The following is a 112,925-nucleotide window of genomic DNA, read 5'->3' as shown; positions in this document are numbered from 1 at the left end:
TGCGCGCGGGGGCCGCCGGGTTCCTGCTGAAGGACACCCCGCCGGACGAGATCGTGGCCGCGATCCGCCGGGTGGCCGCCGGCCATCCGGTCCTGTCCCCGGCGGTCACCCGGCGGCTCATCGCCCGGGTCGCCGAGGACGGCCAGGACCGGCGCCGGGCCCGCGCCCGGAAGCGCCTGGCACGGCTGAACGACCGGGAACGGGAGGTCGCGGTGGCGGTCGGCCAGGGCAGGCCGAACGCCGAGATCGGTGCCCTGCTGCACCTCAGCGTTCCCACCGTCAAGACGCACGTGTCGAGCGTCCTCGCCAAACTCGGCCTCAACAACCGCGTCCAGATCGCCCTGCTCGTCCACGACGCCGGTCTGCTCGACGACCCGCTCGACCCGGACGGCTGAAAAGGGCGCTCGCCTCTTTCGCGCCATTCTGGAAGGCCCCCGCCGCGAATTAGATTCCTTATATCGCCTCATGTCGGCTTTGTTTCGCCTTGCCGTCCGGGGTTTTTGATCGCTACGGCGATCTCCTTGCGATGCCCCTGAACAAGGGCCGGGTACGCACGAATTCATCGCGTCAGAGCGATCACGGATATTTCTCGGCGCCCTTCGCCGAGCAATTCCCATAGAAATCGACCTGATGCGCATATGTCCAGATCGCATGCTGTGTGCGTAATCTCAGGAGAATTCGTGCGCGTTCATTCTCGCAAGCTGTTCGTGGCCGCCTGCACCCTCGCCACGGCGGCCCTGACCGGTGTCCCGGCTCAGGCCGCGACCGCGCCTGCCGGGCAGGGCCCGGCGACCTCCAACCCCCAGACGCTGGGCGCGAAGACGGGCCAGGTCTGCGGGCCGCCGTTCGTCAACGGCGACCCGAACCTCGGCCCGGTGGTCCTGCCGCGCACCGGCCTCGTCGCCAAGATCCTGGACGGCTACGTGCGCTATGGCGGCCTCTCCCCCGAGCGCTTCCTGGAGCGCTATTTCATCCCGTCGGCCAATTCCTACCGCTTCCCCCAGGACTCCGGGTTCGCGCACTCCGGCGGATACACCAACGGCCGCCCGCTCATCAGGACGGCGCAGCTGCCGCTCGGCTACAAGGTGGACCGCTTCGGCGGAGAGAGCGGCGCGTTCCTCGCTCCGTTCGGCACGCCGTTCCCCGAGCGGTCGCTGCGGCCGAACAACCTCAACAACGTCCCGGGCGACCCGCACCTGTGCAACTACCACGCCTACCGGGTGATCCGGTCGTTCCTCGTGGACGCGGGGCCGGCGGCCTCGGCGTTCCAGATGCCCGGCCAGGGCGAGCAGTTCCACACGCTCGCCAAGTACATCCCCGGCTCGCCGGCGAACCCGGACGGCGAGGTGTCGATCGGCTGGCTGGCCGACAACGGTTACCTCGAACGCCTCAACTGAGCCCCTCGCGGTGACCGGGCGGGCACGCCGCGCCCGCCCGGTTCGGGCCCTACGCGACCCGGTACGGCTCGGCGGCGTCAGCGCGCAGCGTCAGGCCGTGGCCCGGCGCGCCCGGCGGGCGCACGGCGCCGCCCCGGGGATCGGCCGCGCCGTCGAAAAGGTCGCCCTCGATCCGCACATGGTCGTGGAACCACTCCATGTGGCGCAGGTTCGGGGTCGCCGCGGCGACCGGCGCGTGCAGGTTGGGCGCGCAGTGGGCCGACACCTCCAGCCCGTGCCCGGCGGCGATCGCGGCCGCGCCGGACCAGCCCGTGTAGCCGCCGCAGCGGGTCGCGTCGATCTGCAGGCAGTCGACCGCGCCCGCCGCGCACATGCGGGTGAAGTAGACGAGATCGCCGCCGTACTCCCCGGCCGCGACGTCGGCGTCGGCCCGCTCGCGCACCAGGCGCAGCCCGGCCAGGTCGTCGGAGGACACCGGCTCCTCGAACCATCGCACGTCGTGGTCGCGCATCCGGCGCTCCATCCGCACGGCCTGCTTCGCGCTGTAGCCGCCGTTGGCGTCCACGTACAGTTCGGCGGCGTCCCCGATGACGCGGCGGGCGAGCGCGACGCGGTGCAGATCGCGTGCGGGCGCGGTGCCCGCGGACTCTCCAATCTTGATCTTGACGCGGGGAATGCCCTGCTCGTGCGCCCAGTTCGCGAGCTGGGCCGTCGTGACATCGTCGTCGTACGTGGTGAACCCGCCCGAGCCGTATACGGGCACGGACTGCCTGGCGAGGCCGAACAGGCGGGCGAGCGGCACGCCGAGCAGCCGGGCCTTGAGGTCCCAGAGCGCCACGTCGACCGCGGAGATCGCATACCCCGCGACGCCCGTGCGGCCCGCGTTGCGCACCCGGCGGACCATCGCGGTCCACAGGCCCGGCACGTCCAACGGGTCGCCCCCGCGCACCACGGGCGCGAGCAGGTCCGTGACGACCGCCGCGGCGGCGGCCGGGGCGTAGGTCCAGCCGAGCCCGGTCGCCTCGCCGGCGTCCGCGCTGACCACCACCATCGTGGTCGCGTCCCAGCTCAGCGTGCCGTCGGCCTCCGGGCGGTCGGTCGGCACGCGGTAGGCCGACACGTGGAGGTCTCTGATCACGGGCGTCCCCCTACCCGGGCGTGCCCCCAGGACTCTGGATCGGAGGAAAGATTTTCCATGCGGTGAGTGTTCGGCTTCCCATTCCAGGGGCAGCGCGGCACGTATGACGGAAATCGCCTCCGAAGTACTCATCAGACGGCTCGCCGACTGGGGTGTCGACACCGTCTTCGGGCTTCCCGGTGACGGCATCAACGGCATCATGGAAGGGCTGCGCCGCCAATCCGACCGTGTCCGGTTCGTGCTGGTGCATCACGAGGAGGCGGCCGCGTTCATGGCGGCCGCGCACGCGAAGGCCACCGGCCGCATCGGGGTGTGCCTGGCCACCTCGGGCCCCGGCGGGATCCACCTGCTCAACGGCCTGTACGACGCCAAGCTCGACCACCAGCCGGTGCTGGCCATCACGGGCATGCAGGAGACCAGCGTGCTGGGCACCGGCTACCAGCAGGAGGTGCACCTCGACCGGCTGTACGAGGACGTCGCGGAATACAACCTCGTGGTGGACAACCCGGCCCAGCTGCCGGGAGTGGTGGACATCGCGATCCGCACGGCGTACGCGCGGCGCGGAGTGGCCCACCTGTGCCTGCCCAACGACGTCCAGGTCGCCCCCGCCGACGCCGACCCCTACCAGCACGTCGCCCCCGCACGGCCCCCCGCGACCGCCCCCGTCTACCTGTCCCCGCCCGGCGTGCCGCGCCAGGAGGACCTGCGGGCCGCCGCCGAGGTGCTCAACGCGGCCCGGCGGCCCGCGATCCTGGCCGGGGCCGGCGCCCTGCACGCCCGCGAGGAGGTGCTGGCCGTCGCCGAGGCGCTGGGCGCCCCCGTGATCAAGACGCTGCCCGGCAAGGCGGTCATCCCCGACGACTCGCCGTACGCGGTGGGCGGGATCGGCCTGCTCGGCACGAAGCCGGGCGAGGAACTGGTCGAGGACTGCGACACCCTGCTGATGGTCGGCACCAACTTCCCCTACACCAAGCACCTGCCGGAGCCCGGCAAGGTCCGCGTCGTGCAGATCGACGCCGACCCCGCCCGGGCGGGCGTGCGCATGCCGACCGAGGTGCCGATGATCGGGGACGCCAAGGAGGGGCTGGCCGCGCTGCTGCCGCTGCTGCACCGGAACGACGACCGGGCGCACCTGGAGAAGTACCAGAAGGCCATGGCCGAATGGCGGGAGAACATGGCCGCTCTGGAGAATCCGGAGCGCGCCCCGATCGCCCCGCAGTACCTGATCGGCTGCGTGGACCGGGCCGCCTCCGACGACGCCATCCTCACCTGCGACTCCGGCACGATCGCGACCTGGGCCGCCCGGCACTGGACCATCCGCGGCGACCGGGAGTTCTACCTGTCGGGCAACCTCGCCACGATGGCCCCCGGCCTGCCGTACGCGATCGCGGCGCAGCTCGCCCACCCCGACCGGCAGGTGATCGCGTTCATCGGCGACGGCGGCTTCGCAATGCTCATGGCCGAGTTCCTCACCGCGGCCCGTCTGGGCCTGCCGATCACGGTGGTGGTGAACAACAACGGCTCACTCGGCCAGATCCTGTGGGAGCAGATGGTGCTGGGGTACCCCGAGCACGGGGTCAGGTTCGGCGAGCCGTCCTCCGACTTCTCCGCCTGGGCGCGCTCCTGCGGCGGGTACGGCCGCAAGGTCACCGACCCCGCCGAGGTGGACGAGGCCGTACGGCAGGCCCTCGCCCATCCGGGGCCGGCGCTCGTGGACGTGGACGTCGACCCGAACGAGCCGCCCATGCCGGGCAAGGTCGCCCGCGACCAGGCGGTCAAGTTCGCCGAGGCGTTCCTGAAGGGGCAGCCGCACAAGGCCGCCATCGCGACGACGCTGTTCAAGGACAAGATCTCTCAACTGGGGCGGTGACGCCATGACGGATCAGGTGCTCGTACCCGCGCCCGTGACCGCCCGGCCGCGCCGGCCGTACGTGCGGCTGCGCGACCTGGAGCGGGACCTCGCCGCCCGGGTGGACGGCGAGGTCAGGTTCGACCCGGGCAGCCGGGGGGCCTACTCCACGGACGGATCGAACTACCGGCAGGTGCCGCTCGGGGTGGTGGTGCCGCGCACGGTGGAGGCGGCGGCCGAGGCGATCGCGGTCTGCCGGGAGCACGGCGCGCCCATCACCTCACGGGGCGGCGGGACGAGCCTGGGCGGTCAGACCTGCAACGCCGCCGTCGTCATCGACTGGTCCAAGTACTGCCATCGGCTGGTGTCGGTGGACGCCGCGGCGCGCACCTGCGTCGTCGAGCCCGGCATCGTGCTCGACGTGCTGAACCGGCTGCTGGCCGACACCGGCCTGATGTTCGGGCCGCGCCCGTCCACGCACCCCCAGTGCACGCTCGGCGGCATGATCGGCAACAACTCGTGCGGCTCGACCGCCCAGGCGTACGGCAAGACCGCCGACAACGTCGCGCGGCTGGAGATCCTCACCTACGACGGCCAGCGGATGTGGGTGGGGCCGACCGGCGACGAGGAGTTCGACCGGATCGTCGCCGAGGGCGGGCCGAGGGCGCGGATCTACCGCGAGCTGCGCGCGATCGTGGACGAGCACGCCGACGAGATCCGCCGCCGCTTCCCCGACATCCCCCGCCGGGTGTCGGGCTACAACCTCGACCAGCTCCTGCCCGAGGCCGGGTTCGACCTGGCCAGGGCGCTGGTCGGGTCGGAGGGCACGCTGGTCACCGTGCTGCGGGCCGAGCTGCGCCTGGTGCCCGCGCCCAAGGCCGAGTGCCTCCTCCTGCTCGGCTACCACGACATCAACGTGGCCGCCGACGCCGTGCCGCGCATCGCCCGCTACGGCCCGCTCCAGCTGGAGGGGGTGGACGACAAGCTCGTGGACTTCGAGCGGCGCAAGCACATGCATCCCGACGCCCTCAAGCGGCTGCCGGAGGGCGGCGGCTGGCTCATGGTCTCCTTCGGCGCCGACTCCCAGAAGGAGGCGGACGCCAAGGCACGTGACCTGCTGCACGAGCTGAAGGGCGGCGAGCACGCGCCGCACATCTCCTTCGTCGACGACGCGAAGATCGAGAAGAAGCTGTGGGAGGTCCGCGAGTCCGGGCTCGGCGCCACCGCCCGCGTGCCCGGCATGCGCGAGACGTGGGAGGGCTTCGAGGACTCGGCCGTGCCGCCGGACAGGCTCGGCGGCTACCTGCGTGACCTGCGCCGCCTGTTCGACGAGTTCGGCTACGGCGACGCCTCCCTGTACGGGCACTTCGGGCAGGGCTGCGTGCACACCCGCATCCCGTTCGACCTGGTGACGGCCGACGGAGTGGCGGCCTTCCGGGCCTTCCTCGAACGGGCCTCCGATCTCGTCATCTCCTACGGCGGCTCGCTGTCGGGTGAGCACGGCGACGGGCAGGCCAGGGGCGAGCTGCTGCCCAAGATGTTCGGGCCCGCGGTCATGACCGCCTTCGAGCGGGTCAAGGCCGTCTTCGATCCCGGCGACCGGATGAACCCGGGCAAGGTCGTCGCGCCGTACGGGCTGGACGAGAACCTGCGGCTCGGCCCCGAGTGGACGCCGGCCGACCCGCCCGTGCACTTCGGCTACCCCGACGACGAGGGCAGCTTCCAGCGGGCCGTCATGCGGTGCGTGGGGGTCGGCAAGTGCCGTGAGCACGTCGGCGGTGTCATGTGCCCGTCCTACCGGGCCACGGGCGAGGAGGAGCACTCCACCCGCGGACGCTCCCGGCTGCTGTTCGAGATGCTGAACGGCCACGCCGACTCCGCGGTGCGGGACGGCTGGCGCTCCACCGCCGTGCGCGACGCCCTCGACCTGTGCCTGGCCTGCAAGGGCTGCAAGCACGACTGCCCGATGCAGGTCGACATGGCGACGTACAAGGCCGAGTTCCTCGCCCACCACTACGCCCGCAGGATCAGGCCGATGGACCACTACGCGATGGGGTGGCTGCCGGTGTGGGCCCGCGTCGCCGCGCTCGCTCCGGGCGTGGTCAACGCGCTGGCGCACGCGCCCGTGCTGTCCGGGCTCGCCAAGCGCCTGGCGGGGCTCGAACCGGCCCGGCCGGTGCCGGACTTCGCGCGGGTCCGCTTCAGCGACTGGTATCGGCGGCGCGGGACGCGCGGCGGGGGCGAGCGGGGCCCCGTGGTGCTGTGGCCGGACACCTTCACCGACAACTTCCACCCGCACATCGGCGGCGCCGCCGTCGAGGTGCTGGAGTCGGCGGGCTATCGCGTGCTCATCCCGCCGCGCACGCTGTGCTGCGGCCTGACGTGGATATCGACCGGCCAGCTCGGCGTGGCGCGGCGGGTGCTGCGCCGCACCGTGCGGACGCTCGCCCCGGCGCTGCGCCGCGGCATCCCGATCGTCGGGCTGGAGCCGAGCTGCATGGCGGTGTTCCGAGCCGACGCGCCCGAGATGTTCGCGCACGACCGGGACTTCGCCCGGCTGCGCGAGCAGATCAGGACCCTCGCCGAGCTGCTGAGCGCGACCGACGGGTGGGATCCGCCCCGGATCGACCGGGACGCCGTCGCCCAGCCGCACTGCCACCACCACTCGGTGCTCGGCTTCGAGACCGATCAGGCGCTGCTGTCCCGCGCCGGCGTGCGGGTGGAGGCGGTGGGCGGCTGCTGCGGCCTGGCTGGGAACTTCGGCTTCACCGCCGGCCACCTGGAGGTGTCGATGACCTGCGCGGAGCACGAGATCCTGCCGGCCATCCGCGCCGCCGACGCCCGCACGGTCGTCCTCGCCGACGGCTTCAGCTGCCGTACGCAGATCGAGCAGGCGGGGGTGGGACGCCAGGCGATCCACCTCGCGGAGTTGCTGGCGGCCGGGGTGCGGGGCACGCCGCTGGGCGATCACCCGGAGTGGCGCGCTTCGCGCAGGCCCGGCCCGGCGCGGGTCCTGGGGGCGCGATGAGCACCGGAGCCCTGCAGTCCCGAGCCTTGGATTTCGGAGCTTCGGAAGAGACGGACCCCGCGCTGGATGAGGACGCGTGGTCGGTTGAGGACGCCTCGCTCGCCCTGGTGGAGATGACCCTCAACGCGGTGGTCCGCGGCAGCGACCTGTCGGTCACCCAGTTGCGGGTGCTGCTCGCGGTCGACCGGCACGGCCCGCTGAACCTGAGCGGGCTCGCCGCCCTGCTGGGCATGTCGGTCTCGGCCACGGGCCGCCTGGTGACCCGCCTGCACACCGCCGGGCTGCTGACGCGCCTGCTGTCCCCGCATAGCCGGCGTGAGGTCAGCATCGACGTCACCGACGCCGGCAGGAGGTCGCTCGAACGGATCCGCGCGGCCCGCCGCGGGCACATCGCCGCCGCGCTGCGCCATCTGCCGCCGGACAGTCGCCGTACGCTCGCGCGGACGCTGCGCGAGCTCACCGCGGCGGCCGGGGCCGACGAGGTGAACGAGGTAACGGAGTGAACGGGGTGGGGGCGGCGGACGGTTAGCGGTCGCGGTCGGCGGCCAGGCGGGCCAGGGCCTCCAGACCCGCCGCCGGCCCCGGCGCCAGCTCCGCCGACCGCAGCGCCTCCAGCGCCTCGGACAGCAGGTCGTCCACCCTGGCGAGGCTCCACGCCCGGCCGCCCGCCTCGTCCACCAGCCGCGCCGCCCGTGCGAGGTCGGCCTGCGCGAGCGGGCGGCGGTACAGCATGGCGAGCGCGCCGCCGGCCGGCGTGCCCGACGTCAGCGCGGCGACGACCGGCAGGGACTTCTTCCGGTTGCGCAGGTCGGAGTGGACGGGTTTGCCGGTGACGGCCGGGTCGCCCCAGATGCCCAGCAGGTCGTCGACGATCTGGAATGCCAGCCCCACGCGCTCGCCGAACACCCGCAGGAAGGCCACCTGCTCGGTGGTGGCTCCCCCCGGGAATCCGGCAGCCTGCAGCGCGCCGAGGGCGCAGGCGCAGCCGAACAGCGCGCCCGTCTTGCCCTCCGCCATGCGTACGCACTCACCCAGGCTCACGTCCGCGCGCTCCTCGAAGCCGAGGTCGGCGCTCTGGCCGTCCAGCAGCGACTGGACGCACCGGGCCAGCGTGCGTGTGCTGTCGGCGGCCCGGCCTCCCCCGGCGAGCACGGCGAAGGCCAGCGCCAGCAGGGAGTCGCCGGCCAGGATCGCCTCGGAGCGCCCGAAGACGTTCCACACCGTGGCGCGGTGGCGGCGGACCGCGTCGCCGTCCATCACGTCGTCGTGGACGAGGGAGAAGTTGTGCACCAGCTCGACCGCGACCGCGGCCGGCAGTGCCGTGTCCACGTCTCCCCCGGCGCCCTCGGCCGCCAGGAGCGTGAACGCGGGCCGAAGGGCCTTGCCGCCGCCCGCCCGCACCGGCCGCTCCCGCGCGTCCCACCATCCGAAGTGGTATCCCGCCATCCGTCGCATCGACGGCGGCAGGGTGTCGACCGCACGACGCAGGGCGGGCTCCACCAGGTCGCGCGTCCGGGCGAGCACGTCCGCCGTCGTCCGCACTCCCTCTGCAACCGGTTCCGTCACGCTCCCACCACCTCGGGCTCGAGTGGACCCCACAGGCCGGCTGGAGTTGTCGGCATACCCCGGCCGCCTCCTCACCACACGTGCTTCCCACTCACCATCGGGGCGCTCACACCCGCCGTCTTCCCTCGTCGCTCGGAGTCGCTCGTCCCTCGCTCCCCACTCGCTCCTCAGTCCAGACCGGCGGCGCGCCCCTCCGGATCGCTCGACATCCCCTAGCCTGGTGCCCCATGCGGAAATGGGTGCAGGAGATGGGTCTCGGGCTCGCCGCGATCGGCCGCCCCGCGTACATCACGCTCGGCCGGGACGAGGACCTCGGCGGCGACCGCGACGTGGCGGCGATGCGGGCGCGCACCTGGGAGGTGCTGGACGCCGCCCGGGCGGCGGGCGTGCGCTACTACGACGTGGCCCGCTCCTACGGCCTGGCGGAGGAGTTCCTCGCGGGCTGGCTGGCCGACCGGGGCATCCGGCCCGGCGAGGTCGAGGTCGGGTCGAAGTGGGGGTACGAGTATGTCGGCGGCTGGCGCATGGACGCCGACCGCCACGAGGAGAAGGACCTGTCGGCCGCGCGGCTGCGCCGCCAGCTCGGCGAGACCCGGGAGCTGCTCGGCGAGCATCTGTCGCTCTACCAGATCCATTCCGCCACGGTCGAGAGCGGGGTGCTCGACGACGAGAAGGTGCTCGGCGCGCTGCGCGCCCTGCGCGCCGAGGGCGTCGGCGTGGGCCTGTCCACCACCGGCCCCCGCCAGGCCGCGACGATCGACAGGGCGGTCGCGACCGGGCTCTTCGACACGGTCCAGTCGACGTGGAACCTGCTGGAGCGCTCGGCGGGTGAGGCCCTGGCCCGGGCGCACGCGGCCGGCCTTGGCGTGATCGTCAAGGAGGGCGTGGCCAACGGCAGGCTGACCGCCCGCGGCGCGCCGCCGGCCCTGGCGCTCGCCGCACGCGAACGCGGCGTCACCCCCGACGCCCTGGCACTCGCCGCCGTGCTCGCCCGCCCGTGGGCGGGGGTCGTGCTGAGCGGCGCGGCCACGACCACCCAGCTCGCCGAGAACCTGGCGGCGCTCGCCGTCACCTGGGACGACGCGGCCGAGGTGGCGCTCGCCGATCTGGCGGAGGACGCCGAGACCTACTGGGCCCGCCGCGCCGCCCTCCCCTGGACCTGACTAGGTGAGGAACTCGCCGTCCTTGAGCTCAAGGACGCGGTCGGCCAGGCCGACGAGACCCGCGTCGTGCGTGGCCACCAGCGCGGTGACTCCCTCGCCCCGGACGAGCACCCGGAGCAGTTCCATGATCTGGCGGGCGGTCTGGGAGTCGAGCTGACCGGTCGGCTCGTCGGCGAGCAGCAGGCGGGGCCGGTTGGCCAGGGCCCTGGCGATGGCCACGCGCTGCTGCTGGCCGCCCGACAGCTCATAGGGCCGCTGCTCGGCCTGATCGGACAGCCCGACCAGGGACAGCAGCATCTTGACCCGCTCCTCCCTGTCCTTGGCGGGAACCCGCGCCAGCCGCAGCGGCACGCCCACGTTCTCGGCGGCCGACAGCACCGGGATCAGCCGGAACGACTGGAAGACGAACCCGACGACGTCGCGGCGCAGCCGCAGCAGGCCCTCCTCGGGCAGCTCCGGCACCGGCTGCCCGGCCACCCGCACCCGCCCCTCGTCGGGCCGGTCCAGGCCGCCGACCAGGTTGAGCAGCGTCGTCTTGCCGGCGCCTGAACGCCCGCGGATCGCGACCAGCTCGCCGGGCTGAGCCTCGAAGGAGACCCCTCTCAGGGCGCGCACGCCCTTGGGATAGGTCTTGCGCAGGCCCTCGACGACGACCAGCGGCTCACTCATTCGTCTCTTCCTCTGTGTCGTCGCCGGTGGCCGACGGCCAGACCCCGATGTGGTCGCGTTCGAGCTCCAGGCGCACCCGGTGCTCCATCGACAGGGCGCTGATGAACTCCCTCGGCAGTTGCAGCCGCCCGGCCCGGTCCAGCACGGCGTACTCCTCGGCGACCACCCTCCCGTCGGAGGAGGTGCGGCGGAACGTCTCGCTGGAGGTGCGGCCGTCCCGGATGCCGATGGTCCGGTCGACCTGCTCCGACACCATCGGGTCGTGCGTCACGACGACGGTCGTGACGCCGAGCTCGCGGTTGGCGTGGCGCAGCACGCCGAAGACCGTCTCGGCGCTCTCGCTGTCCAGCTCGCCGGTGGGCTCGTCGGCGAGCACCACCTCGGGCGCGTTGGCCAGGGCGACGGCGACGGCCACCCGCTGCTGCTCGCCGCCGGACATCTCCCCGGGCCGCCGGTCCGCGCGGTCCGCCATCCCCGTCAGCTCCAGCAGCTCGTCCGTACGGGACGACCTGGCCCGGCGGGACGCGCCGCCCGCCAGCCGCATGGGGAGCATGACGTTCTCCCGCGCGGTGAGGTACGGCAGCAGGTTGCGGGTGGTCTGCTGCCAGACGAAGCCCACGACCGACCGCCGGTAGCGGAGACGGTCGCGCGGAGTCATGGACAGCAGGTCGGTCCCGGCGACCCGGGCCAGCCCGGCCGTGGGCACGTCGAGCCCCGACAGGATGTTGAGCAGCGTCGACTTGCCCGATCCCGAGGCCCCGACGATCGCCACCAGCTCACCCCGGCCGATGAGCAGGTCGAGACCCTGCAGGGCGACCACCTCGACCGCGGCGGAGCCCTCGGTCTTGTAGATCCGCACGAGGTTGTCGCACAGGATGTGAGCGTCCGCGCCGAACGCGGGACCGCCCCGCGTGGCCCGGGCCTCCAGGTCAGCCAGCGTGTCCACGGCTTCCTCCCAGGTAGGCGCCCGCGAGGGCGACGGCGGCGACCCCGGCGGCCAGAGCACCGGCCACGACACAGGGCAGGACGGGCAGGAGCGCGGCGGCCGCCAGGGCGCCGTGGCGCCCGCCCGCGTACGCCGACAGGTCGATTCCCGGCCCGAGCAGCGCGGGCATGGCGAGACCGGCCGCCAGCCCGGCGACGGCGGTCAGGACGAGCAGCGGGGCCGCCTCCAGGACGGTGATCAGGCCGGCCTGCCTGCGGGTGAGGCCGAGGGCGCGCAGCAGGGCGAGGTCCTCCGCCCGCCGAGCCGCGCCTCCGGTCAGGGCGATCGCGACGGCCGCCAGCGCGTACGCGGCCAGCGCCGCGGCGGCGACCCGCAGCGCGGCGGTCAGCGCCGCCGTCAGCGGCGTGCCGGTGATGTCGGCGAGCGCGCCCGCCACGGTGGACATGCGCGCGCCGGACGGCAGCAGCGGCCTGACCGCGCCGGCGTCTCCCGCGATCAGCAGCGTGTTGACGTGCTCGGGAGCCGCGGGGAGGACGATGAGAGCGCCGTCGCCCGCCCGCACCCCCGGCATCGCGTCGACGGTCCCCGCCGGGGTGACCGTCATCTGCGCGGGCCAGCCGATCTCGAAGCTCCGCATGGCGGACAGGTCGGGCGAGACCAGCGCACCGGTCCCCGGCGCAGGCAGGTGGAGCGGGCTGCCCGCGGCCAGCCGGCGGTAGGCGTCGAGGTCGACCGCGACGACCGTGGCCGGCCGCCCGCCGAAGCCCACCTCGGCGACCGTCGTCCCGACCGCGGCCGGGACGACGGCCCGGACGCCAGGCGCGTGCGTGATCTGCTCCAGCGTCTCCGGGGGGATGCCCTGCTCACGCTCCACCCTGATCTCGGCGCCGGTCCGCTCCCACGCCGCCTGCCGCTGGGCCTCCTCCAGCCCTCCGGCGGTGACCATTCCGTACGCCGCCAGTGCGACGGCCGGCAGCAGCGTGAGCACCGGCAGCGCGGCGCCCGGCACGGCCCGGGCGGCGGCGAGCCCGAGGAACGGCACGGCGGCGGTGCGCCGGGCGGCGGCCCGGAAGGCCAGGTGGATCAGAGCAGGGCCGGCGCGCAGCACCGCCAGGGCGGCGGCCAGCGCCAGCAGCACGGGCGCCGGCGCGAGGAACGCGTCGCCGGTGCCGAGACCGTGGGTGCGCAGGAGATGGAGGCTCGCCACGGCGACCACGAGCACCAGGATCTCCATCACGATCCGGCGGGCCGCGCTCCCTGTCAGTCGTCCTTGGGTCAGCCGTCCTTGCCCCCGCCGTCGTGCAGACTGCCGTCCTGGGGACTGGCGCAGCGCGACGGCGACGCAGGCGATCGCGACGGTCCCCGCCGCCAGCGCGGCCGGTCCCAGCCGCGCGACCGCCGTCGGGGCGCCCGGCACGAGGCCCGCGGCCACCTGGCCCGCCGCGGCCGCCGGCACCGCCGCGAGCGCGACCGCTCCCCCGCAGGCGCCCACGACCTGGACCAGGGACGCGCCTCGGGCGCGCATCAGCAGCAGGTCGCCGTGCACCCGCTGGGCGAGCAGCAGCACGGCCAGGGCCGTGGTGCCCAGGCAGACGACGGCCAGCCCGCTCAGGAACATCGTGATCAGCGCGCGCGTGACGGCCAGCCGGTCCAGGTACTCCTGCAGCATGCGGTCGAACCCGGTCGACAGGGCCACTTCGAGGTCCTGCCTGCCCAGGCGGCGGCCGAACTCCTCCGTCGCGGCGAGCACGGCCGCCGCGTTGCCCGCGGTGACGCGGTCCGGCGCCGGGGTGACGAGCCATCGGAAGACCATCGGCAGTTCGGCGCCCGCGAGGCTGTCGCCGTCGGTGAGCGCGGTGACGATCAGATCGTCCTCGATGGCGAGCGGCACGCGCTGGTGGATGACGTAGGTGAGTTCCGGCTCGAGTGCCCAGAACCGGTCGGCGGGACGCGCCGGCTCGAACAGGCCGGTGACCTTCGCGGTCAACTCGCCGAGGCGGACCGTGTCGCCCGTTCTGATCGACATCTCCGTGGCGGCGACCGCGGGCACGGCCACCTCGAAGCGGGTGCCCGAGCGGGGGCCCGGGGGGCCGCCCTCGACGTACCGCACCCGCCGGTCCGCCCCGGACACCCACTTCAACGTGAGATACCGGTGCGCCCGCTCGTTGATGAGCATCGGCGGGGCTGTGATCTCGATGAGCGGGGCGGGGTCGGCGACCTCCCGCAGCGCCGGGGGGAGCAGCGCGCGCCAGGCGGTGTCCGCCCTGGCCGCCTCGGCCGTCGTCCGCATGGGCGTCAGGTCGAAGCGCCGAGTGAACTGGACCGCCAGCGAGGCCGTGGCGGGCGGGGCGGAGCCGATGACCGACCTGGCCGCCGCGTCGAGGGAGGACTCGACCATCCGAGGCAGGGCCGAGACGACCAGGGCGGCGCCGAACACCAGCGTGGCCAGCAGTGCCGCCACTCCCCTGTGCACACCCAGAAGGCGGATCACGACGCCTCCCCCGCACGAAGCACGGCGGCCGGCTCACGGCGGTGCAGCGACCGCGCGAGCCCCGCCACGATCACGAGAAGCACCACGAGGACCGCGACGGCCAGCGCCGCCACCTGAGGCCAAGGAACGTGGAGCAGCACCGGCAGCCCGCCCCCGGTCGCGTATCCGGCGGTCACCATCGGCGGCACCACCGCGGCGGAGACGGCCACGGCGAGCGCCACTCCGCCGGCCAGCGACAGCCCGACCACGAACGACTGCTCGACGGCGAGCAGGCCGAGCGTCTGCCGGAAGCTCACGCCGAGCGCGCCGAGCACGGCGAACTCGCCTCTGCGCTCGCGCGCCGAGACCGCCGCGTTGACCAGGAAGCCCAGCACGGCGAACGCCAGCGCCGCCGCGAAACCGAGCAGCAGCGCGCCCTGCAGGCCTGCCGCCGTGGGGTCGTCCCGATAACCGGCGGTGAGCGCGGCCACGTCGAGGACGTCCCCGCGGCCTCGCCCAGAGGCGGCCAGTACGGCGGCCCGCGTGGTGTCGTGCCCGTCGGCGGCCAGCCACCACTCCGTCACCGGCCACTCCGCTCCCTTCGCGCCCGCCGCCCGCAGTGCCGAAAGATCGGCGAGCAGGGCCGGGGTGCCCTCCGGCGTGCCGGGCATCGCCGCGACGACGCCCACCACTTTGATCGGGATCGCCGCCGTGCCGGCCGTGATCCGTACGGTGTCCGCCAGGCCGGGGGTCACCACGACCGGAAGCGGCTGTCCGCCGGACCCGGCGATCCGGGACGCCAGCGTGGCCGGCGACAGCTCCGACAGGTCGGGGCGCAGCAGCAGGACACGGCCCAGGTGTGCCGCGTCCGCGGCGATCAGGGTGGCGTCCGCGCCGTCCGCGACGACCCTGGCGCGATGCGCGGGCACGGCGGCCGCGACTCCCGGCAGCGAGGTGAAGGTTCGCGCGTCGTCCCCCGGAAGGGCGGGGACACGCAGGCCGGCGCCGGCGAGATGCCGGGCCCGGTCCTCCTGGGCGCCCCGCCAGGTCGCGGCGGTGGTCAGGGACAGCACGCCGATCGCCATCGCCATCGTCAGCAGCAGCGCCGGGCCCGAATAGCGAGCCGGGCGCCGGCTCACCTGCCGGGCGGCGATGGCCGGCCCGAACCCGGGGCGGCGCCGCGTCGCCCGCTCGGCGACCCTGGCGACGGCGGGCACCAGCCGCAGGGCGGCCATCCCCCCGCAGAGCAGGGCGAGCGCCGGTCCCGCCCCGACCAGCGGGTCGAGCCCGAGCTCGCCGCCGAGTCGCGTCGTCTCCGGCGCGTCCTGGCCGCGCAGGCGCCAGACGGCGAGCGCCGCCAGGACGAGCAGCGCCACGTCGGCCCCGGCCCGCTGGACCAGGCCCGGCCGGTCGGCGCGCCCGCGCGCCGCCTGCTCCTCGACGTACGTGCGGCGGGCGGCGAGCAGGGGCGGGGCCGCCAGCATGGCGGCGCAGGCGAGCGCGACCGCCGCCGCGACCGCGAACGTGGATCCGTCAGGCGCCCGGGGCGGCTCCACACCGGTCGCCTCGATCCAGGGGAACGCGCTCACCAGCCGCAGGAGGACGGGCGCGAGGAACGGCGCCGCGGGCGCGCAGGGCAGCGCGATCAGCAGCGCCTCCCCCGCCGCCATGGCGGCGAGCCGCGGCGACCCGCCGCCCCTCGATCGCAGCAGGGCCGTCTCCATCCGGCGGTGCTCGGCGAGCAGCCGCGCGGTCAGCGCCAGCGCGTACGCGCTCAGCACCAGCAGTTGGAGCACCGGCACCAGCATGGTCGAGCGGGCGACCAGGGCGCCGCGGTCGAGCCGCAGCAGCGTGCCGGACAGCGTCTCGGTGACCGTGCACCGGGGGCAGCCGGAGAGCACGGCCGCCGAGGTCCCGGCGACCGACGCCGAGAACGGCCGCAGGCGGTCGGGGGAAAGCCGGCGCAGGTCGGGTTCGGCGAGCCAGCGGGCCGAGACGCCGGTCGCGAAGCGGTCGAGGAAGGTGCCGGTGGGCACGACCAGGGGTCCGCGGGAGGTGAAGTCGCCGGTTTGCGTGCCGTAGCGCAGCAGTTCCTCCCCCTTCCAGCGCGGATCGTCGGGGTCGCGCAGCCGGAAGACGCCGGTGACGCGCACGCGGGCCGGTTTTCCGTCCAGGCGTCCGACGACGGTGAACTGGTCGCCGGCCGCGACTCCCGTCGCCCGCGCGGCCGGCTCGGACAGTGCCACTTCCACCATCGCCGTCTTCGTCTCGGCGGGCCAGTGTCCGCTCACCAGGTCCGCCTGGCGGTCCAGCCCCTCGTACGCGGCGAACCGGGTCAGGACGGGCTGATCGCCGCGATCCTGCCCCTTGAGTGCGTAGGAGGCGGACTCGACGCGCACGGTGACCCGAATGGGCACCTCACCGTGGGCGTGGGCGATCCCCGCGCGGACGGCCCGGTCGGCCGCGGCGAAGTCCCCGGCGGTGACCGAGGAGGTGACGACGGTGGCGGTGGCGGCGAGCGGCGCCGTCTCCAGGGCCCGCCGCACACCCGCCTGGGTCGCCGACCCCGCGTACAGCAGGAGAGCCGAGATCGCCGTGGTGGCGAGCAGGATGGAGCCGAACGCGGAGGCCAGCAGCAGGGGCTCGGCCAGCGCGCGCCGGACCACCAGCGGCAGCCGCGCGCGCACCACTCTCAGCATCCGGGCCTCAGCATCCGGGCCTCACCATCCGGGCCTCACCACGTTCATCCCGGCATCATGACAAGCATGATCGAGAAGCACCAGCGTTCCGTTCATCTAAGGTGAGGGGAAAACGGGCCGAGGAGGGCTGCATGCCTGCGGTGGGGCCGTTGCTCACGGGAGATCCGGCCGAGATCGGCGGCTATCGGCTGGAGGGCCGCCTCGGCGCGGGCGGCCAGGGGGTGGTCTACCTCGGCCGTACGGCCGAGGGCGCGCCGGTGGCGGTCAAACTGCTGCACGAGCCGGCGTACGGGGGCCGGCCGGGGGACGAGGACGCCCGCCGCCGCTTCGCGCGGGAGATCGCCGCCGCGCGGCGGGTCGCGCCGTTCTGCGTGGCTCGGGTGCTCGACTTCGACCTGGACGGCCCGCGGCCCTACGTCGTGAGCGAGTACGTGGAGGGCCCCACGCTGCAGCACGCGGGGCGGCGGTCCGGGCCCGCCCTGCACCGGCTGGCCGTCGCGACCGCGACCGCACTCGCCGCCGTGCACCAGGCCGGGATCGTCCACCGCGACTTCAAACCCGCCAACGTGCTGCTGGGGCCCGACGGTCCGAGGGTCGTCGACTTCGGGGTCGCCCGCCGTCTCGGCGCGACCACGGCGACCGGTGGCACCGTCGGCACGCCCGCCTACATGGCGCCCGAGCAGATCGCCGGCGAGCCGCCCGCGCCCGCCTGGGACGTGTTCGCGTGGGGCGGCGTGATGGTGTTCGCCGCCACCGGCAGGCCGCCGTTCGGCGACGACGCGCTTCCGGCCGTGCTGAACCGCGTGCTCACCAAGGAGCCCGACCTCGGCGACCTGGAAGAGCCGTTGCGCTCCATCGTCGCGCTGGCCCTGCGCAAGAACCCCGCGGAGCGCCCGGGCATCCTCGACATCACGATGCGACTGCTCGCCGCGGTGCCGGAGGGGACCACCGGAGACATCCCGGGCGTGCTCACCACCGCGGGGCATCCCGTTCATCCGGAACCGGACACCATCCCCTCACGGCGGGGCTCCGGCCGCCGCCGTGGACTGCTCGCGGGGGCGGCGGTCACGCTCGCGGCCGCGACGACGGGGGCCGTGCTGCTGTCCGTGCTCCCGTCCGAAGGCGTCGCCGACGGTGACGCACGGCACACGGCTGCCGCCGTCACTCCGGCCCCCTCACCCACCACGGCACTCACAGGAACACCCACACGGGCACCCACGCCGACACCGACACCGACGCCGACACCGACGCCCGCCGCGCGCGTGCCCCTGCGCTTCACGGCTCGCTTCGCGGGCGTGTGGCGCGGCAGGGTGGACTACGAGCCCGGGGCGTACGACACGCTCGTGCTGACCGTGCCGAAGGGCGGCGACACCGTCACCGAGCAGTTCGTCGACTACCGGTGCGTGGGCAGGTCCGAACTCCAGGTGGTCAGCGGGACGACCGTACGGCTGAAGCGGGTGTCGATGCGGGGCAACTGCGTGCGCAACGGCACGATCTACCTCACCGTCCACGACAATGGGACGATGACCTTCGACTACAACGGGCACGGCGAGAACACCGTGACGAAGAACGAGCCGTTCTACATGATCGCCACACTGAAACGCACATAGCGGCACACTTGCGGGACATCCGGCACGAAGGTGTAGGTTGACCACCGCAAGCGACGGACGCGGAGGAAGCCGGTGTGAATCCGGCGCGGTCCCGCCACTGTCACCGGGGAGCGACCTTCACCCACGCCACTGCCCCGCATGGGCGGGAAGGCTGAGGGAAGCGCCGATCCGGGAGCCAGGATACTCCGGCCGTCGGACCTTCTACCGGGGGCGCGGACACCCCCAGGGGGGACGTCCCATGGACGTGGCGCCCGGCGGCGGCCTGCTTGTCGCGGGCACCACCTCCGATGCCGGGAAGAGCGTGCTGGTGGCCGGGCTGTGCCGGTGGCTGGCCCGCCGCGGCGTACGGGTCGCGCCGTTCAAGGCGCAGAACATGTCACTGAACTCCTACGTCACGGCCGACGGCGCGGAGATCGGGCGGGCGCAGGCCGTGCAGGCGGCCGCCTGCGGGCTGGAGCCGACAGCCGACATGAACCCGATCCTGCTCAAGCCGGGCAGCGACCGCCGCAGCCAGGTCGTCGTCCGCGGACGGCCGGTCGCGGACGTGGACGCGATGGAATACGGCGCGCGCCGCGACGAGCTGCGCGCGATCGCCGTGGAGTCCTACCGGCGGCTGGCCGACGAGTTCGACGTGGTGATCTGCGAGGGGGCGGGGTCCCCGGCCGAGATCAACCTCCGGGCGGGGGACATCGCGAACATGGGGCTGGCCAGAGCCGTCGGGCTGCCTGTGATCATCGTGGGCGACATCGACCGCGGCGGCGTCTTCGCGCACCTGTACGGCACGGTCGCCCTGCTCGACGCCGTCGACCAGGCGCATATTTCCGGATTCATCGTGAACAAGTTCCGGGGCGCGCGGGAGCTGCTCGCGCCGGGGCTTGACATGATCGAAGGGCTGACCGGGCGCCGGGTCTACGGGGTCGTACCGTGGCTCGACGGGCTGTGGATGGATGTCGAGGACTCGCTGTCGCTCGACAACCGGCCCGCGAACACGGGGAGCGCGGCGGCTGACGGCGCGTTGCGGGTGGCCGTCGTGCGGTATCCGCGCATCTCCAACTTCACCGACGTGGACGCGCTGGCCGCCGAGCCGGGGGTCACGGTCGACTTCGTCACCTCACCCGCCGCCTGCGCCGACGCGGACCTGCTCGTTCTGCCGGGCTCGCGGGCCACAGTGCACGATCTGGCCTGGCTGCGCGACACCGGTATCGCCGACCTCGTCGTCCGCAGGACGGGCCCGGTGCTCGGGATCTGCGGCGGGTATCAGATGCTCGCCCGCACCATCACCGACCACGTGGAGTCCGGCGCGGGCACGGTGCCCGGCCTGGGGCTGCTCCCCGCCGACGTCGCGTTCGCGAGGGAGAAGACGCTCGGGCGACCGGCCGGCGAGGGCTACGGGCACCCGGTACGCGCGTACGAGATCCACCACGGAGTCGTCACCCGCGACGGCGGTGAACCGTTCCTCGACGGGTGCCGGGTCGGAAACGTGTGGGGCACGACCTGGCACGGGGCGCTGGAGAACGACGGGTTCCGGCGAGCCTTCCTCGGGGAGGTGGCGCGGGCGGCGGGGCGGGAGTTCCGGGGCGATCCGTCGCTGTCGTTCGCGGGGCTGCGGGAGGCGCGGCTGGACGCGCTCGGAGACCTGGTCGAGCGGAACGTCGACACCGGCGCACTGGTCTCGCTCATCGGGAGCGGGCCCACGCCCGGCCTGCGGACCCTGCCGCCCGGTGAGAGCGGTGCGAGCGGAGCGGCCGGCCCATGCTGATCATCCGCCAGGCGGGGACGCCGGGCACGCGGCGCGCCTGTTTCCCGGCACCCGAGGACGCCGATCCGCCGGGGCTGGCGCGGGCCGCCACGCTGACCCTTCCCGATGAAGCGGTGGTCTTCGCCGCGCCCTGGCCCGCGGCTGTCGCGACCGCACGGGCCGCGTCAGGGCGGGAGCCGATCGTGGTCGGGGCGCTCGCCGAGGCCGATTACGGCACGTGGGCGGGACGGCCGTTCGCGGAGATCGCGGAGACCGAACCCGAGGGTCTCGGCGCCTGGCTGACCGACCCCGACGCCGCCCCGCACGGCGGGGAGAGTCTCGCCGAGCTGGGCGCGCGGGTGGCCGCGTGGCTGGAGTCGGTGCACGTGGACGCCGCCCGCGTGGTCGCCGTCTGCGACGCCGGGCCCGTCCGGGCCGCACTCGCGCACGCGCTCGGCCTGACCGCGACGCGGGCCGCCTTGTTCGACATCGCCCCGCTGTCCCGCACCGAGCTGGCCGCCCGGCCGGGCGGCTGGCGGATCGCTCACGTCAACCGGAAGGCCGCCCTGTGAACCCCGCCTATCCGTTCAGCGCCGTCGTCGGGCTCGCCGATCTGAAGCTGGCCCTGGTGCTCAACGCGGTCTCGTCCCGGGTCGGCGGCGTTCTCGTCCGCGGGGAGAAGGGGACCGCGAAGTCCACGATCGTGCGTGCGCTGGCGGCGCAGCTGCCGCAGGTCGCGGTGGTGGCGGGGTGCCGGTTCCACTGCGATCCCGGGGCGCCGGACCCCCGCTGCCCCGACGGGCCGCACGAGCCCGACGCGGCCGGAGCGCTGCGGGCGGCGTCCCTCGTCGAGCTTCCGGTGGGGGCCTCCGAGGATCGGCTGGTCGGTTCGCTCGATCTGGAACGGGCGCTGACCGAGGGCGTGAAGGCGTTCGAGCCGGGGCTGCTCGCGGCGGCCCATCGCGGCGTGCTCTACGTGGACGAGGTCAACCTCCTGCACGACCATCTCGTGGACCTGCTGCTCGACGCGGCCGCGCTCGGGGTCTGCTACGTCGAGCGGGAGACCGTCTCGATACGGCATGCCGCGCGGTTCCTGCTCGTGGGGACCATGAATCCGGAGGAGGGTGAACTCCGGCCGCAGTTGCTCGACCGGTTCGGACTGACCGTGGAGGTGCGCGCGACGCGGGAGCCGGACGAGCGGGCCGAGGTCGTACGACGGCGCTTCGCGTTCGACGCCGATCCGGAGGGGTTCGCCGCGCGCTGGGCCGCGGAGGAGGCCGCCCTGGCCGCACGGATCGCGCGTGCCCGTGCCGTCCTCGGGTCGGTGCGGCTGCCCGACTCGCGACTGCGGCAGATCACCGCCGTCTGCGCGGGGTTCGAGGTGGACGGGCTGCGGGCCGATCTCGTCACGGCGCACGCCGCGGTCGCGCACGCGGCCTGGCAGGGCCGGGACGTGGTGACCCGTGAGGATGTCCGGGTGGCGGCCCGGCTGGCACTGCCCCACCGGCGTCGCCGGGACCCGTTCGACGCGCCCGGCTTGGACGAGCGTCTTCTCGACGAGCTCCTGAACCAGACCGAGCCCGCCGCCACCGATGATCACGATCCCGATGATCCCGGGGGTCCGGAGGATCCCGATGACTCCGGCGGGCCCGGCTCCGGCCCCGGCCGGCCCGAGGCGCCGGACGGCTCCGGCGACTCGGGCGCCGGCGACGGCGCCCCCGAAGTCGCCCCCGAAGGCACCCCCGGAGGCACTACGGGCGCCCCCGAAGGATCCGGCTCCGCCACCGGCTCCGGCGACCGCCCCCAAGACGTGGCCGCGGCCGGTGTTCCCTTCCGCGTTCCCGTTCTCAAGGTCGCCGGAGTCGGAGCGGGCGTCGCGGGGCGGCGGTCGAGTGGCCGGGGACGGCACGGCCGGACGATCGGGACCCGCGTCCCGACCGGCGCGGGCCCCGCCGCCGTCGACCTCCCCGCGACCCTCCTCGCCGCCGCCCCGCACCAACTCCGCCGCGGCAGGCGCGGCCCCGGCCTGGTCCTCAAGCGGGACGACCTGCGCGAGCCCGTCCGCGAAGGCCGCGAAGGCAACCTCGTGCTGTTCGTCGTGGACGCCAGCGGCTCGATGGGCGCGCGCAGGCGGATGACGGCCGTCAAGACGGCGGTGCTGAGCCTGCTGCTGGACGCGTATCAGCGCAGGGACAAGGTCGGCCTCATCGTCTTCCGGGGAGCGGGCGCGACGGTCGCACTCCCCCCGACCTCGTCGGTCGAAGCCGGCGCGGCCCGCCTCCGAGCGCTCCCGACGGGTGGCCGCACCCCGCTCGCCGAGGGCCTGGCCACCGCCGCCGAGGTGCTCCGCGTGGAACGACTCCGCGACCCCGACCGCCGCCCCCTGCTGGTCGTCGTGACCGACGGCCGCGCGACCTCCGGCGGCGACGTGACCCGCGCGGCCGCCGCGCTCGCCGGTGTGACCTCGGTGGTCGTGGACTGCGAGAGCGGCCCGGTCCGCCTGGGCATGGCGCACGCGCTCGCCCTGCGACTGGGCGCGCGCGTGCTTCCGCTGGAGTCGCTCGGTGACCTCGTACGCGATCGAAGGAAGGCGGGCTGACATGCCGCAGGGCAAGCCGGAGAACGTACCGGACGACGGCCTGACGACCCGGCAGCGCCGGACGAGGCCGCTGCTCATGGTCCACACGGGTCCGGGGAAGGGCAAGTCGACGGCCGCGTTCGGGATGGCGCTGCGCGCCTGGAACCAGGGCTGGCCGATCGGTGTGTTCCAGTTCGTGAAGTCGGCCAAATGGCGGGTGGGCGAGGAGCGCGCGCTGACCGTGCTGGGCGCGAGCGGCGAGGGCGGCACGGTCGCCTGGCACAAGATGGGCGAGGGCTGGTCGTGGATCCAGCGGCCGGGCACCGAGGCCGACCACGCGGCCGACGCGCGCGAGGGCTGGGAGCAGATCAAGCGCGACCTCGCGGCGGAGACCTACCGGTTCTACGTGCTGGACGAGTTCACCTACCCGCTCAAATGGGGATGGATCGACCTCGACGACGTGCTCTCGGCGCTCGCCGGCCGACCGGGTGCGCAGCATGTCGTCATCACCGGCCGCGACGCCCCGGCCGGGCTCGTCGAGGCCGCGGACCTCGTCACGGAGATGGGCAAGGTCCGCCATCCCATGGACGCCGGCCAGAAGGGTCAGAAGGGCATCGAGTGGTGACGGGCGTCCCACGTCTCGTGATCGCGGCCCCGGCCTCGGGAAGCGGCAAGACGACCGTGGCCACCGGGCTGATGGCGGCCCTGGCGGCGCGCGGGCTGCGCGTCGCGCCGTTCAAGGTGGGGCCCGACTACATCGATCCGGGTTATCACACGCTGGCCGCCGGGCGTCCCGGCCGCAACCTCGATCCCTGGCTGACCGGCGAGGGCCGGGTGACGCCGCTGTTCCTGCACGGTTCCGCGGGCTGTGACATCGCGGTCGTCGAGGGCGTGATGGGGCTGTTCGACGGGCGCGGCGAGGGCGACTTCGCCTCGACCGCGCACGTGGCGCGGCTGCTCGGCGCACCCGTGATACTCGTGGTGGACGCCGGGAAGCAGAGCAGGTCGGTGGCGGCGCTGGTGCACGGGTTCGCGACGTTCGACTCGCGGGTGCGGGTGGCGGGCGTGGTGCTGAACCGTCTCGGGTCGGCCCGCCACGAGGAGCTGTGCCGGGCCGCGCTGGAGGAGACCGGGGTGCCGGTGCTGGGGGCGGTCCGCCGCGACGACGACGTGATGACGCCGTCGCGGCACCTCGGGCTGGTCCCGGCGGCCGAGCGGCTGCCCGCCGCCGTGTCGGCGGTGGACCGGCTCGGCGCGCTCGTGGCGGGCTCATGCGATCTGGACGGTCTCGTACGCCTCGCCGCGACCGCGTCCCCACTCACCGGACAGCCGTGGGACCCGTCGGACGGACACGAACCCGGCGAACGGCGGGTGGTGGCGGTCGCGGGCGGTGCGGCGTTCACGTTCGGCTACGCCGAGCACGTCGAGATGCTGGCCGCCGCCGGGGCCGAGGTCGCCGTGTTCGATCCGGCACGCGACGAGTCCCTGCCCGAGGGCGCGTCCGCACTGGTCGTGGGCGGCGGTTTCCCCGAGGTGTACGCGGCGGAACTGTCGGCCAACGAGCGGCTGCGCGCCGAAGTGGCGGCCTTCCCCGGCTCGGTGGCGGCCGAGTGCGCGGGACTGCTCTATCTCTGCGAGGAGCTGGACGGCCGTCCCATGTGCGGCCGGGTGCCGGGCGTGGGGCGGATGACCGACCGGCTGACGTTGGGCTACCGCGACGCCGTGGCCGTACGCGACACGCTGCTGACCCGGCAGGGCGAGCGGCTCCGCGGCCACGAGTTCCACCGGACCATCGTCACCGGCGGCGAACAACCCGTCTTCCGGTGGCGAGGCGGCGCCGACGGGGCCGGCGACGCCCGGCTCACCGCGTCTTACCTGCACCTGCACTGGGCGGGCGCGCCACAGCTCGCCCGGCGACTGCTGGCCTACGCCGAACCCTCCTCAAGGTCGCCCTCGATCGCGAGGTAGGCGTCGCGCAGCCCGGCGAGCACGTCGGGGTCGGGGTGCTCCCACATGCGCCGCTCGGCGGCCTCGAGCAGGCGCTGCGCGATGCCGTGCAGCGCCCAGGGGTTCGACTTGGCCATGAAGTCGCGGTTGACCGGGTCGAGCACATACGTCGAGGCGAGCGTGTCGTACATCCAGTCGGCTACGACGCCGGTGGTGGCGTCGTAGCCGAACAGATAGTCCACGGTCGCGGCCAGCTCGAACGCGCCCTTGTAGCCGTGGCGGCGCATCGCGGCGAGCCAGTTGGGGTTGACGACCCGGGCGCGGAAGATCCGCGCGGTCTCCTCCGACAGGGTCCGGGTGCGGACGGCGTCGGGGCGGGTGCTGTCGCCCACGTACGCGGCGGGCGCGCGGCCCGTCAGCGCGCGGACGGTCGCGACCATGCCGCCGTGGTACTGGAAGTAGTCGTCGGAGTCGGCGATGTCGTGCTCGCGGGTGTCCACGTTCTTGGCGGCGACGGCGATGCGGCGGTAGGCGTTCTCCATATCCTCACGGGCGGGCGCTCCGTCGAGGTCGCGGCCGTAGGCGTAGCCGCCCCAGACGGCGTACACCTCGGCGAGGTCGGCGTCGTCGCGCCAGTTGCCGCTGTCGATGAGCGGCAGCAGGCCCGCCCCGTACGCCCCCGGGCGCGACCCGAACACGCGCAGCGTCGCACGCCTGGCGTCGCCGTGCACGGCCCGATCGGCGTCCACGTGGGCGCGCACGTAGTTGTCCTCGGGACTCTCGCCGAGCCCCGCGACGAGCCGGACGGCGTCGTCGAGCATCGCCACCACGTGCGGGAACGCGTCCCTGAAGAACCCGCTGATGCGCACCGTCACATCAACGCGCGGGCGGCCCAGCTGGTCCAGCGGCACCGGTTCGAGCGTGGTGACGCGCCGCGACGCCTCGTCCCAGACGGGCCGTACGCCGAGCAGCGCGAGCACCTCGGCGATGTCGTCACCGGCGGTGCGCATCGCGCTGGTCCCCCACACCGACAGCCCGACCGAGCGCGGCCACTCGCCGGTCTCCGCGCGGTAGCGGGCCAGCAGGGAGTCCGCCATGGCCTGCCCGGTCTCCCAGGCGAGGCGGCTCGGCACGGCTCGCGGGTCGACGGAGTAGAAGTTGCGGCCGGTCGGCAGCACGTTGATCAGCCCGCGCAACGGCGACCCGGACGGCCCTGCGGGCACATATCCACCGGCGAGCGCGTGCAGCACGTGGTCGAGTTCGTCGGTGGTACGCGCGAGCCGCGGCACCACCTCGGTCGCCGCGAACGTCAGCACCCGCGCGACCGCCGGGTCGTCCGCGACGTCGGCGACGGCGGCCGGATCCCAGCCGCGTTCCTCCATGGCGGTGACGAGCGCGCGGGCCTCGGCCTCGACGCGGTCCACGACGCCGGTCGCGGCGCTGCCGTCCTCGGTCAGGCCGAGGGCCTCGCGCAGGCCGGGCAGAGTCTCGCGGCCGGCCCACATCTGGCGGGCGCGCAGCATGGCCAGCACGAGGTTAACGCGGGCCTCGCCGGTCGGGGCCGCGCCGAGGACGTGCAGGCCGTCGCGGATCTGCGCGTCCTTGACCTCGCAGAGCCAGCCGTCCACGTGCAGGATGAACTCGTCGAACTCCGCGTCGTGCGGGCGCTCGGACAGGCCGAGGTCGTGGTCGAGGCGGGCGGCCTGGATGAGGGTCCAGATCTGGGCGCGGATCGCGGGCAGCTTCGCCGGGTCCATCGCCGCGATCGTCGCGTGCTCGTCGAGCAACTGCTCCAGGCGGGCGATGTCGCCGTACGTCTCGGCCCGGGCCATCGGCGGCACCAGGTGGTCCACGAGAACCGCGTGCGCGCGGCGCTTGGCCTGGGTGCCCTCGCCGGGGTCGTTCACCAGGAACGGATAGACCAGCGGCAGGTCGCCGATCGCCGCGTCGGTGCCGCAGGAGGCCGACATGCCCGCCGACTTGCCGGGCAGCCACTCCAGATTGCCGTGCTTGCCGACGTGGACCATGGCATGCGCGCCGAATTCCGCCGACAACCACCGGTAGGCCGCCAGGTAGTGGTGGCTGGGCGGCAGGTCGGGGTCGTGGTAGATCGCGATCGGGTTCTCCCCGAAGCCGCGTGGGGGCTGGACCATCACCACGACGTTCCCGCTGCGCAGCGCCGCGAGCACGATGTCGCCCTCGTGGACGAACAGCTCGCCGGGCGGGGCGCCCCAGTGGCGTTCCACGTCGGCGCGCAGGTCGCCGGGCAGGGTGTCGTACCAGGCGCGGTAGGTCTCGGCGGGGATGCGCACGGGGTTGGCGGCGAGCTGCTCCTCGGTGAGCCAGTCCTGGTCCTGGCCGCCCGCGGCGATGAGCGCGTGGATCAGGGCGTCGCCGTCCTGCGCGGCCTGGCCGGGGAACCCGTCGCCGAGGTCGTAGCCCTCCTCGGCCAGGCGGGCCAGCAGTCCGACCGTGCTGGCCGGGGTGTCCAGGCCGACGGCGTTGCCGACCCGCGAGTTCTTCGTCGGGTACGCCGACAGCATCACGACGAGCTTCTTGTCCGGCGGGGGCACGTGACGCAGCAGGCCGTGCCGGACGGCGATGCCCGCGACCCGGGCCGCGCGTTCGGGGTCGGCGACGTAGACGGTCAGGCCGTCGTCGTCGATCTCCTTGAACGAGAACGGCACCGTGATGATCCGCCCGTCGAATTCGGGGATCGCGACCTGCGAGGCGGCGTCCAGCGGGGACAGGCCGTCGTCGTCGGCCTCCCAGTCGGCGCGGCCGGTCGTCAGGCACAGACCCTGCAGGATCGGCACGTCGAGGCCGGCGAGCGCGCCGACGTCCCAGGCCGCGTCGTCCCCGCCCGCCGACGCGGTCGCGGGCCGTGAGCCGCCCGCCGCGAGCACGGTCACGACGAGGGCGTCCGCGCGGCGCAGCACGTCGAGCAGCTCGGGCTCGGCGGTGCGCAGCGAGGAGCAGAAGACCGGCAGCGCCCGGCCGCCCGCGTCCTCGATCGCGTCGCACAGCGCGGTGACGAAGCCGGTGTTGCCCGCCATGTGGTGCGCCCGGTAGTAGAGCACGCCGATCACCGGGCCGTCGCCCGGCCGGGAGTCGCGTTCGAGGACGCCCCAGTTCGGAGCGGCGGCCGGGGCCGCGAAGCCGCGACCGGTCAGCAGGACCGTGTCCGACAGGAACGCGTGCAGCTCGGCGAGGTTGGCGGGGCCGCCGTGCGCGAGATAGGCGTGCGCCTCGGCGCACACGCCCCCGCTCACACCGCCGCTCACCGTGGACAGCTCCATCAGCTCCGCGTCCGGGGCCTGCTCGCCGCCGAGGACGACCACCGGGCGCGGGCCCGCGAGCAGGGCGTCCAGCCCGTCCTCCCAGGCGCGCCGCCCGCCGAGCAGCCGGACGACCACGAGGCCGGCCCCCTCGATCAGCACGGGCAGGTCGTCCACGGCGAGCCGGGACGGGTTCCCCAGGCGGAACGCCGCCCCGCTGGCGCGCGCGCTCAGCAGATCGGTGTCCGACGTGGACAACAGCACGATGAGTGGCTCGTCCGCGCGCATGGCACAGTCCTCCCTCGGGGTCCTCGCCCCGGGTCGTGGCGGCACGACGGCAGGAGTCTCCTGGCTCCCGGATCGACGCTCACCCCGGCCTTCCCGTCTTCCGACAGTGGCCGTGTGGTGGGGTTCGCTCCCCGGTCACAGTGGCGGGACCGCGCCGGATTCACACCGGCTTCCTCCGCTTGCCATCGTTCATCGCAGACCCTACGGGACGGAGGCCCTATCGAAAAACTGGCGTTAGCATCCTGCTTGTGGTCATAGGTGGCATTTCCGGACGCGCGGCTCGGGACGCCTGCCCCGGCGCGCTCCAGGTGCACGCCGCCGCGGACGGGGCGCTGGCCCGCGTCCGCGTGCCCGGCGGCGCCCTGACCATCGACGCGCTGCGCGAGCTGGCGGCCTGCGCCGGGGAACTGGGCAGCGGGATCATCGAGCTCACGTCACGCGCCAACGTCCAGGTGCGCGGGCTGGCGGACCCGGCCGCGTTCGCCGCGCGGATGGCCGCCGCCGGGCTGCTGCCGTCGGCGACCCACGAACGCGTGCGCAACATCGTCGCCTCGCCCCTCAGCGGCCGGTCGGCTACGGGCGTCCTCGACGTCCGGCCGCTGGTGACGGCGCTGGACGCGGGCCTGTGCGGGCGTCCGGCGCTGGCCGGCCTGCCCGGCCGGTTCCTGTTCGCACTCGACGACGGCACCGGCGACGTCCTCGGGCTCGGCGCGGACGTGACGCTCGCCGCGCACGCCCGCGGGGATCTGACGCTCCTGCTCGCGGGCGAACCGGTCAGCTCGGTGACCGCCGACGCCGCCGTCGCGGTCGCTCTCGCCGCCGCGGAGGCGTTCCAGTCGATACGCGGGGACGCCTGGCGCGTGGCCGAGCTCCCCGACGGCCCCGCGACGATCGCCGCCCGCCTTCCCGGTGCCGCGCCCGTGGCCGTGGCGGCTGCCGAGCCGCGTAAGGGCGGGGTGTCTCCGCAGGTGGACGGGCGGGTCGCGGTCGACGTGATCGTGCCGCTCGGCAGGCTCACCACCGCGCAGGCGGGCCTGCTCGCCGACCTGCCCCCCGCCGAGGTGCGGCTGACGCCGTGGCGTACCGTCGTGCTGCCCGATCTGGTCCCCGAGGCGGCCGGGCCGGTGACCGCCGCGCTCACCGGAGCGGGGCTGGTGACCGATCCCGCCTCTCCGTACGCCAGACTGTCGGCCTGCACCGGGCGGCCCGGCTGCGCGAAGGCCCTGGCCGACGTCCAGGCCGACGCCCTGCGCTGGGCGGAGTCCGGCACGCCCGCCCTGCGGGGTGGGGCCATGCACTGGGCCGGGTGCGAGCGCCGCTGCGGGCGTCCGCGCGGGCGGGTCACCGACGTGGTCGCCACGCCCGGCGGCTACCGCGTGAGTCACTGAACGAACAGGGGTGTCCGTGCCCGAGCACGACTACGTCCGCGACGGAGCGGAGATCTACCGGCGGTCGTTCGCGACCATCAGGGCCGAGGCCGACCTGACGGGCCTGCCCGACGACGTGGCCAGGGTCGCGGTCCGCATGATCCACGCCTGCGGCATGACCGACCTGGTCGCCGACCTCGGCTACTCCCCCGGCGTGGTAGCGAAGGCGCGCGCCGCGCTGCTGGCGGGCGCGCCCGTGCTGTGCGACGCGCAGATGGTCGCCTCCGGCGTCACCAGGAAACGCCTGCCGGCCGCCAACGAGATCGTCTGCACACTCGGCGACCCCCGTGTGCCCGCCCTCGCCGAGCGGCTCGGCACCACGCGCAGCGCGGCCGCCCTCGACCTGTGGCTCGACCGTCTCGACGGCGCGGTCGTGGCCGTCGGCAACGCCCCGACCGCGCTGTTCCGGCTGCTCGAACTGGTCGCGGAGGGCGCGGGACGGCCCGCCGCCGTGCTGGGCGTTCCGGTCGGCTTCATCGGCGCGGCCGAGTCCAAGCGCGCCCTCGCGGCGTCCGGCCTGGAGTTTCTGGTTGTCCACGGCCGCCGGGGCGGCAGTGCCATGACGGCGGCGGCGATCAACGCCATCGCCAGCGAGCAGGAGTGACGTGACGTGACAGGTACCCTCTACGGCGTCGGCCTCGGCCCCGGCGACCCCGAACTGATGACGGTGAAGGCCGCCCGCCTGATCGGCGCGGCCGACGTGATCGCCTACCACGCCGCCCGGCACGGCCGCAGCATCGCGCGCTCGATCGCCGCCCACCACATGCGCGACGGTCAGGTGGAGGAGCTGCTCCAGTATCCCCTGACGACCGAGACGACCGACCACCCCGGCGGCTACCAGGGCGCGCTCGACGACTTCTACGCCGACTGCGCGGCCCGGCTGGCCGCCCACCTGGACGCCGGGCGCGACGTCGTCGTCCTGTGCGAGGGCGACCCGCTCTTCTACGGCTCCTACATGCACATGCACAAGCGGCTGGCGCACCGCTACCCGGCCGAGGTCGTCCCCGGCGTCACGTCGATCGCGGGCGCGTCGGCCGTGCTCGGCCGCCCGCTGGTCGAACGCGACGAGACGCTGACGGTCCTGCCCGGGACCCTGCCCGCCGACGTCTTGGCCGAGAAGCTGCGCGGCACGGATTCCGCGGCGGTGCTCAAGCTGGGCCGCACGTTCGAGAAGGTGCGCGACGCCCTCGCCGAGGCGGGCCGTCTCGACGAGGCCTGGTACGTCGAACGCGCCACCACCGACGCCCAGCGCGTCGCCCCGCTGAAGGACGTGGACCCCGGCCACGTGCCGTACTTCTCGCTGGCGCTGATCCCGAGCCCGGCCCAGCTCACGTTCGTGCCGGAGACCGCGGCACGCACCGGCCCGGGCGAGGTCGCGGTCGTCGGCCTCGGCCCCGCCGGACGGCCCTGGCTGACCCCGGAGGCGCAGGAGGTCCTCGCCGGGGCCACCGACCTGGTCGGATACGGCCCCTACGTGGACCGCGTCACGCCCAACCCGCGCCAGACCCGGCACCGCACCGACAACCGCGTCGAGGCCGAACGCGCGCGGCACGCGCTCGACCTCGCCCTCGCCGGGGCGCGGGTGGCGGTCGTGTCGTCGGGCGACCCGGGCGTGTTCGCGATGGCCAGCGCGGTGCTGGAGGCCGCCGCCGACCCGCGTTACGCGGACGTCCCGGTGCGGGTGGTCCCCGGCCTGACCGCCGCGCAGGCCGTGGCGAGCCGGGCCGGCGCGCCGCTCGGCCACGACTACTGCGTGCTGTCGCTGTCGGACCAGCTCAAGCCGTGGGAGGTGGTCGCGGGCCGGATCTCCGCCGCGGCCCGCGCCGACCTCGTGCTCGCGATCTACAACCCGGCGTCGAAGACCCGCACCTGGCAGGTCGCCGCGGCCCGTGACCTGCTGCTCGAACACCGCGACCCGGCCACGCCCGTGGTCGTCGGCCGCGACGTCGGCGGCGCGCAGGAGTCGGTCACGGTCACCACGCTCGGCGACCTCGACCCGGCCACGATCGACATGCGCTGCCTGCTGATCATCGGCTCGTCCACCACCCGCGTCGTCGAACGCGCGGACCGGGCGACCGTCTACACCCCGCGCCGCTATCCCGTGTGATTTTCCGTGTGATCGCGAACCCAGGTGACGGCGTCGGCGACGTCCGCCACCTGGGTGACGCCGCCGGGTGCCGGGGGCCGGTCCACCATGACGACCGGCAGCCCGAGCTCGCGCGCCGCGACCAGCTTGGCGCGGGTCAGCTCCCCGCCGCTGTCCTTGGTGACCAGCACATCGAGCCGGTGCTCGCCGATCAGGGCGCGCTCCCCCGCCACCGTGTAAGGCCCCCGATCGAGGATCACGTGGACGTTCGCGGGCACCGGCGGCTCCGGTGGGTCCACCGACCTGGCCAGGAACCACAGCCCGGTCAGCGGCGCGAAGACCGGCAGGCTGCGGCGGCCCGTCGTGAGGAACACGCGGCTGCCGAGGCCGGGCAGCGCGTCCGCCGCGGCCTTCAGTGACGGCACCCGCAGCCACGCGTCCCCCGGCCCCTCCGGCCAGCCGGGACGCCGCAGCCCGAGCAGCGGCACACCGGTCGCCGCGCACGCGCGCGCCGCCGATTCGCTCATCGTGCGCGCGAACGGATGCGTGGCGTCCACCACGGCGCCGGGGCCGTGCTCGGCGATCCACCGGGTGAGCCCCTCCGGGCCGCCGAAGCCGCCCGATATGACCTCGCCCACCGGCAGCCGGGGGCCGGCGACCCGCCCGGCCAGCGACGACACCACCCGGAGACCGGGCAGGGCGACCAGCCCGGCCGCCAGTGCCCGCGCCTCCGCGGTGCCGCCGAGGATCAGGACGAGCACGCCCGGTCTCGCTCGGCCGAGTAGAGGTGGCTGTCGGGGAACTCGTGCGCCGCCAGCGCCCGGCCCACCACGATGACGGCGGTACGCTTGATCCCCTCCGCGACCACCCGGTCGGCGATGTCGTCCAGGGTGCCCCTGACGATCTCCTCGTCGTCCCGGCTGGCCCGTGCGACGACCGCCACCGGGCAGTCCGCCCCGTACGCGGGCAGCAGCTCGGCCACGACGGCGCCGATCCGCTGGACGGCCAGGTGCAGCACCATCGTGGCGCGGCTGGCCGACAGCGTCGCGAGGTCCTCGCCGGTCGGCATCGGGGTGGCGCGCGCCGACGTCCTGGTCAGGATGATGGTCTGGCTCACCTCGGGCACCGTGAGCTCCCGCCCCAGCGCCGCGGCGGCGGCCGCGAAGGCGGGCACACCGGGGATCACCTCGTACGGCACACCGTGCGCGTCGAGCCTGCGCATCTGCTCGGCGACCGCGCTGAACAGCGAGGGATCGCCCGAGTGCAGCCGCGCCACGTCGAGCCCGGCGGCGTGCGCCGCCGTCATCTCGGCGACGATCTCATCCAGGGTGAGGTTGGCGGTGTCGACGAGCCGCGCGCCGGGCGGGCAGTCGGCGAGCAGGTCGCGTGGCACGAGCGACCCCGCGTACAGGCAGACCGGGGCCGCCTGCAGGGCCCGCAGCCCGCGCACCGTGATGAGGTCGGCCGCCCCGGGCCCCGCGCCGATGAATCGAACCGTCACTACTCGCGCTCCTTCCGCGCCGTCCAAATGGTCACCGGCATCAGGGGACGCCACCCGGTGAAGCCGCCCACCGGCGAGGCGCGCTGCACCGACAACCGCACGAGGTCACCGCCGAGCCGCGCGTGCCACGCGGCGAGAACCGCCTCCGACTCCACGGTGACCGCGTTGGCAACCAGCCTTCCGCCCGCGGCGAGGGCGGCCCAGCAGGTCTCGACCACGCCGGTCCCCGTCACACCGCCACCCACGAAGACGGCCGCCGGGGCCGGCAGCCCGTGGAGCGCGTCCGGCGCGGAACCGGTGACGACCCGCAGGCGCGGCACGCCCAGCGCGTCCGCGTTGCGCCTGACGCGGTCCGCCCGTACGGGGTCGCGCTCGACGGCGACGCCCCGGCACGAGGGGTGGACCCGCAGCCACTCGATGGCCACGCTTCCCGAACCCGCCCCCACGTCCCACAGCAACTCGCCCGGCAGGGGCGCCAGCTTGGCCAGGGTGACCGCGCGCACCTCCTGCTTGGTCAGCTGCCCGTCCGACTCGTACGCGTCGTCCGGAAGCCCGCAGGCCCACCCCAGTGGCTCGGCGTCCGGGACGTCGGCACAGGTCACCGCCACGATGTTCAGGGCCGGCATCGGCTCGGCGCCCGGCCAGCCGGCGGCCGTGCCGTCACGGCGCGATTCGGTCGCCGCGCCGAGATCGCCGAGGACGGTGACGCGGCTCGCCCCGTATCCCCGCTCGGTCAGCAAGCCGGCGACCTGCGCGGGTGTGCCCGCGTCCGCGCTGAGGACGAGGACGCGACGGCCCGGCGCGAGCGCGGCGGTCAGCGCGGCGAGCGGACGCCCGACCAGGCTGACGGTCTCGACGCCCTCGGCGGGCCAGCCGAGCCGCGCACAGGCCAGCGTCACCGACGACACGTGCGGCACCACGCGCAGCCGCTCGGGTCCGAGCAGCCGGGCCAGCGTCGCACCGACCCCGAAGAACATGGGATCGCCGCTCGCCAGCACCACGACCGCGCGTTCCGCGTGCGTGTCGAGCAGCCCTGGCAACCCCGTGACCAGCGGCGACGGGTACGGCACCCGCTCGGGGGCCACCGACGCGGGCAGCAGCGCGAGCTGCCTGGCCGACCCGACCGCGACGTCCGCGGCGATCAGCTCGGCGCGCGCCGCGTCGGTGAGACCGGCCCAGCCGTCCGCGCCGATCCCGACGACCGACACCGGTCTCATCGAGCGGGCTTCCTGAGCAGGTAGGTGTCCATGACCCAGCCGTGCGCCTCGCGCGCCTCCGCCCTGAGCCGCCGGATCTCGCCGGCGACCTCGCGCACCGGCCCGGCGAGGAGGATCTCGTCCTCGGTCCCGACGTAAGCGCCCCAGTAGACGTCCGCGCCGGCGGCCTCCGGCAGGTCGGCGAACGCGCATCCCGCGTCCAGCATCACCACGATGTCGTCGGCGGCCTCGACGTCGGCGGGCAGCCGGCGGCCGGTCGTGATGTGCAGCGGCTTGGCGACCCTGGTCAGGCTGACACGGTGCCGCGCGGCCAGCGCCGACACGCTGCTGATCCCCGGGATCACCTCGTAGTCGAACGGCTCCCCGCCCCTGGCCAGGACGTCCTCGACGATGGCGATCGTGCTGTCGTACAGGGCGGGGTCGCCCCAGACGAGGAACGCGCCGACGCCGTCCTCGGGCACCTCCTCGGCGATGAGCCGCGCGTAGACGTCGGCCCGCCGGGCCCGCCAGCCGGCCACCGCCTCCACGTAGGCGCCGCTCGTACGGTCACGTTCCGGGTCGCGTGCCTCCACCGTCCGGTACGGCTCCCGCGCGTGGGCCGCGATCAGCTCGCGCCGCAGCCGCACCAGGCCGTCCTTCTCTGCGCCCTTGTCGAGCAGGAAGAACACGTCCGCCGACGCGATCGCCGCGGCGGCCTGGAAGGTGAGGTGGGCTGGGTCCCCGGCGCCGATGCCGATGATGAGGACGCGCTTCATAGGTCACGAGTATGGACCACGGCTTGACGTACTTATGCAGACGGTGCACGCTCTAGAGGACAAATCAAGACAGAGGCGACGGTGCGCAGGAACCTGGTGCGAATCCAGGACGGTCCCGCCACTGTGACCGGGGAGTGTCCCCATTTATGACCACGGCCGAGACGGCTGGAAGGTCGGGCGACACGATGAACCGGGAGTCAGGACACTGACCCGTTGTCCTCCATCACCGGGGCGAGCGACCCCGTGAGGAGAAATTCACATGGCTCAGCCGGCCGTTCCCGTATCCCGGCCCCTGCCGGTCACCATCCCCGTACGCGAGATCCTGCCTTGGGCGATCTTCGCCGCCGTGGTCGGGCTCATCCTGGTCTACTTCGTCGGCGCGGAGCAGGGCGCCACCCACCTCATCAGCGGGCACACCGTGCACGAGTTCGTGCACGACGGCCGCCACCTCCTCGGCTTCCCCTGCCACTGAGGCCCGCCGGATGCCCACCATGCGCTCCCTGTTGGTGCGCGGCATGCTCGTCGGCCTCGCGGCCGCGCTGCTCGCGTACGTCGTGGCCTGGTTCGCCGGCGAACCACAGGTCGCCGCGGCCATCTCCATCGAGGAGACCAAGGCCGCCGCTGCCGGGGAGGCAGCCGAGCCCGAACTCGTCAGCCGGACCGTCCAGGAGACCATCGGCCTGTTGACCGCCCTGCTCGTCTACGGCGCCGCGCTCGGCGGCTTCTTCTCCATCGCGTACGCCTTCGCCCACGGCCGCCTCGGCGCCCTCGGCGCCCGCGCCACGGCCCTCGTCGTCGCGACCGCCGGATTCGTCGTCGTGTACGTGACCCCCATCCTGAAGTACCCGCCCAATCCCCCGGCCGTCGGCAACCCCGACACCATCGGCCGCCGGACCGCGCTGTACTTCACGATGATCCTGATCGCGCTGCTGGCCGTCGCGGTCGCGACGTACGCGGGCCGCGCCCTGTCACCCCGGTTGGGCGGCTGGAACGCGACCCTCGCGGGCTTCGTCGTCTACGCCGTCCTCGTAGGCGTCTCGTACGCCCTGCTGCCCCGGGTCAACGAGGTTTCCGGCGACTTCCCCGCCGACACCCTCTGGTGGTTCAGGGTGTCGTCGTTCGGCGTGCAGTTCGTCCTGTGGGCCGCCATCGGGCTGCTGTTCGGCGGCCTCACCGAGCGTTCCCTGCGCCAGGGTGTCCGCACCGAGGCGCGACCGCGTCCGGCCGGAACGGCATGACTCCCCGCTAACGGAGGGTCTCCAGGAGAGAGGTGAGGGCCGGTCCGAGCGGGACGTCGAAGGTCATCAGCGCCTCGCCGTCACCCCGGGTCGGCCCCTGGTTGATGATCGCGACGGGGATCGAGCGGGCGGCGGCGCGCCGGACGAACCGGTATCCGGACATGACGGTCAGCGAGGATCCCAGGACAAGCAGCAGACCGGCCCGCTCGGTCAGCGCGTAGCACTCCTCGACCCGAGACGGCGGCACGTTCTCGCCGAAGAACACCACGTCGGGCTTGAGCACACCGCCGCAGCTCTCGCAGTCCACCGTGCGGAACGTCTCGATCTCGTCCGCGGCCAGGACGGCGTCGCCGTCCGGGTTGATCATCGCCGAGCGGGCCCGCCAGCCGGAGTTGGCCGCGCGCAGGCGCCGGTCCAGCGCGTGCCGCGAGGTGCGATGGCCGCAGGCCAGGCAGCGCACCCGATGCAGGCTGCCGTGCAGTTCGACGACCTCGCGCGCGCCCGCCGCCTGGTGCAGGCCGTCCACGTTCTGGGTGATGATCCCGGCGACCAGGCCACGGCGCTGCAGTTCGGCGACCGCGCGATGCCCGGCGTTGGGAGCGGCGTCCACGATGTGACGCCATCCCAAGTGGCTGCGCGCCCAGTAGCGCCTGCGAGCGGCGGCGCTGCTCACGAAGGTCTGGTAGGTCATCGGCTCGGCCCTGCGCCTGCGACCGGTCTCCCCTCGGTAGTCCGGGATCCCGGACTCGGTCGACAGGCCGGCCCCGCTCAGGACCACCACCTCGCCGTCGGTCACGAGATCGGCCAGCATGCCCCACCGCTCGGCAATCGCCGCGTCGCGCACCACAGTCACGCATCCATGGTGCACGAAGCATCACACATGTCAGCCCCGCCCCTCCCCCAGCCGCACGTCGAAGATGACCTCGACCTCGTCACGCAGCTTGAGCGCCCCGAAGAACGCGGAGTAGGGGCGGATGCCCCACTCGGACTGCACCACGGTCGCCCGGCCACGGGCCCGCCCGTCCGCCAGCGCGCCCTCCACCGTGACCGGCCGCGTGACGCCCACGATCGTCAGGTCGCCCTCGACGCGGAACGCCTCGGGATCGCCCTCGACACGGGTCGACCGGAACGTGACCAGAGGGTGCTGATCCGCCTTGAGGACCTTGTCACGCATGTTCTTCTCGATCTCGACGCGGTCGGAGTCGGTGAGCGGTTTGACTCCGCCCGTGCCCTCCCGGACCCGCATCGAGGCCACCTCGGCCTCCACCGTCACCCGGCAGCCCGCCGGGTCGTCCGGCGTCACCGCCGTCTCGCCCCGCCACCGGGTGACCTCGATCGTCAGATCGTGCCCGGCCTTGGCGCCCAGCCCGGCGCGGCCGGTGAGGACCAGGAGCCGGCCGGACCTCGGCCCCAACGCGTACGTGCCCGCCTCGACGTCCATTTCGTGGGCATTCCCGCGGAACGGGCCGGAGATGTCGGCGCCGGATGACATCGTGGTGATCCAATCGTCCGAAGGAGACGGATCATGAGTGAGCCCGAGACGTTCACCGAGACATTCACCGTGCGGCCCGTCGGCGTCGTACGGTCTGTGCTGACCGACCGCACCGAGGCGCCGCGGCAGGGGCGCGAGGGCGCGCCGGACGCCTGGCTGGAGGTCGACCCGGCCGTCGCGGAGGCCCTTGACGGGGTGACGGCGGGCGACGAGGTGCTCGTCCTCACCTGGTTCCACCAGGCCGATCGCGAAACGCTGCGGGTTCACCCACGCGGGGAGACGAGCAACCCGTTGACGGGCGTGTTCGCCACGCGCTCCCCGGACCGCCCCAACCCGATCGGCCTGCACCGGGCCACGGTCCTGGAGGCCGACCCGGTCCGCGGCCTGCGTGTGCACCCGCTGGAGGCCATCGATGGCACTCCTGTCATCGACATCAAGCCGGTGCTGGACGCGGTCGAGCAGTGACAACCTTCCGAGCTCCTTTACGTTGTAGATTTAAGTGACGCTCTGAGCCCGCATGTCACGGGGTCCCCCCAGACAGATGAAGGCCCAGCGGTCGGTGCCGGCTTTGCGCCCCTCCCAACGCCGATGAAGCCGATGAATGCGATCGGCGTTTGCGAAAAGGGCGGGTGCGCGCCTCGGCGCGAAGCTCACAGGCGATCGAATCATGCGGAATTCGACGACGCGGGATTTCGCGCCGAGTGGCGGGAGACGGGCGCACGAACCGGCGAACACGCCGGAACAACCCCGTGACCGTCCGCCGCCCGGCTTCACCCACCGGCCCGACTGTGTGAGCTATTACCGGTAATCGATCAGAAACTTTCGGACTCGGACTGATATTTCGGGCCGGATTTTAGGTCCGCCGCTAACGGCCGTCAAGAGCGTCCACACAGCAGCCGAGACCGTGCGACCCGAGAAGGGTCCTCATGACGACACGGCGTTTGCCCAGGTAGAGCCGTCATCAATCCGGCCCTTCCATGGCCGGGGCCGGTCGATGCGAGCGGAGCCCCGATGAAGGCATCCGTCGCCGGGCCGACAGGCACAGCGCGCGACCCTACGGCCGGGGAGCGGATTCCCACCCGTCGGACCGGAGGAGCGGTCTGAAATTTTCGCCAATCCGGCCCGACGTATTGAGCCGGACTATCCGGCGTGCTATCACTATGGGTGTTCACATTCGGTGCGATTTCCGGGCCCTGCCAAACTTCGGGGTTCCGCGGCAATCTCAGGTATGCGCACGATTCCTCCACCCCAATCATCAGCCGAAATTGTTAACGCTATCAATGATTGGCCGCACCGGGAGAGACTCGCGCGCGAAGCCCTGTCGCGAACCGCCGGCCTTGCCGAAAGGTCCCGAGATCCCTGTTCTGGCGCCAAAGCCTCCCCCGACAACCGACCACCGGAGTAGCCATGCGTAGACATCTGATCTTGGCCTCACTGCTCGTCGTTCCACTGATCTGGCAGGCGCAGCCGGCGGCCGCGTCGGCGGTCGCCATCGACATCGACAACAGCGCCAAGTACCAGAAGATCGACGGGTTCGGCGTCTCCACCGCGTTCCGTCGCAATGAGCTGATCAAGGCCCTGCCGGAGGACAAGCAGCGGGAGATCCTCGACCTGTGGTTCAGCCGCGAGAAGGGTGCCGGGCTCAGCGTCCTCCGGCTCGGCATCGGAGCGAGGCCGGCGGGTGTCCCGTACGACCAGATGGTCTCGATCCAGCCGGAAGACCCGGGCGGCCCGGCCGCACCGCCCAAGTACGTCTGGGACGGCGACGACAACAGCCAGGTCTGGATGGCGAAGGCGGCCCGGAGATACGGGGTCGAGCGCTTCTTCGCCGACGCCTGGAGCGCCCCCGGCTACATGAAGGACAACGGCGACGCGAGGAACGGCGGCACGCTGCTGCCGGAGTGGCAGCAAGCCTACGCGAACTACCTCGTGCAGTACGCGAAGTTCTACGAGCAGGAAGGCATCAAGATCACCGACTTGGGCTTCACGAACGAGCCCGACTGGACGGCCCCCTACGAGTCCATGCGCTTCACTCCTGACCAGGCCGCCCAGTTCGTCAAGGTGCTCGGCCCGGTGGCCACGGCCGCGCACGTGAATCTGGTGTGCTGCGACTCGTTCGGCTGGAACCAGGCCAAGGCGTACACGGAGGCGATCGAGGCCGACCCCGAGGCGAGGCGCTGGGTGAAGGTCCACAGCGGGCACTCCTACGCCAGCCCCCCGACCTCCCCGCTGCCGACGGACCGGAACACCTGGATGTCGGAGTGGGGCCCCAGCGGCAACACCTGGGACGAGAAGTGGGACGACGGCAGCGGCCAGGACGGCATGACGGTCGCGCAGGCCATCAACGACGCGCTCACGCTCGGCAACGCCTCCGCCTACATCTACTGGCTGGGGGTCTCGAGCGGCTCCACCAGGGCGTTCATCAGCGTTGACACCACGAACAAGACCTACAGGGTGTCCAAGCGGCTGTGGGCGATGGCCGCCTACAGCCGGTTCATCAGACCTGGCGCGGTGCGAATCGGCGCGACGGCCTCGGACCCCGCGCTGAAGGTCTCCGCGTTCCGCAACGCCGACGGCTCCCGCGTCATCGAGATCCTCAACACGGGCACGGGCCCCGTCACCTGGGACACGATCAAGGGGCATGGCCGGGCGAGGGCGTACGTGACCGACGAGAACAACGCGGTGGTCCCCGTCGCCCTGCGCGGCAAGAGCGTGACGATCGCGCCGCGCGCCCTGACCACGATCGTCCTGGGCTGACTCGTCCCGCATCGCTGAACGAGGGCCACTCCTGCGCTCCGGCGCCGGTGGGGCCCTCGGCCGGTCCGCGCCTTCAGTTCTCGCCGTCGCGGGGCCGTACTACCGCGACGGGGCAGTGCGCGCGGTGCAGCACGGCGTGACTGACCGAGCCGATCAGCGCGCCGCGCACGCCGCCCAGCCCCCGCGACCCGACGACCACGAGGTCGGCGACGAGCGAGGCCTCGGCGAGCGCCGGGACGGGGTGGCCGCAGACCGCCGACTCGACGAGCGGGACGTCCGGGTGCTTGTCACGCCACGGCGCGAGCCGCAGCCGCGCCGCCCGGCACTCGTTGTCGAATATCTCCTGGAGTGCCGTTCCGTATCCGACCGCGAAGGGCGAGAACATCGGCATCTCCCAGGCGTACACCGCGTGCACCCGCCCGTGCCGCGCCCGGGCCTCCTCGAAGGCGAACTGCAGAGCCGCCTCCGAATGAGGTGATCCGTCGAAGCCGACGACGACCTCGTGGTACTCGTCCCGATGCGGTTTGCGCACCACCACGACAGGGACCTCCGCGTGACCGGCCAGGCCGAGGCCGACGGAGCCCAGGACCAGGCCGGAGAAGCCGCCCATCCCTCGGCTGCCGACCACCAGGGCGTCGGCACCGGCCGACCCGGTGCGCAGGGTATCGACGACCGCCCCCTCGACGAGCTCCGTGGTCAGCTCCAGACCGGGGGCGATCTCGCGGGCGCGGGCGGCGGCCGCCGCGAGCACGCCCTCGCAGAACTCGCTGTAGGACTGGGCGAATCCTTCGACGGCGTGGAACGGGTATTCGTGCGCCCACGGCTCTCGCACGTGGACGATCCTCAGGGCGGCCCCCCGGCGCCGCGCGTCGTCCGCCGCCCACTCCAGCGCCGCCGTCGCTGGGTTCGATCCGTCGACGGCGACGACGATCTGTCCGGCCATGTACTTCTCCTCCTGTGCTCAAGCGGTACGCGGGCGCGCGGGGGTTGGTGCTCCCGGCCACCATCGCACCGTGTCCGCTGCCCATGGCGCAGCAGCCGAAAGTCCTCAAGCGGAGGGACTTCCGCCCGCCCGGCTGCGCGCGGGCCCGGCGCGGAAGGCCGGAACGGCGGCGGGACCTTCGGCCCTGCCCGTGGGCCCCGGCCCGGGGATGGGATGGAAGTCGCGGGCCGCTCCCCCGAACAGAAAGGCGGCGCCCCGCGACCGGAAGGGAGGCCGCCATGCACATGAAGGTGCAGGACGTCATGACCACGGACGTCGCGTCCGTCCACGCCGGCACGCCGTTCAGGGACATCGCCGAAGTGCTGATCGCACGCGCCGTGGGCGCCGTTCCCGTCGTGGACGGGAACGGCCGCGTGATCGGCGTGGTCTCCGAGAGCGATCTGCTGCGCAAGGAGGAGTTCAGGGAGCAGTACTACCGTGAGGGCTACCGGCCGCCCCTGCGCGCGCGGCTGCGCGCCCGCCTCGGCCAGGAGGCCGGGGCGCGGACCAAGGCGGCCGGTGAGACGGCCGCCGACCTGATGACCTCCCCCGCCGTCACGGTCACCGCCGGCACGACCACGGTCGCGGCCGCCCGCCTGATGGACGAGCACGGGGTCAAGCGGCTGCCCGTCGTGGACGCCGAGGGCCGGCTGCGGGGCATCGTCAGCCGCCACGACCTGCTCAAGACGTTCGTACGCGCGGACGGCGACATCGAGCGCGAGGTGCGCGTGGAGATCCTCGACCGGAGCCTGTGGGCCGACACCTCCAGGGTGGGCGTCCACGTCCACCACGGCGTGGTGACGCTCACCGGCCAGATGGACCGGCACAGCGCCGCGCGGATCGCCGTACGCATGACGCGCAGGGTCAGCGGCGTCGTCGACGTGGTGGACGAACTGCGGTGGACGGAGGACGACGCCCCCACGTAAACCAGGCGCATTGATCACGAAAAGCGCGGATCGCGTCGAGGTTCCTCGGGGCGAGGAGGTGATCGGGCGGCCTGGACAGAGAAGCCGGGGCGGGGGTGCGCGGCCCCCGCCCCGGCTCGATGACCCACCCGTAGACGCGCCGCCGCAGGACGGCGGCCAACGAGTGTAGGGCGGTCGCCGGTCAGCCCCTCGACAGCCTGATCACGTTCCAGGAGACCGGCGGCAGCACGATCCGGAGCGGATCGCTCCGGTGGTCCGTGTTGGGCCGAGGCGCCACCCGATCGGGGTCGTCGGCGGTGTTGCGGGCGTAGACGTCCTCATGGGTGAGCGTCGTCGCCTCGGCGATCCGGACGGCGCCTCCACCCGCCCCCAGTGGACCCGCGTCGAGCTCCAGCTCCAGCGGCTCGGCCGTCGACCTGTTCACCACGAACAGCGTCGTGCCCGCCTCGTCCTGAGTGGCGACCGCGTGGAGCACGGGCACCTCGCCGAACTCGGCCGTCTCGTACGTCGGGCAGACGGGCTCGACCCGTACGACGTCGCCCCTCGCGTGCCGTGCCGCCTGCGCGAACGGGTGGAAGGTCGTCTGCCGCCAGGCCCGGCCGCCCGGCTCGGTCATGATGGGCGCGATCACGTTCACGAGCTGGGCCATGCAGGCCGCCGCGACCCGGTCGCTGTGCCGCAGCAGCGTGATGAGCAGGCTGCCGAAGGCCACGGCGTCGGCGAGGTGGTAGTGGTCCTCCAGGAGCGGCGGCGCGACCGGCCAGTCCTGCCGGGGCGCCGCGGCCTGGACGCGGCTCAGGTACCAGACGTTCCACTCGTCGAAGGAGAGGGAGATCTTCTTGCGGGAGCCGAGCCTGGCCCCCACCTGGTCGGCCGTGGAGACGACGGTGGAGATGAAGTGCTCCATGTCGTTGGCGCAGGCCAGGAAACCGCCGAGGTCGCCGTCCTTCTCCTCGTAGTAGGCGTGGCAGGAGATGTGGTCGACCAGGTCGTAGGTCTCCTCGAGGACGGTCGCCTCCCAGGTGCCGAAGGTCGGCATGGAGGAGCCGGAGCTGCCGCAGGCCACCAGCTCGAGACCGGGGTCGACCATGCGCATGGCCCGGGCGGTCTCGGCGGCGAGCCTGCCGTACTCTCGGGCGGTCTTGTGCCCGATCTGCCAGGGGCCGTCCATCTCGTTGCCCAGGCACCACATGCGGATGTCGTGCGGCTCCTTGGCCCCGTTGGCGACCCGCAGGTCCGACAGCGCGGTGCCGGACGGGATGTTGCAGTATTCGAGCAGGTCAACGGCCTCCTGCACGCCGCGGGTGCCGAGGTTGACCGCCATCATCGGCTCCAGGCCGGCCACCCGGGTCCACCGGACGAACTCGTCGACCCCGATCTCGTTGGTCTCGGTGCTGTGCCAGGCGAGGTCGAGCCGCCGCGGGCGCCGCTCGCGCGGGCCGACGCCGTCCTCCCAGCGGTAGCCGGAGACGAAGTTGCCGCCGGGGTAGCGCACGGTGGTCACGCCGAGCTCACGGGTGAGCGCGAGCACGTCGCGGCGGAACCCCTCCTCGTCCGCCGTGGGGTGGCCTGGCTCGTAGATACCGGTGTAGACGCAGCGGCCGAGGTGCTCGACGAACGTGCCGAACGTGCGGCGCCGTACGGGGGCCACCCGGTGGGCGGGATCGATGGTCAGCTGTGCCTGGAGCACGAGGATCTCCTTCAGCGGGCAGGGGGCACGCGGGCCGATTGTTAGCGTTCGCATTGTCTATGGTCAAGGTCTCGTTTCGGAAGACTCGACTATTGACTCGCCTGCTGTTATCGCTAACAGCTCTCTCGTGCTCGGATCGCACCGATGACCGCCGTCCGGCCGTTTCTTGATCTCCCGATGACCATGCCAATACGATGCCGCGCTGACGACACAGGCGATCTCGGGGGTTGGACGATGAGGTTCACGACTGCTCTGTGTGCGGCTGCCGTCCTCGCCACGGGCGCGACGGTGGGCGCCACGCCTGCCACGGCGTCCGGGGCCGGCGCGCTGCCGCGCTGCCCGCTGGTGTTCGGGCACGGGGGTTACCCCGAGGGTGCGAACGGCTGGGCGAAGGACCAGATGCGCCAGCCCAACAACATGCGGGGGCTCCACGACCAGAAGTCCTGGGGAGCCGACGGCGTCGAGGCCGACGTCCAGCTCACCAAGGAGGGGACCAAGGCCGTGATGTGGCACAACAGCACCACTCACGGGCTGACCGGCACACAGCAGAAACTCACCGGCATCTGGTGGACGTACGGCGCGGGGAACCTGGCCGGCCGCCGCATCATCCGGGGGCCGTACCAGGGCGAGCGGGTCTACTCGCTGCGGCAGTGGCTCGACCAGGCGCGCTCCCTGGGACTGGTCGCGCTCCTGGAGATCAAGCCCGAGACCAAGCCCGTCCTGACGAACCTCAAGTTCGCGGCGCAGGGATGGAAGGAGATCTCCGACCCGATCAGGGAACGCCAGGCGAAGCAGCGGATCATGGTCTACTCCAACGACCCCTGGATCCAGAGCGAGCTGGCCAAGCGTCACCCCACCCTCCTGAAGGGGTCCGCCGGCCGGTGGACCGACAGCGTCCACTGGACCGAGCCGGTTCCCTCGTGGAAGGGCAACGTGTCCCAGTGGCAGGCGGTGCTCAACCAGTCCCCCGGCAGCGTCATGACGAACTACCCCAGGGAATACCGCGCCTGGCTGCGGGGCAAGTGCCGCTAGGGAATGTCCGACATCCCGCCGGGCATGCTCTCAGTCAAGGAACCTCTCGTGGCGGGAGTGCGCATCGTGACTGGCGGTGTAACAAACGGCCGGCCGGGCCGGGCCCGATGGGCGCCCGCCGTGCTGGCCGCGCTCGGCCTGCTGGCGGGCGCGTGCGGAACCGGCCCGGGAACCGTCCAGCGGAGCGGCGCGGGAACCGTCCAGCGGAGCAGCCCGGTGGCCACCACCCCCACCCCCTCCGCGGGTGCCCTCGTGGCGGGCCGCTACCAGCCGCTGTGGCCGTTCGCGGACGAGAAACAGGTGCGGGACTGGCAGGAGAGCTACCGCTCGGGCGGCCACCAGCCCTGGCACCTGGACGCGGAACGGACCGCGCTCTCCTTCACCCAGGGGTTCCTAGGCTTCACAGGCGTCGACCAGGTGGTCAAGCGTACGGTGACCGGCGGGGACGCCCGCGTCTCGGTCGGCATCCGCGGCGAGGGCGGCGGACGGCCCGGCATCGCCGCCGTCATCCACCTGGTCAGGTTCGGCACCGGGCCGGACGCGCCATGGGAGGTGGTGGGCACCGACGACACCACCTTCTCCCTCACCACTCCCAGGTACGGCGCTCTCGTGTCCTCACCCGTCACGGTGGGCGGGAGGATCACCGGAGTGGACGAGAGCGTCCGGGTGCACGTGCGCGCGACCGGGACCGCCCGCCCCCTCGGCGAGCGCTGCTGCGTCTCGGCCGGAGGGGACGACGTCCCCTGGTCCGCCGCGGTGACCTTCCGCGCGGCCCCGGGCCGGACGCTCACCCTCGTCGCCAGCACCGGCGGTCACGTGGCGGAGGTCGAGCGCTTCACCGTCACCGGCGTCCGGGTCGCGCAGTAGGTTCACACGCCGGGCCTACGTGGCGTGGACGACGACGCTGCCGTGGGCCGCGTCACCCGCTCCGTTCTGGTAGATCACGTCGCCGGTCCTCTCGTCCCAGATCCGGACGGCGAAGCGGTCCACGCCGTCACCGTCGCGGGTGTCGCCGTCGCGGGCGACGACCTCGAAGCCGTACCGCCCGGCGCCGCCGATCGTCCCGATGCCGCGGTAGCGGACCTCCCCGCCCGAGACCACGAGCCAGTCGTACGCCGTGGACTGGAAGCTCAGGCGCCCGGCCTGGAACGAGAAGGACGTGTTCCCGATCGGGACCGCGTAGTCCTTCCCGGCCGCGTTCTTCGCGTACTTGGCCACGAACCCGAAGGTGGCCATGCCGGTCAGCGCGGGGTTGGCGCGGTAGGCGCCGGAGGGCGAGTCGATCCAGCCGCCGCCGGTGACGAAGCCGGCGTCCCGGTCGTACACGACCACCGGACGGCCGGTCGCCGTGGCGGTCGCCCCGTCGTCGTCGGCGACGGCGACAGCGGGCTCGTGGACGCCCGGCTTCGCGTAGGTGTGCCGGGCCGTGCACGTCCCGCCGGCGACCGCGCCGGACGAGGTGGTCCCGTCCTTCCAGTCCACCGCGCAGGTGAGTTCGTCGTTCGCGCCCCGGTCGCCGGCCGGGGCCGAGAGGGTCACGCGCGTGCCGGCCTCGACCGGGCCGGCGGGCGTGACGACGTCCCCGGCCTCGGGGGTGGCGTTGGCGACGGTCACCTTCGCGGTGTCGCGGCTGCGGCCGGAGGTCAGCGTGACGGTGTAGGTCCCGTCGTCATCGCAGGTGACTGCGGTCTCGGCGGCGCCGGGATCCGAGAAGGAGCAGGTCGCGCCGGAGTCGACGCCCTCACCGGGCTCGTAGCTCCACTTGGCCGCGCCGCTGGCCGACCCGGCCAGCCGGATCGGTGAGCCCTCGCTGCCCTTGGCGTCCGGCCCGGCGTTCGCGACCGACACCGGGCCGACGCTCTCCAGCGTCGGCACGACCTTCTTGATCAGGCCGTTCTCGTCGAACTCCATCCGGTCGATCGTGGTCTCCCGGTGGGTGCCGTCGCCGCCGGGGACGGCGAAGCGGTGATAGGCGATGTACCAGTCGTCGGTGCCCGGCACCCGTACGACGGAGTGGTGGCCGGTGCCCTTGATCCCGAGGGACGGGTCCTTCTGCAGGATCACGCCCTGCTTGGTCCACGGGCCGAGCGGCGAGGCGCCGGTGGCGTACGCGACCTGGTAGTTCTCGTCGCGCGTGTCGTTCTCCGACCACATGAAGTAGTAGATCCCGCCGCGCTTGAAGACGAACGAGCCCTCGTTGTAGCCGCTCGGTCTGTACGTCTTCACCTTGGCGGGGTCGAACGACACCATGTCGTCGTTCAGCGGCACCTGGTAGGAGTTGCCGTTGCCCCAGTAGAGGTACGCCCGGCCGTCGTCGTCGACGAACACGTCGGAGTCGATCATCTGGCCGCTGTAGGTCCCGGCCGCCACCAGCGGCTTGCCCAGGGCGTCCCTGAACGGCCCGGTCGGCGAGTCGGACACGGCGACGCCGAGGTGCTTGCCGGTGTTGCCGGTGGCCATGCCGCCGCTGAAGTAGAAGTAGTACGTGCCATTCCGCTCGGCGATCGTCGGCGCCCAGGCGCTGTTGTCGGCCCAGGTCACGTCGGGTCCGAGGTCGAGGACGACGCCGTGGTCGGTCCAGTGGACCAGGTCCTTGGACGAGAACGCGTGGAACTGCGTGCCGCTCCAGCCGGCGAAGCCGTCGGTGGTCGGATACATGTAGAACGTGTCGCCGAACACGGTGATGTTCGGGTCGGCGTACAGGCCGGGGATCACGGGGCTCTTCATCACCCGTGCCTCGACCGTCCAGGTCCGCCGGGCGCCGTCGGAGCCGGTGACGGTGTAGGTGACCGGCTCGGACAGGTCGCGCACGGTGCCGGAGGCCGGGCTGATGCTCGCCCCCGGGACCAGCGTGAACGCGGGCGCGAGCCGGGTGAGGTCGGTGCCCTCCTTCACCGGCAGGACGATCCTGCCGTTCGTGCCGTCCACGATCGCCGGGACCTTGAGCTCGGGCAGCGTGGCCGCGCCGACGGCCGCCGTGTTGCCGGAGACCTGGAGCACCTCGGTCGCCGACAGCGCGTGGTCGTAGATCCGGAAGTCGTCCACCTCACCGGCGAAGTAGGGGTCGGCCGCGTAGAGCGACTTCCCGATGTATCCCGTGTAGTCCTTGGTCGCGTCGTACAGGTCGGAGGGCTTGACCGGCACGTCGGTCGCCCGCGCCACCTCGGTGCCGTCGAGGTACATGACGGCCGTCCTGCTGTCGCCGTCGACGGTCACCGCGACGTGCTTCCAGGCGCCGCCCGGCAGGGCCGGCCCCCCGGACAGCTTCGACTCGGCCTGCCAGCCGCCGGTCGTGATCGCCGAGTAGAGGATCTTGCTGCCGTTGTACGGCGAGGCGAACAGGTATCTGGTGCTGTCCGGGCCGAGGCCGTACAGCCACTGGTTCACTGTCGTGGAGGCGTTCCACTTCACGTACGTGGCGACGGTGACGCCGCTGCGGCCCTTCAGCACGCCGTTCGGGATCTTCACGTACGGCGCGGTCGTGGAGGAGGACGATCCTCCGGCCATCTTGAACGAGCCGCCCTCGACACCCTGGCCGAAGGCGGGCGTCCGCTCGTAGCCGCCGTCGTTGCCGTGGCCCGAGGCGTCGTGGACGACGGTGCCGCCCGTCTCGTCGAACGTGTACCGCAGCAGCAGGCCGGACGGATCCGCCGCGCCGGCCGCGTGCGCCGGGGTCACGAGCGGGCCCGCCACCAGGGACAGCGCGGCGACGGCCGCGAGGGCGAGGCGAGGGGAGCGAGGGAGGCGTCGTGGGGGGGTGGTGCGGCTGTGCATCGTCTCTCCCGCCGGCGGCTCGGGACCACCGGGCCTTGTTGGGCCTTGTTAACGCTAACATCACGAGACCCACGCCGCCCCCGTACGTGTCGGGGGCGGGTGAATCGGTCTCGTGAGTGTCAACCGCGGGGCGGCTGATCGTCAAGACCCCGCGTGAGGCCCGGGTGTCAGCGACCCCGGCGGATCCACTCCTCGAGGTGCGGCAGCTCCGCGCCGATCGTCGTACTGTCGCCGTGGCCGGTGTGGACGACCGTCTCGGGCGGCAGGACCAGCAGGCGGTCGCGGATCGAGTCGATGATCACACCGAAGTCGGAGAACGAGCGCCCGGTCGCGCCGGGACCGCCCTGGAACAGGGTGTCGCCGGTGAAGACGACGCCCAGGTCGGGCGCGTGGAAGCAGCAGGCGCCGGGAGCGTGCCCGGGAGTGTGGAGCACTTCGAGGCGGGTTCCGGCGACCTCGATGACCTGCCCGTCGGACAGCGTGCCGCCGGGCTCGCGATCGGGGTGGGTGAGCCGCCAGACCGGCAGGTCGGCCGGGTGCAGCAGGACGGGCGCCCCGGTGGCCTCCGACAGGTCCGGCGCGACCCGCACATGGTCGTCGTGGGCGTGGGTGGCGAGGATGGCCAGGACGCGCCGGCCCGCGATCACGTCCGTGATCGCCTTGACGTCGTGGGGCGCGTCGAACACCACGCACTCGGCGTCGTCGCCGAGCACCCACACGTTGTTGTCGACGTCGAAGGTCTGGCCGTCCAGGCTGAAGGTGCCCGACGTGACGGCATGGTCGATACGGGCACTCACTTGATCACCACCGTGCGGAACATGCCCTTATTCTGCACACGGTTTCCCAGGAGTCACGACCGGGGGTCACGGCCCCTGCCGTTGGTCCTCGGCCGTCCGCGAGGGCTTGGGCGGCAGCACCGGCTCCAGACGGAACATCCCGGCCGACACCTCCTCGTGCGGGGGCGCGGCCCCCCGCCTGCCCGCGACCGCCACGAGCACGTCGGTCACGGTGACGAGACCCTGCAGGGTGCCGGAGGCCCCGATGACCGGGACGACGTCCACCCCCGACTCCAGCATCACGGCCGCAACGGCGGGGAGCTGCGCGTCGGGCGCCACGTGCGGGCATCTGCGCCCGCTCAGCAACTGGCGCACCTGGCTGCTCGACTGCTCCGCCGGCCCGCCCGACCAGTGGGCCGCGATGTCCTCCCGCGTGAGCACGCCGATGATGCGGGAATTGGAATCCACCACGGGCAGGTGATGCATCGACCCGCGGCGCATGAGTTCCCAAGCCATGAGCGGCGACTCGTCCGGCTTCACGGTCACGAGCACCCTGCTCATCACGTCGGCGGCGGTCATGGCTTCTACGGTCATCGTTCCTCCCCGCGGGGCGGCGCGCCCTGGATCGGGCCACCTCTATCCGACCACCCGGGCGCGGGCGCCGCACGGGCCCAAAGACCCGACCGCCGGGGACCTCCGGCACCTGCCCGTACGGCCCGGGCGGCGGTGGAATGACCGTGCGGTGACCACGACGGAGACAGACGGGGGAGGTGGGCCATGCTGGCCGGTGAGGTCATGAGCAGCCCGGCGATCACCTTGCGCCGCGACGACTCCGTGCGGCGGGCGATCCGGGTGCTGTACGACCACGACATCACGGCCGCCCCCGTGCTCGGGGAGCACGGCGAACTGGTCGGGATGGTCAGCGAGATCGACCTGCTGTGCGGCGCGTTCGCGCCGGGCGTCTCGGCGCCCCGCGCCGTGGGAGACGTCATGTCGCGCCAGGTGAGCACGGTCGAGGACACCACGGACGCGCGGGTGCTGACGGACCTCATGATCGCGAAGAGGGTCAAGAGCGTGCCGGTGCTGCGCGACGAGCGGGTCGTCGGGATGGTCAGCCGCCGCGACCTCATGGCGCTGCTGGCCAGGTCGGACGACGAGCTGCGCGAGGCCGTCCTGGCCGCTCTGCGCGAGCGCTACCCCTCCGAGACGTCCTGGGAGGTGATCGTGCGCGACGGCGAGATCGACCTGCACGGTCCCGAGGGCCAGGGCCCCGGGCACGTGGCCGACCTGCTCGAGCGGACCGTCCCGGGAGTGCGGCCGGCCCGCCTCCTCCGGTGACTCACCGCCCTGCCTCCGCCTCTCACGACCGGGCCCCTCTCACCACGGCGACCGGGCAGTGCGCGTGGGCGAGCACGGCGCGGCTCACCGAGCCGAGCACGGCCGCGGTGAAGGCGTTGCGTCCGTGGGAGCCGACGACGAGCAGGACGGCCCGGGACGACGCCTCGATGAGTGCGGAGACCGGATGGGCGCGGACCATGTCCAGCTCGGTCTTGACCTCGGCGTACCCGCCCTGCCACGGCTGCAGCTCGCCGCGCGCGTAGTCCTCCGCGGCCCGCCGCATGTCGTCCAGGTCCGTGGCGATCACGGGCCCGTACGGCACCGGCGGCTCCCAGGCGCAGACGATCCGCACCCGGTGGCCGCGCAGCCGCGCCTCCTCGAACGCGTACGCCAGGGCGGGCCCGGACGCCTCCGAGCAGTCGAACCCCACCACGATCTCGGCCACCGCCTCCGGGGGCGCCGGCCGTACGACGACGACCGGCACGGCCACGTGCCCGGCGACCTGGTTGCCCACCGACCCGAGCAGCATGCCGGGGAAGCCGCCCGCGCCGTGGCTGCCGAGCACCACTTCGGCGGCACGGGCGGCCTGGTCCCGCAGGACGCGGCCGGGACGTCCCTCGGCCAGTTCCGTCGTCACGTCGAGGCCGGGCCGCCGGTCCCGGGCGACCCGCTCGGCGTGGTCGAGGAGCTGCCGCCCGGAGGGCGCCAGCCTGTCGTAGCTGTCGGGGATGGGATAGCGCGGGACGTCGTACGGCAGGCGCTCGACGGCGTGGACCACCCGCAGGGGCAGGCCCCGCAGGCCGGCGTGGTCGGCCGCCCACTCCACCGCCCGGATCGCCCCGGCGGACCCGTCGGTGCCGGCGACGACCGGATCGACGACGGGATCGACGACCGGATCACTGATCGGCTCGGTCATGGCGCGATGCCTCCTCACGGCGTCTCCTCACGGCGTCTCCTCACGGCGTCGACGGCAGCGGGACGCTCCAGCACAGGCGTGTTCCCCCCGCGGCGCTGGCCTCGGCGGCGCACGACCCGCCCAGGCTCTCGGCGCGCTCGCTCAGGTTGCGCAGGCCGCTGCGGCGTCCCCGCGCCGGGATGCCGACCCCGTCGTCCTCCACGAGCAGGGTCAGCCGGTCCTTGTCCAGGCGCACGGTGACGGCGGCGCGGGTGGCGTGGGCGTGCCGCACCACGTTGGAGATCGCCTCCCGCGCCACGGCCAGCAGGTGCTCCCCGACCGGGGCGGGCACGCGGGTGTCGAGCTGCCCGTCCATGCACAGGGCCGGCAGAAAGCCGAGGGGTCCCCGTGCGCCCTCGACCAGCTCGACGAGCCGGGCGCGCAGCCCGGGGGCGCCGGCCGGGGCCCGCAGGGCGAAGATCGTGGAGCGGATCTGCCGGATCGTGCCGTCGAGTTCGTCGATGGCGGTTCGCAGCCGCGCGGCCGCCTCCGGGTGCTCCACCAGCCGCGCGGCGCCGGTGAGCGTCATCGCGACCGCGAACAGCCGTTGGATGACCACGTCGTGCAGGTCCTTGGCGATGCGGTCGCGGTCCTCCAGCAGGCCGAGCCGCTCGGCGTCCCTGCGCGCCTCGTCCAGTTCGATCGCGACGGCCGCGTGCCCGGCGAAGGAGTGGACCATGCACACCTCCGCTCGGCTGAACGGGACACGGCCGGGCCGTCTGCCCAGCGACAGCACCCCGCGCACCGCTCCCGGGGCCCCCAGCGGCACGGCGCACGCCGCTCCCGTCTCCCCGGCCGCCGCGAGGAGGTCGGTGTCCCCCAGGTCGGTGTCATTCAGGTCGGTGACCACTCGGGGCTCCGCGCAGACGAACGCCTGCCCGGCCAGCGAGCCCTCGACGGGCAGGCGGCGCCCCCGGGCCGGGCCGGGCACGCCGTCCGCGATCGCGACCCGCAACGTCCGGCCGCCGTCCTCCGGCAGCAGGATCGCCACGGCGTCGGCGCCGGCCATCCGCCGGGCACGGCGGGCGATCAGAGTCAGCACCTGCGGCGTCTCGGCGCCGGACAGCAGGCTCCTCGTGATCTCCGCCGACGCCTGCAGCCAGGTCTCCCTGCGGCGGGTGTCCTCGTACAGGCGGGCGTTCTCGATCGCCACCCCGGCGGCGCTGGCGAGGGCCACGACGATCGCCTCGTCGTCCTCGTCGAACTCCCCTCCCCCGCGTTTCTCCGTCAGGTAGAGGTTGCCGAACACCCGGCCCCGGACCCGTACGGGCACGCCGAGGAAGCCCGCCATCGGGGGATGGCCGGGCGGGAAGCCGTACGACTCGGGATGGTCGCAGATACGGGGCAGCCGCAGGGGCCGGGGTTCCTTGATCAGCAGCCCGAGCAGGCCCAGACCGTGCGGCCAGTGCTCGATCCCGGCGATCTCCTCCTCGCTCAGCCCCGCCGGGACGAAGCGGGCGAGGGTGTTGTCCTCCCCGATCACGCCGAGCGCGCCGTATCTGGCGTCGACCAGCGTGGCGGCGGTCTCGACGATCCGGCGCAGCACGGTCTCCAGATCGAGGTCCCCGCCCACCGAGACGACCGCCTCCAGCAACGCGTGGACCCGGTCACGCGTCGACAGGACCGCCTGCAGCCTCGTGTGCAGTTCGGCCAGCAACCCGTCCAGGTGCGTCTGCGGGATCATGGTCCGCTCCCCCGTCGGCGCCACGCATGGCCCCCCAGTTGGAGTGTCGCAAACCAGGGCACTCCGGGCTCCTGTTCTTTGCCATGTCGCAACCGGCTTCTTACGCTCCGTATGCGCCCACCCGCCGCCGGCCACGGACATACTCGGATAGAGCCGAATCGGAACGCGGGGGTGCGCCATGAACGAGCCGCGTGACGGCGTCATCCGGGTCGCCTGGCACGGAGCCGACCGGTTCGACGTCCGGATCCGGCGCCACGTTGTCCGCGCCGACCAGCCCAAGGACGTCGGCGGGAGCGACACCGGCCCCACTCCGGCCGAGCTGTTCGTGGGCAGCGTGGCCGCCGGTGTCGCCTGCTGCGCCGAACGCTACCTGCGCCAGCGCCAGCTGCCCGCCGGGGTGGGCGTGACCGCGCGCTACGGCCTGGGCGTCTGCCCCGGGCGGATCGACTCCATCGAGCTGTCGGTGGAGGCTCCCGGCCTGCCCGCGGGGCTGCGTGCCTCGTTCCTGTCGGTCCTGGAGCACTGCGCCGTGTGCACCACGCTGCGGGTGCCGCCGCGGCTCACGTTCGAGGTCCGCCAGGCCGTTCCCGAGACAGCCGTTCCCGCAGTTCATCGGCCGTACGGCGGACCGCGGCCAGGACCGGCGCGGTCATCGGGGCCCCAGGGGTGAAGTCGCCGCCCTCGATGCCGGCGACGACCAGCTCGTCCGGCAGGCGGCCGAGGGCGCGTCCCAGCTCGACGGCGTCGGCCAGCCCGAGAGAGTGAGACCCGGCCCGCACGGGCGGGCGCAGAGGCATTTGCAGGGGCATGTGTACGGTGCCGGGCGGAGCACCGGAGGAGACCGCGTCGACCACGATCGCGAGCGCCGCGCCCGACCACGCCTCGATCAGCGCCGCCGGGTCTCCGGAGTTCTCCACCACCGCGACGGACGGCGGCAGCGTGCCCCTCAGCAGCCGGGCGACCTCCAGGCCCGCCGCGTCGTCGCCGCGCAGATCGCTCCCGAGGCCGATGACCACGCTTTCACCCACGGTTCACCCGGAAGTCGAGGAAGTGGGCCGAGCAGGAGATGCAGGGGTCGTGGTTGCGTATCGCCTTCTCACAGAGACCGGCCAGTTCGTCCTCGGGCAGGGTGAGGCGCGGCGCCAGCAGGTCGCGCAGGTCCGCCTCGATGCGTGCCTGGTTCTGCGCGGTGGGCGGCACGATGTCGGCCTCGGCGACCAGTCCGCCGTCGTCGAGCCGGTAGCGATGGTAGAGCGTGCCGCGCGGGGCCTCCGACGCGCCGTGGCCGACGCCCGGCCGGGGCTCGACCGGCACGCACGGGCGCTCCGGCTCGGCGTACCCGTCGAGGAGGCGCAGCGCCTCGTCGCACGCGTGCAGGATCTCCACGGACCGCACGACGATGCCGCGGTAGGGGTTGCGGCAGACGCGGCCGAGTCCTGCGGCGGCGGCCGCCTCCCGGGCGAGCGGGGACAGCCGCGCCGAGTTGAGCGCGTAGCGGGCCAGGGGGCCGGTGAGGTAGCCGGTCGCGCCGTCGAGGCGGGCGTGCAGCGCAGTGGAGTGCGGCACCTGTTCCTCGATCACGTGGTCCGGCCACCGCGCCACCTCGAAGCCGGAGGCCGGGCCGTATCCGTCGCCGGTGACGACCGTGCCGGACAGGATGGCGTACTCGCCGGGGTGGCGCAGCGCGAGGAACCGGTAGTCGTGCTCGACGTCGGGGAAGTCGAACCCGGCCACCCAGGCGACGGTGGCGAGGGCGTGGTCGCGGGCGCGGCGCAGCCGCTCGGCGACGGCGGCGAGCTCGCGCCGGGCGGGCACCCGGTAGAAGCCGCCCACTTTGACGTTGACGGGGTGGATGGGCCGCCCGCCGATCGCGGTGATCAGCTCGTTGCCCGCCTTCTTCAGTTCGAGCCCGCGCTCCACCAGGTCGCGGCGGTCGGCGGCCATCGCGACGCCGCTGTCGTAGCCGAGGAAGTCGGGCGCGTGCAGCAGGTAGACGTGCAGCGCGTGCGACTCGATCCACTCGCCGTAGTACAGCAGCAGCCGCAGGTCGCGCAGCGGCCCGGTGACCTCGGCACCGCAGGCCGCCTCGATCGCCTGGCAGGCGCTCATCTGGTACGCGACGGGACAGATGCCGCAGATGCGGGCGGTGATGTCGGGCGGCTCGGTGTGGCCCCGGCCCCGCAGCATCGCCTCGAAGAACCGGGGGGGCTCGTAGATCCGCAGCTCCAGGCCGGTGATCCGGCCGTCGCGGGCGTGCACCACCAGCGCGCCCTCGCCCTCGACCCGGGTCAGCGCCCCGATCCGCACCGTCTTGTGCGTCACTCCTCCTCCCCGGACTCCTGCGCCTCCTCCGCCGCCCTCCGGAACGGCTCGGTGGTGGCGTGGTAGGTCCGATAGATCCGCACCAGCTCGGGGGTGCTCATCCCGAGGCCGCGCATCCAGTGGTTCAGCGAGGCGTGATTGGGGCTCTCCATCGGCCCGAAGCAGCCGTAGCAGCCCCGGTTGAACGTCGGGCACAGCGCCCCGCAGCCCGCCTGGGTGACCGGCCCCAGGCAGGGGGTGCCGTGCGCGACCATCACGCAGGCGTTGCCCCTGGCCTTGCACTCCACGCACACGCTGTGCGCGGGCACGACCGGCCGCCGCCCGGCGAGGAACGCCGAGATCACTTCGAGCAGCTGGTGCTTGTCCGGCGGGCAGCCGCGCAGCTCGAAGTCGACCGGCACGTGTGCGGCGACGGGGGTCGAGCGGTCCAGGGTGGCGATGTAGTCGGGCCGGGCGTAGACGACCGCGGCGAACTCCTTGACGTCGGCGAAGTCGCGCAGCGCCTGGATGCCCCCGGCGGTGGCGCACGCGCCGATCGTGACCAGGCGCTTCGACACGCGCCGCACGTGCCTGATCCGCTCCAGGTCCTCGGGCGTGGTGATCGACCCCTCCACGAGCGACAGGTCGTACGGGCCGGGCCCGGGGGCGCTGGACGCCTCCAGGAAGTAGGCGATCTCCACCCGGGCCGCCACGGAGAGCAGCTCGTCCTCGCAGTCGAGGAACGTGAGCTGGCACCCGTCGCACGAGGCGAACTTCCACACGGCCAGCCGAGGCACCCTGTCCACCACCGCGCCCCCTCACAGCTCCGGGACGGCGAGCATCGGCGCCGCGCGGTCGTACCGCAGCACCGGCCCGTCCTCGCATACGAACAGCGGGCCGAACTGGCAGTGGCCGCAGCGGGCCACCGCGCACTTCATGTTCCGCTCCAGCGACAGCTCTACCCGGCCGGGGGCGACGCCGCGCCGCACCAGCTCCGCCGCCGTGTTCCTCATCATGGCCTCGGGCCCGCACACGAAGGCGCACGTGCGGCGCGGCTCGAAGACGATCCGGTCGATCAGCCGGGTGACCAGACCGACCGGCCCGCGCCAGGCGTGGTCGGGGTGGTCCACGATCACCCTGACGTCGGCACCCTGCCGGGTCCAGCGGGCCAGGTCCCCCGGATAGAGGAGCAAGTCGGGAGCCCGGCTGCCGACGATCACACTGATCCGGCCGCACCGGTCCCGCAGCAGCGCCCGCACGAGCGGCCGCAGCGGGGCCAGGCCCAGCCCGCCCGCGGCCACCACCACGTCGAGGCCGGCCGCGGCGCGCAGCCCCCAGCCCTGGCCGTACGGCCCGCGCACGCCGACGACGTCGCCGGGCCGCTTGCCGCACAGGGCGGCGCTGACCGCGCCCACGGCCCTGATCGTCTGCGTGTAACCGCCGGACCGGGCCCGCCCGCTGATCGAGACCGCGATCTCCCCCACGCCGGGGGCGTACAGCATGGTGAACTGGCCGGGGTGGAACTGCGGGCACTCTCCGCGCAGCGGCTCCAGCGTGAGGGTCACGGTGTCGACCCGGTCGGGCCGGCAGGACCGCACGCGGTAGAGCGCCGGCGTCATCGGGTGCGGGCCGCCGATCATGGCAGGTTCGCCAGCTCCTCGGTGACGTCGATGCCGACGGGGCACCAGGTGATGCAGCGCCCGCAGCCGACGCAGCCGGACATGCCGAACTGGTCGATCCAGGTCGAGAACTTGTGGGTGAGCCACTGACGGTAGCGGCCGGCGTTCGAGCCGCGCACGGGCGTCCCGTTGACCTCGGAGAAGTCCAGCGTGAAGCAGGAGTCCCAGCGCTCGATCCGCTCGGCCGTGCCGTCGGTGAACGACGTGGCGTCCTCGACCGTGGTGCAGAAGCAGGTGGGGCAGACCATCGTGCAGTTGGTGCAGGTGAGGCAGCGCGCGCCGACCTGCGTCCAGCGCGGCGAGTCGTGCGCCGACAGCCGTTCCTGGATGCCCTCGGTCTCCACGTGGCGGCCCATGTGCTCGGCGGCGTCGCGGGACACCTCGGCGGAGGCCGCCAGGTCTTCGGCCGAGGCGGGCCGGCGCGGCAGCGCCGCGACGATCTGCTCGCCCCTCTCGCTGCCGGTCTCCACCACGAACCGGTGCGGCGCGGCCAGCTCGGTGAGGGCGAGGTCGAACCCGGTGGTGGCCCGGGGGCCTGTGTGCATGGAGACGCAGAAGCACGTGCCGCCGGGCACGGCGCAGTTGACCGCGACCAGCAGCAGGGCCCGCCGCCGCCGAAGGTAGGCCGGATCGGGGTGCCTGCCACCGAGGAAGACCCGGTCCTGCACGGCGATCGCGGCCAGGTCGCAGGCCCGTACGCCGAGCAGGGCGACCCGCGGGGCGTCCTCCTCCGCCTCCTCGACCTGTTCGCCGCGCATCCGGAACAGCGTCTGCCGGGGCGGCTGGGTGTAGCTCTTGGCGGAGTCGGGGCTCGCCGCGAATGAGAAGACCATCTCGCCGGCGCCTTCGGCCAGGCGGTAGCGCCCGGGCTCCTGGACGTCGGTCCAGCCCCTGGCCAGCCGGTCGGCCGACGCGATCTCCTCGAAGCGGATGACGCGCTCGCGCACCACCGGGCCCACGACGGCGTAACCCCGGGCCCGCAGCTCGCCGACCAGGGGTTCGAGAGAATCGATCACGACGGCGTCCACGGCGTCCCCCTCCGCCCGTTCGCCCTTCCCGCTTACAGTACGGCCGCCCGCGGGCCGATCAGCAGGGACGAAAGTCCCACAGGGGAGGATTCAGGGGAAGATTCAGCGGAGCCGGCCGACGCCGCCGAGGACGTAGCCGCCCTTGCTGTGCTCGATGAAGTCGCTGTCGTTGCGCCAGTCGGCCACGTCGACCAGCCCCGGCTCGACCGGCTCGAACCCCGTGAAGAACCGGGCGATGTGCTCGGGCGTGCGGTCGCGCAGCGCGGCCGTGGACTTCTCGTACACGGCTCGGGTCTCGGTGATCGTGCCCTCGCTCAGGCGGCCCTGGGTGCCGTGGGAGATGACGAGGTAGCTGCCGGGGGCCATGCGCTCGCGGAAGTAGGAGACCACGCGCTCGGCGTCGTCGTCGTCCACGAAGTGCAGCACGGCGACGAACAGCACGGCCACCGGCTTGCTGAAGTCGATCAGCTCCTTGGTGATCGGGCTTTCGACGATCGTGTCCGGGTCGCGCATGTCGGCGTGCACCACGCCCGTACGGCCGCCGCCGGTGAGCAGCGCCCGGCCGTGCGCGGCGACGATGGGGTCGTTGTCGACGTAGACGACGGTCGCCTCGGGATCGACCTCGTGGGCGACCTCGTGGACGTTGCCCTGTGTGGGGATGCCGGTGCCGAGGTCGAGGAACTGCCGGATGCCCGCCTCGCTGAGGAAGCGGACGGCGCGGCCGAGGAACTCCCGGTTCTGCCTGATCACCAGGCGGCCGTCGGAGCCGACCAGTTCGAGCAGTTTCTCGGCGGCGGCCCTGTCGACCGCGAAGTTGTCCTTGCCGCCCAGCCACCAGTCGTAGATCCGCGCCACACTCGGCGTGGAGAAGTCGATGGCCTTCAGCGCTTCCTCGTCCCGGCTCACGCGATCTCCTCGTCTCCCTTTTCGTGAACGATCTTAGGGGCATGAAACTTTCACCCGTGTGCCGGGATGACGGACCGCGCCCCGCCCGTGCCCATGACATCCGTCCGCGGCCATGGTGACAATCCTGAGGCGACGTTCATCGAATCGGCAGAGGAGAGGGAATGGCACGGCTCTTTTTTTCGGGCAGGCATGAAACCGGTTTCAGACGCGCGCGGGCCGTCGTGATCGCCGCGGCCGCGCTGGCCGGCACCGCGGCGATCGCCACGCCCGCGAACGCGGCCTCGGCGTCCTGCGCGGTCGTCTTCGACACCGGCTCGCACTACGTGACGGGGTTCACGGTGCCCGGACACGTGGTCAACACCGGCACGACCGCCTTCACCGGGTGGCGGATCTCCTGGACGTTCACCGGCGACGAGAAGCTCTTCTCGCTGCTGACCACCAAGTGGACCCAGACCGGGCAGAGCGTCACCGCCGGCAACGTGTCCTGGAACGGCACCGTCAACCCGGGAGGCGCCGTCACGATCACCGCGGTCGGCAGCTCGACGAACGGCGTGTTCGGGGTGACCGGCCTGACCTGCACGCCGCTGTAGCCGGCGACTGTAACCGGCGACCCGTCACACCCGGGAGACGGCGGCCCGGTAGTCGCCGGCGATGCGGGCCGCGACGGCCAGCAGCGGATCGACCAGGCGGGGCAGCTCGCGCACCCGCCTGGAGGAGACCACGATGCCGACGGCCGCGACGGGCCGGTCCCCGACCAGCACCGGCGCGGCCGCCGAGCAGGAGCCGAGCGTCATCTCCTCGTGCGTCGTCGCGTACCCCTGGGCGCGCACCTGGGCCAGCTCGCGGGCCAGGCGGCCCGGCTCGGTGATGGTGTGCGGGGTCGGCCGCTCCAGCGGCCGGGACAGATAGGAGCCGACGAACCAGCCCGGCTCGAAGGCCAGCAGCGCCTTACCGACGCCGGTCGGGTGCATGGGCAGGCGCGAGCCGGTCCGCGACACGATCGGCACGGCCCGCTTGCCGTACACCTTGTCCACGTAGAGCACCTCGACCCCGTCGCGCACCGCGAGGTGGACGTTCTCCCCTGTGCCGCCGAACAGCTCCTGCAGCCAGGGGTGCGCCACCTCCTGCAGCGGGTCGGGGGCGAGCTGTCCCAGCTCCCACAGGCGACGGCCGATCTGGTAGCGCCCGTCGGCGCCGCGGCGCAGGGCGTGCCACTCCTCCAGCTCCGCGACGAGCCGGTGGACGGTGCTCAACGCCATGCCGGTCCGTCCGGCGATCTCCGTCAGCGTGAGCCGCGGATGGTGGGCGTCGAAGGCGCCGAGAATGGCCAGCACCCGGGAGGTCACGGAACGCCCCAGGTCGCGTGCGCCGCCGGCCATGTGACCCCTTCTTCCACTCAGTAGAAGCAAAGCCTACGCGGCACGGCGGATGCTCCCGATGCTTGACCCATGCGAACTCAGGTCGGGATCATCGGGGCCGGACCGGCCGGCCTGCTGCTCTCCCATCTGCTCCATCTGCGCGGGATCGAGTCCGTGGTGCTCGAACGCCGCAGCAGGGAGTACGTAGAGCGGCGGGTGCGGGCGGGTGTGCTCGAACAGGGCACGGTGGACACACTCGTCGAGGCGGGCGTGGGCGAGCGAATGAAGCGGGAGGGCCTGCCCCACCACGGCATCGAGCTGCGGTACGGCGGAGCGGGCCACCGCGTCGCCTTCGAGCGGCTGGTGCCCGGCCGCTGCATAACCGTGTACGGCCAGCAGGAGGTCGTCAAGGACCTGATCGCGGCACGGCTGGCGGCCGGGGGCGACGTCCGTTTCGAGGTGGACGACGTGGCGGTGCACGACGCGGCGACCGACCGGCCGTACCTCACCTTCACCGAGGCGGACGGCACGGAGGGGCGGCTGGACTGCGACGTGATCGCGGGGTGCGACGGCTTCCACGGCGTGTCCCGGCCGTCGATTCCCGAGGGCGTGCTGACCGAGTATCGCCGCGACTATCCCTTCGCCTGGCTCGGCATCCTCGCGAAAGTGAAGCCGTCGTCGGAAGAGCTGATCTACGCGCGGACCGAGCGCGGCTTCGCGCTGCACAGCATGCGCTCCCCGGAGATCAGCCGGTTCTACCTCCAGGTGGCGCCCGACGAGGACCTCGCCGCCTGGCCCGACGAGCGGATCTGGGCCGAGCTGCGGGCCCGGCTGGAGACCGTGCCCGGCTTCACCCTCGCGACCGGCGACATCGTCGAAAGAGGGATCACGCCGATGCGCGGCTTCGTGGCCGAGCCCATGCAGCACGGCAGGCTGTTCCTGGCCGGGGACGCGGCCCACATCGTGCCGCCGACCGGCGCGAAGGGGCTCAACCTGGCGGTGGCCGACGTGCGGGTGCTGACCGAGGCGCTGGCGCGCTTCTTCGCCGACGGCTCGACGGAGGCGCTGGACGGCTACTCGCGGGCCTGCCTGCCCCGGGTGTGGCGGGCCCAGCACTTCTCGTGGTGGATGACGACGCTGCTGCACACGTTCGAGTCCGACGACGCCTACGCCCGGCGGCTGCAGACCTCCTACCTCGACTACGTGACGTCCTCGGAGGCGGCAGGGACGACGCTGGCGGAGAACTACGTGGGCCTGCCCTACCAAGAGGAGACATCGTGACGCACCCGCCCTACCTGCACCCGGACTACGCCAGCACGGTCCTGCGGGCGCCGTCCCGGCCGCCGTTGGAGATGAAGGAGGATCCGGAGGCCGCCGAGCTGACCGGCCCGGTCTTCGGCCGCGACGAGGTGGACCCGCTCGACGCCGACCTGACCGCGGGCCACGCGGGCGAGCCGCTCGGCGAGCGCATCATCGTCACCGGGCGGATCCTCGACGCGTCGGGCCGGCCGGTGCCGGACACGCTGGTGGAGATCTGGCAGGCGAACTCCGCCGGCCGGTACGCCCACCAGCGCGACCAGCACCCGGCGCCGCTCGACCCCAACTTCACCGGCGCGGGCCGGTGCCTGACCGACGACGAGGGCCGCTACCGGTTCGTGACGATCAAGCCGGGGGCCTATCCCTGGCGCAACCACCCGAACGCCTGGCGGCCCGCGCACATCCACTTCTCGATCTTCGGCACGGCGTTCACCCAGCGCCTGGTGACGCAGATGTACTTCCCCGGCGACCCGCTGTTCGCCTTCGACCCGATCTTCCGGTCCATTCCCGATCCGGCCGCCCGCGAGCGGCTCGTCTCCACGTTCGACCTGGAGATCACCGAGCCGGAGTGGGCGCTCGGCTACCGGTGGGACGTGGTGCTCGGCCGTACCCCGATGGAGGACGCGTGACCACCCCTTCGCAGACCGTCGGCCCGTTCTTCGGGTTCGCCCTGCCGTACGCGGCCGACTGGGAGCTCGTCCCGGAGGGCCATCCGAGAGCCGTGACGATCACCGGCCGGGTGCTCGACGGGGCCGGTGAGCCGGTGCCCGACGCCCTGCTGGAGCTGTGGACCGGGGAACCCGGCGATCGGGGCGCCCTGGGCCGCGGCGGGACCGGGATCTCCGGGGGCACTGGGGTCTCCGGCTTCGGGCGATGCGGCACCGCGCCCGACGGCTCCTACCGGTTCCGGCTCGCGCCGCCGTCCCGGCCCTACGCCGCGCTGCTGGTCTTCGCGCGGGGCCTGCTCAAGCCGGTGCGGACCCGCGTCTACCTCGCCGACACGCCCGACCCGCTGCTCGACTCCCTCGACCCGGTCCGCCGCGCGACGTTGCTCGCCCACGCCGAGGGGCAGGACGTCTACCGGTTCGACGTACGGCTGCAGGGCGAGCAGGAGACGGTCTTCCTTGAGTTCTGACGGAGGTGCTGATCGCGGGCTGTTGTGCCCCGTGTGGGCGGGCACGGAGGTGGCGGCGGTCACGGCCGACGACGCCTGGCTCCGGGCGATGCTGGAGGCGGAGGTCTGCCTCGCGCGGGCGCAGGCCCGCCTCGGCGTCGTCCCTGAGCAGGCCGTCGCCGCGATCGCCGAGGCGGCCCGCCCGGAGGGGTTCGGCGAGGCTTATTTCAACCTGGCCGATCTCGCCCGCCGCGCCAGGGACGCGGGCAACCCCGTCGTGCCGCTGGTCAAGGATCTGCGGACCGCCGCAGGCGAGGCGGGATCCTGGGTGCATCACGGCGCCACCAGCCAGGACATCCTCGACACGGCGGCGATGCTGGTGGCCGTGCGGGCCCGCGAGACGATCCTGCGCGACCTCGACCGGGTGCTCGCCGCGCTGGCCCGGCTGGCCGGCGAGCACCGGGACACCCCGATGGCGGGCCGTACGCTCGGGCAGCAGGCGGTGCCCACCACGTTCGGACTGAAGGCCGCCGGGTGGCTGGCCGGCTGCCGGGACGCGCGCGACCGCCTGGCGGCGGTGCGGCTGCCGGTCCAGCTCGGCGGCGCGGCCGGCACCATGGCCGGGTACGGCGAGCGGGCCCTCGACCTGCTGCCCCTGTTCGCGGCCGAGACCGGGCTGGCCGAGCCGGTGCTGCCCTGGCACGCGCTGCGCACGCCCGTGACCGACCTGGCCTGCGCGCTCGCCGCCGTGACGGGCGCGCTGGGCAAGCTCGCCACCGACGTGATCCTGCTGGCGCAGAGCGAGGTGGGCGAGGTCGCCGAGCCCGCCGCGCCGGGCCGGGGCGGCTCGTCGGCGATGGCGCACAAGCGCAACCCGGTGCTCGCCACGATGATCAGGTCGGCGGCGCTGCAGGCGCCCGCGCTCGCGCAGATCCTGCTCGCCGCGCGGGTCGCCGAGCACGAGCGGCCCGCGGGGAGCTGGCACGCCGAGTGGCAGCCGCTGCGCGAGTGCCTGCGCCTGGCCGGCGGCGCGGCCGAGACGGCCGCCGAGCTGGCCGAGGGGCTGGAAGTGTTCCCCGAGCGCATGCGGCACAATCTCGATCATCTGCTCGCCGTGCTGGCCGAGCATGGGGAGGACCCGGGCATCGGGGCGGCGCCCGCCCTCGTCGACCGAGCTCTGAAGCACCACCAGGGAAAGGCACCATGATCCTGCACCATCGTCTCGACGGGCCGCCGGACGCCCCGGTCGTCGTGCTCGGGCCCTCGCTGGGCACGACGCTCGACCTGTGGGAGCCGCAGCTTCCCGCGCTCACCCGCACCTGGCGGGTGCTCCGCTACGACCTGCCCGGCCACGGCGGGTCGCCGTCCGCATCCGGCTTTACGGTGGACGACCTCGCCGCCGGGGTGCTGGCCCTGCTCGACCGGCACGGCCTGGACGCGGTCGCGTACGGCGGGGTGTCGCTGGGCGGGGCCGTCGGGACCACGCTGGCGCTGCGCGCGCCCGATCGGGTCGCAAGCTTGGCCCTGTGCTGCACCTCGGCCCGCTTCGGCACGGCGGAGAGCTGGCGCGAACGTGCCGCGCTGGTCCGCGCGGAGGGCACGAAACCCCTGGCCGAGGCGACGAGGAGACGGTGGTTCACGGCGGGCTTCCCCGACGCCGAGCGCTACCTGGACATGCTCAGCGCCGCCGACCCCGAGGGGTACGCCTCGTGCTGCGAGGCCCTGGCGGTCTTCGACGTCCGCGACCGGCTCGGCGAGGTCCGCGCGCCCGCTCTGCTGATCGCCGGAGCAGAGGACCCGGCGACCCCGCCGTCGGACGCGGAGGCCCTGGCCCGGGGCATCCCGGACGCCGAGCTGCTGGTCGTGCCGGGGGCCGCCCACCTGGCCACCGCCGAACGCCCGGACGTCGTGAACGAGGCGATCACGCGGCATCTGGCCACCCGCTGGAGGACGGCATGAGCTACGAGGACGGCATGCGCGTGCGCCGCGAGGTGCTGGGCGACGCGCACGTGGACCGGGCGCAGGCGCGGACCACCGAGTTCACCGCGGACTTCCAGGACCTGATCACCCGGTACGCCTGGGGGGAGATCTGGACCCGGCCGGGGCTGGACCGCCGCACTCGCAGCTGCATCACGCTCACCGCCCTGGTGGCGCGCGGGCATCTGGAGGAGCTGGCCATGCACGTGCGGGCCGCGCGGCGCAACGGGCTCACGATCGACGAGATCAAGGAGGTGCTGCTGCAGACCGCGATCTACTGCGGGGTGCCCGCCGCCAACGCCGCGTTCGCCGTCGCCCAGCGGGTGCTGGCGGAGGACCCGGGCGAGGATCCGGGTGAGGATGCCGCGTGACGTTCCTCGTGGTCGGCGAGAGCCTGGTCGACCTGATCGGCACGCCGGGATCGTGGACCTTCACCGCCGTGCCCGGCGGCAGCCCGCTCAACGTCGCGGTGGCGCTGGCCGCGCTGGGCCGGCCCGTGCGGTTCGCCGGGGAGACCGGGGACGATTTCTTCGGCGGCCTGCTGCGCGACCACCTGACCCGCCACGGGATCGGGACCGGAGACCTCGCCCCGGCGGCGGCGACCGGCCTGGCCTTCGCCCGGGTCGGCGCGGACGGCTCGGCCTCCTACGACTTCCGTTTCAACTGGCGGTTCTCCGCCCCGGTGGCGCTCGACGGGGTGACCTGCCTGCACACCGGCTCCCTGGCCGTGCTCGCAGGACCGGGCGCCGCGCACGTGCGGGACGTGATGCGGGCCGCCGCCGAGGCGGGGATCACGGTGTCCTACGACCCGAACATCCGGCCGTCCCTCATCGGCGACCGGGCGCGTGCCCTGGCCCACGTCGAGGAGTGCGTACGGCTCGCGCGCCTGGTCAAGGTGAGCGCCGAGGACCTCGACTGGCTCCACCCGGGCGAGCCCTTCCTCGACGTGGCGCGGCGATGGGCCGGCCTGGGCCCGGGTCTCGTGGTGGTCACCCGGGGCGGCGACGGCGCCGCGGCGGTGCTGGGCGACGAGGTGATCACCTGCCCTGCTCCGGCGGTCGAGGTGGTGGACACGGTCGGCGCGGGCGACACCTTCACCGCCGCCTACCTCGACGCGCTCGACGGCGCGCCTCTGAGCGCCGATCGCGTGGCGGAGGCGCTGCGGCGCGGCTGCGCCGCGGCCGCGATCGTCTGCACCCGCGCCGGCGCGGTCCCGCCGACCCGGGAGGAGGTGAAGTCCTTCTCCCTGGGTACGGGTGCCTCACGAGCCGAGGAGGGACCTGAATGATCGAAATCATCCCCGTCGAGACCCCCTCCCTGGGCGACCGCAGCTACCTCGTCGCCGACGGGGAGGTCGCCTTCGTGGTGGACCCGCAGCGGGACATCGACCGGGTGCTCCGCCTGGCCGAGCGGCGCGGTGTCGAGATCCGTCACGTCTTCGAGACCCACGTGCACAACGACTACGTGACCGGCGGGCCCGCCCTGGCCTCGGCCACCGGCGCGGCCTACCACGTCAACGCGGCCGACCCCGTGGCGTTCGACCGGAGCCCGGTCGAGGACGGGGACGTGGTCGAGGCCGGCCCGCGAACGCGCCTGCGCGCCGTCGCCACCCCCGGCCACACCTTCACCCACCTGTCGTACGTGCTGGAGTCCCCGGACCGGCCGCCCGCCGTCTTCACCGGGGGCTCGCTGCTGCACGGCACGACCGGGCGGCCCGACCTGCTCGGCCCCGAGCACACCAACGCGCTGGTGCGCGCCCAGTACGCCTCGGCGCACCGGCTGGCCCGCGAACTTCCCGCCGAGACCGACGTCTTCCCCACCCACGGGTTCGGCAGCTTCTGCTCGGCCACCCAGTCGGAGGTCACCGAGTCGACGATCGGCAGGGAGCGGCGGGTCAACCCGGTCCTGACCCGGGGCGAGGACGAGTACGTGGAGTCGCTGCTGGCGGGCCTGGACGTCTACCCGGCGTACTACGCCCACATGGCCCCGCTCAACCAGGCCGGGCCGGACGCGCCCGACCTGTCCGCGCCGCGCCACGCGGACGCCGCCGAGCTGCGCCGCCGCCTCCGGGCCGGCGAGTGGGTGGTGGACCTGCGGTCCCGTACGGCGTTCGCGGCGGGCCACCTGGCGGGGACGCTCAACTTCGGGCTGGACGGGAACCTCGCCGTCTATCTGGGCTGGCTGATTCCCTGGAGCACGTCGGGAACACCGCGAACGCCCGTGACCCTGCTCGGCGAGACGCCCGGGGACATCGCGCGGGCTCAGCGCGAGCTGGCGCGGATCGGCATCGACCGCCCGGCCGCGGCCGCCACCGGAGGGCCCGCCGAGTGGACCGGCGACGACAAGCCCGCGTCGATGCCGACGGCGACGTTCGCCGACCTGGCCGCCGTGCGCCGCCTCCGCCCGATCGTGGTCCTCGACGTGCGCCGCGAGGTGGAGTGGCGCGAGTCGCACGTCCCCGGCGCGATCCACATCCCGCTGCACGAGCTGCCCGCGCGGCTGGACGAGGTGCCCGGCGGCGAGGTGTGGACGCACTGCGCGAGCGGCTACCGGGCGTCCATCGCCGCCTCGTTCCTGGCCGCCGCCGGGCGGGACGTAGTGGCCGTGCACGACGAGTACGACGCCCGGGCCGCCGCCGCGTGAATCACCCCAGCGCGAGCACCGCGATGACCGTGCGGGCGGCCTGCCCGCCCTCCTCCTCGGCGATCGCCAGGGCGGTCGCGACGTCCAGGTCGTCCAGCAGCGCGCGCACCGCCGCCCGCTCCCCCGCCGCCGAGGCCGCGGGCCGCCCGGCGGCGGTTCGGTAGGCGGCACGGTAGGCGGCACGGTAGGCGGCACGGTGCAGCCGCTCCAGCCGGGCCGCGGCCTCCTCCAGGCCGCCGGGGTGGTAGTCCCAGTCGGCCGCCCACGGGTGGCCGAGCAGCAGCAGGCGGACGGCGCCGACCGGGTGGTGCCGCAGCAGGTCGGTGGTGAAGACGAGGTTGCCCGCCGACTTGGCCATCTTGGCGCCGTCGACGCGGACCACCCCCACATGCAGCCAGGCGCGGGCGAACGGCCGCACCCCGGTCACCGCCTCGGCCATCGCGGCCTCGTAGGCGTGGTGCGGGAAACGCAGGTCGGCGCCGCCCGCGTGCAGGTCGAGGGCCGGCCCGTAGGTGGTCATCGCCATGGCGGCGCACTCGGCGTGCCAGCCCGGCCGCCCCTCGCCCCACTCGCTGGGCCAGCCCGGCTCTCCCTTCGCCGACGGCCGCCAGATCGCGACGTCCGCCGGGTCGTCCCTGCGCGGGTCGGCCCCGCCGGAACCGGGGTCGTCGCCGAACTCGGCCAGCAGGCGGGCCGCCTCCTCGGCGCCGATCCCCGCCCGCTCCCGCACGCCCGAGCCCCGGAAGTACACCGCGCCGTCCCGCTCGTACGCGTGGCCCAGCTCCAGCAGGGCGCGGGCGAGCGCGACGACCTGCGGCACGTAGGTGTGCGCCCGCGGCTCGTACGTCACCGGGTGCACGTGCAACGCGGCCATGTCCCTGTCGAAGTAGAACTGCTGCACGGCGGCGAAGCTGTCGTAGGGGCTGCCGGCCCGGCGCGCCGCCGAGGTCAGCACGTCGTCCACGTCGGTGACGTTGCGGCACACCTCGACGGGCACACCGGCGTGCCGCAGCACCCGCGCCGCCACGTCGGCCCACACGAACGTCCTGGCATGACCGAGATGGGTCGTGTCGTAGGGCGTGATCCCGCACACGTACATCCGGGCGCGGCCCACCACGGGCAGCGGCCGCCGGCCGATCGTCAGCATGTAACCCCCTTCATCCCGGGCGGAGGAACTCCCGCAGCCGATCCAATGGCCACGTGTTGACTACCCGGTCGGGGGTGAGCCAGCCGCGCTGCGCGGTGCCGACGCCGTATCGGATGACGTCGAGGTGCGGCACGGCGTGCGCGTCGCTGTCGATCGAGAACAGCACGCCCCGGTCGGCGGCCCGCCGGACGAGGCCCGAGGGCAGGTCGAGCCGGTCGGGGAAGGAGTCGATCTCCAGCGCCGTCCCGGTGCGGACGCAGGCGTCGAACACCCTCGGCCAGTCGGCGTCCACCGGCTCCCGCCTGCCGATCAACCGCGCCGTCGGATGGCCGATGATCTTCACGTACGGGTTCTCGCAGGCCCGGATCAGCCGCCGGGTCATCTCTTCCGGCGACTGGGTGAAGTGCGAGTGCACCGAGGCCACGCACAGGTCGAACCCGGCCAGGAACTCCGGCGGCCAGTCGACCTCGCCCTCCGGGTCGATGTTGAGCTCGCATCCGTGCAGCAGCGTCATACCGGGGTGGGCGGCGCCGAGGCGGCGCAGCCGCTCGCGCTGGTCCAGCGCCTTCTCGTCGGTCATCCGCTGCATGTAGAGGTTGGGCGCGTGGTCGGTCACCGCGTAGTAGCCGTAGCCGCGCGCCGCGGCCGCCTCGACCATCTCCTCCAGCGGCGCCAGCCCGTCGGTCAGGTCGGTGTGGGTGTGCAGGTCGCCGCGGATGTCGGCCAGGGTCACCACCCGGGGCAGTCCCTCGCCCAGCGCGGCCTCGATCTCCCCGGTGTCCTCGCGCAGCGTCGGCTCGATCCACGGCAGGCCGAGCATGCCGTACACCTCCGCCTCGTCCGCCGAAGTGATCTTCTCACCGGTCGCCACGTCGAACACGCCGTACTCCGACAGCTTCAGCTTCCGGTGCACGGCGATCTCCCGGGTGCGGATGTTGTGCGCCTTCGAGCCGGTGAAGTACTGCAGCGCCGCCCCCCAGGAGTCCCTCGGCACCACCCGCAGGTCGACCTGGAGCCCCGCGGCCGTGCGTACCGAGCTCTTCGTCTCTCCGTGCGCGATCACCTCGGTGACGTACGGCAGCGTGGTGAAGGCCGCCATCAGGGCAGCCGAGTCGTCGGCCGTGGCCAGGACGTCGACGTCGCCGATCGTGTCCTTCATCCGCCGCAGCGACCCGGCGTACGCGCACCGCTCGCAGCCCGGCACGGCCGACAGCGCGGGCACGACCTCCTCGGCGACGGCCATCGCGATCCCGATGTGCACCCGGCTGCCGGTCTTGCGCATCACCTCGATGCCGTGGAGCAGGTTCTCCTCGGTCTTCGCCCCGAACCCGTGCAGCCCCTCCAGGACCCCGGCACGGATGGCGTCCTCCAGCTTCTCGATCGAGTCGACGCCCCGCTCGTGATACAGGACCATGGCCTTCTTCGGCCCGAGCGTGGGGATCGTGGTCAGCAGGCGCACCCCGGCGGGGATCTTCGTCCGCAGCTCCTCCAGCTGGTGGATCGACCCGGTCCGCAGGTATTCGTCGATTTTCGCGGCGATCGACGCGCCGACGTTCGGGATCGCCCGCAGGGCCGTCGCGTCCATGCCGTCGATCTCCCGGCCGTACCCGCCGACCGACCGGGCCGCCTTCTCGTAGACCCGCACCTTGAACGCGTCGCCCCCGGTGATCGCGATCAGGTCGGCGTACTCCTGCAGCAGCCCGGCGACATCCTCGTTGCACCGTCTCATCGCAGGCACCCCTTACGTCAGGCTGCGACGCGCCCCGGGGACCTCTCCAGGTGCCGAGGTCCCGGTTCGGTGTGACCGAAGACCCGGGTGATTCGTACTGCCGGGAAGGCGACATCCCGCCCTGCCCGCTCCGGCCGGAAGCCGACCATAATGGCGGCCATGGCGGAGGCGGCGGCGCGGATGCGGGCGGACGAGTGCGAGCCCGGGGCTGCCCGGCCGGGCCGTTTCCGGCCGCGGCTCCCCACACGGCTGCCGGTCCGGTTGCTCGTCCCCGCGCTCGGGCTGACCGTCCTCCTGCTGATCGCGCCGGCCACCGTCGCGGCGTCGGCGGATCCCGCCTGGCCCGCCTGCGCCCTGGTGGCCGCCGCGGGGGTGTCGTTCGCGGGAGCCGTGCTGACCGCCCGCCGGGGTCGTCCGGACGTACGGCCCCTGCCTGTGGCGTTCGTCGCGCTGCTCGCGGCGGTCACGGTCACGGCGCCCCTGGCCTACAGAACGGACGGGTGGCAGACGCTGTTCTCCCTGCTCGCCGTGGCCGTGGCTCTCGTGCTCCCGGTGCGCGCCGCGCCCCCGCTCGTCGCCGTCACGGCCGCGCTGGCCGCGATCATCCCGGTCCACGGGGGCTCGTTCGGCGAGGCGCTGTGGGGCGCGGCGCTGACCACCCTGCTCGCCGGGATCACGACGTACGGCTTCCGCAGGATGGCCGAGGTGATCGAGGAACTCGGCCGGACCAGGGAGAAGCTGGCCGTCGCCGCCGTCTCGGCCGAGCGCCTGCGCTTCTCGCGCGACCTGCACGACCTGCTCGGCCACACGCTCTCGATGGTGGTCGTCAAGGCCGAGGCCGTGCGGCGGCTGGCCCCGCGCGACACGGACGCGGCCGTGCGGCACGCGGCGGACATCGAGGCCATCGGGCGGCAGGCACTCACCGAGGTGCGCGAGGCGGTCACGGGTTACCGGGACGCGAGCCTCGCCTTCGAACTGGACAGCGCCAGGGCGGCCCTGGCCGCGGCCGGCGTCGACTGCGTGGTGAAGGAGTCGGGGCCCGCGCTGTCGCGGGAGACCGACCTGCTGCTGAGCTGGGTCGTCCGGGAGGGGGTCACGAACGTCGTGCGGCATTCCGGCGCCCGGCGCTGCGTCATCACCCTGCGCCGCGACCGCGACCCGGTGCTGGTCGAGATCAGCGACGACGGGACCGGCGGCGCTGTGGGCGAGGAGGACGGCAGCGGCCTGCGCGGGCTGCGCGAGCGCCTGGCCGCCGCGGGCGGGCGGCTGACCGCCGCCCGCCTGCCGCGCGGGTTCGTCCTCACCGCCGAGATCCCGCACGCGGGCGTGGACGACGACGACCGGGAGGACGGCCTGTGACCCGCGTGCTGATCGCCGAGGACCAGACGATGATGCGCGACGCGCTCACCGTGCTGCTCGATCTGGAGGACGACTTCGAGGTCGTCGCGCAGGTCGCGACGGCGGGCGAGATCGTTCCCGCCGCGCTGCGGGCCAAGCCCGACGTGGCCCTGCTCGACATCGAGATGCCCGGCGGCAGCGGGCTCGACGCGACCGCGGACCTGCGGGCCGCCCTCCCGGAGTGCGTGGTGGTCATCGTCACGACGTTCGGACGGCCCGGCTATCTGCGCCGGGCGCTGGACGCGGGCGCCAGGGGCTTCGTGGTCAAGGACCGGCCCGTGGGCGAGCTGGCCCAGGCGATCAGGCGCGTGCTCGCGGGCGAGGTCGTGGTCGACCCCGCCCTGGCCACGGCCGCCCTGAGCGCAGGGCCGAACCCGCTGACGCCGCGCGAGCGCGACGTGCTCGCCGCCGCCGCCGACGGCTCCACCGCCGCCGACATCTCACAGCGCCTCTACCTGTCGGAGAGCACCGTACGCAACCACCTGTCGGCGTGCATCATCAAGACCGGCACCCGCAACCGCATGGAGGCCGTCCGGGTCGCCCGCCACAACGGCTGGCTGTGACCCCTCAGTCGCGCCGGTCGTAGGCGCGGCGGGCGGCCGACAGGGCGGACCTGTTGCGTCGCGCCCAGGCCGCCAGGGCCTCAAGGGGCTCGCGGATCTCCTCGGCGAGCGGGGTGATGGCGTACTCGACCCGGGGCGGCGCGTCCGGATGGACCGTGCGGGTGACCAGCCCGTTGCGCTCCAGGGCGCGCAGGTTCAGCGTCAGCATGCGGCGGCTGATGCCGTCGATCGCCCGCTCCAGCTGAGTGAACCGGCGCGGCCCGTGCCCGAGTTCGAGCAGCACCTGCGCGCTCCACGCCGCGCGACCCCGCGGCGTACACGCTGCGCCGCCGGGCCGAGTACGTCGCGGCGGTCCTCGACGACGCCGGCGTCCGACGCGCGGCGCGGCACCGCCGACCCCTGGCACGAGCCCATGCGCGAGGTCGCCCGGAGGGCCGGCGCCGGGTTCTTCTCCGTGCCCGGCGCCGACCACCAGGGCGGCTGGATCAGGTCGGGCGACGTGCTCTCGCACGTGCTGCCCTTCCTCAACGGCTGAGGTACTCCTCGCCGAGGGCGCGCAGGCGGGCGTGCGCGGAGCCGTACACGTCCGGGTCGCCCAGGTACGCCTTGGGCAGCTTGGCCACCATCGTGTAGTTGGTGTCGCAGACGTTGCCGACCGGGGCCTCCCCGCCCTGGCTGACGAGCTGGTAGGCGTCCAGCTCGTGGAGGCCGGTGAGGGAGGCGGTCCAGGTGACGAGGTCGTGCTGGCTGATGCGGTAGGCGTCCTCCAGCGGCCGCGCCGAGCCGGTCGACATGATGTGGCGGTCGTCCTCGAGCCGGGGCCACGGCGTGACGACGCCCTTGATCAGCTCGACGGCCACGACGGTGTTCATCGCCGCCTCGACGGCGGTGCCGCAGACCTCGCCGTGGCCCTGGCGGCAGTGGCCGTCGCCGATCGCGAACAGCGCGCCGGGAACGTTGACGCCCAGGTAGACCGTGACCCCGGCGCGCAGCTCGGGGGTGTCCATGTTGCCGCCGTGGGCGTCCGGCGTGATGGTCATCCGCGCCTCGGCCGCGGCCGGGGCGACGCCCACGGTCCCGTGCATCGGGTCGAGCGGCATCTCGACGGCGAAGTCGCCCCGCCGGGCCCGGTAGCGCACGGTCCGCCGCTCGGCGTCCACCTGGTACATCCACACGGCCTCCTCCAGCGGAGGCTGCAGCGTCGCGGTGGTGTGCGTGCTCGTCAGCGCCCCGAAGTGCGGGAACGTCGTGGAGACCGCCCAGTCGCGGACGGGCTCGATGGAGACGAAGTGGAGGGCCAGGGTGTCGCCGGGCTCGGCCCCCTCGACGTGGAACGGGCCGGTGACCGGATTCAGGTAGGGGAACTCGCAGACCTGCGACGGCAGGTCGCCGGTGCCGCGCACCCGGCCGCCGAAGCAGTCCTCGGTATACAGCTCCAGCACCGCGCCGGGGGCGACGGACTCGACGGCCGGGCGGCCGCCGAAGGTGTACGACAGGTCGTCGGGACGGGGACGGTAGGACACGACGTTCACTCGTTGGCCTCCGCAGTGACGGCGGACAGGGTGGGGCGCCGGCCCATCAGGTAGGAGCCGGCGAGGATCACGACGCCGATGGCCAGCCAGACGAAGCCGAGCACCTGGGCGGCGATGCTGGCGTTGATCACGACGTAGAGCAGGATCAGGAAGCCGATCGCGGGGGCCACGAGGTGCCGCCACCAGTCACGGCTGCGGTTGCGGACCACGTAGTGGACGACGACCGACACGTGCAGGGCGAGGAACGCGGTCATCGCGCCGAAGTTGACCAGCGTGCCGAGCAGCGTGATGCCGTCGTCGCGCGCGCTCATGTACAGGCCGAGGACCAGGGACACCGCGGCCACCAGGAACGTGGCGTTGACCGGCACCTTGTGCTTGGGGTGCACCTTGCCGAGGAACGCCGGGAGCTGACGGTCGCGGGCCATCGCGAACAGCAGGCGGGAGGTGGCCGCCTGGGCGACCAGGGAGTTCGCGAACCCCCACGCCACGGCGGTGGCGACCGCGGTCAGCACGCTCAGCCAGTGGCCTCCGGCGTATTCTGCGGTGTCGTAGAACGCGGTGCCGGCGGGGTCGCCCTTGGTGAGCAGGTCGGCGCGGTTGGGGGCGAGCAGCGCCGCCACCCAGGTCTGCACGACGAACAGCGCGCCGGCCAGGGCGAGGGCGAAGACCATCGAGCGGCCGAGCCGGCGGGTGCTCTCGCGGCTCTCCTCGGCGAGCATCGAGATGCCGTCGAATCCGAGGAACGACAGCACCGCCACGGACACGGCCCCGAACGCCAGTGGCCAGGAGAACGTCGAGGAGTCGAACAGCGGGCTGAGCGCGGCGCCGTGGCCCTTGCCCTGGGTCAGAGCCACGATCCCGACGATCAGGAAGATCGCCAGCACGATCAGCTCGGCGACCAACATGATCTTGTTCATCCGGGCGGTCATCTCGATGCCGAGGTAGTTGACCACCGTGTTGAGCACGATGAAGGCGATCAGCCACACCCAGATCGGCACGCCGGGCACGAACGACGTCATGGCGGCGCTCGCCACCAGGTAGAGCAGGGCCGGGACGAGGACGTAGTCGAGCAGGATCACCCAGCCCGCGAGGAAGCCGACCGGGGCGGCGATGCCCCGGCCCGCGTACGTGTAAACCGAGCCCGCCATCGGGAACGCGCGGGCCATCTGGGCGTAGGACAGGGCGGTGAACGCCATCGCGACCATGCCGATCACGTAGGCGAGCGCCACCATCCCGCCGGACGACTGGAAGACGCTGCCGAAGATGCCGAACGGCGCGATCGGCACCATGAAGATCAAACCATAGATGAGCAGGTCGGCGAAGCCGAGCGAGCGCCGCAGCTCCTGCTGGTAACCGAAGCGCTCGACGCCGGGCGCCTCTGACTGTGGGGAGGACATGGATCCGCTCCTAAACGCACGGGGGCAGAGCCGTACGATAGGGGCAATCCTTGAAAACGAAAAGGTTTCTGGTGGAAGTTTTACATCGGGTACACAAGCGGCGCGACGACCTCGAAGTCCAGCCCGTCGGCCCGGGCGAGGTACACCCGCTGGCGCACCCGGCCCGCGGTCAGCGTGAGCGGGCCGCGCCCGGACACGACCGTCGTGCCGTCGGCGACCGCCTCGACGGCCGGCACCGCCAGCGTGCCCGCGCGCCGCGCCAGGGCGGCCAGCATGAGCACCCCCTCGTAGCAGCCGTGCCCGTGCCCGTTCAGCAGCGGCGCCTCCGGGCCGAACATCGCCGTGTACCGCTCGGCCAGACCGAGGTTGGCGTCGGTGGCGATGCCCCCGAAGTACCCCATCGCGGCGTAGAGCCCACCGGTCGTGTCGCCCCCGGCGGCGAGCAGGCCGTGCTCCTCCAGCGCGCCGCACAGCCGCGCGCAGCCGAGGCCACTCGCGGCGAACGCCCGGTTGAACGCGATCAGGTCGCTGCCGATGAGGGTGAGCAGCACGGCGTCCGGCCGCACGGCGGCCAGCTGCTCCAGCAGCCGGTCCATCGCGGTCGTCCCGGGCGGGACGAGCCGCTCCCCCACGACCGTCGCGGACCGGGCACGCAGGTGCCCGCGGGCCGAGGCGTGCACCAGGCGAGGCCAGACGTAGTCGTTGCCCAGCAGGAACCAGCGGCGGGCCCGCCGGTGCTCCACCAGCCAGTCGATTCCCGGGCCGACCTGCAGCGAGGCGGGCTCGCCGAGGTAGTAGACGCCCGGACGGCGGGCGCCGCCCTCGTACGGCGGGGTGTAGACGAAGGGGGCCGCGCCGCCCAGCGCCTGCTCGACCGCGACGCGCACGTCGCTGGCGTGGGTGCCGACCACCGCCTGGACGGCTCCGGAGCGCACCAGGCCCCGCACCTCCCCGGCGACCGCGGCCGGGCCACGGCCCCCGTCCACGAGCACGAGCTCGACCGGCCTGCCCAGCACTCCCCCGGCCGCGTTGACCTCCCGGGCGGCGAGCACGGCGCAGTTGATCGCCCCCGGCCCGAGCAGGCCGAGCACGCCGGAGACCGGCACCACCAGCGCGACGCGGAGCGTGTCCGCGGGCAGCAGATGAGCCTCGAGAGAGTCGATGACGACTGTGACAGGATCGGCCACGTGCACGAGTATCCCCTGACCGAACAGGTGACCGGCCTCGGGTCGTCGCTCGCCTACCTGCTGAGCCGGGCCGAGCGCGGTGTCAACCGGGGGCTGGCCGCCGCGCTCGCCGCCGAGGACGTGACCGTCGAGCAGTGGCGCATCCTGCAGGCGCTCGCTGACGGGCGCGGGCACTCGATGGGCGATCTGGCCGAGGCCGCGCTGATGCCCCACCCCACGCTGACCAAGGCGGTGGACCGGCTGGTGGAACGCGCGGTGGTCTACCGGGGGCACGACCCGGCCGACCGCCGCAAGGTCGCGGTCTTCCTCGCCGACCGGGGCCGCGACCTGCTCGCCCGTCTGGAGGCGGGCATCGCCGAGCACCAGCGGGCGATCCTCTCGGCGTACGGCCCGGCCCGCACCGAGCGGCTGATGCGCGACCTGGAGTCACTGCTGGCCTCGCTGGAGAAGTGAGCCCGGGCGGGTGGTTCGGGTTCACCCCGGCGAACCCGGCGGGCTTCGGTCTTGCCCGGCCGCTTCTCGCGGCGTACGTTCGACTGTGTGACCGGAATCGTCATCTCGGTCACGGCCGCGGCGGAGGGGGGCACGGTGACGGACCTCGACTCCCGACCTGCGGGCCCGGCCTCCACCGGCAGCCGGGAGCGCGAGCGGGCCGAGCGCATCCTGGACGCCGCCGGCGAGCTCCTGGTGGCCTGGGGATACCCGCGCATCACGGTCGAGGACGTGGCCCGGCGGGCGGGCGTCGGCAAGGGCACCGTCTACCTGCATTTCAGCACGAAGGAGCTGCTCTTCCTCGCGGTGTTGATACGGGCCAAGGCCCGCATCATCGAGCGTCTCGCCGCCGGCGTGCGCGCCGACCCCTCGGCGGTCCTGCTCAGCAGCGCGGCCAGGTCGGCGTACCTGTGGGTGCACGAGGAGCCGATCTTCCGGGCGACGCTCCTCGGCGACGACGACACCCTCGGCGCGCTGAGCAGGAGCGCCGCCGAGAACCTGCCCGACCTGCTCGACGTGCGCGACCACGCACTCCTGGCGCACGTCGAGGTGCTGCGCGAGCACGGCCTGGTCCGCACCGATCAGTCCTCGGCCCTCCAGGTCCACGCGTACGAGTCGATCCTGACGGGCTTCGTCACGATCGAGCCTCTGTCGCCGTCCACCGTGCCCGCCCTGGAGGACAACGCCGACATGATCGCTCATGTCATTCGCGCGGCCTTCGAGCTCCCGGGGTCGCCGGAGAGCGTCCGGGCGGCGGCGCCGCGAGTGAGCGCGATCTACCAGCGCCTGCTGGACCGGCTGAACTCTGCTGTACCGACCGCACGGGAGATCCACCGGCACAAACGCACCTGACACGTGGAGGTAGGCATGAGCACTTCCAGCACGGCAGGACCCGTCAACCTGTTCGACGCGGACCTGGTGCGCGATCCGTTCGGGGGCTACTCCCACCTGCGGGAGCAGGCCCCGATGGTGCGCGGCTCCTTCCCCGGCCTGGACTCCCCGGTCTGGCTCGTCACGCGGTATGACGACGTCAAGACCGTGCTGAGCGACCGCCGGTTCGTCAACAACCCGGCCAACGTGCCGGGAGCGAGCGTGCACAACATCCGCGAGCAGCTCATCGAGGCGCGGGGGATCCCCCGCGAGTACGCCGCGTACATCCTGGACAGCGTCCTCGACTCCGACGGCGACGACCACCTCCGGCTGCGCAGGCTGGTCTCCCGCGCCTTCACCGCCCGCCGGGTGGCGGAGCTGCGGCCCCGCGTCGAGCAGATCACCGAGGATCTCCTCGATCGGCTGCCCGGCCACGCCGAGAACGGCGTCGCCGACCTGATCGAGCACTTCGCCTACCCCCTGCCGATCACCGTCATCTGTGAGCTGGTCGGCATCCCCGAGGAGGACCGCCCGCTGTGGCGGGAGTGGGGCAGGGGCCTGGTCTCGCTCGAACCGGGAGCGGTGGCCGAGCCGCTGCGGCACATGGTGACCTACATCCAGGAGCTCATCGCCCGCCGCCGGGCCGAGCCGGCCGGCGACCTGCTGACCGGCCTGATCCGCGCCCACGACGAGGACGGCGACAGGCTGACCGACACCGAGATGGTCACCATGGTCCTCACGCTCGTCCTCGCCGGGCACGAGACCACCGCCCACCTGATCGGCAACGGCACCACCGCCCTGCTGACCCACCCGGATCAGCTCGCCGCGCTGCGGGCCGACCCGGGACTGCTGCCGCGCGCGGTGCACGAGCTGATGCGCTGGTGCGGGCCCGTCCAGGGCACCCGGATCCGGTACGCGGCCGAGGACGTCGAGGTCGACGGCATGACCGTGCGCCGGGGCGAGCCGGTGATGGCGGTGCTGGTCTCCGCCAACTACGACCCCCGGCGCTTCGACGACCCCGGCCGTCTGAACATCGCCCGGGAGCCCGACGGCCACAAGGAGATCCACGTCGGCTTCGGCCACGGCCTCCACTACTGCCTGGGCGCGGCGCTGGCCCGGCAGGAGGGCGAGGTGGCCTTCGGCGCCCTCCTGCGCCGCTACCCCCGGCTCGAACTCGGCGTCGCGCCGGAGGACCTCGACCGGCAGTTCCTCCCGTTCTCCTGGCGCCTCGCCCGCCTTCCCGTACGCCTGGGGACATGAAGGAGGACATCAGGCGAGAACCGGCGTGAGGGCGGCCAGGTCATCCGGGCAGGATGACGAGGCGTTTGGGGGCGCGGAACAGCCAGTCCTCGGTCACCTCGACGCCGGTGACCAGGGTGGCGAGGGCCAGTCCGCGGGCGAGTCCGCGCGGTGAGCGGGGTGAGTGGTCGTAGAAGCGGCAGAGCCACTCCTCGGGAAGCATGTCGGCCTCGGGCCGCTGCAACGAGTGCAGGTAGCGGATCTCGGCGCCGTCCCGCCAGACCTCGATCGTGGTGTCCACGATCATGTTAGTGACGATGCTGACGGCCGGGCCCGGCGAGCTGAGCGGACCCCACAGTTCCTCGGCTCCGGGGTCGAAGCTGATGGCGCTGTAGACCACGACGCCGGCGCTTCCCGGCGGCCGGCCTAGCCAGAGTGCGGAAGCGCCGAGGGACGGGCCGACGTCCATGTACTCGTCCTCGTTCGCGAGCGGGCAGCCGGCGGGGTCCAGGCCGAGCCGGCGGATGGCCGAATCCTCGTCGATGCCCGCGACGAACGCGAAGCCGTCGCCCTCGCCGCAGTAGGTCTCCCAGGAGTCGTACGCGGCGACGAGGGCGTCGGCTTCCGCCTGCCGACGCAGCAGGCCGCCGTCCCTAGCGGGAGCGCCGGGCAGGGCGGCGAACAGGTCGGCCAGCGGCCCGGTGAGCGCGATGTCTCCAGCGGATCGGCCGGCGACGACCGGCCGCCAGGGGTCCGCGCCGGCCCGCAGCAGCGCGGCGACCGCGTCCCCGTGTCCCCGGCAGACCGCGGTCCACAGCGGTGTCTCCCACACGCCGGACGACTCCACGTCGGCGCCGTGCGCGACCAGCACCTCGATCGCCTCCGCGACGCCCTCGTAGGCGGCCTCGTGCAGGTCATCGTCCAGCGTGCGCGGATAAGCCTGATCGCCGGCGCCCTCAAGCCGGCGCCGGATGCTCTCGGGGTCGAGCCCCCGCGCGGCCAGATACTCGGTCCTTCTGCTCACAGCGTCCCCATTCACGCACAGCCGGATGAAGATCCGATCATGCCCGGAGTCCGTCAGGGCCACCAGTAGTGATACGCGGCTCGGCAGGTAAGATCAGGGCCGTGAAGTGACGACGTGGGTTTCCCGTCCGGACGAGGCCGTTGGAGCAGTGCTCCGGTCTCGGTGCCGCGTGTCCTTCCACGTCTCACGAGAAACGGCATGTCCCATGACCGATCAGGCGTTCCTCGATCACGTCGCCGACCGCCTCGCCGCCTTGCCTGGGGTCCGGGCCGTCACCCTCGGCGGCTCCCGCGCGCAGGGCACCCACACGCCCAGTAGCGACTGGGACTTCGCCCTCTACTACCGCGGCCCTTTCGACCCGGCCGGCCTGCGTGCCGTCGGCTGGGAGGGCGAGGTCTCCGAGATCGGCGGCTGGGGTGGCGGCGTCTTCAACGGCGGTGCGTGGCTGACCATCGACGGACGCCGCGCCGACGTGCACTACCGGGACCTCGACGTCGTCGAGCACGAGCTCGCCGAGGCCGAGCAGGGCCGCTTCCACTGGGAGCCGCTGATGTTCCACCTCGCGGGCATCCCCAGCTATCTGGTGGTGGCCGAGCTGGCCGTCAACCGGGTCCTGCGCGGCGCCCTGCCGCGGCCAGGCTACCCCGAGCCGCTGCGAAGGTCGGCCCCGCCGATGTGGCGCGACCGGGCGGCCATGACCCTCCAGTACGCCGGGTCCGCCTACGCCGCGCGCGGTCTGGCCACCGAAGTCGCCGGCGCCCTCGCCACCGCCGCCATGCAAACCGCCCACGCGGTCCTCGCCGCCCGCGGCGAATGGGTCACCAACGAGAAGCGGCTGCTGGAGCGGGCCGGCCTGCGCGGCGTCGACGCGATCGTGGCGGCGCTGCGCCCGGACCCGCACGCCCTCACCCGCGCCGTCGCCGAGGCGAAGGCCCTGTTCGCGGCAGCGGTGTGATCCGGCTCCGCCGCGTACGGCCCCCGCGCGTACGGCGGATCAGCCGGTGGCGCCGGGGATGCCCTGTCCGGCGATCAGCGGTTCGAGGGTCAGGCCCTCGTGCTCACGCTGGATGGAGCGCATGCGCCACTGGTCGGCGAACACGGCGAGCAGGGCCTGGTCGCGGCTGCGGGTCAGCACCTCCGCGCCGCGCTGACGCCGCAGCACCTCCGCGGACTCGGCGTCGGTGCGGAGGGCGAGGGTGTACTCCAGCCGGTCGAGGACGATCTCCGCGCCGAACTCGGTGGCCAGGCGGTGCTGCACGACCTCGAACTGCATGGGCCCCACCGCGGCGAGCACGGGGGCCTGGTCGCCGCGCAGGTCGGAGCGGAGAACCTGGATCACGCCCTCGCCGTCGAGCTGGTCGATGCCGCGGCGGAACTGCTTGGCCTTGGCGGTGCTCCGGGACCGGGCCACGGCGAAGTGCTCGGGGGCGAAGCTGGGGATGGGCGGGAACTCCACCGGCTTCCCCTCGTAGAGGGTGTCCCCGGGCCGCAGTGCGGTGGCGTTCACCAGCCCGACCACGTCTCCCGGGTACGCCTCGTCGATGGTGGCGCGCTCCTGGCCGAACACCGACTGGGCGTACTTCGTGGCGAAGGGGCGGCCGGTGGCGGCGTGGGTGAGCACCATGCCGCGCTCGAACCGGCCGGAGCAGACCCGGACGAACGCGATGCGGTCGCGGTGGGCGGGGTCCATGTTGGCCTGCACCTTGAAGACCAGGCCGGAGAACGGCGCGTCCAGCGGCCGGGCGGCGCCCTCGACGTCCGTCCGGGGCGCCGGGGCGGGGGCGAGGTCGACGAGCACGTCGAGCAGCCGGGCCACGCCGAAGTTGGACAGCGCCGCGCCGAACAGCACCGGCGTGGACTCGTGCGCCTCGAACGCCTTCTGGTCGTGCTCGGCGCCGATCGCGGCGAGCAGGTCGCTCTCCTCCCCCGCGCGGGTCCAGTCGGCCCCGAGCTCGGCGGCGGCCTGCTCGGGGGTCAGCTCGGTCTCCAGCGCCTTGGTGGCGCCGCCGGGCGTGCGGGTGTAGCGGACCGCGCGGCCTTCCATCCGGTCGACCACGCCGTGGAAGTTCCCCGCGGTGCCGATCGGCCAGGTGACCGGCGTGGGACGCAGGCCGGTGCGCTCCTCGATCTCGTCGAGCAACTCCAGCGGCTCCCGGCCCGGCCGGTCCCACTTGTTGACGAACGTGATGACGGGGATGCGGCGGTGGCGGCAGACCTCGAACAGCTTCATGGTCTGCGGCTCCATGCCCTTGGCCGCGTCGAGCAGCATGACCGCGCAGTCGACCGCGGCCAGCACACGGTAGGTGTCCTCGGAGAAGTCCGCGTGGCCGGGGGTGTCCACCAGGTTGAACACGTGGCCTCGGTAGTCGAAGCGCAGCGCGGCCGAGGTGATGGAGATGCCGCGGGCCCGCTCCATCTCCATCCAGTCGGACGTCACGCCCCGCCGGCCGGCCTTGCCGTGCACGGCTCCCGCCTGGGTGATCGCCGAGGCGTGCAGGGCGAGCGCCTCGGTCATCGTGGACTTTCCGGCGTCCGGGTGGCTGATCACCGCGAACGTGCGGCGGCGGGCCGCCTCACTCGTGGCGGTGCTCATCGCAGGATCCCCCTGTCGGCGCGGGTCGTCGTGATGCGGTCGTGCGTGCAGGCCATCCGTGCTCCCAAACAGCGTTAGGACGGTTGAGATTACCGCGCCGGGCGCCGCGCCCCGGAATCGGCGGGGCCCGGCGCGGCACTCGCCGCACGCGATGGAGCTAGAGACGCTCGATCACGGTCACGTTGGCCTGGCCGCCGCCCTCGCACATCGTCTGCAGGCCATACCGGCCGCCGGTGCGCTCGAGCTCGTGCAGGAGGGTGGTCATCAGCCGGGCGCCGGTGGCGCCGAGCGGGTGGCCGAGCGCGATCGCGCCGCCGTTGGGGTTGACCCGGGCGTGGTCCGCGCCGGTCTCCTTGAGCCAGGCCAGCACGACCGACGCGAACGCCTCGTTGATCTCGACGACGTCCATGTCGTCGATCGACATGCCGGTCTTCTTCAGCGCGTACGCCGTGGCGGGGATCGGCGCGGACAGCATGCGGATGGGGTCCTCGCCGCGGGCCGACAGGTGGTGGATCCGGGCCCGGGGCCGCAGGCCGTGCGCCCTCACCGCGGTCTCCGAGGCGATCAGCAGGGCGGCCGCGCCGTCGGAGATCTGCGAGGCGACGGCGGCGGTCAGCCGCCCGCCCTCCTCCAGGGTCTTCAGGCCCGCCATCTTCTCCGGCGAGGTGTCCCTGCGGGGGCCCTCGTCGGCGGTGACGCCCTCGAGAGGGGCGACCTCCCTGTCGAACCGGCCCTCGTCGATCGCCCGGATCGCCCGCTGGTGCGACGCGAAGGCGAACGCCTCCATGTCCTCACGGGAGATGTCCCAGTCCCTGGCGATCATCTCGGCGCCGTGGAACTGCGACACGTCCTGCTTGCCGTACCTGGCCTGCCAGCCGCGCGAGCCGACGTACGGACCCTCGGTGAAACCGAGGGAGTCGGCGGCGCCGCGCGAGGCGAAGGCGATCGGGATCTGCGACATGTTCTGCACGCCGCCGGCGACGACGAGGTCGCTGGTGCCGGACATCACCGCCTGCGCGGCGAAGTGGACGGCCTGCTGGGACGAGCCGCACTGCCGGTCGACGGTCACGCCCGGCACCTCCTCGGGCAGCCCCGCGGCCAGCCAGCAGGTGCGGGCGATGTCGCCGGCCTGCGGGCCCACCGTGTCCAGGCAGCCGAAGACCACGTCCTCCACCGCGGCCGGGTCCACCCCCGAGCGCTTCATGAGCTCGGTCAGCACGTGCGCGCCCAGGTCGGCCGGGTGGACGCCGGAAAGGCCTCCGCCGCGCCTGCCCACGGGCGTGCGAACCGCCTCGACGATGTATGCCTCCGCCATCGCAAAACTCCTCAGGTTGTTGTCAGGATCCCTTCCAGGACCATCGCTATGTACTGCCTGGCGATCTCTTCGGCCGGCAGCGGGCCGTCACCGCGGTACCAGCTCGCGGCCAGCCACACGGTGTCGCGGATGAAGCGGTAGATGAGGCCGGTGTCGAGGTCGGCCCGGAAGACGCCGTCGGTGACTCCCCGGTCCAGCACCGACAGCCACATCTCGCGGAAGCGCCCCTGCGACTCGGTCAGGTAGGAGAAGCGCGGGTTCGTCGCGAGGTGCTTGGACTCGTTCTGGTAGATCACGACGGCCGGGCGGTGGCGGTGGATGGTGCGGAACGACTCCACGATCAGCGCCTCGAAGGTCTCCCGCGCGCCGAGGCCGGAGCCGGTCACCTTGTCGTACGCCCCCCACATCTCGGTGAGGAAGGCCGACAGGATCTCGTCGACCATCGACTCCTTGGAGTCGAAGTGGTAGTAGAGGCTGCCGCCGAGCATGTCGGCGGCCTCCGCAACCTCGCGGACCGTCGTGGCCGCGTAGCCCCGTGACGCGAACACCTCGGCCGCGGTGGCCAGCAGCTCGGCCCGCCGCTCGGCGCGGGCGGCCGCGGTGCTCTCTGCGTCTCTGCGTCGTGGGCTCATGGGAAAGTTCGACCTCTCAGGGGTGCTGGCTGGAGACCGAGACGACCTCTCCGGTCATGTAGGAGGAGTAGTCGCTCGCGAGGAAGACGATAACGTTGGCGACCTCCCATGGTTCCGCGTGGCGGCCGAAGGCCTCCTTCCTGGTCAGCTCGGCCAGCAGTTCCTCGGTCGTGACCTTCGCCAGGTGCGGGTGCATGGCCAGCGAGGGGGCGACGGCGTTGACCCGCACGCCGTACGGCGCCGCCTCGATCGCCGCGCACCTGGTCAGCGCCATGACCCCGGCCTTGGCCGCCGCGTAGTGCGCCTGGCCCTCCTGGGCCCGCCAGCCGATCACCGAGGCGTTGTTCACGACCACGCCCCGGCCCCGCGGCTGCATCCGCGTGAGCGCGGCGCGGGTGCAGCGCATGGTGCCGTTCAGCGTGACGTCGAGCACCCGGCTCCACTGCTCGTCGGCCATCTCGACGAGCCTCGCCGTGCCGCCGAGGCCGGCGTTGTTCACGACCACGTCGACAGGCCCGAACCGCTCCTCCGCGGCCGTGAACAGGCTCTGCACCTGTTCCTCCGAGGTGACGTCGCAGGGGACGGCGGTCACCGTGTCCGCGCCGAACTCCCGCTCCAGGACGGCCAGGCTCTCGCCGAGGCGGCGCTCGTGGGCGTCGCTGACGACGACCCGCGCCCCCTCCTCCAGCATGCGCCGGGCGCAGGCGCCCCCGATGCCGGTGCCGGCCGCGGCGGTCACCACGGCCACCCGGTCGCGCAGCAGACCGTGACCGGTCACGTAGGTCGGCATGCCCACCCTCTCCTCACCGTACGACTCGTGATTTACTCTATCAAATAGTTGTTAGAAAGAATGCGAGGGTCCCATGACAGTGGTGCGTTACGAGCGCCGCGGGCCCGTGGCGGTGGTCACCATGAACCGCCCGGAGTACCGCAACGCGCAGAACTCGGCGATGACGTACGCCCTCGACGAGGCCTTCTACCGGGCGGTGGCCGACGACGAGGTCAAGGTGATCGTGCTGGCCGGCGAGGGCAAGCACTTCTCGGCCGGGCACGACATCGGCACGCCCGGCAGGGACGCCCACGTCTCCTTCGAGCGTAAGGCGGGCCTGTGGTGGGACCACGTCGGCAAGGAGGGCGCCGAGAGCCGCTTCGCCCGGGAGTCGGAGGTCTACCTGGGCATGTGCCGGCGGTGGCGGGAGATCCCCAAGCCGACGATCGCCATGGTGCAGGGCGCGTGCATCGCGGGCGGGCTCATGCTCGCCTGGGTCTGCGACCTGATCGTCGCCTCCGACGACGCGTTCTTCGCCGACCCCGTCGTACGCATGGGCATCCCGGGCGTCGAGTACTTCGCCCACCCCTGGGTCATGCCGCCCAGGATCGCCAAGGAGTTCCTGTTCACCGGCGACCGCATGCCGGCCCGGCGCGCGTACGAGGTGGGGATGGTCAACCGGGTCGTGCCGCGCGACGACCTGGCGACCGAGACGTTCGCGCTGGCCGAGAAGATCGCCGCGATGCCGCGGATGGGCCTGGCGCTCACCAAGAAGGCGGTCAACCAGGCCGAGGACCTGCAGGGCATGCACGCCGGGATGGACTCGGTCTTCGGCCTGCACCACCTCGCCCACGCCCACAACGCCGAGACCTCGGCCGACTCCCTGGCCGGGATGGACCCCAAGAGCATGAAGGCGGCCGCCGATGGATCTTGACCTCTCGCCGGTGGAGCCGTTCCGCGCCGAGGTGCGCGCCTGGCTCCGCGAGCACGTCCCCGCCACTCCCCTGCCGTCCCTGGAGATCGAGGAGGGCTTCGCCGCGCACCGCGCCTGGGAGCGCGAGCTGCACGAAGCCCGCCTGTCGGTGGTGTCGTGGCCCGAGGAGTACGGCGGCCGGAACGCCTCCCCGCTGGAGTGGCTGGTCTTCGAGGAGGAGTACTACGCGGCCGGGGCGCCGGGGCGGGTCAGCCAGAACGGCATCAACCTGCTCGCCCCCACGCTGTTCCAGCACGGCACGCCCGAGCAGCTCGCCCGCGTCCTGCCGTCGATGGCCTCCGGCGAGGTGATCTGGGCCCAGGCGTGGTCGGAGCCGGGCGCGGGCAGCGACCTCGCGTCCCTGCGCGCGACCGCGACCAGGACCGACGGCGGCTGGCTGCTGAACGGCCAGAAGACGTGGAGCTCGCGGGCCGCCTTCGCCGACTGGGGCTTCGGGCCGTTCCGCTCCGACCCGGAGGCCGAACGGCACCGGGGGCTGACCTACCTCATGTTCCCCCTCGACGCCGCGGGGATCACCCGCAGGCCGATCGGACGCATCGACGGCAAGCCGGCCTTCGCCGAGCTGTTCTTCGACGACGTGTTCGTCCCCGACCACGACGTGATCGGCGAGCCGGGCGCCGGGTGGAAGGTCGCGATGAGCACCACCGGCAACGAGCGCGGGCTCACGCTGCGCAGCCCCGGCCGCTTCCTGGCCGCCGCCGACCGCCTCGTGGAGCTGTGGCGCGAGCACGGCGACCCCGCCGACACCGCGCTGCGCGACCGGGTGGCCGACGCGTGGATCAAGGCGCGCGCCTACCGGCTCAAGGGCTTCGAGACGATCTCCCGTACGGAGGACGTGGGCGCCGAGTCCAGCGTCAACAAGATCTTCTGGTCGGAGCTGGACGTGGCGCTGCACGAGACGGCCCTCGACCTGCTCGGCCCGGACGGCGAGCTGGCGGGTGAGTGGCTGGAGGGATACGTCTTCTCCCTCGCAGGACCGATCTACGCCGGGACCAACGAGATCCAGCGCAACGTGATCGCCGAGCGCGTGCTCGGCCTGCCGAAGGCGGGAAGCCGATGAGATTCGTCCTCGACGCCGAGCAGCGGCTGTTCGGCGAGACCCTCGGCAAGCTGCTCACCGAGGCGGCCGTGCCCGGCGTGGTCCGCGACTGGGCCGCTGGCCGGCGCGGGCGCGGCCTCGCGCTGTGGCGCACGCTGGCCGAGGCCGGGGTGCTCGCGATCGCCGTGCCCCAGTCTGCGGGAGGGGCCGCCGGAGGCGCCGGGCCGCTGCCGGTCGAGCTGGTGACCGCGTTCCACGAGCTCGGCGGGCACGGCGTGCCCGGGCCGTACGCCGAGACCGTGGCCGCCGCCGTGCTGCTCGACCGGCTGGGCGAGGAGGCCCTGGCGAGCCGGTGGCTGCCGCCGATCGCCGAGGGCAGGGCCGTGGTCGCGCTCGCCCTGCCCCCGGCCGTGCCGTACGCGCTGGACGCCGACGCCGCCGACCTGGCGCTGCTGGTGGACGGCGAGCGGCTGTGCGCCGCCGTCCCCGGCGAGGCCCGCGCGTCCCTCGACCCCGCCCGGCGGCTGTTCCCGGTCACGCCGGGCGAGGTGCTGGCCGAGGGACCGCACGTGGCGGCGGCCGCCGCCGACGCGTACGACATGGGCGTGCTCGCGTGCGCGGCGCAGCTCGTGGGGACCGGACGCCGCCTGCTGGAGGTGTCGGTGGACTACGCGAAGGCCCGGCGGCAGTTCGGCCGGCCGATCGGCGAGTTCCAGGCGGTCAAGCACCACCTGGCCGACGCCCTGGTCGGGCTGGAGTACGCCCGCCCGCTGGTGTACGGGGCCGCCCTGGCGTACGGCACGCCGGACTTCGCCCGCGACGTGTCGGCGGCCAAGGCCGCGGCGTCCGAGGCGGCGTACGCCGCGGCGAAGATCGCACTGCAGGTGCACGGCGCGATCGCCTATACGGACGAGTACGACCCCAGCCTGCTCATCCGCAGAGCCCGCGCCCTGCACACGGCGTGGGGCTCGCCCTCGGACCACCGGGCGCGGGTGATCGGCTCACTCGCCGGTTGACACGTAACGGCGCAGCTCCCACGGGTCGTGGGCGGAGAAGACCTCCACCTCGCCCGCGTGGTCGCGGACGAGCGCGCGCAGCCGGTCGCGATTGCGCAGCCGCAGCTCGGCGTCGACCTGCGCGCCGGTCTGCACCACGTCGAGCAGCGGGTGCGGTTCCGGTTCGCCCGCCCGCAGCTCGCCGTGGTAGAAGTACGCGTCGCCCGCGTGCAGCAGCCACCGGTCGCCGTCGCGCACGGCCACCGCCGCGTGTCCGGCGGTGTGCCCGCCGAGCGGCACCAGCAGGAACTCCGGCGGCAGCCCGTGCGCCTGCCGTACGCCGCCGAAGCCGAACCACTCCTCGCCCGGGCCGGACTCGTACGTCGTCCAGCGCGGCCCGTGAGCCCAGTGCGCAGGCCGATAGCGCCGGCTGGGGGCCTCGGCCACGGCGGCGGCCAGTTCCTCCTCCAGGACGTGCACCCGGGCGTCCGGGAAGTCCGGCAGGCCGCCGGAGTGGTCGACGTCGAGGTGGGTCAGCAGGATGTGCCGAACGTCGGCGGGCGCGTAGCCGAGGCGCTCGACCTGGCGCACGGCGGTCTCGGCCGGGTCGAGCACCGGCTCGACCATCTCCGTCCAGTCCGCGGCGAGCGCGCCCGCCGGGTCGCGTACGTCGCCGAGCCCGAGCCCGGTCTCCACGAGCACCAGGCCGTCGCGCTCGGTCTCGGCGAGCAGGCAGTGGGCCACCGCGTGCGCGGGCGCCAGGCCGTCGTAGGTGGGCTCGATCTTCCGCATCGAGCCGCAGTTGAGGTGGTGGATTCTCATTCGGAGTCCTTCCGCCGGGCGGCGCCGGCGACCAGGCCGCCGATCCGTCGCGTGACCGAGTGGATGACGCCGGTGTCGCGACGCACGCGGGCGAGCAGGAGCGCTCCCTGCAGCGAGGACAGCACCAGGTCGGCGAGCGCCTCGGCCTCGTCCACACCCTGCCCGTGCAGATAGCCGGCCAGGCCGCGCAGCCAGGACGCGTACGCCGCGTCGCAGGCCGACCGGATGGGCTCGCTGTCGCCCGCGGCCTCCAGCGCGACCGTGGCCACCGGGCAGCCCTCCTGGAACCCCGACTGCTCCAGGTCGTGGGCGAGCAGGTCGCCGATCCGGGCGACGGCCTCGGCGGGACCGGGGGCGGCGGCCACGGCTGCGGCGATCCGCTCGCCGAGCTCGCCGCCCGCGACCGCCACCGCCTCGGCGGCCAGCTGCTCCTTGCCCTCGGGGAAGTGGAAGTACAGCGAGCCCTTGGGTGCCCTGCTCTCCGCCAGCACCTGGTTGAGACCGGTGGCGTTGTAGCCCTGCCGCTGGAAGAGCCCGGCGGCCGTGCGCAGGACCCGCTCGCGCGTGTCGTTCCTTCGCGTCATACCCGGAGACTAGACCGGTCTACATAGTTTGGGCAAGACTCCCGCTGAGAGCGCGGACGACCTCGGCGGCCTGCGTGACGACGGAGTCGATGAGCTCCTCACACGTGGGCAGGTCGTCGATGAGCGCGACGACCTGGCCGGACGCCATCACGCCGAGGTCCGGGCGGCCGTCCACCATTGCCGCCTTGAGCAGCATCGGGGTGTTGGCCGCCATCAGCACCTGCGACCAGCTCAGCTCCTTGCCGTGCTTCATGGCCAGGCCGTCACGGATCATGGCGGGCCACGACATGCCGGAGATCTTCTTGAAGCGGGCGGCGTTGCGCACCGCCCGGACCAGGCCCGACACCGTCCCCGACCGCTCCAGCCCGTCCACCAGTTCGGTGCGCAGCACCCGGTGCGGCATGCCGTCCACCTGACGGGTGACGACGGTCTCCGACATGCCGAGATAGGTCCGCTTGACCGCCTCCGGGACCGAGCTGTCCGAGGTCAGCAGGAACCGCGTGCCCATCGCCACCCCCGCCGCGCCGTACGCCAGAGCGGCGGCGAGACCGCGCCCGTCGAAGAAGCCGCCTGCGGCGATCACCGGGATGTCGACGGCGTCCACGACCTGGGGCAGCAGCAGCGTCGTGGCGACCGCGCCGGTGTGGCCGCCACCCTCGCCGCCCTGCACCAGCACGGCGTCGGCGCCCCAGGCGGCGACCTTCTCCGCGTGCCGCCTGGCACCGACGGACGGGATCACCACGATCCCGGCGTCCTTGAGCTTGGCGATCAGCTCCTGGCGCGGGGCCAGCGCGAACGAGGCCACCTTCACCCGGTTCCTGATCAGCAGGTCGACCCGCTCGCCCGCGTCGCCGGCGTCGGCGCGCAGGTTCACCCCGAACGGCGCGTCCGTACGCGAGCGCACCTCCTCGATGGCGGCGGCGAGCTGACCGGCGGTCATCGTGGCCGAGGCGAGGATGCCGAGGCCACCCGCGTTGGCCACCGCCGACACCAACCGGGGGCCGGCCACCCAGCCCATGCCGGTCTGCACGACCGGGTGGCGGACGCCGGTCAGCCGCGTGAGCGGGGTGTCCAGCGTCGGCCCGATCATGACTTCACCTCCCGATAGCGTAGTCCCTTCGGATCGAGCACCTCGCGGATGACGCGCAGCTCCTCGTCGGTGGGCCGACGGGTCTCCGGCACATCGCCGTCGATCGTCAGGTCGAACCCGGTGGCGGCCTTCACCTGCTCGACCTCGACGCCGGGATGCACCGAGACCAGCCGCATCGAGCCGTCGGGGGTGCCGAAGTCGAACACGGCGAGGTCGGTCACCACCCGCCGCAGGTCGTGGAAGCGGGCGGCCTGCGGGCCCAGCCCGGCCGCACGGTCGTGGCCCACACCGCTGACCACGTCCACCTTCGGGACGAACACCCGGGTGGACTGCTTGGGGATCCAGTAGCTGGTCGGATTGCAGATCGTGTTGCCGGGGGCCCCGCGCACGCCGAGCAGCTGCGACTTCGGCCGAGCCCAGTCGCCGATGGCCGAGATGTTCGTGTTGCCGTGTTTGTCGATTTGAGAGGCGCCCATCATCACGTGCCTGCGCCCGTTCTGCACCAGCCACAGGTGCTCGCGGAACGGCAGCCAGCCTTCGACCGCCCCCGCGGGCGCACCGAACGGCACCGCCTCGGCGGTCAGCAGCGCGCCGCCGTCCGTGGTCAGCAGGCCGGGGTCGAACGTGAGCCGGGCCAGCCGGGCGCCCAGGATGGAGCAGGTGCCCATGGCCGCCGCCAGGATCTCGCCGTCGCCGCGCCACGCCTCCGCGCAGGCCACGACGCAGATCTCCGCCCGGGTCGCGCTCATCGCCCCTCCTCACGCCACTGCTGCACGCTCTCCTGGTAGGCCGCCTCGTCGCCGGACAGGAACCGGTCCGCGAACGCCGCCCACGCCTCCGGATCGGCCGCCGAGGCGGCGTAGTGCAGCTGGAACATCTCGTCCCGGCCCTGCCCCCCGTGGGTGGAGTGACAGTCTGTGAAGTGGCCGCCGCCGGGGGTCTCGACCACGCCGGCGACGTGCATGCGGCTGACCAGCAGCGTCTGCGGCGGTCCGCCCAGCTCGCCCGGCTCGACCATCCGGTCGCAGGACACGAAGCACCGCCCGGCCGCCTTGGCGAACAGGTCGTCCATGTACGGATCGGGCCCGAGATAACGGCCGTTGCCCCGCGTGTCGGCCACGTCCATGTGCACCAGCGCCACGTCCATCGTGAGCGCGGGCACCGCCACGAGTTCCTCCCCGTCGTCGTACGGCGAGCGGACCATCCGCAGGCCGGGGTTGACCCGCATCACGTCCGAGCCGAGCCCGGCCCGCGTCGGCAGGAACGGCAGCCGGTGCGCCGCAGCGAGGAGGCCGAACATGAACATGCCCTCGTCATATTCGGTGAACTCGACGGCCCCGCGCTGCCGGGCCGCCCGGAAGTGCGGTTCGAGGGCGATCGAGTCGAGCGTCACGAACGGGGCGACGACCCGGCGCACCTTGCCCGCCGCGCAGAGCAGGCCCACGTCCGGCCCGCCGTACGACACGATCGTCAGGTCCGTCAGCGCGGACCTGTAGATGGCGCGCACCAGCGCCATCGGCTTGCGCCGGGAGCCCCAGCCGCCGATGCCGATCGTCATGCCGCTCTCCAGCGAGCCGACGATCTCCTCGATGGAGGTGACGACGCCCATCACCGGCCTCCTTCCGCGACGAAGGCGTCCCGGTGCCGGTCGCCGGCGCCCATGAGGTTGAGCTCGAACGTGAAGCCCTGCTCGAACCGGTAGCTGCGCTTGACGTCGACCGGGTCGATGCCGTTGAGCGACTCCTTCGCCCGCCGGATGACGTACGGGTCCTTGGCGGCGATCTGGGCCGCCACCCCCAGCGCCGCCTCGCGCAGCCGTTCGCGCGGCACGACCTCGAGCACCGAGCCGAACGCGTGCAACTCGGCGGCGGTGACGTTGCGGCACGTGTAGACCATCGCGCGCATCAGGTGCTGGGGCACCAGCCTGGCGAGGTGGGTGGCCGCGCCGAGCGCGCCCCGCTCCACTTCGGGCAGACCGAAGTAGGCGTCGTCGGAGGCCACCACGACGTCGGCGTTGCCGGCCAGCCCCACACCGCCGCCGAGGCAGAAGCCGTGCACGGCCGCGACCACGGGGACCTCGCACTCGTAGACCGCCGCGAACGCCTCATAACAGCCGCGGTTGGCGCCCACCAGCGCGTCGAACCCGCTGGTCGCCTGCATCTCCTTGATGTCCACGCCGGCGTTGAACCCGCGGCCCTCGGCCCGCAGCACCACGACGCGGATCTCCGGGTCGCGCCCGGCCTCCCGTACGGCGTCGGCGAGCTCGAACCATGCGCGTACGGTCAGCGCGTTGACCGGCGGGGCGTCCACCACGACTTCGGCGACGCCCTCGCCGTGACGGCTGGTCGAGATTCCCATACGCTGCCTTTCCATCTAACATTTGTTAGAAATTACGCTAGCAGAGCGGAACGGCCCAGGCGAGGGCCGGCCTATCGAGGAGTCCGGAGATGATCTGCAGGGATCGAGTCGTGATCGTGACCGGCGCGGGGCGCGGCCTCGGCCGGGCGCACGCGCTGGAGTTCGCCCGCCAGGGCGCGAAGGTCGTGGTGAACGACCTCGGGGTCAGCCTGTCCGGCGAGGGCGGGTCGGACACCGGATCAGGGGGTCCCGCTCAGGAGGTGGTCGAGGAGATCCGCGCGCTGGGCGGCGAGGCGGTGGCCGACCGGTCCGACATCGCCACCGACGAGGGCGCGCGGCGGCTGGTGGCGAGCGCGATCGAGCACTTCGGCCGCCTCGACGTGCTCGTCAACAACGCCGGGTTCCTCCGCGACCGGATGCTGGTCAACCTGTCGGAGGAGGAGTGGGACGCGGTGATCCGCGTGCACCTGAAGGGCCACTTCCTGCCGCTCAGGCACGCCGGGCTGCACTGGCGCGCCGAGTCGAAGGCCGGCCGCCCGGTGGACGCGCGAGTGGTCAACACCTCGTCGGGCGCGGGCCTGCTCGGCAGCGTGGGACAGGGCAACTACTCGGCGGCCAAGGCGGGCATCGTGGGCCTGACCCTGGTCGCGGCGGCCGAGCTCGGCCGCTACGGCGTGACCGTCAACGCCATCGCCCCGGCCGCCCGTACGCGGATGACCGAACAGGTCTTCGCAGAGACGATGGCCGCCCCCGGGGAGGGCGGGTTCGACGCGATGGCCCCGGAGAACGTCTCCCCGCTGGTGGTCTGGCTGGGCTCGGCCGAGTCGAAGGACGTCACCGGCCGGGTCTTCGAGGTCGAGGGCGGCCGGATCTGCGTCATGGAAGGTTTCCGGCACGGCCCGGTCGCCGGCAAGGGCGCCCGCTGGGACCCCGCGGAGATCGGGCCGGAGGTGGCGAAGCTGCTCGCCGGCGCAGCCGCGCCCGAGCCCGTCTACGGCGCCTGATCCTCCCCCGCGAGCTGTTCGCCGAGGCCGGTGCGCCGGTAGCGCAACCGGCGGCCGTCCCGTTCGCCGGTCACCAGGCCGGCGTCCCTGAGCGTGGTCAGGTGGTGTGAGGCGGTCGCCGGGGCCAGCCGGAGGGCGGCGGCCACCTCCCCCGTGCTGGACGGTTCGGCCAGCAGGGCGAGCACGGCCGCACGGGTCGGGCCGAGCAGGGCCGCCAGTGCCGCCGGCGGCTCGGCCGCCACGGGCCGGTCCCACAGCCGGCCGTGGCCGCGCGGTGCGTACCACAGCGCACGTCCGGACGGGGTATCGGTCATCGTGTACACGTGCGTGCCGGAGAACCCGGTCGGCAGCAGGGTGAGCGGGTGCCCGTCCAGGCCGAACTCGCCGTCCTTGGCGTACGCCAGTCGCAGCGCCTCACCGTCCCAGTCGAGGCGCGGGTGGAGGTCCGTCAGCAACGCCCACGGCCCGCGCTCGGCGGCGAGCAGCCCGCGGCGGGTCAGCTCACCCTCCGCGAGCGCGCGCAGCCGAGGCCAGCTCGGCGCCATCGCCGTCGAGAAGTAGCGCCGGATCTCCCGCACCGTCACGGCCAGCGCACCCGCCGGATCGGTGGAGAACCGCTCGACCTCCTGCGGCGCGCTGTGCCCGCCCCAGGCCCGGTCAACCTCTGACGCGACCCGGTCGAGCGGCGTGGCGGCCACCACCCGCAGTTCCTGCTCCAGGGTCGGGCGGGTGGTGGACGGCGCCGGGGTGAGGAAGTCCGGCACATATCCGGTGGGGCCCGGGACCAGCGGGCGGAGTGTGGTCAGGCTCCGCAGCAGCGGCTCGGCCCGGGCCCGCCAGGACGCGGGGACCAGGCGCGCCGAGCGGGAGCGCAGGGCGAGGCAACTTGCCACGACCTCCGCCATCGGGCTGTGCGCGAACCTGAGCCGCAGCAGGTCGGCGGGGGCGAACTCGATCCGGATCACCCGTCCATTCGAGCATGCTCGAACGGTTAACGGAGAGCACCCCCCGGTTCCTACGGTCGCCGCATGGAATACACCCGTTTGGGGCGGACCGGTCTCCTCGTCAGCCGGATCTGCCTGGGCACCATGAACTTCGGCTGGCAGATCGGCGAGACCGAGAGCCACGCGATTCTCGACCGGGCGCACGAGGAGGGCGTCAACTTCGTCGACACCGCGAACATGTACGGCCGCGAGACCGGCGACGGCCTGAGCGAGCAGTTCATCGGCCGCTGGTTCGGCAAGACCGGCCACCGGGACCGGGTCGTTCTGGCCACGAAGGTGTACGCCCCGATGACCGACTGGCCGAACGACGGCGGGCTGTCGGCCCGTCACATCATCGCCGCCTGCGAGGCGTCGCTGCGCCGCCTGCGGACCGACCGGATCGACCTCTACCAGATGCACCACGTGCAGCGGGACACGCCGTGGGAGGAGATCTGGCAGGCCATGGAGACGCTGGTCGTCCAGGGCAAGGTGCGGTACGTCGGGTCGTCCAACTTCGCCGGCTGGCACCTCGCCCGCGCCCAGGCTGCGGCGGACCGGAGGAACTTCCTCGGCCTGGTCTCCGAGCAGTGCAAGTACAACCTGCTCACCCGGCACGTCGAGCTGGAGGTGCTGCCCGCGGCGATCGAGCTGGGGATCGGGATCCTGCCCTACTCGCCGCTGCACTTCGGCGCACTGTCCGGGGCACTGCGCAAGCAGCGCGAGGGCGCGGACGGCCGCAGCGTGCTCCACGCCCCCGAGCGGGTCGAGCCGCACCGGGCGGCCATCGAGGGCTACGAGAAGCTCTGCGCCGAGATCGGCGAGGAGCCCACCACGGTCGCGCTCGCCTGGCTGCTGTCGCGGCCCGGGGTGACCGCCCCGGTCATCGGGCCACGCTCCCCCGGGCAGCTCGACCTGCCGCTGACCGCGCTGCGCACCGAGCTGTCAGCCGAGACCCTGGCCCGGCTGGACGAATTGTTCCCGCCCATCGGCAACGGTGGCCCCGGCCCCGAGGCCTGGGCCTGGTGATTCTGGGCCTGGTGATTCTGGCCCTGTAATGCTTCGCCCGGCCGCGCACGCGGGGCGGCGGCCGGGCGACCGCCAACCAAGTCCGGCAGGGGCGGGCCGTCGGCAGTTCGGGCGGTGACTGACCGTTCATCCCCGGGCCGCCCCCGCGTTTTGCGCGCGTATGTCGCGAATTCCCACTAACCGCACACAAGTGAAGTTCACGGTCAGGGCCTGGTCGCCACGTGGGCTTTGCGGCATTTTCTGCCACAAAGCTTCTCGAACACCGCCTGCAACTCCAACTAATCCGCTCGGCGAGTTGCTTCCTGCAGAGAAGAGGTGAAAGAATTCATACAAGTTTTCGAATTTGTTGAGGAGGGTGAGATGGATCTGTTCGATCTGGATCCTGATCGCTCTCGTCGTACGAATAAGACTGATGACGTCTGGTGGGATCGGCTGATCGCCGATTCGCCTCTGTGGTCGTCCGATGGTTCGCTTGCCCGCGACGAATACTCCATCGGCCACTTTCCGATCGTTGAGGCCGAGATGCGGAGTTCCGAGAGCCCGGGCAATGGTTCATGTGACGGTGATGTGGCCAACGCTCAGAACGACGAGGCCACCGATGGCTGTGCCGCGAGTGCCCGGTCTGGGGGTGCCGGTCGGGACAAGGCCCGGTCGTCGTGGGTGTTGGTGGGTTCGCTGCGTGAGTCGGCGCAGGCGTTGGCGTTGGCGGCGGTGCCGGACGATGTGGATATCTGTCTTGCCGAGGCTGAGGAGTTGCTGTTCGCGCGGGATCGGATCACGTGCGCGTTGGCGGATCGGGTGGGGCGGGTGCATGGTGCGAGGCAGGCCAGGCGGCATGGGCATGCCTCGACCCGCAGTTGGTTGCGTACCGCCGGAGGCATGAGCGTGCCCGGTGCCGGCCGTCTGCTCACGCTGGCGGTGGAGTTGGCGCGTCTGCCTCGGGTGCGGGAGAAGTTCGCCGCGGGTGGGTTGGCGACGGGGGTGGTGGAGGCCATCTGCACCGCCACCGCGCACTTGAGCGATGAGCACGCCAACCTGGCTGAGCCGATTTTGCTGGAGCTGGCGGGTAAGGCGGGCGCGGCGGAGGTGGCCAAGGCGGGCCGCTATCTGCGGGCGGTGCTGGACCCCGACGGGGAAGAACGCGACGAGCGGGCCGACTTCGGGCGGCGGTTCCTGAGGGTCCGCCCCACCAAAGGCGGGGGCCTGGAGGGGGAGTTCTACCTGCCGCGCGAGGCGGCCGCCCGGCTGCGGGCCCTGTTGGACGCCTACGCCAAACCGCGCGCGGAGGGAGATGACCGGCCGTTGCGGGTCCGCCAGGCGGATGCGTTCATCGCGCTGCTGGAGCAGAAGATCGCCACTGAGCTCCTGGTCCTGGTCAACGCCGAATCCCTCCCCACCGACCCCGAACCCGCCGACGCCCAACCCGCCGCCCCCGGCACCGACCACCCCGCGAACGGCCGGGACAGCGAGGACACCGGCGCCACCGGCTACGCCGGAAGCGCTGACGACCCCGACGACGTCGACAACACCAGTGCCCCCGGCGCCATGGGCAGCACCGGCGCTGCCGCACCTGCCCAGGATGAGGGCCCCTTCCAGCCAATTGACCCCGGCACTGCCGAGGCCGAGGCAGATGCGGGTTCGACAGCCAATGCGGGTGCCGATGCAGCCGCGAGCGCCGACCTTGACCTTGCCGGCACCGGCCCCCGCGATGAGGAGTCTCGCGATCCCGGAGCCGATGAGCACGGGACCTGTGAGCGTGGGGCCGATAGGCACGGGGCCAGCGAGCACGACACCGCGAGCGCCGCCCCTGTCGAGGGCGACGACACCGCACCCGCGAAGGGCGTAGGCCGCGACAGTGGTGCGGCCCAAGCTGAAGCAGGCCCCAGGCGCGCAGCAGCATGGCCTACCTGCGGCGGTGGCGCGCCTCCGCACGCAGCACCTCCGCACGCAGCGCAATCGCCAGATCCTCCTCCCGAGCACGCCTCCGCACATCACGCCCACGCCGGGCATCGGCCTGCGGGGGACTGCCGACATGCGCAGAGCACGTGTGAAAACCACGGCCACGAGCATCGGCGGCCCGGCGAGGGCGGGTGCGGATGCGGCGGCGAGGCACGGTGCTCGTGCGCGCCGGGGACACCAGGAGCAGCGCCGGAGACGCCGCCGGGTGTGCCGGGGCCGGAGCTGGGGATGCCAGCGGGAACAGCACCGAGAACAGCGCCAGGGACGCTGCCGGGGGCGTGGCTGGGGGTGGCGCCGGGGGTGTTGCTGGCGACCGGGCAGATGCTGCCGGTCTCCAGCGTGCACCGCCTTGCCCGCACCAGCACCCTGGTCCGCCTGGTCATGGACGCCGAGGGGCAGGTGCTGGACATGGGCCGCAAGGTCCGCCTGGCCACCCCCGCCCAACGCAGGGCCGTGTTCGCCCGCTACGCCACCTGCTGGATCGACGGCTGCCCACTACCCGCCACCCTCTGCCAGATCGACCACGCCGACAACTGGAGCACCGGCGGCCACACCGACCTCAAACTCCTCGGCCCCGCCTGCCAGTTCCACAACCGCGACCGCTACCAGCACCCCGACCGCTACACCCGCCACAAAGCCGGCACCGACCGCTGGACCTTCACCTACCAGCCGACCCACGCCAGGCGGCTGCGGGTGTAGCAGGCTGCGGGAGGCGTAGCGCGCCGATGCGGGGATGGCCTGGCGGCCCGCCGACCCGCCGGTCCTGGAGCGGGCGGGCATCCGGCTCGACTGGGCGCACCGGCAGGCCTTCCGCGACGGGCTGCGGCAGCCCCAGTGGATCCGCGTCGCCGGCTCCTACTACGCGCCCTGCCACCACGAGTACTACGTGGCCCAGCAGCGGGTCGCGCAGGTCAGGCGCGTCCGCCGTCGAGCTGCCTTACGAGGGCGACTGAGCCGCGCCGACCACGAAGGACTCCAGCCGGTGCAGCAGGGCGGCCATCTCGCCCTCGGGCAGGCGGGTGGTGTCGGCGCTCAACTCCACGCCGAGCGTGCCCTTCCAGCGCATCAGGGCCACACAGAAGTCACAGCTGCGCTTGTCCGTGCCGGGGAGCCACTCCAGCTCGGACTCCCCGTCCGCGCGGCCGGCGCCGCCCGGATCCTCGCCGGGACGCAGGTCGTTGAAGCAGCACGACGGGAACATGGGGACGCCCCGGTCGGCGCTCATCCGGTCGATCATCGCGTGCAGGGCCAGCGAGTCGAAGCGCGCGCGCCGGTAAGAGGCGAGAACCGCCGGATAGGCGCTCACCAAGGTCTCGGCGAGGCCTCCGCACGGGCCCAGGGTGAACAGCCCCAGCTGGTTCAGGCTGGTGACCAGGTCCCGAGTCCTGTCGCTGAAGCGGTTGTGCACGATCGGGGTGATCGCGCACACCTCGTGCCCGGTCAGCTCGCGCAGCAGCATGGTGACCGCCACCAGCAGGACGGTGGCGGTGCTGACGCCGGTACGACGGGCGAGCACCTGAGCGGCGTGGTTGAGCCGGGGCGACGACAGCACGACCCGCGCGTACCTCGGCGTCGCGCCCGCTCCGACCACGTGCGGGAACATGGCGGACGGCACGGTCCGGAGAAGCGCCTCCCACTGCGCGATCACCCGCTCGGAACGGGCCGACGCCGTCTCCTCATCCCGCACCAGGTCGAGCAACTGCGATGACGGCGGCCGTGTGATCGTCCCGCGGAGCAGCAGCATCCGCAGGTCGCGCACCACGACGTCGGCCGCGCGCCAGTCCGCGACGACGTGGTTGAGCACGAGCGCCACGTGGGTGGCGGCGCCGTCGCAGACCACGAGACCGGCGCGCAGCGGCTGCTCGCCGTCGCCGAAGGAGCGACCGGCCAGGCGGTCGACGAGGTCCGCCGCGGCATCGTCCGCGTCTCCGCGTGCCGCCTCGACCAGCTCGATCGACACGGTCCCGGCCGCCGCCACCTCCTGATAGGGCCCGGCCGCGCCGAGCCGTACCAGGGATCGCAGGGCGTCGTGGCGGCCCATCACCTCCGTCAGGGCGGCCGCCACGACCTGGGGATCGCGTGGGCCGCCCGCGCGCGGGACGGCGAGGAGCCGGGGCACGTTGAAATAGTGCGCGCTGTCCGGCCCCACCTCGTCGATGGCCCTCCATATGTCCCGCTGTCCCCACGCGAGCTCCGCTGTTCCGGCGCGATTGCAGGCGAAATCCACAGAAAGCCGCATGGCTCTCCTTCACGGAACGGTGGTGCGGGGCGGAGGTGGGAACGCTCCCATGAAGGCTAGGTATCACCTCCGGACGGGTCAAGATCTTCATGGGCCGTTTTGAAAGCGCTCCGCCATTAGCTCGCATATTGGCCCCACCAAAAAACAGGGCAAGAACTGCACCAGCGAATCGCAGGTTGTCGAATCAAAAGGTGACAGAATGTGAATTTCAGGTGTGGAGGTTTCCGCCCGCGCCCTTACAACGGGTGTGCTCCCAGCGCGGCCTTGTCGATCTTTCCGGTGGCGTTGCGCGGCAGACCGGCCGTGAGGACGACCTCGCGGGGCACCTTGAAGTTGGCCAGGCGTTCCCTGCAGTAGGCCGTCAGCGCCTCCGGGGTGACCGCCGCGCCGGCGCGGGGCACGACGTAGGCCCGGCCGACCTCGCCCATCCGGGCGTCCGGCACGCCGATCACCACGGCCTCGGCGACGCCCTCATGGGCGGCGAGCACCTGCTCGATCTCGGCCGGATACACGTTGAAGCCGCCGACCACGAACATGTCCTTCGACCGGCCGGTGATGGCGAGGTAGCCCCGCTCATCGAGCCGGCCGCGGTCGCCGGTCACCAGCCAGCCGTCCACGATCGCCGCCGCCGTCGCCGCGTCGTCGTCCAGATAGCCGACCATCACGTTGTGCCCGCGCACCACGATCTCGCCGTCCTCGCCCACCGGCACCGGCGCGCCGTCCGGGCCGGTCACCCGCACCTCCACGCCCTCGATCGGGCGGCCGGAGGTGGTGGCGACGGTCACGTCGTCGTCCTCCACCGAGCACGCCGTGACCGTGCCGCACGATTCGGTCAGCCCGTACGCGGTGACCACCTGAGGGAACAGCTCGGCCCGCAGGCGGCGCACGAGCGCCACCAGGACGACCGAGGCACCCGTGACCGCGAGCCGCAGCGACGACAGGTCGTAACGGGAGCGGCCGGGCGCGTCGAGCATGGAGACGTAGACGGTCGGCGGGCCGGGCAGCACCGTGATCTTCTCGACCTCGACCAGCCGCATCGTCTCGTCCGGCTCGAACACCGGCTGGAGCACCATCGTGGCGGCCCTGAGCAGGCAGGCGAACACCCCGGCCTTGTAGCCGAAGGTGTGGAACATCGGGTTAACGATCAGGTAGCGGTCGTCGTGGCGCAGACCGGTCCGCGCGCTCCACGCGAGGTAGGTGCGGACGTTCTGCCGGTGGGTGCACATCGCGCCCTTGGACCTGCCGGTGGTGCCGGAGGTGAACAGGATGTCGGCCACGTCGTCGGGACGCACCGCCGCGGCGCGTTCCCACGCCTCCTCCTCCGGCACGGTCACGCCCACCGCGAGGAAGTCGTCCCAGCTCGTCGCGCCCGGCCGTGGCCCGTCGTACGCCACCGCCGTGGTGAGGGTGGGCAGGTCCGGCGTGCCGGAAGCGGTGACCCCGAGCATGGCGAGGTAGCCGTTGCCGAGGAAGCCGTCCTCGGTGAACAGCACGCGGGCGCGGCTGCGCGCCAGCAGCCACCGGGCCTCCTCCCCCTTGTATCGGGTGTTGATCGGCACCACGACGGCGCCGGCGCAGAGCGCGCCGAGGGCGGTGACGATCCACCGCGTGCTGTTGGGAGCCCAGATCGCCACCCGCTCCCCCGGCTCCACGCCGAGCGCGAGGAAGCCGCGGGCCGCCTCGCGCACCCGGGCGTGCAGCTCCGCGTAGGTCAGGCGGGACGTGCCGTCCACCACCGCCTCCGTGCCCGGGAACTCCCGGGCCGCCTGTTCCAGCACTCCCGGGATCGTCAGCGCCTCGTTCTCGGTCATGACCGCCATGGTGGGCCGTCCCGGCCCGGCGCGTCAGGCGTGGTCCCGCTGGCCGGTACCTCTCCCCCACCGGCGGGCGGTCGGCCGTACCCTCCCTGGGTCGTATCGAGACGTGGGAGGAAAACGGTGAACGTGACGGTGGATTTCGGCGGCCGGGCGGTGCTGGTCACCGGAGGGACCAAGGGCATCGGCTTCGTGATCGCCGAGGCATTCCTCGCCGCGGGCGCCGGTGTGGTGGTGTGCGGGCGGAACGAGCCGGAGAAGCCGCCCTCGGCGGGCGGCCGGACGGCGCGCTTCGTCGCCGCCGACATCCGCGACCCCGCGGAGGCGGCCCGGCTGGTGGGGCAGACCGTGGACCACCTGGGCCGGCTCGACGTGCTGGTCAACAACGCCGGAGGGTCGCCGAACGCCGACGCGGCGACGGTCTCGCCGCGGTTCGTCGAGCGGATCGTGGACCTCAACCTGCTCGCGCCGTTCTACGTGGCCCAGCCGGCCAACCTCGTGATGCGCGAGCAGGAGACCGGCGGGTCGATCGTCAACATCGGCAGCGTCTCCGGCGTGGACCCGCAGCCGGGCACGGCGGCGTACTCGGCGGCCAAGGCCGGGCTGCTCATGCTCACCAGGGCGCTGGCGCTGGAATGGTCGCCGAAGGTGCGGGTCAACCACATCACCACCGGCCTCATCAGGACCGAGGCCGCCGCCTCCCTGTACGGCGAGGACGGCGGCGCGACGCTGTCGGAGGTCATCCCCATGCGCAGGCTGGCGGTGCCGCAGGACGTGGCGAACGCCTGCCTCTTCCTGGCGAGCGACCTCGCCTCCTACCTCACCGGGGCGGACGTCCCGGTGCACGGTGGAGGCGAGGTCCCCGCCCGCTACCTGGCGACGCGCGGCTGAGCCTCGCGGAAGACGGCGCGCCCGCCCGTGAGCACGGGCGTGCCGTTCACCGCCGCCTCGAAGACCACGGCACCCTCCTCGTCCCACGTACGCAGGTCGAGGCGGTCGCCGGGGAAGACCGGGGCGGCGAACCTGCCCGCGAGCTCGGCCAGGCCGGCCGGGTGCGCGCCCACGGCGTCGGCCAGCGGCAGCGTCACCGCCGCCAGCGTGCCCAGGCCGTGCATGAACGGCCTGGGCATCCCGGCCGCCTTCGCCGCCTCCGGGTCGATGTGCATGTGGTGCCGGTCGCCGAGCAGGCGGTAGAGCGCGGCCTGGTTGGGCGAGGTGTCCAGCCGCAGCTGACGCGCGGGCGGCGTCTCGGGCCGCTTCGGAGCCGAAGGACCGCGCTCGCCGCCGAACCCGCCGCGGCCCGGCGCGAACAGCGACCAGGTGGCGAGGAAGAACTCGCTGTCCACCTCGACCTCGAAGACCGCGGCGCCGCCCTTGTCCCAGACCCGGGCGACGCGGGCCTTCATCGTCAGCTCGCCCGCCGGCGGCAGCGGCGTGCGGACCTCCAGCCGCTGGGAGCCGTGCACGGCCGTCCGGGTGTCGAACGCGCCCAGCGAGCCGAGCGCGTCCGGCGCCCACTGGGCCTTGGTCAGCGCGAACGTCGGCAGCACCCGCAGCCGCTCCTCGAAGACGAGGTCGAGGTCGGTGGCCGGGGCGCCGACGGCGAGCGCGTAGAGGATCGCCTCCCGCTCGTCGTAGGCGACCGTGCGCTCGCCGAGGTCGCGGCCGGCCCACTCGGCAGCGTTCATCTCGCCGGCGTTCACCGGCCGGCTCCGAGCACGAGGCCGCTGGTGGGCACCCCGGTGCCCGCCGTCACGATCACGTTGCGCACTCCTTCCGGCTGGTTGACGCTGGTGCCCCGCACCAGGCGGACGGCCTCGGCGATGCCGTTCATGCCGTGCAGGTACGCCTCGCCGAGCTGGCCGCCGTGCGTGTTGAACGGCAGCCGCCCGCCGAGCTCCAGGTTGCCCTCGGCGACGAAGTCCTTGGCCTCGCCAGGGGCGCAGAAGCCCAGCTCCTCCAGTTGCGGCAGCACCAGCGGCGTGAAGTGGTCGTACAGGATCGCCGCGTCCATGTCCGCGGGGCCGAGACCGCTCTGCGCGTACAGCTGCCGCCCGACCAGCCCCATCTCGGGGATGCCGGTGATGCGGGGACGGTAGTAGCTCGTCATCATGTGCTGGTCGCCGCCCGAACCCTGGGCCGCGCCGAGGATGACGGCGGGCGGGTGCGGCAGGTCGCGCGCCCGCTCGGCCGAGACCACGACCAGCGCCTGGCCTCCGTCGGTTTCCTGGCAGCAGTCCAGCAGGTGCAGCGGCTCGGCGATCCAGCGCGACGCCTGGTGGTCCTCCAGGGTGATGGGCCGCTGGTAGAACCAGGCCGCCGGATTGTTCGCGGCATGCTTGCGGTCCACCACTGCCACCCGGCCGAAGTCCTCGCTGGTCGCGCCGTACTCGTGCATGTAGCGGCGGGCGAACATGGCCACCCACTGGGCGGGCGTCGACAAGCCGAACGGGGTGAGCCACGCGTACGCCGCGCCGTCCGCCCCGATGTCGGCCGCAGTCTCGACCGGCCGGTCCGCCTGGCCGAGGCCGTAGCGCACACCGGACCGCTCGTTGAACGCCCGGTAGCAGACGACGACGTCGGCGACGCCGGTCGCGACGGCGATCGCCGCCTGCTGGACGGTGCCGCAGGCCGCGCCGCCGCCGTGCGGGATGCGCGAGAAGAACGTCAGGTCGCCCATGCCGGTGTTGCGGGCGACGTGGATCTCGGCGTTGGTGTCGGCGGTGAACGTCACCATCCCGTCCACGTCGGACGGCTTCAGGCCGGCGTCGGCGATGGCCGCGAGCACGGCCTCGCAGGCGAGCCGCAGCTCGCTGCGGCCGGAGTCCTTGGAGAACTCGGTGGCCCCGATGCCGGCGATGGCCGCCGCGCCGGAAAGCCGGCTCATGTCGCCTCCTTCGAGGGAAGCCGCACGGCGACGGTGCCGGTCACGTGTGCGCCCAGGCCGTTATCGCCGCGTACGGCGATCTCGACCCGGCGGTACTCGTCGTGCTTGGCGGTGACCGTGCCGGTCAGCGTCATCGTGTCGCCGGGGTGGTTGGGCACGCCGAGCCTGATCCTGATCGCCGTGACGACGGCGGCCGGGCCCGCCCATTCCGTGACGTACCGGTCGACCAGGCCGTTGGTGGTGAGGATGTTCATGAAGATGTCCTTCGACCCGCGCTCGACCGCGAGGCCGGGGTCGTGGTGGACGTCCTGGTAGTCGCGGCCGGCGATCGCGGTCGCCACGATGAGCGTGCGGGTCAGCGGGATCGGCAGCACGGGCAGCTCCTCCCCCACCGCCACCTCCTCGTACGTTCGCCGGTTCATTCGGGGATCCTTCCCGCCGCGATCACCGTGCCGAGCCTGGCGAGGTCGGCGCTCGGCCCGCCGAGCGTGCCGGAGATCTGCCTGGCCCACAGGAAGTGCCGGTGGACCGGGTAGTCGACGTCGACGCCGATGCCTCCGTGGACGTGCTGCACCCGGTGCGCCACGGTCAGCCCGGCGTCCCCGGCCCACCACTTGGCGACGAGCACGGCCGCCGCGGCGTCCCCGCCTTCCTGCAAGGAGGTGACCGCCTGCCACAGGCACACGCGGACGGCGTCGACGTCGATGTAGCAGTCGGCGAGCTGGTGCTGCACCGCCTGGAAGGTGCCGAGCGGACGGCCGAACTGCTTGCGCTCGGACAGATAGGTCACGGCGTGCCGGATCGCACCCTGGGCGACGCCGAGCTGCACGGCCGCCAGCGCGACCGCCGCCCGCTCGATCGTCCACGCCACCGCGCCGTCCCCCGGCGTGCCGACCGCCCGCGCCGGGGTGTCGTCCAGGGTGAGGGTGCCGGCGAGGTCGTGCGTCGTGGTCTCCTCGGCCTCCCAGGAGACGCCATCGGCGTCGCCGGCGACCAGGAACAGGCCCGGCCCTCCCTCTGCCGCGGCCGAGACCAGCACGTGGCCCGCACCGAACGGCGATGGGACCACGGCCTTGACGCCGGTCAGCCGCCAGCCGTCGCTCTGTCGCCGGGCCGTGCAGCGCGGCGTGGCCGGGTCGGCCGGGCCGAACTCCTCCAGCGCCACGGTGAGCCGCGACGAGCCGTCCACCGCCGCGGGGAGCAGGCTCTCACGCTGCTCGGGGGTGCCGTGCGCGGCGACCGCGAGCGCACCGACGGCCGCGGGCCACAGCGGCACCGGGGCGACGTGGCGGCCCTGCTCCTCCAGCAGCACGCACAGCGCGCCCAGGCCCAGTCCGGCGCCGCCCGCCTCCTCCGGCAGCGCGATGCCGAGCAGGCCGGCCTTGCCCAGCTCCGCCCACAGCTCCTCGTCCAGGCGGCTCGGCGAGCCCTCCACCTCGCGTACGCGCTCGGTCGTGGCGCGGTCGGCGAAGATCTGGTCCGCCAGGGCACGCACCGCCTCGAGCTCTTCGTCCAGCGTGAAGTCCATCAGTCGTTCTCCTGCGGGCGGAACACCGGAAGTGACAGGTCGGGATCGGCGTCCAGCCAGTCGAGGACGACGGGCATGCCGATCTCGACCTCTCCGGGTTCCACGCCGACCAGGTTGGTGACGAGCCGCGTGCCCTCGTCGAGCTCCACGACCGCGACGATCAGCGGATACTCGAACGCCGGGTGGCGGGGGTGGTGGGCGACCACGAAGCTGTGGACCTGCCCGCGGCCCGACGCCTCCGCGACGTCCCACTCGAACGAGCCGCAGTGCGGGCAGCACGGGCCGGGCGGGTGGCGCAGCGTCCCGCACGCGGAGCAGCGCTGGATCACCAGCCGGTGCTCACGCGCCGCCTCGAACCAGAACGCGTTGTCCCGGTTGACCGCGGGCCGCGGCCGCAACGCCTCCGGGGCCCGCTTTTCCGGAGAAGGGGCCTTCGGCCGGAACCGGAGCAGGCGCCAGCGCTGCACGGCGACGACGTCACCATCCTGGTCGGTGTAGGTGCGGACCGTGGTCACGAACCGTCCCACGCCCAGCGCGGTGCTCTTCTCCGGGGAGATCGACTCCACGACCTCACGGACGCTCACGCGGTCGCCGACGACCAGCTCCCGGTGGAACTCGAACTCCGAGTCGGTCGCCACCACCGAGGTGTAGCCGTCCTTCTCGAGCAGCGCGTTCAGTTCCTCCGCTCCCGGCCCCGCATCCGAGCCCGTGATGCTCGCGGCGTACCCCCGCATCGTCCACGCCTGCGTCATCGACGCGGGCGCGACGATCCCGGGACGGCCGGTCGCGCGGGCGGCGTCGTCGTCCAGGTAGACGGGGTTGCGGTCGCCCATCGCCTCGGCCCAGTGCCGGATCATGGGCACGTTCACCGGGTCGGGCCCCTCCCGGAGCGGGACGATCTCCCGTCCGGCGAAGTCCTCATAGGCGGTCATCAGCGACCCGCCCGGGGAAGTCCGAGACCCTGGGTGGCGACCATGTCCCGCAGGACCTCGTTCACGCCGCCGCCGAAGGTGTTGACGATGCCCTGCCGCGACAGCTGCTCGATCTGCCCGGCGAGCACCGCGCCCGGCGACTCGGGGCGGACGCGCCCGCCCGCGCCGAGGATCCCCGACAGCGTGCGCTGCACGTCGATGTGGGTCTCGGTGCCGTACACCTTGGCCGCCCCGGCGTCCGCGCCCGACAGCGCGTCACGCGCGACCGCGCCGGTCATCTTCCAGTTCATCAGCCGCATCGCCTCCAGCCGGGCGTACGCGCGGGCGAGGTCCCGCCGCACCCACGGCAGCTCCATCGCGCCGTTGTCGCGCGCCCAGCCGGCGACCTGCTCCCAGAGCTGGATCATCCGGCCGCCGAGCGCGGCCAGGCCGATCCGCTCGTGGTTGAGCTGGTGGGTGATGAGCCGCCAGCCGCCGTTCACCTCGCCGACGACCGCGTCGGCCGGCACCCGTACGCCGCTGTAGTAGGTGGCCGTCACGACCATCCCGCCCACGGCCTGGATGGGGCTCCAGGAGAAGCCGGGCGCGTCCGTCGGCACGATCAGGATCGAGATGCCCTTGTGCTTGGGCGCGTCGGGGTCCGTACGGCAGGCCAGCCACACGTAGTCGGCCGTGTTGGCGCCGCTGGTGAAGATCTTGCTGCCGTCGACGACCCACTCGTCGCCGTCCCTGACCGCCCGGGTGGTGAGGGAGGCGAGGTCGGTGCCCGCGCCGGGCTCGGTGTAGCCGATCGCGAAGACCACGTCGCCGGACAGGATGCCGGGCAGATACCGCTTCTTCTGCTCGGGCGACCCGTGGCTCATCAGCGTCGGGCCGACCGTGTTGACGGTGACGAACGGGAACGGCAGCCCGGCCCGCTGGACCTCGTCGAAGAACACGTACTGCTCCTCGATCGACCGGCCCTGCCCGCCGTACTCGACCGGCCAGCCGATGCCGAGCCGGCCGTCGGCGCCGAGGCGCCGCACGACCTCGCGGAACCGGGGGCCGCCGACGCCCTCCTCCCCGACGCGGCGCCGCTCGTCCTCGGGCAGCAGGCCCGCGAAGTACTCCCTCAGCTCCCGGCGCAGCTCGCGCTGCTCGGGACTCTCACGCAGATCCATGTCCGCTCTCCTTCACGCCTGACCGAGGAAGCGCAGGCGCCCGTTGGCGGCGAACTCCTCGCGCAGCGCGGCCTTGTCCTGTCCGGTCATGAGGGTGTATTCGGGCGCGCCCCGGCCGGCCCATCGATAGACGGCGTCGCCGGTCCGCCAGCCCTCCATCTGCATCTCCTTCTTGCGCAGCTTGTTCGACCCGGTGGCCGGCAGCGCGTGGGAGACCCGCACGTGGCGCGGGGCCCCCTTGGTGCCGAGGTCCTCCTGCGCGGTCAGGAATTCCGGCAGGCCGAGGTCCTCGAACGACGTGCCCTCGGGGATCTCGAGCGCGGCCATGACCTGGTCGCCGGAGCGCGGGTCGGGCACGCCGAACACGGCGGCCGCGACGATCAGCGGGTGCCGCCGCAGCACACGCTCGGTCAGCAGCGCGGAGATGTTCTCGCCGTCCACCCGGATCCAGTCGCCCGACCGGCCCGCGAAGTAGATGTAGCCGTCCTCGTCGATGTAGCCGAGGTCTCCGGTCCAGTACCAGCCGTGCCGGACCCGCTCGGCGTCGGCCGCCTCGTTCTTGTAGTAGCCCTCGAACCTCGCCGCACCGTCGACGTCCACGATCTCGCCGATGGCCTCCTCGGCGTTGGTCACCCGGCCGTGCGCGTCGAGCACGGCGCGCGGGCAGGTCTCGCGGGTCTCGGGGTTGACCACCCGTACGCCCGGGCGCGCCGGGCGGCCGAGCGCGGAGGCCGGGCCCTCGGGCGCGAGCTTGATCATGCCGGCGCCCTCGCTCGACCCGTAGCTCTCGATGAGCCGGCAGCCGAACCTGCGCAGGAACTCCGCCTGGTCCTCCGGCGACGCCTCGGTGCCGAAGGCGTGGTCGAGCGTGTTGTCGGCGTCGTCGGACCGCTCGGGCTGCGCCAGGATGTACGCGATGGCCTTGCCGACGTAGGTGAAGAACGTGACGCCGTGGAAGCGGACGTCGGGCAGGAACCCGGAGGCGGAGAACTTCGGCACGAGGACGACCGTCGCCCCGGCGGTCAGCGACGGCGCCCACAGCGCCATCAGCGCGTTGCCGTGGAAGAGCGGCATGCAGCAATAACTGACGTCGTGCCGCCGCACGTCGTACTTCTCGCAGTTGGCGTAGCCCAGCCCGGTCAGCCGGCCCTGGGAGCAGACGGCGGCCTTGGACGCGCCGGTGGTGCCCGAGGTGAACAGCAGCAGCATCCGCGTCTTGGGCGTGATCTCCGGGTCGCGGACCGGCTCACAGGCGTGCGCGGCGACCGTGTCCGCGTAGTCGTCGGCGTCCACCAGCAGGAAGCGGTCGCGCGGCACGCCGATGTCGAGGCCGTCCAGCAGTCTGAGACCGGCCGCGTCGGTGACGACGAGCTGCAGATCGGTGTGCCTGACCTCCTGCTCCAGGTATGCGCCCCGGCGGGTGCTGTTGATCCCGACGATCGTCGCGCCGCTCAGCGCGGCGCCGCCGAGCCAGAAGATGTACTCGGGGGTGTTGTCGAGCAACACCCCGATGTGGAAGGGACCTTTCACGCGGAGCGCCCGGGCCAGCGCCGCCCGGGCGGCGCTCTCCCGCACCACCTCGTCCCAGGTCCAGGTGCGCTCGCGGGTCCGCAGGCCGGGGTGGTCGTCGCCCAGGCGGTCGAGCAGCAGGTCGGCGATGGTCTCCCGGCGCACCGCTACCCCTTCTGCCGTACGGCGATCGGGCCGGTCAGCACGCAGTGCGTGCCGCCGTAGATCGCGGTCATGCACTTGTTGCAGTGGATGCACAGCGACCTGACGCTGTTGTCGGCCTGGATGCGGTTGATCAGGTCCGGCTCGCGCAGCAGCGCCCGGGCCATCGCGACGAACTGGAAGCCCTCGGCCATCGCCTGGTCCATGACCTGCTTGTTGGTGATCCCGCCGAGCAGGATGAGTGGCATCGTCTTGAGCGCGGCGCGGAACTGCCGGGCGTCGTCGAGCAGATAGGCGTCCTTGTAGGGGTAGGCGCGCAGGAAGTGCTTGCCGACGAGCTGGACGCCGAGCTTCACCGGCTGCTTCATGACCGCGGCGAACTCGCGCAGCGGGGCGTCGCCCTTGAACAGGTACATGGGGTTGAGCAGCGAGCTGCCGGCGGTGAGCTCCAGCGCGTCGAGCGAGCCGTCCTCCTCCAGCCACTGCGCGACCTTGATCGACTCGTCCAGCCAGAAGCCGCCGGGCACGCCGTCGTCCATGTTGAGCTTGGCCGTGATGGCGATCCGGTCGCCGACCGCGTCGCGCACCGCGCGGGCGATGTCCCGCGACAGGCGGGCCCGGTTCTCCAGGCTGCCGCCGTACTCGTCCTTGCGGTGGTTGACCCGCGGGCTGAGGAACGAGCTGGCGAGGTAGTTGTGCCCGAGGTGGATCTCGACCGCGTCGAAGCCCGCCTCGATCGCCATCTTCCCGGCGTGGGCGTGCGCGGCGACGATCCGCCGCAGGTCGTCCCGGGTCGCGGCCTTGGTGAAGCTCGTCGTGGTGGCGTGGAAGTGCCGGGTGGGGCCGAGCGAGGGCAGCCTGTTCGACTTGGGGTTGGCGACCGGCCCCGCGTGGCCGATCTGCGCGGCGACGGCGGCGCCCTCGGCGTGCACGGCCTCGGTGAGTCTGCGCAGGCCCGGCAGCGCCTCTGGGGTCCACTGGATCTGGCGCGCGTCCGTGCGCCCCTCAGGGGCGACCGCGCAGTAGGCCACGGTGGTCATGCCGACGCCGCCCTGGGCGTGCCGTACGTGGAACTCGATGAGTTCGTCGGTGACGAGGCTCTTACGGCTCAGCCCCTCGTACGTGGCCGCCTTGATGATGCGGTTGCGCAGGGTCACCGGCCCCAGCTTCGCCGGGGCGAGCACGTCCGGAGCTGTCCGGGGCGCTTCCTGAGTCAATGGGGGATCCTCCACTCCGGTCTTCAAGCTGTCCAGACGTTAGTCAGCGGGACCCGCCGGCGATCCGGCGAATCCCGCTGACCGGGAGAAATCCGGCTGTCAGGCGCCTCGGCCCGCCACCGCGGCGGCGAGGTACAGCGCGGCGCCGATCACGGTCACCGCGGCGCACGCCGTCGCGAGGATCTGGAAGGAGCCGATGTCCCTCAGGTCGTCCTGGGTGAGCGAGTTGTTGTAGGCGACGAGGCCGCCCCACCGGCCGCCACGCGGCCGATCGCCTGGCCGTTCATCCGGTCGTTCTCCTAATGAGTGTTAGCGAGTCGCCTTCCGGCAGACTCGGTGCCTGGTAGCCCCCGGCAGGTGAGCACTTGGTTCTCCTGGGCTTCGAGCCCTGATGAAAGATCGTGCCCCTGCCGGTCGGC

102 protein-coding genes and 3 riboswitches (1 of these 105 running past the window's edge) are annotated in these 112,925 nt (G+C 73.1%); of the genes, 47 read left to right on the top strand and 55 right to left on the bottom strand.

The genetic code is table 11. The features are described 5' to 3' along the window. Together HHX35_RS22975 and HHX35_RS22970 are read left to right on the top strand one after the other, a co-directional pair. On the top strand, positions 1-395 hold the 3' portion of the coding sequence (locus tag HHX35_RS22975) for a response regulator transcription factor (RefSeq protein WP_182900819.1). The gene continues 298 nt to the left of window position 1, outside the view; only the last 395 of its 693 coding nucleotides appear in the window; its start codon lies off the left edge, out of view; its stop codon occupies positions 393-395. A gap of 285 nt (positions 396-680) precedes the next feature. Then, a complete protein-coding gene (locus tag HHX35_RS22970; RefSeq protein WP_182900818.1) occupies positions 681-1,397 on the top strand; it encodes a TNT domain-containing protein in 717 nt (238 codons plus the stop codon). Between the two features lie 49 nt (positions 1,398-1,446). Here the strand turns inward: HHX35_RS22970 and HHX35_RS22965 are convergent, their stop codons facing one another. Continuing rightward, positions 1,447-2,535 (bottom strand): enolase C-terminal domain-like protein, encoded by a 1,089-nt coding sequence (locus HHX35_RS22965; RefSeq protein WP_310739239.1) that lies wholly within the window; start codon positions 2,533-2,535, stop codon positions 1,447-1,449. A 103-nt stretch (positions 2,536-2,638) separates the two neighbouring features. Between HHX35_RS22965 and HHX35_RS22960 the strand changes: the two genes are divergently transcribed. From HHX35_RS22960 to HHX35_RS22950, 3 genes are read left to right on the top strand one after another with little or no spacing between them, the layout of a single operon-like run. Next, complete coding sequence (locus tag HHX35_RS22960) at positions 2,639-4,405, top strand: thiamine pyrophosphate-dependent enzyme (protein WP_182900816.1); 1,767 nt, start codon at positions 2,639-2,641, stop codon at positions 4,403-4,405. 4 nt (positions 4,406-4,409) lie between these two features. Then, positions 4,410-7,412 carry an FAD-binding and (Fe-S)-binding domain-containing protein gene (locus HHX35_RS22955; RefSeq protein ID WP_182900815.1) on the top strand — a complete coding sequence of 1,001 codons (3,003 nt, stop codon included), beginning with the start codon at positions 4,410-4,412 and terminating at the stop codon, positions 7,410-7,412. 26 nt (positions 7,413-7,438) lie between these two features. Further along, positions 7,439-7,915, top strand: coding sequence for a MarR family winged helix-turn-helix transcriptional regulator (locus HHX35_RS22950; protein ID WP_182900814.1), 477 nt, complete (start codon positions 7,439-7,441; stop codon positions 7,913-7,915). Positions 7,916-7,937: 22 nt separating this feature from the next. On the opposite strand, the gene HHX35_RS22945 is transcribed toward HHX35_RS22950, so the two are convergent. Beyond that, positions 7,938-8,978 carry a family 2 encapsulin nanocompartment cargo protein polyprenyl transferase gene (locus HHX35_RS22945; protein WP_310739238.1) on the bottom strand — a complete coding sequence of 347 codons (1,041 nt, stop codon included), beginning with the start codon at positions 8,976-8,978 and terminating at the stop codon, positions 7,938-7,940. A 227-nt stretch (positions 8,979-9,205) separates the two neighbouring features. On the opposite strand from HHX35_RS22945, the gene HHX35_RS22940 reads away from it, so the two are divergent. After that, positions 9,206-10,141 (top strand): aldo/keto reductase, encoded by a 936-nt coding sequence (locus tag HHX35_RS22940; RefSeq protein ID WP_182900813.1) that lies wholly within the window; start codon positions 9,206-9,208, stop codon positions 10,139-10,141. Here the strand turns inward: HHX35_RS22940 and HHX35_RS22935 are convergent, their stop codons facing one another. Genes HHX35_RS22935 through HHX35_RS22920 form a run of 4 tightly spaced genes read right to left on the bottom strand, consistent with a single transcriptional unit; the run spans position 10,142 to position 16,925 of the window. Continuing rightward, entirely contained in the window at positions 10,142-10,810 is a 669-nt protein-coding gene (locus HHX35_RS22935; RefSeq protein WP_182900812.1) for an ABC transporter ATP-binding protein, read from the bottom strand. It lies immediately after the preceding gene. Beyond that, entirely contained in the window at positions 10,803-11,756 is a 954-nt protein-coding gene (locus HHX35_RS22930; protein WP_182900811.1) for an ABC transporter ATP-binding protein, read from the bottom strand. Before HHX35_RS22930 ends, HHX35_RS22935 begins: the two co-directional genes overlap by 8 nt. Further along, positions 11,740-14,247, bottom strand: a complete 2,508-nt coding sequence (locus HHX35_RS22925) for an FtsX-like permease family protein (protein WP_182900810.1) — start codon at positions 14,245-14,247, stop codon at positions 11,740-11,742. Before HHX35_RS22925 ends, HHX35_RS22930 begins: the two co-directional genes overlap by 17 nt. Next, positions 14,244-16,925, bottom strand: coding sequence for an FtsX-like permease family protein (locus HHX35_RS22920; RefSeq protein WP_182900809.1), 2,682 nt, complete (start codon positions 16,923-16,925; stop codon positions 14,244-14,246). Before HHX35_RS22920 ends, HHX35_RS22925 begins: the two co-directional genes overlap by 4 nt. A 131-nt stretch (positions 16,926-17,056) precedes the next feature. Between HHX35_RS22920 and HHX35_RS22915 the strand changes: the two genes are divergently transcribed. The 6 genes from HHX35_RS22915 to HHX35_RS22895 all read left to right on the top strand — a co-directional run bounded on the left by HHX35_RS22915 (position 17,057) and on the right by HHX35_RS22895 (position 24,819). Beyond that, the gene (locus tag HHX35_RS22915; protein WP_182900808.1) at positions 17,057-18,535 is read left to right on the top strand and encodes a serine/threonine-protein kinase; all 1,479 of its coding nucleotides are present in this window, start codon (positions 17,057-17,059) and stop codon (positions 18,533-18,535) included. Between the two features lie 62 nt (positions 18,536-18,597). After that, positions 18,598-18,721, top strand: a riboswitch (cobalamin riboswitch). 52 nt (positions 18,722-18,773) lie between these two features. Next, positions 18,774-20,294 carry a cobyric acid synthase gene (locus tag HHX35_RS22910; protein ID WP_182900807.1) on the top strand — a complete coding sequence of 507 codons (1,521 nt, stop codon included), beginning with the start codon at positions 18,774-18,776 and terminating at the stop codon, positions 20,292-20,294. Continuing rightward, complete coding sequence (locus tag HHX35_RS22905) at positions 20,288-20,845, top strand: histidine phosphatase family protein (protein ID WP_182900806.1); 558 nt, start codon at positions 20,288-20,290, stop codon at positions 20,843-20,845. Before HHX35_RS22910 ends, HHX35_RS22905 begins: the two co-directional genes overlap by 7 nt. After that, positions 20,842-22,872, top strand: coding sequence for a VWA domain-containing protein (locus tag HHX35_RS22900; RefSeq protein ID WP_182900805.1), 2,031 nt, complete (start codon positions 20,842-20,844; stop codon positions 22,870-22,872). Before HHX35_RS22905 ends, HHX35_RS22900 begins: the two co-directional genes overlap by 4 nt. A 1-nt stretch (position 22,873) precedes the next feature. Next, positions 22,874-23,476, top strand: a complete 603-nt coding sequence (gene cobO / locus HHX35_RS42690; RefSeq protein WP_220505757.1) for a cob(I)yrinic acid a,c-diamide adenosyltransferase — start codon at positions 22,874-22,876, stop codon at positions 23,474-23,476. Further along, on the top strand, positions 23,473-24,819 hold the full coding sequence (locus HHX35_RS22895; protein ID WP_310739237.1) for a cobyrinate a,c-diamide synthase: 1,347 nt from the start codon (positions 23,473-23,475) through the stop codon (positions 24,817-24,819). The genes cobO and HHX35_RS22895 overlap by 4 nt, the downstream gene beginning before the upstream one ends. On the opposite strand, the gene cobN is transcribed toward HHX35_RS22895, so the two are convergent. Continuing rightward, positions 24,777-28,364, bottom strand: a complete 3,588-nt coding sequence (gene cobN / locus HHX35_RS22890) for a cobaltochelatase subunit CobN (RefSeq protein ID WP_182900803.1) — start codon at positions 28,362-28,364, stop codon at positions 24,777-24,779. The two genes, HHX35_RS22895 and cobN, sit on opposite strands and share 43 nt — an antisense overlap. A 53-nt stretch (positions 28,365-28,417) precedes the next feature. Continuing rightward, positions 28,418-28,540: riboswitch (cobalamin riboswitch) on the bottom strand. A gap of 72 nt (positions 28,541-28,612) precedes the next feature. Here cobN and cobG point away from each other — a divergent pair. Genes cobG through HHX35_RS22875 form a run of 3 tightly spaced genes read left to right on the top strand, consistent with a single transcriptional unit; the run spans position 28,613 to position 31,898 of the window. Beyond that, a complete protein-coding gene (gene cobG, locus HHX35_RS22885) occupies positions 28,613-29,752 on the top strand; it encodes a precorrin-3B synthase (RefSeq protein ID WP_182900802.1) in 1,140 nt (379 codons plus the stop codon). Between the two features lie 16 nt (positions 29,753-29,768). After that, positions 29,769-30,395, top strand: a complete 627-nt coding sequence (locus HHX35_RS22880) for a precorrin-8X methylmutase (RefSeq protein WP_310739235.1) — start codon at positions 29,769-29,771, stop codon at positions 30,393-30,395. A gap of 6 nt (positions 30,396-30,401) precedes the next feature. Continuing rightward, positions 30,402-31,898, top strand: coding sequence for a precorrin-2 C(20)-methyltransferase (locus tag HHX35_RS22875; RefSeq protein WP_182900800.1), 1,497 nt, complete (start codon positions 30,402-30,404; stop codon positions 31,896-31,898). Here HHX35_RS22875 and HHX35_RS22870 read toward each other — a convergent pair. The 4 genes from HHX35_RS22870 to cobF are packed head-to-tail and all read right to left on the bottom strand — an operon-like array spanning position 31,886 to position 35,350. Continuing rightward, complete coding sequence (locus HHX35_RS22870; protein ID WP_182900799.1) at positions 31,886-32,638, bottom strand: cobalt-precorrin-6A reductase; 753 nt, start codon at positions 32,636-32,638, stop codon at positions 31,886-31,888. The two genes, HHX35_RS22875 and HHX35_RS22870, sit on opposite strands and share 13 nt — an antisense overlap. Beyond that, positions 32,626-33,378, bottom strand: coding sequence for a precorrin-4 C(11)-methyltransferase (gene cobM / locus HHX35_RS22865; RefSeq protein ID WP_182900798.1), 753 nt, complete (start codon positions 33,376-33,378; stop codon positions 32,626-32,628). The genes HHX35_RS22870 and cobM overlap by 13 nt, the downstream gene beginning before the upstream one ends. Continuing rightward, on the bottom strand, positions 33,378-34,595 hold the full coding sequence (cbiE, locus tag HHX35_RS22860; RefSeq protein ID WP_182900797.1) for a precorrin-6y C5,15-methyltransferase (decarboxylating) subunit CbiE: 1,218 nt from the start codon (positions 34,593-34,595) through the stop codon (positions 33,378-33,380). Before cbiE ends, cobM begins: the two co-directional genes overlap by 1 nt. Next, complete coding sequence (cobF, locus tag HHX35_RS22855; protein WP_182900796.1) at positions 34,592-35,350, bottom strand: precorrin-6A synthase (deacetylating); 759 nt, start codon at positions 35,348-35,350, stop codon at positions 34,592-34,594. Before cobF ends, cbiE begins: the two co-directional genes overlap by 4 nt. Before the next feature lie 24 nt (positions 35,351-35,374). Further along, positions 35,375-35,579: riboswitch (cobalamin riboswitch) on the top strand. 30 nt (positions 35,580-35,609) lie between these two features. On the opposite strand from cobF, the gene HHX35_RS22850 reads away from it, so the two are divergent. Further along, positions 35,610-35,822, top strand: coding sequence for a CbtB domain-containing protein (locus tag HHX35_RS22850; RefSeq protein WP_182900795.1), 213 nt, complete (start codon positions 35,610-35,612; stop codon positions 35,820-35,822). 19 nt (positions 35,823-35,841) lie between these two features. Next, positions 35,842-36,588 (top strand): CbtA family protein, encoded by a 747-nt coding sequence (locus HHX35_RS22845; RefSeq protein WP_182900794.1) that lies wholly within the window; start codon positions 35,842-35,844, stop codon positions 36,586-36,588. Between the two features lie 7 nt (positions 36,589-36,595). Here HHX35_RS22845 and HHX35_RS22840 read toward each other — a convergent pair whose 3' ends face one another. Then, the gene (locus tag HHX35_RS22840; RefSeq protein ID WP_182901032.1) at positions 36,596-37,399 is read right to left on the bottom strand and encodes an NAD-dependent protein deacetylase; all 804 of its coding nucleotides are present in this window, start codon (positions 37,397-37,399) and stop codon (positions 36,596-36,598) included. 72 nt (positions 37,400-37,471) lie between these two features. Further along, positions 37,472-38,080 carry a YceI family protein gene (locus tag HHX35_RS22835; RefSeq protein ID WP_259405301.1) on the bottom strand — a complete coding sequence of 203 codons (609 nt, stop codon included), beginning with the start codon at positions 38,078-38,080 and terminating at the stop codon, positions 37,472-37,474. Positions 38,081-38,113: 33 nt separating this feature from the next. Between HHX35_RS22835 and tsaA the strand changes: the two genes are divergently transcribed. Continuing rightward, the gene (tsaA, locus tag HHX35_RS22830) at positions 38,114-38,545 is read left to right on the top strand and encodes a tRNA (N6-threonylcarbamoyladenosine(37)-N6)-methyltransferase TrmO (RefSeq protein WP_182900793.1); all 432 of its coding nucleotides are present in this window, start codon (positions 38,114-38,116) and stop codon (positions 38,543-38,545) included. Positions 38,546-39,487: 942 nt separating this feature from the next. Then, on the top strand, positions 39,488-40,837 hold the full coding sequence (locus HHX35_RS22825) for a glycoside hydrolase (RefSeq protein WP_182900792.1): 1,350 nt from the start codon (positions 39,488-39,490) through the stop codon (positions 40,835-40,837). 73 nt (positions 40,838-40,910) lie between these two features. Here the strand turns inward: HHX35_RS22825 and HHX35_RS22820 are convergent, their stop codons facing one another. Then, positions 40,911-41,780, bottom strand: a complete 870-nt coding sequence (locus HHX35_RS22820) for a universal stress protein (protein WP_182900791.1) — start codon at positions 41,778-41,780, stop codon at positions 40,911-40,913. A 278-nt stretch (positions 41,781-42,058) separates the two neighbouring features. Between HHX35_RS22820 and HHX35_RS22815 the strand changes: the two genes are divergently transcribed. Next, complete coding sequence (locus HHX35_RS22815; protein ID WP_182900790.1) at positions 42,059-42,745, top strand: CBS domain-containing protein; 687 nt, start codon at positions 42,059-42,061, stop codon at positions 42,743-42,745. Between the two features lie 181 nt (positions 42,746-42,926). Here HHX35_RS22815 and HHX35_RS22810 read toward each other — a convergent pair whose 3' ends face one another. Further along, a complete protein-coding gene (locus HHX35_RS22810) occupies positions 42,927-44,435 on the bottom strand; it encodes an alpha-N-arabinofuranosidase (protein ID WP_182900789.1) in 1,509 nt (502 codons plus the stop codon). A gap of 234 nt (positions 44,436-44,669) precedes the next feature. Between HHX35_RS22810 and HHX35_RS22805 the strand changes: the two genes are divergently transcribed. Both HHX35_RS22805 and HHX35_RS22800 read left to right on the top strand, forming a co-directional pair. After that, positions 44,670-45,467, top strand: a complete 798-nt coding sequence (locus HHX35_RS22805) for a glycerophosphodiester phosphodiesterase family protein (RefSeq protein ID WP_182900788.1) — start codon at positions 44,670-44,672, stop codon at positions 45,465-45,467. Between the two features lie 57 nt (positions 45,468-45,524). After that, positions 45,525-46,334 (top strand): Gmad2 immunoglobulin-like domain-containing protein, encoded by an 810-nt coding sequence (locus HHX35_RS22800; RefSeq protein ID WP_220505754.1) that lies wholly within the window; start codon positions 45,525-45,527, stop codon positions 46,332-46,334. Positions 46,335-46,349: 15 nt separating this feature from the next. Here the strand turns inward: HHX35_RS22800 and HHX35_RS22795 are convergent, their stop codons facing one another. From HHX35_RS22795 to HHX35_RS22785, 3 genes are all read right to left on the bottom strand, one after another. Then, positions 46,350-49,241 carry a family 43 glycosylhydrolase gene (locus HHX35_RS22795; RefSeq protein ID WP_182900787.1) on the bottom strand — a complete coding sequence of 964 codons (2,892 nt, stop codon included), beginning with the start codon at positions 49,239-49,241 and terminating at the stop codon, positions 46,350-46,352. Between the two features lie 167 nt (positions 49,242-49,408). After that, a complete protein-coding gene (locus HHX35_RS22790) occupies positions 49,409-50,038 on the bottom strand; it encodes an MBL fold metallo-hydrolase (protein WP_182900786.1) in 630 nt (209 codons plus the stop codon). A 66-nt stretch (positions 50,039-50,104) separates the two neighbouring features. Further along, complete coding sequence (locus tag HHX35_RS22785; RefSeq protein ID WP_182900785.1) at positions 50,105-50,611, bottom strand: HPP family protein; 507 nt, start codon at positions 50,609-50,611, stop codon at positions 50,105-50,107. A 183-nt stretch (positions 50,612-50,794) separates the two neighbouring features. On the opposite strand from HHX35_RS22785, the gene HHX35_RS22780 reads away from it, so the two are divergent. Then, a complete protein-coding gene (locus HHX35_RS22780) occupies positions 50,795-51,355 on the top strand; it encodes a CBS domain-containing protein (protein WP_182900784.1) in 561 nt (186 codons plus the stop codon). Positions 51,356-51,377: 22 nt separating this feature from the next. Here the strand turns inward: HHX35_RS22780 and HHX35_RS22775 are convergent, their stop codons facing one another. Next, the gene (locus tag HHX35_RS22775; RefSeq protein WP_182900783.1) at positions 51,378-52,271 is read right to left on the bottom strand and encodes a universal stress protein; all 894 of its coding nucleotides are present in this window, start codon (positions 52,269-52,271) and stop codon (positions 51,378-51,380) included. A 40-nt stretch (positions 52,272-52,311) separates the two neighbouring features. Then, positions 52,312-53,994: a GAF domain-containing sensor histidine kinase gene (locus tag HHX35_RS22770; protein WP_182900782.1), complete on the bottom strand. Its 1,683-nt coding sequence runs from the start codon at positions 53,992-53,994 to the stop codon at positions 52,312-52,314. 178 nt (positions 53,995-54,172) lie between these two features. Between HHX35_RS22770 and HHX35_RS22765 the strand changes: the two genes are divergently transcribed. Continuing rightward, positions 54,173-54,664 carry an OsmC family protein gene (locus tag HHX35_RS22765; protein ID WP_182900781.1) on the top strand — a complete coding sequence of 164 codons (492 nt, stop codon included), beginning with the start codon at positions 54,173-54,175 and terminating at the stop codon, positions 54,662-54,664. Here the strand turns inward: HHX35_RS22765 and HHX35_RS22760 are convergent. The 6 genes from HHX35_RS22760 to HHX35_RS22735 all read right to left on the bottom strand — a co-directional run bounded on the left by HHX35_RS22760 (position 54,555) and on the right by HHX35_RS22735 (position 59,908). Beyond that, positions 54,555-55,022, bottom strand: coding sequence for a hydrogenase maturation protease (locus HHX35_RS22760; protein ID WP_182900780.1), 468 nt, complete (start codon positions 55,020-55,022; stop codon positions 54,555-54,557). The two genes, HHX35_RS22765 and HHX35_RS22760, sit on opposite strands and share 110 nt — an antisense overlap. Further along, positions 55,015-56,316, bottom strand: a complete 1,302-nt coding sequence (locus tag HHX35_RS22755) for a Ni/Fe hydrogenase subunit alpha (protein WP_182900779.1) — start codon at positions 56,314-56,316, stop codon at positions 55,015-55,017. The genes HHX35_RS22760 and HHX35_RS22755 overlap by 8 nt, the downstream gene beginning before the upstream one ends. Then, a complete protein-coding gene (locus tag HHX35_RS22750; protein WP_182900778.1) occupies positions 56,313-57,101 on the bottom strand; it encodes an oxidoreductase in 789 nt (262 codons plus the stop codon). The genes HHX35_RS22755 and HHX35_RS22750 overlap by 4 nt, the downstream gene beginning before the upstream one ends. Positions 57,102-57,113: 12 nt before the next feature. Further along, positions 57,114-57,935 (bottom strand): FAD/NAD(P)-binding protein, encoded by an 822-nt coding sequence (locus HHX35_RS22745; protein ID WP_259405300.1) that lies wholly within the window; start codon positions 57,933-57,935, stop codon positions 57,114-57,116. Continuing rightward, the gene (locus tag HHX35_RS22740; RefSeq protein ID WP_182900777.1) at positions 57,932-59,002 is read right to left on the bottom strand and encodes a 4Fe-4S dicluster domain-containing protein; all 1,071 of its coding nucleotides are present in this window, start codon (positions 59,000-59,002) and stop codon (positions 57,932-57,934) included. Before HHX35_RS22740 ends, HHX35_RS22745 begins: the two co-directional genes overlap by 4 nt. 102 nt (positions 59,003-59,104) lie before the next feature. Next, positions 59,105-59,908, bottom strand: a complete 804-nt coding sequence (locus HHX35_RS22735; protein WP_182900776.1) for an SAM-dependent methyltransferase — start codon at positions 59,906-59,908, stop codon at positions 59,105-59,107. 161 nt (positions 59,909-60,069) lie between these two features. Here HHX35_RS22735 and HHX35_RS22730 point away from each other — a divergent pair, with 161 nt between their 5' ends. Further along, positions 60,070-60,498, top strand: coding sequence for a cellulose binding domain-containing protein (locus tag HHX35_RS22730; RefSeq protein ID WP_182900775.1), 429 nt, complete (start codon positions 60,070-60,072; stop codon positions 60,496-60,498). Positions 60,499-60,522: 24 nt separating this feature from the next. Here HHX35_RS22730 and HHX35_RS22725 read toward each other — a convergent pair whose 3' ends face one another. Next, a complete protein-coding gene (locus HHX35_RS22725; RefSeq protein ID WP_182900774.1) occupies positions 60,523-61,287 on the bottom strand; it encodes an IclR family transcriptional regulator in 765 nt (254 codons plus the stop codon). Positions 61,288-61,356: 69 nt separating this feature from the next. On the opposite strand from HHX35_RS22725, the gene pobA reads away from it, so the two are divergent. The 8 genes from pobA to HHX35_RS22685 are packed head-to-tail and all read left to right on the top strand — an operon-like array spanning position 61,357 to position 68,317. Then, entirely contained in the window at positions 61,357-62,547 is a 1,191-nt protein-coding gene (pobA, locus tag HHX35_RS22720) for a 4-hydroxybenzoate 3-monooxygenase (RefSeq protein WP_182900773.1), read from the top strand. Next, complete coding sequence (gene pcaH / locus HHX35_RS22715) at positions 62,541-63,212, top strand: protocatechuate 3,4-dioxygenase subunit beta (protein WP_139572739.1); 672 nt, start codon at positions 62,541-62,543, stop codon at positions 63,210-63,212. Before pobA ends, pcaH begins: the two co-directional genes overlap by 7 nt. After that, entirely contained in the window at positions 63,209-63,718 is a 510-nt protein-coding gene (locus HHX35_RS22710) for a protocatechuate 3,4-dioxygenase subunit alpha (RefSeq protein ID WP_182900772.1), read from the top strand. Before pcaH ends, HHX35_RS22710 begins: the two co-directional genes overlap by 4 nt. Next, entirely contained in the window at positions 63,708-64,904 is a 1,197-nt protein-coding gene (gene pcaB, locus HHX35_RS22705) for a 3-carboxy-cis,cis-muconate cycloisomerase (protein ID WP_182900771.1), read from the top strand. The genes HHX35_RS22710 and pcaB overlap by 11 nt, the downstream gene beginning before the upstream one ends. Further along, a complete protein-coding gene (pcaD, locus tag HHX35_RS22700; protein ID WP_182900770.1) occupies positions 64,901-65,656 on the top strand; it encodes a 3-oxoadipate enol-lactonase in 756 nt (251 codons plus the stop codon). Before pcaB ends, pcaD begins: the two co-directional genes overlap by 4 nt. Further along, positions 65,653-66,045: a 4-carboxymuconolactone decarboxylase gene (gene pcaC, locus HHX35_RS43675; protein ID WP_182900769.1), complete on the top strand. Its 393-nt coding sequence runs from the start codon at positions 65,653-65,655 to the stop codon at positions 66,043-66,045. Before pcaD ends, pcaC begins: the two co-directional genes overlap by 4 nt. Further along, complete coding sequence (locus HHX35_RS22690; RefSeq protein WP_182900768.1) at positions 66,042-66,962, top strand: carbohydrate kinase; 921 nt, start codon at positions 66,042-66,044, stop codon at positions 66,960-66,962. The genes pcaC and HHX35_RS22690 overlap by 4 nt, the downstream gene beginning before the upstream one ends. Continuing rightward, positions 66,959-68,317 carry a rhodanese-like domain-containing protein gene (locus tag HHX35_RS22685; RefSeq protein ID WP_182900767.1) on the top strand — a complete coding sequence of 453 codons (1,359 nt, stop codon included), beginning with the start codon at positions 66,959-66,961 and terminating at the stop codon, positions 68,315-68,317. The genes HHX35_RS22690 and HHX35_RS22685 overlap by 4 nt, the downstream gene beginning before the upstream one ends. 1 nt (position 68,318) lies before the next feature. Here the strand turns inward: HHX35_RS22685 and HHX35_RS22680 are convergent, their stop codons facing one another. Further along, positions 68,319-69,464 carry a class I tRNA ligase family protein gene (locus HHX35_RS22680; RefSeq protein ID WP_182900766.1) on the bottom strand — a complete coding sequence of 382 codons (1,146 nt, stop codon included), beginning with the start codon at positions 69,462-69,464 and terminating at the stop codon, positions 68,319-68,321. A gap of 10 nt (positions 69,465-69,474) precedes the next feature. Continuing rightward, positions 69,475-71,193 (bottom strand): DNA polymerase/3'-5' exonuclease PolX, encoded by a 1,719-nt coding sequence (gene polX, locus HHX35_RS22675; RefSeq protein ID WP_182900765.1) that lies wholly within the window; start codon positions 71,191-71,193, stop codon positions 69,475-69,477. Positions 71,194-71,352: 159 nt separating this feature from the next. Between polX and HHX35_RS22670 the strand changes: the two genes are divergently transcribed. Together HHX35_RS22670 and HHX35_RS22665 are read left to right on the top strand one after the other, a co-directional pair. Next, the gene (locus HHX35_RS22670; protein ID WP_220505753.1) at positions 71,353-72,552 is read left to right on the top strand and encodes a sensor histidine kinase; all 1,200 of its coding nucleotides are present in this window, start codon (positions 71,353-71,355) and stop codon (positions 72,550-72,552) included. After that, entirely contained in the window at positions 72,549-73,154 is a 606-nt protein-coding gene (locus tag HHX35_RS22665) for a response regulator transcription factor (protein ID WP_182900764.1), read from the top strand. Before HHX35_RS22670 ends, HHX35_RS22665 begins: the two co-directional genes overlap by 4 nt. Before the next feature lie 4 nt (positions 73,155-73,158). Here the strand turns inward: HHX35_RS22665 and HHX35_RS22660 are convergent, their stop codons facing one another. Further along, entirely contained in the window at positions 73,159-73,437 is a 279-nt protein-coding gene (locus HHX35_RS22660) for a helix-turn-helix domain-containing protein (protein WP_310739232.1), read from the bottom strand. Between HHX35_RS22660 and HHX35_RS42685 the strand changes: the two genes are divergently transcribed. After that, on the top strand, positions 73,417-73,689 hold the full coding sequence (locus HHX35_RS42685) for a hypothetical protein (RefSeq protein ID WP_220505752.1): 273 nt from the start codon (positions 73,417-73,419) through the stop codon (positions 73,687-73,689). The two genes, HHX35_RS22660 and HHX35_RS42685, sit on opposite strands and share 21 nt — an antisense overlap. On the opposite strand, the gene HHX35_RS22655 is transcribed toward HHX35_RS42685, so the two are convergent. The 3 genes from HHX35_RS22655 to HHX35_RS22645 all read right to left on the bottom strand — a co-directional run bounded on the left by HHX35_RS22655 (position 73,679) and on the right by HHX35_RS22645 (position 77,270). Next, entirely contained in the window at positions 73,679-74,686 is a 1,008-nt protein-coding gene (locus HHX35_RS22655; RefSeq protein ID WP_182900762.1) for an acetamidase/formamidase family protein, read from the bottom strand. The two genes, HHX35_RS42685 and HHX35_RS22655, sit on opposite strands and share 11 nt — an antisense overlap. Then, the gene (locus HHX35_RS22650; RefSeq protein ID WP_182900761.1) at positions 74,683-76,083 is read right to left on the bottom strand and encodes an APC family permease; all 1,401 of its coding nucleotides are present in this window, start codon (positions 76,081-76,083) and stop codon (positions 74,683-74,685) included. Before HHX35_RS22650 ends, HHX35_RS22655 begins: the two co-directional genes overlap by 4 nt. Positions 76,084-76,163: 80 nt before the next feature. Then, positions 76,164-77,270, bottom strand: a complete 1,107-nt coding sequence (locus HHX35_RS22645) for a substrate-binding domain-containing protein (protein ID WP_182900760.1) — start codon at positions 77,268-77,270, stop codon at positions 76,164-76,166. Between HHX35_RS22645 and HHX35_RS22640 the strand changes: the two genes are divergently transcribed. From HHX35_RS22640 to HHX35_RS22630, 3 genes are all read left to right on the top strand, one after another. After that, on the top strand, positions 77,271-77,723 hold the full coding sequence (locus HHX35_RS22640) for a MarR family transcriptional regulator (RefSeq protein WP_310739230.1): 453 nt from the start codon (positions 77,271-77,273) through the stop codon (positions 77,721-77,723). Positions 77,724-77,810: 87 nt separating this feature from the next. Beyond that, positions 77,811-78,614: a TetR/AcrR family transcriptional regulator gene (locus HHX35_RS22635; protein WP_182900758.1), complete on the top strand. Its 804-nt coding sequence runs from the start codon at positions 77,811-77,813 to the stop codon at positions 78,612-78,614. A gap of 15 nt (positions 78,615-78,629) precedes the next feature. Next, complete coding sequence (locus tag HHX35_RS22630; protein ID WP_182900757.1) at positions 78,630-79,892, top strand: cytochrome P450; 1,263 nt, start codon at positions 78,630-78,632, stop codon at positions 79,890-79,892. 40 nt (positions 79,893-79,932) lie between these two features. On the opposite strand, the gene HHX35_RS22625 is transcribed toward HHX35_RS22630, so the two are convergent. Next, a complete protein-coding gene (locus HHX35_RS22625) occupies positions 79,933-80,895 on the bottom strand; it encodes an ankyrin repeat domain-containing protein (protein WP_182900756.1) in 963 nt (320 codons plus the stop codon). A gap of 205 nt (positions 80,896-81,100) precedes the next feature. On the opposite strand from HHX35_RS22625, the gene HHX35_RS22620 reads away from it, so the two are divergent. After that, positions 81,101-81,850, top strand: a complete 750-nt coding sequence (locus tag HHX35_RS22620) for a nucleotidyltransferase domain-containing protein (RefSeq protein ID WP_182900755.1) — start codon at positions 81,101-81,103, stop codon at positions 81,848-81,850. A gap of 39 nt (positions 81,851-81,889) precedes the next feature. On the opposite strand, the gene HHX35_RS22615 is transcribed toward HHX35_RS22620, so the two are convergent. The 4 genes from HHX35_RS22615 to HHX35_RS22600 form a co-directional block, all read right to left on the bottom strand. Further along, positions 81,890-83,488, bottom strand: a complete 1,599-nt coding sequence (locus tag HHX35_RS22615; RefSeq protein WP_182900754.1) for a peptide chain release factor 3 — start codon at positions 83,486-83,488, stop codon at positions 81,890-81,892. Positions 83,489-83,645: 157 nt separating this feature from the next. After that, positions 83,646-84,803, bottom strand: coding sequence for an acetyl-CoA C-acetyltransferase (locus HHX35_RS22610; protein ID WP_182900753.1), 1,158 nt, complete (start codon positions 84,801-84,803; stop codon positions 83,646-83,648). 11 nt (positions 84,804-84,814) lie between these two features. Beyond that, positions 84,815-85,435 (bottom strand): TetR/AcrR family transcriptional regulator, encoded by a 621-nt coding sequence (locus HHX35_RS22605; protein ID WP_182900752.1) that lies wholly within the window; start codon positions 85,433-85,435, stop codon positions 84,815-84,817. Positions 85,436-85,451: 16 nt separating this feature from the next. Further along, entirely contained in the window at positions 85,452-86,225 is a 774-nt protein-coding gene (locus HHX35_RS22600; RefSeq protein ID WP_182900751.1) for an SDR family oxidoreductase, read from the bottom strand. Positions 86,226-86,298: 73 nt separating this feature from the next. Here HHX35_RS22600 and HHX35_RS22595 point away from each other — a divergent pair, with 73 nt between their 5' ends. Genes HHX35_RS22595 through HHX35_RS22585 form a run of 3 tightly spaced genes read left to right on the top strand, consistent with a single transcriptional unit; the run spans position 86,299 to position 89,253 of the window. Further along, positions 86,299-87,138, top strand: a complete 840-nt coding sequence (locus HHX35_RS22595) for an enoyl-CoA hydratase (RefSeq protein WP_182900750.1) — start codon at positions 86,299-86,301, stop codon at positions 87,136-87,138. Next, the gene (locus HHX35_RS22590; protein WP_182900749.1) at positions 87,128-88,258 is read left to right on the top strand and encodes an acyl-CoA dehydrogenase family protein; all 1,131 of its coding nucleotides are present in this window, start codon (positions 87,128-87,130) and stop codon (positions 88,256-88,258) included. The genes HHX35_RS22595 and HHX35_RS22590 overlap by 11 nt, the downstream gene beginning before the upstream one ends. Further along, positions 88,255-89,253, top strand: coding sequence for an acyl-CoA dehydrogenase family protein (locus HHX35_RS22585; protein WP_182900748.1), 999 nt, complete (start codon positions 88,255-88,257; stop codon positions 89,251-89,253). Before HHX35_RS22590 ends, HHX35_RS22585 begins: the two co-directional genes overlap by 4 nt. Here HHX35_RS22585 and HHX35_RS22580 read toward each other — a convergent pair. Genes HHX35_RS22580 through HHX35_RS22555 form a run of 6 tightly spaced genes read right to left on the bottom strand, consistent with a single transcriptional unit; the run spans position 89,239 to position 94,086 of the window. After that, positions 89,239-90,054 (bottom strand): MBL fold metallo-hydrolase, encoded by an 816-nt coding sequence (locus HHX35_RS22580; RefSeq protein ID WP_182900747.1) that lies wholly within the window; start codon positions 90,052-90,054, stop codon positions 89,239-89,241. The two genes, HHX35_RS22585 and HHX35_RS22580, sit on opposite strands and share 15 nt — an antisense overlap. Further along, entirely contained in the window at positions 90,051-90,638 is a 588-nt protein-coding gene (locus HHX35_RS22575; RefSeq protein ID WP_182900746.1) for a TetR/AcrR family transcriptional regulator, read from the bottom strand. Before HHX35_RS22575 ends, HHX35_RS22580 begins: the two co-directional genes overlap by 4 nt. Positions 90,639-90,657: 19 nt before the next feature. Beyond that, complete coding sequence (locus tag HHX35_RS22570) at positions 90,658-91,728, bottom strand: nitronate monooxygenase family protein (RefSeq protein ID WP_182900745.1); 1,071 nt, start codon at positions 91,726-91,728, stop codon at positions 90,658-90,660. Further along, the gene (locus HHX35_RS22565; RefSeq protein ID WP_182900744.1) at positions 91,725-92,477 is read right to left on the bottom strand and encodes a CoA-transferase subunit beta; all 753 of its coding nucleotides are present in this window, start codon (positions 92,475-92,477) and stop codon (positions 91,725-91,727) included. The genes HHX35_RS22570 and HHX35_RS22565 overlap by 4 nt, the downstream gene beginning before the upstream one ends. Next, positions 92,474-93,337: a CoA transferase subunit A gene (locus HHX35_RS22560; RefSeq protein WP_182900743.1), complete on the bottom strand. Its 864-nt coding sequence runs from the start codon at positions 93,335-93,337 to the stop codon at positions 92,474-92,476. Before HHX35_RS22560 ends, HHX35_RS22565 begins: the two co-directional genes overlap by 4 nt. Further along, positions 93,337-94,086 carry an enoyl-CoA hydratase family protein gene (locus tag HHX35_RS22555; protein WP_182900742.1) on the bottom strand — a complete coding sequence of 250 codons (750 nt, stop codon included), beginning with the start codon at positions 94,084-94,086 and terminating at the stop codon, positions 93,337-93,339. The genes HHX35_RS22560 and HHX35_RS22555 overlap by 1 nt, the downstream gene beginning before the upstream one ends. Before the next feature lie 89 nt (positions 94,087-94,175). Here HHX35_RS22555 and HHX35_RS22550 point away from each other — a divergent pair, with 89 nt between their 5' ends. Next, entirely contained in the window at positions 94,176-95,090 is a 915-nt protein-coding gene (locus HHX35_RS22550) for an SDR family oxidoreductase (protein ID WP_182900741.1), read from the top strand. Here the strand turns inward: HHX35_RS22550 and HHX35_RS44715 are convergent. Next, positions 95,078-96,055, bottom strand: coding sequence for a helix-turn-helix transcriptional regulator (locus tag HHX35_RS44715; RefSeq protein WP_182900740.1), 978 nt, complete (start codon positions 96,053-96,055; stop codon positions 95,078-95,080). The genes HHX35_RS22550 and HHX35_RS44715 overlap by 13 nt on opposite strands. 63 nt (positions 96,056-96,118) lie before the next feature. Here HHX35_RS44715 and HHX35_RS22540 point away from each other — a divergent pair, with 63 nt between their 5' ends. After that, a complete protein-coding gene (locus tag HHX35_RS22540; RefSeq protein ID WP_182900739.1) occupies positions 96,119-97,099 on the top strand; it encodes an aldo/keto reductase in 981 nt (326 codons plus the stop codon). A gap of 360 nt (positions 97,100-97,459) precedes the next feature. Then, complete coding sequence (locus HHX35_RS22535) at positions 97,460-99,757, top strand: DUF222 domain-containing protein (RefSeq protein WP_182900738.1); 2,298 nt, start codon at positions 97,460-97,462, stop codon at positions 99,755-99,757. 238 nt (positions 99,758-99,995) lie between these two features. On the opposite strand, the gene HHX35_RS22530 is transcribed toward HHX35_RS22535, so the two are convergent. Further along, the gene (locus HHX35_RS22530) at positions 99,996-101,297 is read right to left on the bottom strand and encodes a condensation domain-containing protein (protein WP_182900737.1); all 1,302 of its coding nucleotides are present in this window, start codon (positions 101,295-101,297) and stop codon (positions 99,996-99,998) included. A gap of 236 nt (positions 101,298-101,533) precedes the next feature. Further along, positions 101,534-103,108: a FadD3 family acyl-CoA ligase gene (locus HHX35_RS22525; RefSeq protein WP_220505751.1), complete on the bottom strand. Its 1,575-nt coding sequence runs from the start codon at positions 103,106-103,108 to the stop codon at positions 101,534-101,536. A gap of 126 nt (positions 103,109-103,234) precedes the next feature. Between HHX35_RS22525 and HHX35_RS22520 the strand changes: the two genes are divergently transcribed. Then, entirely contained in the window at positions 103,235-104,002 is a 768-nt protein-coding gene (locus HHX35_RS22520; protein WP_182900735.1) for an SDR family oxidoreductase, read from the top strand. On the opposite strand, the gene HHX35_RS22515 is transcribed toward HHX35_RS22520, so the two are convergent. The 8 genes from HHX35_RS22515 to HHX35_RS22480 are packed head-to-tail and all read right to left on the bottom strand — an operon-like array spanning position 103,981 to position 112,506. Further along, positions 103,981-104,814 (bottom strand): MaoC/PaaZ C-terminal domain-containing protein, encoded by an 834-nt coding sequence (locus HHX35_RS22515; protein WP_310739229.1) that lies wholly within the window; start codon positions 104,812-104,814, stop codon positions 103,981-103,983. The two genes, HHX35_RS22520 and HHX35_RS22515, sit on opposite strands and share 22 nt — an antisense overlap. Continuing rightward, the gene (locus HHX35_RS22510) at positions 104,811-105,998 is read right to left on the bottom strand and encodes a lipid-transfer protein (RefSeq protein ID WP_182900734.1); all 1,188 of its coding nucleotides are present in this window, start codon (positions 105,996-105,998) and stop codon (positions 104,811-104,813) included. Before HHX35_RS22510 ends, HHX35_RS22515 begins: the two co-directional genes overlap by 4 nt. Further along, on the bottom strand, positions 105,995-106,420 hold the full coding sequence (locus HHX35_RS22505; RefSeq protein WP_182900733.1) for a MaoC/PaaZ C-terminal domain-containing protein: 426 nt from the start codon (positions 106,418-106,420) through the stop codon (positions 105,995-105,997). The genes HHX35_RS22510 and HHX35_RS22505 overlap by 4 nt, the downstream gene beginning before the upstream one ends. Beyond that, positions 106,417-107,526, bottom strand: coding sequence for an acyl-CoA dehydrogenase family protein (locus tag HHX35_RS22500; RefSeq protein ID WP_182900732.1), 1,110 nt, complete (start codon positions 107,524-107,526; stop codon positions 106,417-106,419). Before HHX35_RS22500 ends, HHX35_RS22505 begins: the two co-directional genes overlap by 4 nt. Beyond that, entirely contained in the window at positions 107,526-108,458 is a 933-nt protein-coding gene (locus HHX35_RS22495) for a bifunctional MaoC family dehydratase N-terminal/OB-fold nucleic acid binding domain-containing protein (protein WP_182900731.1), read from the bottom strand. The genes HHX35_RS22500 and HHX35_RS22495 overlap by 1 nt, the downstream gene beginning before the upstream one ends. Beyond that, the gene (locus HHX35_RS22490; RefSeq protein WP_182900730.1) at positions 108,458-109,618 is read right to left on the bottom strand and encodes an acyl-CoA dehydrogenase family protein; all 1,161 of its coding nucleotides are present in this window, start codon (positions 109,616-109,618) and stop codon (positions 108,458-108,460) included. Before HHX35_RS22490 ends, HHX35_RS22495 begins: the two co-directional genes overlap by 1 nt. Before the next feature lie 12 nt (positions 109,619-109,630). Continuing rightward, entirely contained in the window at positions 109,631-111,292 is a 1,662-nt protein-coding gene (locus HHX35_RS22485; protein ID WP_182900729.1) for an AMP-binding protein, read from the bottom strand. A 2-nt stretch (positions 111,293-111,294) separates the two neighbouring features. Beyond that, positions 111,295-112,506 carry an NADH:flavin oxidoreductase gene (locus HHX35_RS22480; RefSeq protein ID WP_182900728.1) on the bottom strand — a complete coding sequence of 404 codons (1,212 nt, stop codon included), beginning with the start codon at positions 112,504-112,506 and terminating at the stop codon, positions 111,295-111,297. Between the last annotated feature and the right edge of the window lie 419 nt (positions 112,507-112,925).

Source organism: Microbispora sp. H10830 (genome assembly GCF_014161375.1).
In the GTDB taxonomy this organism is placed as follows: domain Bacteria; phylum Actinomycetota; class Actinomycetes; order Streptosporangiales; family Streptosporangiaceae; genus Microbispora; species Microbispora catharanthi.
Note: the sequence above shows the minus strand (reverse complement) of the source record. Positions and strands in the feature narration are given on the sequence as shown.

What these genes read in the sequence shown, in the direction of transcription:
- HHX35_RS22905 (WP_182900806.1), top strand. Translation starts at nt 20,288, where the DNA reads ATGCTGATCATCCGCCAGGCGGGGACGCCGGGCACGCGGCGCGCCTGT.
- HHX35_RS22850 (WP_182900795.1), top strand. Translation starts at nt 35,610, where the DNA reads ATGGCTCAGCCGGCCGTTCCCGTATCCCGGCCCCTGCCGGTCACCATC.
- HHX35_RS22575 (WP_182900746.1), bottom strand. Translation starts at nt 90,638, where the DNA reads ATGACGCGAAGGAACGACACGCGCGAGCGGGTCCTGCGCACGGCCGCC.
- HHX35_RS22670 (WP_220505753.1), top strand. Translation starts at nt 71,353, where the DNA reads ATGGCGGAGGCGGCGGCGCGGATGCGGGCGGACGAGTGCGAGCCCGGG.
- pcaC (WP_182900769.1), top strand. Translation starts at nt 65,653, where the DNA reads ATGAGCTACGAGGACGGCATGCGCGTGCGCCGCGAGGTGCTGGGCGAC.
- HHX35_RS22765 (WP_182900781.1), top strand. Translation starts at nt 54,173, where the DNA reads ATGAACGAGCCGCGTGACGGCGTCATCCGGGTCGCCTGGCACGGAGCC.
- HHX35_RS22960 (WP_182900816.1), top strand. Translation starts at nt 2,639, where the DNA reads ATGACGGAAATCGCCTCCGAAGTACTCATCAGACGGCTCGCCGACTGG.
- HHX35_RS22615 (WP_182900754.1), bottom strand. Translation starts at nt 83,488, where the DNA reads ATGAGCACCGCCACGAGTGAGGCGGCCCGCCGCCGCACGTTCGCGGTG.
- HHX35_RS22845 (WP_182900794.1), top strand. Translation starts at nt 35,842, where the DNA reads ATGCGCTCCCTGTTGGTGCGCGGCATGCTCGTCGGCCTCGCGGCCGCG.
- HHX35_RS22500 (WP_182900732.1), bottom strand. Translation starts at nt 107,526, where the DNA reads ATGGACTTCACGCTGGACGAAGAGCTCGAGGCGGTGCGTGCCCTGGCG.
- HHX35_RS22550 (WP_182900741.1), top strand. Translation starts at nt 94,176, where the DNA reads ATGATCTGCAGGGATCGAGTCGTGATCGTGACCGGCGCGGGGCGCGGC.
- pobA (WP_182900773.1), top strand. Translation starts at nt 61,357, where the DNA reads ATGCGAACTCAGGTCGGGATCATCGGGGCCGGACCGGCCGGCCTGCTG.
- HHX35_RS22840 (WP_182901032.1), bottom strand. Translation starts at nt 37,399, where the DNA reads ATGCTGGCCGATCTCGTGACCGACGGCGAGGTGGTGGTCCTGAGCGGG.
- HHX35_RS22505 (WP_182900733.1), bottom strand. Translation starts at nt 106,420, where the DNA reads ATGAACCGGCGAACGTACGAGGAGGTGGCGGTGGGGGAGGAGCTGCCC.
- tsaA (WP_182900793.1), top strand. Translation starts at nt 38,114, where the DNA reads ATGAGTGAGCCCGAGACGTTCACCGAGACATTCACCGTGCGGCCCGTC.
- pcaD (WP_182900770.1), top strand. Translation starts at nt 64,901, where the DNA reads ATGATCCTGCACCATCGTCTCGACGGGCCGCCGGACGCCCCGGTCGTC.
- HHX35_RS22910 (WP_182900807.1), top strand. Translation starts at nt 18,774, where the DNA reads ATGGACGTGGCGCCCGGCGGCGGCCTGCTTGTCGCGGGCACCACCTCC.
- HHX35_RS22785 (WP_182900785.1), bottom strand. Translation starts at nt 50,611, where the DNA reads ATGACCGTAGAAGCCATGACCGCCGCCGACGTGATGAGCAGGGTGCTC.
- HHX35_RS22560 (WP_182900743.1), bottom strand. Translation starts at nt 93,337, where the DNA reads ATGGGCGTCGTCACCTCCATCGAGGAGATCGTCGGCTCGCTGGAGAGC.
- HHX35_RS22495 (WP_182900731.1), bottom strand. Translation starts at nt 108,458, where the DNA reads ATGACCGCCTATGAGGACTTCGCCGGACGGGAGATCGTCCCGCTCCGG.
- cobN (WP_182900803.1), bottom strand. Translation starts at nt 28,364, where the DNA reads ATGCGCGCGGACGAGCCACTCATCGTGCTGTTGTCCACGTCGGACACC.
- HHX35_RS22835 (WP_259405301.1), bottom strand. Translation starts at nt 38,080, where the DNA reads ATGTCATCCGGCGCCGACATCTCCGGCCCGTTCCGCGGGAATGCCCAC.
- HHX35_RS22725 (WP_182900774.1), bottom strand. Translation starts at nt 61,287, where the DNA reads ATGGCCGGCGGCGCACGCGACCTGGGGCGTTCCGTGACCTCCCGGGTG.
- HHX35_RS22805 (WP_182900788.1), top strand. Translation starts at nt 44,670, where the DNA reads ATGAGGTTCACGACTGCTCTGTGTGCGGCTGCCGTCCTCGCCACGGGC.
- HHX35_RS22745 (WP_259405300.1), bottom strand. Translation starts at nt 57,935, where the DNA reads ATGATCGGCGGCCCGCACCCGATGACGCCGGCGCTCTACCGCGTGCGG.
- HHX35_RS22540 (WP_182900739.1), top strand. Translation starts at nt 96,119, where the DNA reads ATGGAATACACCCGTTTGGGGCGGACCGGTCTCCTCGTCAGCCGGATC.
- polX (WP_182900765.1), bottom strand. Translation starts at nt 71,193, where the DNA reads ATGAGACGGTGCAACGAGGATGTCGCCGGGCTGCTGCAGGAGTACGCC.
- HHX35_RS22685 (WP_182900767.1), top strand. Translation starts at nt 66,959, where the DNA reads ATGATCGAAATCATCCCCGTCGAGACCCCCTCCCTGGGCGACCGCAGC.
- HHX35_RS22530 (WP_182900737.1), bottom strand. Translation starts at nt 101,297, where the DNA reads ATGCGGCTTTCTGTGGATTTCGCCTGCAATCGCGCCGGAACAGCGGAG.
- HHX35_RS22580 (WP_182900747.1), bottom strand. Translation starts at nt 90,054, where the DNA reads ATGAGAATCCACCACCTCAACTGCGGCTCGATGCGGAAGATCGAGCCC.
- HHX35_RS22525 (WP_220505751.1), bottom strand. Translation starts at nt 103,108, where the DNA reads ATGACCGAGAACGAGGCGCTGACGATCCCGGGAGTGCTGGAACAGGCG.
- HHX35_RS22600 (WP_182900751.1), bottom strand. Translation starts at nt 86,225, where the DNA reads ATGCCGACCTACGTGACCGGTCACGGTCTGCTGCGCGACCGGGTGGCC.
- HHX35_RS22935 (WP_182900812.1), bottom strand. Translation starts at nt 10,810, where the DNA reads ATGAGTGAGCCGCTGGTCGTCGTCGAGGGCCTGCGCAAGACCTATCCC.
- HHX35_RS22915 (WP_182900808.1), top strand. Translation starts at nt 17,057, where the DNA reads ATGCCTGCGGTGGGGCCGTTGCTCACGGGAGATCCGGCCGAGATCGGC.
- HHX35_RS22820 (WP_182900791.1), bottom strand. Translation starts at nt 41,780, where the DNA reads ATGGCCGGACAGATCGTCGTCGCCGTCGACGGATCGAACCCAGCGACG.
- HHX35_RS22940 (WP_182900813.1), top strand. Translation starts at nt 9,206, where the DNA reads ATGCGGAAATGGGTGCAGGAGATGGGTCTCGGGCTCGCCGCGATCGGC.
- HHX35_RS22650 (WP_182900761.1), bottom strand. Translation starts at nt 76,083, where the DNA reads ATGTCCTCCCCACAGTCAGAGGCGCCCGGCGTCGAGCGCTTCGGTTAC.
- HHX35_RS22535 (WP_182900738.1), top strand. Translation starts at nt 97,460, where the DNA reads ATGGATCTGTTCGATCTGGATCCTGATCGCTCTCGTCGTACGAATAAG.
- HHX35_RS22610 (WP_182900753.1), bottom strand. Translation starts at nt 84,803, where the DNA reads ATGGCGGAGGCATACATCGTCGAGGCGGTTCGCACGCCCGTGGGCAGG.
- HHX35_RS22565 (WP_182900744.1), bottom strand. Translation starts at nt 92,477, where the DNA reads ATGAGCGCGACCCGGGCGGAGATCTGCGTCGTGGCCTGCGCGGAGGCG.
- HHX35_RS22770 (WP_182900782.1), bottom strand. Translation starts at nt 53,994, where the DNA reads ATGATCCCGCAGACGCACCTGGACGGGTTGCTGGCCGAACTGCACACG.
- HHX35_RS22605 (WP_182900752.1), bottom strand. Translation starts at nt 85,435, where the DNA reads ATGAGCCCACGACGCAGAGACGCAGAGAGCACCGCGGCCGCCCGCGCC.
- HHX35_RS22730 (WP_182900775.1), top strand. Translation starts at nt 60,070, where the DNA reads ATGGCACGGCTCTTTTTTTCGGGCAGGCATGAAACCGGTTTCAGACGC.
- HHX35_RS22775 (WP_182900783.1), bottom strand. Translation starts at nt 52,271, where the DNA reads ATGACCGAGCCGATCAGTGATCCGGTCGTCGATCCCGTCGTCGATCCG.
- cbiE (WP_182900797.1), bottom strand. Translation starts at nt 34,595, where the DNA reads ATGAGACCGGTGTCGGTCGTCGGGATCGGCGCGGACGGCTGGGCCGGT.
- HHX35_RS22590 (WP_182900749.1), top strand. Translation starts at nt 87,128, where the DNA reads ATGGATCTTGACCTCTCGCCGGTGGAGCCGTTCCGCGCCGAGGTGCGC.
- HHX35_RS22795 (WP_182900787.1), bottom strand. Translation starts at nt 49,241, where the DNA reads ATGCACAGCCGCACCACCCCCCCACGACGCCTCCCTCGCTCCCCTCGC.
- HHX35_RS22825 (WP_182900792.1), top strand. Translation starts at nt 39,488, where the DNA reads ATGCGTAGACATCTGATCTTGGCCTCACTGCTCGTCGTTCCACTGATC.
- HHX35_RS22585 (WP_182900748.1), top strand. Translation starts at nt 88,255, where the DNA reads ATGAGATTCGTCCTCGACGCCGAGCAGCGGCTGTTCGGCGAGACCCTC.
- HHX35_RS22920 (WP_182900809.1), bottom strand. Translation starts at nt 16,925, where the DNA reads ATGCTGAGAGTGGTGCGCGCGCGGCTGCCGCTGGTGGTCCGGCGCGCG.
- cobO (WP_220505757.1), top strand. Translation starts at nt 22,874, where the DNA reads ATGCCGCAGGGCAAGCCGGAGAACGTACCGGACGACGGCCTGACGACC.
- HHX35_RS22490 (WP_182900730.1), bottom strand. Translation starts at nt 109,618, where the DNA reads ATGGATCTGCGTGAGAGTCCCGAGCAGCGCGAGCTGCGCCGGGAGCTG.
- HHX35_RS22570 (WP_182900745.1), bottom strand. Translation starts at nt 91,728, where the DNA reads ATGATCGGGCCGACGCTGGACACCCCGCTCACGCGGCTGACCGGCGTC.
- cobF (WP_182900796.1), bottom strand. Translation starts at nt 35,350, where the DNA reads ATGAAGCGCGTCCTCATCATCGGCATCGGCGCCGGGGACCCAGCCCAC.
- HHX35_RS22680 (WP_182900766.1), bottom strand. Translation starts at nt 69,464, where the DNA reads ATGCTGACGATCGGCCGGCGGCCGCTGCCCGTGGTGGGCCGCGCCCGG.
- HHX35_RS22510 (WP_182900734.1), bottom strand. Translation starts at nt 105,998, where the DNA reads ATGAGCCGGCTTTCCGGCGCGGCGGCCATCGCCGGCATCGGGGCCACC.
- HHX35_RS22620 (WP_182900755.1), top strand. Translation starts at nt 81,101, where the DNA reads ATGACCGATCAGGCGTTCCTCGATCACGTCGCCGACCGCCTCGCCGCC.
- HHX35_RS22630 (WP_182900757.1), top strand. Translation starts at nt 78,630, where the DNA reads ATGAGCACTTCCAGCACGGCAGGACCCGTCAACCTGTTCGACGCGGAC.
- HHX35_RS22780 (WP_182900784.1), top strand. Translation starts at nt 50,795, where the DNA reads ATGCTGGCCGGTGAGGTCATGAGCAGCCCGGCGATCACCTTGCGCCGC.
- HHX35_RS22955 (WP_182900815.1), top strand. Translation starts at nt 4,410, where the DNA reads ATGACGGATCAGGTGCTCGTACCCGCGCCCGTGACCGCCCGGCCGCGC.
- HHX35_RS22595 (WP_182900750.1), top strand. Translation starts at nt 86,299, where the DNA reads ATGACAGTGGTGCGTTACGAGCGCCGCGGGCCCGTGGCGGTGGTCACC.
- HHX35_RS22815 (WP_182900790.1), top strand. Translation starts at nt 42,059, where the DNA reads ATGCACATGAAGGTGCAGGACGTCATGACCACGGACGTCGCGTCCGTC.
- HHX35_RS22555 (WP_182900742.1), bottom strand. Translation starts at nt 94,086, where the DNA reads ATGGGAATCTCGACCAGCCGTCACGGCGAGGGCGTCGCCGAAGTCGTG.